Source organism: Bombilactobacillus sp. ESL1187, from assembly GCF_058107155.1.
This window is the reverse complement of the sequence record NZ_JBYLTZ010000001.1, coordinates 1-115,343: the sequence shown is the minus strand read 5'-3', so window position 1 is coordinate 115,343 and position 115,343 is coordinate 1. Positions and strand designations below refer to the sequence as shown.

Annotated in this window: 122 protein-coding genes, 2 tRNA genes, 1 pseudogene and 1 other annotated feature (1 of these 126 running past the window's edge); of the genes and pseudogenes, 112 read left to right on the top strand and 13 right to left on the bottom strand. The window is 38.3% G+C overall.

All coding sequences use genetic code 11. The features are described 5' to 3' along the window. Both AC3B5B_RS00625 and AC3B5B_RS00620 read right to left on the bottom strand, forming a co-directional pair. Positions 1–360, bottom strand: the 5' portion of a protein-coding gene (locus AC3B5B_RS00625; protein ID WP_489769047.1) for an ImmA/IrrE family metallo-endopeptidase. It extends 66 nt beyond the left edge of the window; the window shows 360 of its 426 coding nt (coding positions 1–360); it begins with the start codon at positions 358–360; its stop codon lies off the left edge, out of view. A 145-nt stretch (positions 361–505) separates the two neighbouring features. Further along, entirely contained in the window at positions 506–838 is a 333-nt protein-coding gene (locus AC3B5B_RS00620; RefSeq protein ID WP_489769046.1) for a helix-turn-helix domain-containing protein, read from the bottom strand. Between the two features lie 146 nt (positions 839–984). Here AC3B5B_RS00620 and AC3B5B_RS00615 point away from each other — a divergent pair, with 146 nt between their 5' ends. The 5 genes from AC3B5B_RS00615 to AC3B5B_RS00595 all read left to right on the top strand — a co-directional run bounded on the left by AC3B5B_RS00615 (position 985) and on the right by AC3B5B_RS00595 (position 6,091). After that, positions 985–1,215, top strand: a complete 231-nt coding sequence (locus tag AC3B5B_RS00615) for a helix-turn-helix transcriptional regulator (protein WP_489769045.1) — start codon at positions 985–987, stop codon at positions 1,213–1,215. A gap of 143 nt (positions 1,216–1,358) precedes the next feature. Continuing rightward, on the top strand, positions 1,359–2,450 hold the full coding sequence (locus AC3B5B_RS00610) for a hypothetical protein (RefSeq protein ID WP_489769044.1): 1,092 nt from the start codon (positions 1,359–1,361) through the stop codon (positions 2,448–2,450). 108 nt (positions 2,451–2,558) lie between these two features. After that, positions 2,559–4,388, top strand: a complete 1,830-nt coding sequence (locus AC3B5B_RS00605; protein ID WP_489769043.1) for an SEC10/PgrA surface exclusion domain-containing protein — start codon at positions 2,559–2,561, stop codon at positions 4,386–4,388. Positions 4,389–4,941: 553 nt separating this feature from the next. Then, positions 4,942–5,916: a hypothetical protein gene (locus tag AC3B5B_RS00600; protein WP_489769042.1), complete on the top strand. Its 975-nt coding sequence runs from the start codon at positions 4,942–4,944 to the stop codon at positions 5,914–5,916. Between the two features lie 101 nt (positions 5,917–6,017). Further along, positions 6,018–6,091: transfer RNA gene (locus AC3B5B_RS00595), tRNA-Arg, on the top strand. Between the two features lie 964 nt (positions 6,092–7,055). Here the strand turns inward: AC3B5B_RS00595 and AC3B5B_RS00590 are convergent. After that, entirely contained in the window at positions 7,056–7,160 is a 105-nt protein-coding gene (locus AC3B5B_RS00590) for a type I toxin-antitoxin system Fst family toxin (protein ID WP_489757477.1), read from the bottom strand. 267 nt (positions 7,161–7,427) lie between these two features. On the opposite strand from AC3B5B_RS00590, the gene AC3B5B_RS00585 reads away from it, so the two are divergent. The 10 genes from AC3B5B_RS00585 (at position 7,428) to AC3B5B_RS00540 (ending at position 14,545) form a co-directional block, all read left to right on the top strand. After that, entirely contained in the window at positions 7,428–7,754 is a 327-nt protein-coding gene (locus tag AC3B5B_RS00585) for a carboxymuconolactone decarboxylase family protein (protein ID WP_489757478.1), read from the top strand. 2 nt (positions 7,755–7,756) lie between these two features. After that, positions 7,757–8,182, top strand: coding sequence for a cupin domain-containing protein (locus AC3B5B_RS00580; protein ID WP_489757479.1), 426 nt, complete (start codon positions 7,757–7,759; stop codon positions 8,180–8,182). Continuing rightward, complete coding sequence (locus AC3B5B_RS00575) at positions 8,182–8,832, top strand: NAD(P)H-binding protein (RefSeq protein ID WP_489769041.1); 651 nt, start codon at positions 8,182–8,184, stop codon at positions 8,830–8,832. Before AC3B5B_RS00580 ends, AC3B5B_RS00575 begins: the two co-directional genes overlap by 1 nt. Positions 8,833–8,843: 11 nt before the next feature. Beyond that, on the top strand, positions 8,844–9,254 hold the full coding sequence (locus tag AC3B5B_RS00570; RefSeq protein WP_489757481.1) for a MerR family transcriptional regulator: 411 nt from the start codon (positions 8,844–8,846) through the stop codon (positions 9,252–9,254). Between the two features lie 153 nt (positions 9,255–9,407). Further along, entirely contained in the window at positions 9,408–9,824 is a 417-nt protein-coding gene (locus tag AC3B5B_RS00565) for a MerR family transcriptional regulator (RefSeq protein ID WP_489769040.1), read from the top strand. A gap of 109 nt (positions 9,825–9,933) precedes the next feature. Continuing rightward, the gene (locus AC3B5B_RS00560; protein WP_489769039.1) at positions 9,934–10,776 is read left to right on the top strand and encodes an SDR family oxidoreductase; all 843 of its coding nucleotides are present in this window, start codon (positions 9,934–9,936) and stop codon (positions 10,774–10,776) included. Positions 10,777–10,971: 195 nt separating this feature from the next. Next, complete coding sequence (locus AC3B5B_RS00555) at positions 10,972–11,463, top strand: PTS sugar transporter subunit IIA (protein WP_489769038.1); 492 nt, start codon at positions 10,972–10,974, stop codon at positions 11,461–11,463. A gap of 15 nt (positions 11,464–11,478) precedes the next feature. Continuing rightward, positions 11,479–12,315, top strand: coding sequence for a PRD domain-containing protein (locus AC3B5B_RS00550; RefSeq protein ID WP_489769037.1), 837 nt, complete (start codon positions 11,479–11,481; stop codon positions 12,313–12,315). Positions 12,316–12,319: 4 nt separating this feature from the next. Beyond that, a complete protein-coding gene (locus tag AC3B5B_RS00545) occupies positions 12,320–13,780 on the top strand; it encodes a PTS transporter subunit EIIC (RefSeq protein ID WP_489769036.1) in 1,461 nt (486 codons plus the stop codon). Between the two features lie 3 nt (positions 13,781–13,783). Beyond that, a complete protein-coding gene (locus tag AC3B5B_RS00540) occupies positions 13,784–14,545 on the top strand; it encodes a ChbG/HpnK family deacetylase (RefSeq protein ID WP_489769035.1) in 762 nt (253 codons plus the stop codon). A gap of 95 nt (positions 14,546–14,640) precedes the next feature. Here AC3B5B_RS00540 and AC3B5B_RS00535 read toward each other — a convergent pair whose 3' ends face one another. Next, the gene (locus tag AC3B5B_RS00535; protein ID WP_489769034.1) at positions 14,641–15,102 is read right to left on the bottom strand and encodes a MarR family winged helix-turn-helix transcriptional regulator; all 462 of its coding nucleotides are present in this window, start codon (positions 15,100–15,102) and stop codon (positions 14,641–14,643) included. Between the two features lie 91 nt (positions 15,103–15,193). On the opposite strand from AC3B5B_RS00535, the gene AC3B5B_RS00530 reads away from it, so the two are divergent. The 29 genes from AC3B5B_RS00530 to AC3B5B_RS00390 all read left to right on the top strand — a co-directional run bounded on the left by AC3B5B_RS00530 (position 15,194) and on the right by AC3B5B_RS00390 (position 38,235). Beyond that, complete coding sequence (locus tag AC3B5B_RS00530; RefSeq protein ID WP_489769033.1) at positions 15,194–16,159, top strand: quinone oxidoreductase family protein; 966 nt, start codon at positions 15,194–15,196, stop codon at positions 16,157–16,159. Between the two features lie 59 nt (positions 16,160–16,218). Beyond that, positions 16,219–16,776 carry a TetR/AcrR family transcriptional regulator gene (locus AC3B5B_RS00525; protein ID WP_489769032.1) on the top strand — a complete coding sequence of 186 codons (558 nt, stop codon included), beginning with the start codon at positions 16,219–16,221 and terminating at the stop codon, positions 16,774–16,776. Next, positions 16,776–17,366 carry an NAD(P)H-dependent oxidoreductase gene (locus AC3B5B_RS00520; RefSeq protein ID WP_489769031.1) on the top strand — a complete coding sequence of 197 codons (591 nt, stop codon included), beginning with the start codon at positions 16,776–16,778 and terminating at the stop codon, positions 17,364–17,366. The genes AC3B5B_RS00525 and AC3B5B_RS00520 overlap by 1 nt, the downstream gene beginning before the upstream one ends. An 81-nt stretch (positions 17,367–17,447) precedes the next feature. Continuing rightward, a complete protein-coding gene (locus AC3B5B_RS00515; protein WP_489757492.1) occupies positions 17,448–17,645 on the top strand; it encodes a CsbD family protein in 198 nt (65 codons plus the stop codon). Positions 17,646–17,737: 92 nt separating this feature from the next. After that, on the top strand, positions 17,738–18,418 hold the full coding sequence (locus tag AC3B5B_RS00510) for an NAD(P)H-dependent oxidoreductase (protein ID WP_489757493.1): 681 nt from the start codon (positions 17,738–17,740) through the stop codon (positions 18,416–18,418). After that, positions 18,411–18,590, top strand: a complete 180-nt coding sequence (locus AC3B5B_RS00505) for a hypothetical protein (protein WP_489757494.1) — start codon at positions 18,411–18,413, stop codon at positions 18,588–18,590. The genes AC3B5B_RS00510 and AC3B5B_RS00505 overlap by 8 nt, the downstream gene beginning before the upstream one ends. Before the next feature lie 142 nt (positions 18,591–18,732). Then, the gene (locus AC3B5B_RS00500) at positions 18,733–18,972 is read left to right on the top strand and encodes a hypothetical protein (protein ID WP_489757495.1); all 240 of its coding nucleotides are present in this window, start codon (positions 18,733–18,735) and stop codon (positions 18,970–18,972) included. 60 nt (positions 18,973–19,032) lie between these two features. Continuing rightward, positions 19,033–19,102: a sequence feature (ribosomal protein L21 leader region), on the top strand. Positions 19,103–19,110: 8 nt separating this feature from the next. After that, entirely contained in the window at positions 19,111–19,419 is a 309-nt protein-coding gene (gene rplU, locus AC3B5B_RS00495) for a 50S ribosomal protein L21 (protein WP_489757496.1), read from the top strand. Between the two features lie 2 nt (positions 19,420–19,421). After that, complete coding sequence (locus tag AC3B5B_RS00490; RefSeq protein ID WP_489757497.1) at positions 19,422–19,781, top strand: ribosomal-processing cysteine protease Prp; 360 nt, start codon at positions 19,422–19,424, stop codon at positions 19,779–19,781. A gap of 5 nt (positions 19,782–19,786) precedes the next feature. Next, positions 19,787–20,068 carry a 50S ribosomal protein L27 gene (gene rpmA / locus AC3B5B_RS00485; protein WP_489755942.1) on the top strand — a complete coding sequence of 94 codons (282 nt, stop codon included), beginning with the start codon at positions 19,787–19,789 and terminating at the stop codon, positions 20,066–20,068. A gap of 159 nt (positions 20,069–20,227) precedes the next feature. Then, entirely contained in the window at positions 20,228–20,791 is a 564-nt protein-coding gene (efp, locus tag AC3B5B_RS00480) for an elongation factor P (RefSeq protein WP_489757498.1), read from the top strand. A 28-nt stretch (positions 20,792–20,819) separates the two neighbouring features. Then, a complete protein-coding gene (locus tag AC3B5B_RS00475; RefSeq protein ID WP_489757499.1) occupies positions 20,820–21,233 on the top strand; it encodes an Asp23/Gls24 family envelope stress response protein in 414 nt (137 codons plus the stop codon). Between the two features lie 19 nt (positions 21,234–21,252). Further along, positions 21,253–21,675 (top strand): transcription antitermination factor NusB, encoded by a 423-nt coding sequence (nusB, locus tag AC3B5B_RS00470; RefSeq protein ID WP_489757500.1) that lies wholly within the window; start codon positions 21,253–21,255, stop codon positions 21,673–21,675. 115 nt (positions 21,676–21,790) lie between these two features. Then, positions 21,791–22,642 (top strand): bifunctional 5,10-methylenetetrahydrofolate dehydrogenase/5,10-methenyltetrahydrofolate cyclohydrolase, encoded by an 852-nt coding sequence (locus tag AC3B5B_RS00465; RefSeq protein ID WP_489769030.1) that lies wholly within the window; start codon positions 21,791–21,793, stop codon positions 22,640–22,642. Continuing rightward, positions 22,639–23,997, top strand: coding sequence for an exodeoxyribonuclease VII large subunit (xseA, locus tag AC3B5B_RS00460; RefSeq protein WP_489769029.1), 1,359 nt, complete (start codon positions 22,639–22,641; stop codon positions 23,995–23,997). Before AC3B5B_RS00465 ends, xseA begins: the two co-directional genes overlap by 4 nt. Continuing rightward, on the top strand, positions 23,972–24,226 hold the full coding sequence (locus tag AC3B5B_RS00455) for an exodeoxyribonuclease VII small subunit (protein ID WP_489757503.1): 255 nt from the start codon (positions 23,972–23,974) through the stop codon (positions 24,224–24,226). The genes xseA and AC3B5B_RS00455 overlap by 26 nt, the downstream gene beginning before the upstream one ends. Continuing rightward, positions 24,219–25,109: a polyprenyl synthetase family protein gene (locus tag AC3B5B_RS00450; protein WP_489769028.1), complete on the top strand. Its 891-nt coding sequence runs from the start codon at positions 24,219–24,221 to the stop codon at positions 25,107–25,109. The genes AC3B5B_RS00455 and AC3B5B_RS00450 overlap by 8 nt, the downstream gene beginning before the upstream one ends. Next, complete coding sequence (locus tag AC3B5B_RS00445; RefSeq protein ID WP_489769027.1) at positions 25,109–25,936, top strand: TlyA family RNA methyltransferase; 828 nt, start codon at positions 25,109–25,111, stop codon at positions 25,934–25,936. Before AC3B5B_RS00450 ends, AC3B5B_RS00445 begins: the two co-directional genes overlap by 1 nt. Before the next feature lie 12 nt (positions 25,937–25,948). Further along, positions 25,949–27,661: a DNA repair protein RecN gene (gene recN, locus AC3B5B_RS00440; RefSeq protein ID WP_489769026.1), complete on the top strand. Its 1,713-nt coding sequence runs from the start codon at positions 25,949–25,951 to the stop codon at positions 27,659–27,661. A 59-nt stretch (positions 27,662–27,720) separates the two neighbouring features. Beyond that, positions 27,721–28,338 (top strand): guanylate kinase, encoded by a 618-nt coding sequence (gene gmk, locus AC3B5B_RS00435; RefSeq protein ID WP_489757507.1) that lies wholly within the window; start codon positions 27,721–27,723, stop codon positions 28,336–28,338. Between the two features lies 1 nt (position 28,339). Further along, a complete protein-coding gene (gene rpoZ / locus AC3B5B_RS00430; RefSeq protein WP_489757508.1) occupies positions 28,340–28,624 on the top strand; it encodes a DNA-directed RNA polymerase subunit omega in 285 nt (94 codons plus the stop codon). A 56-nt stretch (positions 28,625–28,680) separates the two neighbouring features. Then, a complete protein-coding gene (priA, locus tag AC3B5B_RS00425; RefSeq protein WP_489769025.1) occupies positions 28,681–31,065 on the top strand; it encodes a primosomal protein N' in 2,385 nt (794 codons plus the stop codon). Between the two features lie 3 nt (positions 31,066–31,068). Beyond that, positions 31,069–32,010, top strand: a complete 942-nt coding sequence (gene fmt, locus AC3B5B_RS00420; RefSeq protein WP_489757510.1) for a methionyl-tRNA formyltransferase — start codon at positions 31,069–31,071, stop codon at positions 32,008–32,010. Then, positions 31,994–33,328, top strand: coding sequence for a 16S rRNA (cytosine(967)-C(5))-methyltransferase RsmB (gene rsmB, locus AC3B5B_RS00415; protein ID WP_489769024.1), 1,335 nt, complete (start codon positions 31,994–31,996; stop codon positions 33,326–33,328). Before fmt ends, rsmB begins: the two co-directional genes overlap by 17 nt. Positions 33,329–33,331: 3 nt before the next feature. Beyond that, on the top strand, positions 33,332–34,090 hold the full coding sequence (locus AC3B5B_RS00410; RefSeq protein ID WP_489769023.1) for a Stp1/IreP family PP2C-type Ser/Thr phosphatase: 759 nt from the start codon (positions 33,332–33,334) through the stop codon (positions 34,088–34,090). Beyond that, positions 34,083–36,056, top strand: coding sequence for a Stk1 family PASTA domain-containing Ser/Thr kinase (gene pknB / locus AC3B5B_RS00405; RefSeq protein WP_489769022.1), 1,974 nt, complete (start codon positions 34,083–34,085; stop codon positions 36,054–36,056). Before AC3B5B_RS00410 ends, pknB begins: the two co-directional genes overlap by 8 nt. Before the next feature lies 1 nt (position 36,057). Then, on the top strand, positions 36,058–36,936 hold the full coding sequence (gene rsgA / locus AC3B5B_RS00400) for a ribosome small subunit-dependent GTPase A (RefSeq protein WP_489769021.1): 879 nt from the start codon (positions 36,058–36,060) through the stop codon (positions 36,934–36,936). A 4-nt stretch (positions 36,937–36,940) separates the two neighbouring features. Then, positions 36,941–37,603: a ribulose-phosphate 3-epimerase gene (gene rpe / locus AC3B5B_RS00395; protein WP_489769020.1), complete on the top strand. Its 663-nt coding sequence runs from the start codon at positions 36,941–36,943 to the stop codon at positions 37,601–37,603. Further along, entirely contained in the window at positions 37,600–38,235 is a 636-nt protein-coding gene (locus AC3B5B_RS00390; RefSeq protein ID WP_489769019.1) for a thiamine diphosphokinase, read from the top strand. Before rpe ends, AC3B5B_RS00390 begins: the two co-directional genes overlap by 4 nt. Before the next feature lie 101 nt (positions 38,236–38,336). On the opposite strand, the gene rpmB is transcribed toward AC3B5B_RS00390, so the two are convergent. Beyond that, positions 38,337–38,522 carry a 50S ribosomal protein L28 gene (gene rpmB / locus AC3B5B_RS00385; protein ID WP_489757517.1) on the bottom strand — a complete coding sequence of 62 codons (186 nt, stop codon included), beginning with the start codon at positions 38,520–38,522 and terminating at the stop codon, positions 38,337–38,339. 189 nt (positions 38,523–38,711) lie between these two features. On the opposite strand from rpmB, the gene AC3B5B_RS00380 reads away from it, so the two are divergent. From AC3B5B_RS00380 to rplS, 15 genes are all read left to right on the top strand, one after another. Beyond that, entirely contained in the window at positions 38,712–39,077 is a 366-nt protein-coding gene (locus AC3B5B_RS00380; protein ID WP_489769018.1) for an Asp23/Gls24 family envelope stress response protein, read from the top strand. Positions 39,078–39,093: 16 nt separating this feature from the next. Further along, the gene (locus tag AC3B5B_RS00375) at positions 39,094–40,767 is read left to right on the top strand and encodes a DAK2 domain-containing protein (protein ID WP_489769017.1); all 1,674 of its coding nucleotides are present in this window, start codon (positions 39,094–39,096) and stop codon (positions 40,765–40,767) included. A gap of 45 nt (positions 40,768–40,812) precedes the next feature. Then, positions 40,813–42,837 (top strand): ATP-dependent DNA helicase RecG, encoded by a 2,025-nt coding sequence (recG, locus tag AC3B5B_RS00370; RefSeq protein ID WP_489757520.1) that lies wholly within the window; start codon positions 40,813–40,815, stop codon positions 42,835–42,837. Between the two features lie 13 nt (positions 42,838–42,850). Continuing rightward, positions 42,851–43,858: a phosphate acyltransferase PlsX gene (gene plsX, locus AC3B5B_RS00365; protein WP_489769016.1), complete on the top strand. Its 1,008-nt coding sequence runs from the start codon at positions 42,851–42,853 to the stop codon at positions 43,856–43,858. 14 nt (positions 43,859–43,872) lie between these two features. Continuing rightward, entirely contained in the window at positions 43,873–44,112 is a 240-nt protein-coding gene (gene acpP, locus AC3B5B_RS00360; RefSeq protein ID WP_489757522.1) for an acyl carrier protein, read from the top strand. Between the two features lie 39 nt (positions 44,113–44,151). Beyond that, complete coding sequence (gene rnc / locus AC3B5B_RS00355) at positions 44,152–44,850, top strand: ribonuclease III (protein ID WP_489757713.1); 699 nt, start codon at positions 44,152–44,154, stop codon at positions 44,848–44,850. A 12-nt stretch (positions 44,851–44,862) separates the two neighbouring features. Next, positions 44,863–48,423 (top strand): chromosome segregation protein SMC, encoded by a 3,561-nt coding sequence (gene smc / locus AC3B5B_RS00350; protein ID WP_489769015.1) that lies wholly within the window; start codon positions 44,863–44,865, stop codon positions 48,421–48,423. After that, positions 48,410–49,840, top strand: a complete 1,431-nt coding sequence (gene ftsY, locus AC3B5B_RS00345; RefSeq protein WP_489769014.1) for a signal recognition particle-docking protein FtsY — start codon at positions 48,410–48,412, stop codon at positions 49,838–49,840. Before smc ends, ftsY begins: the two co-directional genes overlap by 14 nt. After that, entirely contained in the window at positions 49,833–50,177 is a 345-nt protein-coding gene (locus AC3B5B_RS00340; RefSeq protein WP_489757525.1) for a putative DNA-binding protein, read from the top strand. Before ftsY ends, AC3B5B_RS00340 begins: the two co-directional genes overlap by 8 nt. 32 nt (positions 50,178–50,209) lie before the next feature. After that, positions 50,210–51,646 (top strand): signal recognition particle protein, encoded by a 1,437-nt coding sequence (gene ffh, locus AC3B5B_RS00335; RefSeq protein WP_489757526.1) that lies wholly within the window; start codon positions 50,210–50,212, stop codon positions 51,644–51,646. A 101-nt stretch (positions 51,647–51,747) separates the two neighbouring features. Beyond that, positions 51,748–52,029, top strand: coding sequence for a 30S ribosomal protein S16 (gene rpsP / locus AC3B5B_RS00330; protein ID WP_489757527.1), 282 nt, complete (start codon positions 51,748–51,750; stop codon positions 52,027–52,029). An 11-nt stretch (positions 52,030–52,040) separates the two neighbouring features. Continuing rightward, on the top strand, positions 52,041–52,295 hold the full coding sequence (locus AC3B5B_RS00325; RefSeq protein WP_489757528.1) for a KH domain-containing protein: 255 nt from the start codon (positions 52,041–52,043) through the stop codon (positions 52,293–52,295). Positions 52,296–52,394: 99 nt separating this feature from the next. Further along, on the top strand, positions 52,395–52,922 hold the full coding sequence (rimM, locus tag AC3B5B_RS00320) for a ribosome maturation factor RimM (protein WP_489757529.1): 528 nt from the start codon (positions 52,395–52,397) through the stop codon (positions 52,920–52,922). After that, on the top strand, positions 52,912–53,643 hold the full coding sequence (gene trmD / locus AC3B5B_RS00315; RefSeq protein WP_489769013.1) for a tRNA (guanosine(37)-N1)-methyltransferase TrmD: 732 nt from the start codon (positions 52,912–52,914) through the stop codon (positions 53,641–53,643). The genes rimM and trmD overlap by 11 nt, the downstream gene beginning before the upstream one ends. Positions 53,644–53,762: 119 nt before the next feature. Then, the gene (rplS, locus tag AC3B5B_RS00310; RefSeq protein ID WP_489756511.1) at positions 53,763–54,113 is read left to right on the top strand and encodes a 50S ribosomal protein L19; all 351 of its coding nucleotides are present in this window, start codon (positions 53,763–53,765) and stop codon (positions 54,111–54,113) included. A gap of 114 nt (positions 54,114–54,227) precedes the next feature. On the opposite strand, the gene lexA is transcribed toward rplS, so the two are convergent. After that, complete coding sequence (lexA, locus tag AC3B5B_RS00305) at positions 54,228–54,854, bottom strand: transcriptional repressor LexA (protein WP_489769012.1); 627 nt, start codon at positions 54,852–54,854, stop codon at positions 54,228–54,230. A gap of 83 nt (positions 54,855–54,937) precedes the next feature. Here lexA and AC3B5B_RS00300 point away from each other — a divergent pair, with 83 nt between their 5' ends. The 4 genes from AC3B5B_RS00300 to AC3B5B_RS00285 all read left to right on the top strand — a co-directional run bounded on the left by AC3B5B_RS00300 (position 54,938) and on the right by AC3B5B_RS00285 (position 59,333). Next, positions 54,938–55,198, top strand: a complete 261-nt coding sequence (locus AC3B5B_RS00300) for a DUF896 domain-containing protein (protein WP_489769011.1) — start codon at positions 54,938–54,940, stop codon at positions 55,196–55,198. Between the two features lie 211 nt (positions 55,199–55,409). After that, complete coding sequence (locus tag AC3B5B_RS00295) at positions 55,410–55,628, top strand: YneF family protein (protein WP_489757533.1); 219 nt, start codon at positions 55,410–55,412, stop codon at positions 55,626–55,628. A gap of 177 nt (positions 55,629–55,805) precedes the next feature. Further along, complete coding sequence (locus AC3B5B_RS00290; RefSeq protein ID WP_489769010.1) at positions 55,806–57,539, top strand: ABC transporter ATP-binding protein; 1,734 nt, start codon at positions 55,806–55,808, stop codon at positions 57,537–57,539. A 12-nt stretch (positions 57,540–57,551) separates the two neighbouring features. Further along, positions 57,552–59,333, top strand: coding sequence for an ABC transporter ATP-binding protein (locus AC3B5B_RS00285; protein WP_489769009.1), 1,782 nt, complete (start codon positions 57,552–57,554; stop codon positions 59,331–59,333). Positions 59,334–59,383: 50 nt separating this feature from the next. On the opposite strand, the gene AC3B5B_RS00280 is transcribed toward AC3B5B_RS00285, so the two are convergent. Then, positions 59,384–60,013: a lysophospholipid acyltransferase family protein gene (locus tag AC3B5B_RS00280; protein WP_489757536.1), complete on the bottom strand. Its 630-nt coding sequence runs from the start codon at positions 60,011–60,013 to the stop codon at positions 59,384–59,386. Between the two features lie 54 nt (positions 60,014–60,067). Here AC3B5B_RS00280 and AC3B5B_RS00275 point away from each other — a divergent pair, with 54 nt between their 5' ends. From AC3B5B_RS00275 to AC3B5B_RS00135, 29 genes and pseudogenes are all read left to right on the top strand, one after another. Then, positions 60,068–60,793 carry a tRNA1(Val) (adenine(37)-N6)-methyltransferase gene (locus AC3B5B_RS00275; protein ID WP_489769008.1) on the top strand — a complete coding sequence of 242 codons (726 nt, stop codon included), beginning with the start codon at positions 60,068–60,070 and terminating at the stop codon, positions 60,791–60,793. Continuing rightward, on the top strand, positions 60,786–61,058 hold the full coding sequence (locus AC3B5B_RS00270; RefSeq protein WP_489769007.1) for a GIY-YIG nuclease family protein: 273 nt from the start codon (positions 60,786–60,788) through the stop codon (positions 61,056–61,058). The genes AC3B5B_RS00275 and AC3B5B_RS00270 overlap by 8 nt, the downstream gene beginning before the upstream one ends. A gap of 360 nt (positions 61,059–61,418) precedes the next feature. Further along, on the top strand, positions 61,419–65,039 hold the full coding sequence (locus AC3B5B_RS00265) for a BspA family leucine-rich repeat surface protein (protein ID WP_489769006.1): 3,621 nt from the start codon (positions 61,419–61,421) through the stop codon (positions 65,037–65,039). Between the two features lie 163 nt (positions 65,040–65,202). Beyond that, a complete protein-coding gene (rpsB, locus tag AC3B5B_RS00260; RefSeq protein WP_489769005.1) occupies positions 65,203–65,991 on the top strand; it encodes a 30S ribosomal protein S2 in 789 nt (262 codons plus the stop codon). A gap of 156 nt (positions 65,992–66,147) precedes the next feature. Further along, positions 66,148–67,026: a translation elongation factor Ts gene (gene tsf, locus AC3B5B_RS00255; protein ID WP_489769004.1), complete on the top strand. Its 879-nt coding sequence runs from the start codon at positions 66,148–66,150 to the stop codon at positions 67,024–67,026. 102 nt (positions 67,027–67,128) lie between these two features. Further along, on the top strand, positions 67,129–67,854 hold the full coding sequence (gene pyrH / locus AC3B5B_RS00250) for a UMP kinase (RefSeq protein ID WP_489757542.1): 726 nt from the start codon (positions 67,129–67,131) through the stop codon (positions 67,852–67,854). Beyond that, on the top strand, positions 67,854–68,411 hold the full coding sequence (gene frr / locus AC3B5B_RS00245; protein ID WP_489757543.1) for a ribosome recycling factor: 558 nt from the start codon (positions 67,854–67,856) through the stop codon (positions 68,409–68,411). Before pyrH ends, frr begins: the two co-directional genes overlap by 1 nt. 338 nt (positions 68,412–68,749) lie before the next feature. After that, positions 68,750–69,472, top strand: a complete 723-nt coding sequence (gene uppS, locus AC3B5B_RS00240; protein WP_489769003.1) for an undecaprenyl pyrophosphate synthase — start codon at positions 68,750–68,752, stop codon at positions 69,470–69,472. A gap of 14 nt (positions 69,473–69,486) precedes the next feature. Then, entirely contained in the window at positions 69,487–70,302 is an 816-nt protein-coding gene (locus AC3B5B_RS00235) for a phosphatidate cytidylyltransferase (RefSeq protein ID WP_489757545.1), read from the top strand. Positions 70,303–70,317: 15 nt separating this feature from the next. Beyond that, complete coding sequence (gene rseP / locus AC3B5B_RS00230; protein ID WP_489769002.1) at positions 70,318–71,589, top strand: RIP metalloprotease RseP; 1,272 nt, start codon at positions 70,318–70,320, stop codon at positions 71,587–71,589. 28 nt (positions 71,590–71,617) lie between these two features. Beyond that, positions 71,618–73,324: a proline--tRNA ligase gene (locus tag AC3B5B_RS00225; RefSeq protein WP_489757547.1), complete on the top strand. Its 1,707-nt coding sequence runs from the start codon at positions 71,618–71,620 to the stop codon at positions 73,322–73,324. 18 nt (positions 73,325–73,342) lie between these two features. Then, a complete protein-coding gene (locus tag AC3B5B_RS00220; RefSeq protein WP_489769001.1) occupies positions 73,343–77,638 on the top strand; it encodes a PolC-type DNA polymerase III in 4,296 nt (1,431 codons plus the stop codon). A 150-nt stretch (positions 77,639–77,788) separates the two neighbouring features. Further along, positions 77,789–78,262 (top strand): ribosome maturation factor RimP, encoded by a 474-nt coding sequence (gene rimP / locus AC3B5B_RS00215; protein WP_489757549.1) that lies wholly within the window; start codon positions 77,789–77,791, stop codon positions 78,260–78,262. Positions 78,263–78,280: 18 nt separating this feature from the next. Then, a pseudogene (nusA, locus tag AC3B5B_RS00210) lies at positions 78,281–79,363 on the top strand (transcription termination factor NusA); the annotation flags it as partial. 24 nt (positions 79,364–79,387) lie between these two features. Then, entirely contained in the window at positions 79,388–79,696 is a 309-nt protein-coding gene (gene rnpM, locus AC3B5B_RS00205; RefSeq protein ID WP_489757550.1) for an RNase P modulator RnpM, read from the top strand. Continuing rightward, positions 79,693–79,998 carry a L7Ae/L30e/S12e/Gadd45 family ribosomal protein gene (locus AC3B5B_RS00200; RefSeq protein WP_489757551.1) on the top strand — a complete coding sequence of 102 codons (306 nt, stop codon included), beginning with the start codon at positions 79,693–79,695 and terminating at the stop codon, positions 79,996–79,998. The genes rnpM and AC3B5B_RS00200 overlap by 4 nt, the downstream gene beginning before the upstream one ends. Positions 79,999–80,011: 13 nt before the next feature. Next, positions 80,012–82,726 carry a translation initiation factor IF-2 gene (infB, locus tag AC3B5B_RS00195; protein ID WP_489757552.1) on the top strand — a complete coding sequence of 905 codons (2,715 nt, stop codon included), beginning with the start codon at positions 80,012–80,014 and terminating at the stop codon, positions 82,724–82,726. 11 nt (positions 82,727–82,737) lie between these two features. Then, a complete protein-coding gene (rbfA, locus tag AC3B5B_RS00190; RefSeq protein WP_489757553.1) occupies positions 82,738–83,088 on the top strand; it encodes a 30S ribosome-binding factor RbfA in 351 nt (116 codons plus the stop codon). Between the two features lie 107 nt (positions 83,089–83,195). Beyond that, positions 83,196–84,095 carry a tRNA pseudouridine(55) synthase TruB gene (gene truB, locus AC3B5B_RS00185; protein WP_489769000.1) on the top strand — a complete coding sequence of 300 codons (900 nt, stop codon included), beginning with the start codon at positions 83,196–83,198 and terminating at the stop codon, positions 84,093–84,095. A 7-nt stretch (positions 84,096–84,102) separates the two neighbouring features. Beyond that, a complete protein-coding gene (gene ribF, locus AC3B5B_RS00180; RefSeq protein WP_489757555.1) occupies positions 84,103–85,047 on the top strand; it encodes a riboflavin biosynthesis protein RibF in 945 nt (314 codons plus the stop codon). Positions 85,048–85,139: 92 nt separating this feature from the next. Next, positions 85,140–86,216: a heat-inducible transcriptional repressor HrcA gene (hrcA, locus tag AC3B5B_RS00175; RefSeq protein WP_489768999.1), complete on the top strand. Its 1,077-nt coding sequence runs from the start codon at positions 85,140–85,142 to the stop codon at positions 86,214–86,216. 11 nt (positions 86,217–86,227) lie between these two features. Further along, on the top strand, positions 86,228–86,836 hold the full coding sequence (gene grpE / locus AC3B5B_RS00170) for a nucleotide exchange factor GrpE (RefSeq protein WP_489768998.1): 609 nt from the start codon (positions 86,228–86,230) through the stop codon (positions 86,834–86,836). Positions 86,837–86,863: 27 nt separating this feature from the next. Continuing rightward, entirely contained in the window at positions 86,864–88,711 is a 1,848-nt protein-coding gene (dnaK, locus tag AC3B5B_RS00165) for a molecular chaperone DnaK (protein ID WP_489757558.1), read from the top strand. Positions 88,712–88,918: 207 nt separating this feature from the next. Then, positions 88,919–90,055, top strand: a complete 1,137-nt coding sequence (dnaJ, locus tag AC3B5B_RS00160) for a molecular chaperone DnaJ (protein WP_489768997.1) — start codon at positions 88,919–88,921, stop codon at positions 90,053–90,055. Between the two features lie 394 nt (positions 90,056–90,449). Further along, on the top strand, positions 90,450–92,285 hold the full coding sequence (lepA, locus tag AC3B5B_RS00155; protein ID WP_489757560.1) for a translation elongation factor 4: 1,836 nt from the start codon (positions 90,450–90,452) through the stop codon (positions 92,283–92,285). A gap of 57 nt (positions 92,286–92,342) precedes the next feature. Further along, positions 92,343–93,002, top strand: a complete 660-nt coding sequence (locus tag AC3B5B_RS00150) for a class A sortase (protein WP_489757561.1) — start codon at positions 92,343–92,345, stop codon at positions 93,000–93,002. A gap of 12 nt (positions 93,003–93,014) precedes the next feature. Continuing rightward, positions 93,015–95,327: a single-stranded-DNA-specific exonuclease RecJ gene (gene recJ / locus AC3B5B_RS00145; RefSeq protein ID WP_489768996.1), complete on the top strand. Its 2,313-nt coding sequence runs from the start codon at positions 93,015–93,017 to the stop codon at positions 95,325–95,327. Between the two features lie 20 nt (positions 95,328–95,347). Further along, positions 95,348–95,860, top strand: a complete 513-nt coding sequence (locus tag AC3B5B_RS00140) for an adenine phosphoribosyltransferase (RefSeq protein ID WP_489757563.1) — start codon at positions 95,348–95,350, stop codon at positions 95,858–95,860. A gap of 21 nt (positions 95,861–95,881) precedes the next feature. Next, a tRNA-Ser gene (locus AC3B5B_RS00135) sits at positions 95,882–95,970 on the top strand. A gap of 141 nt (positions 95,971–96,111) precedes the next feature. Here AC3B5B_RS00135 and AC3B5B_RS00130 read toward each other — a convergent pair. From AC3B5B_RS00130 to AC3B5B_RS00105, 6 genes are all read right to left on the bottom strand, one after another. Continuing rightward, positions 96,112–97,242, bottom strand: a complete 1,131-nt coding sequence (locus AC3B5B_RS00130; protein WP_489768995.1) for a site-specific integrase — start codon at positions 97,240–97,242, stop codon at positions 96,112–96,114. Positions 97,243–97,353: 111 nt separating this feature from the next. Continuing rightward, positions 97,354–98,325: an Abi family protein gene (locus AC3B5B_RS00125; RefSeq protein WP_489768994.1), complete on the bottom strand. Its 972-nt coding sequence runs from the start codon at positions 98,323–98,325 to the stop codon at positions 97,354–97,356. 118 nt (positions 98,326–98,443) lie between these two features. After that, positions 98,444–98,881, bottom strand: coding sequence for a hypothetical protein (locus AC3B5B_RS00120; RefSeq protein WP_489768993.1), 438 nt, complete (start codon positions 98,879–98,881; stop codon positions 98,444–98,446). 91 nt (positions 98,882–98,972) lie between these two features. Next, positions 98,973–99,590 carry a DUF3862 domain-containing protein gene (locus tag AC3B5B_RS00115; protein ID WP_489768992.1) on the bottom strand — a complete coding sequence of 206 codons (618 nt, stop codon included), beginning with the start codon at positions 99,588–99,590 and terminating at the stop codon, positions 98,973–98,975. A 125-nt stretch (positions 99,591–99,715) separates the two neighbouring features. Further along, positions 99,716–100,459: an ImmA/IrrE family metallo-endopeptidase gene (locus tag AC3B5B_RS00110; protein WP_489768991.1), complete on the bottom strand. Its 744-nt coding sequence runs from the start codon at positions 100,457–100,459 to the stop codon at positions 99,716–99,718. A gap of 1 nt (position 100,460) precedes the next feature. Beyond that, entirely contained in the window at positions 100,461–100,820 is a 360-nt protein-coding gene (locus AC3B5B_RS00105; protein WP_489768990.1) for a helix-turn-helix domain-containing protein, read from the bottom strand. A 231-nt stretch (positions 100,821–101,051) separates the two neighbouring features. Between AC3B5B_RS00105 and AC3B5B_RS00100 the strand changes: the two genes are divergently transcribed. The 20 genes from AC3B5B_RS00100 (at position 101,052) to AC3B5B_RS00005 (ending at position 115,309) form a co-directional block, all read left to right on the top strand. After that, the gene (locus AC3B5B_RS00100; protein ID WP_489768989.1) at positions 101,052–101,258 is read left to right on the top strand and encodes a helix-turn-helix domain-containing protein; all 207 of its coding nucleotides are present in this window, start codon (positions 101,052–101,054) and stop codon (positions 101,256–101,258) included. Positions 101,259–101,270: 12 nt separating this feature from the next. Next, on the top strand, positions 101,271–102,020 hold the full coding sequence (locus AC3B5B_RS00095; protein WP_489768988.1) for a phage antirepressor KilAC domain-containing protein: 750 nt from the start codon (positions 101,271–101,273) through the stop codon (positions 102,018–102,020). A 14-nt stretch (positions 102,021–102,034) separates the two neighbouring features. Then, positions 102,035–102,358 (top strand): hypothetical protein, encoded by a 324-nt coding sequence (locus AC3B5B_RS00090; RefSeq protein WP_489768987.1) that lies wholly within the window; start codon positions 102,035–102,037, stop codon positions 102,356–102,358. A gap of 5 nt (positions 102,359–102,363) precedes the next feature. Next, complete coding sequence (locus AC3B5B_RS00085; protein ID WP_489768986.1) at positions 102,364–102,684, top strand: DUF771 domain-containing protein; 321 nt, start codon at positions 102,364–102,366, stop codon at positions 102,682–102,684. 206 nt (positions 102,685–102,890) lie between these two features. After that, positions 102,891–104,171, top strand: coding sequence for an AAA family ATPase (locus AC3B5B_RS00080; protein ID WP_489768985.1), 1,281 nt, complete (start codon positions 102,891–102,893; stop codon positions 104,169–104,171). Next, positions 104,171–105,211, top strand: coding sequence for an ATP-binding protein (locus AC3B5B_RS00075; protein WP_489768984.1), 1,041 nt, complete (start codon positions 104,171–104,173; stop codon positions 105,209–105,211). Before AC3B5B_RS00080 ends, AC3B5B_RS00075 begins: the two co-directional genes overlap by 1 nt. Before the next feature lie 10 nt (positions 105,212–105,221). Then, complete coding sequence (locus AC3B5B_RS00070) at positions 105,222–105,740, top strand: hypothetical protein (protein WP_489768983.1); 519 nt, start codon at positions 105,222–105,224, stop codon at positions 105,738–105,740. Between the two features lie 13 nt (positions 105,741–105,753). Further along, entirely contained in the window at positions 105,754–107,343 is a 1,590-nt protein-coding gene (locus AC3B5B_RS00065; RefSeq protein ID WP_489768982.1) for a DEAD/DEAH box helicase, read from the top strand. A 3-nt stretch (positions 107,344–107,346) separates the two neighbouring features. Next, on the top strand, positions 107,347–109,635 hold the full coding sequence (locus tag AC3B5B_RS00060) for an AAA family ATPase (RefSeq protein ID WP_489768981.1): 2,289 nt from the start codon (positions 107,347–107,349) through the stop codon (positions 109,633–109,635). A 238-nt stretch (positions 109,636–109,873) separates the two neighbouring features. Next, positions 109,874–110,266 (top strand): RusA family crossover junction endodeoxyribonuclease, encoded by a 393-nt coding sequence (locus AC3B5B_RS00055; RefSeq protein WP_489768980.1) that lies wholly within the window; start codon positions 109,874–109,876, stop codon positions 110,264–110,266. Further along, positions 110,267–110,539, top strand: a complete 273-nt coding sequence (locus AC3B5B_RS00050; protein WP_489768979.1) for a hypothetical protein — start codon at positions 110,267–110,269, stop codon at positions 110,537–110,539. Then, positions 110,490–110,984 carry a hypothetical protein gene (locus tag AC3B5B_RS00045; protein WP_489768978.1) on the top strand — a complete coding sequence of 165 codons (495 nt, stop codon included), beginning with the start codon at positions 110,490–110,492 and terminating at the stop codon, positions 110,982–110,984. Before AC3B5B_RS00050 ends, AC3B5B_RS00045 begins: the two co-directional genes overlap by 50 nt. A gap of 12 nt (positions 110,985–110,996) precedes the next feature. Further along, positions 110,997–111,566, top strand: a complete 570-nt coding sequence (locus tag AC3B5B_RS00040; RefSeq protein ID WP_489768977.1) for a DUF1642 domain-containing protein — start codon at positions 110,997–110,999, stop codon at positions 111,564–111,566. Positions 111,567–111,569: 3 nt separating this feature from the next. Further along, positions 111,570–111,779 carry a hypothetical protein gene (locus AC3B5B_RS00035; protein WP_489768976.1) on the top strand — a complete coding sequence of 70 codons (210 nt, stop codon included), beginning with the start codon at positions 111,570–111,572 and terminating at the stop codon, positions 111,777–111,779. 4 nt (positions 111,780–111,783) lie between these two features. Beyond that, entirely contained in the window at positions 111,784–111,972 is a 189-nt protein-coding gene (locus tag AC3B5B_RS00030; RefSeq protein WP_489755846.1) for a hypothetical protein, read from the top strand. Between the two features lie 72 nt (positions 111,973–112,044). After that, positions 112,045–112,482 (top strand): ArpU family phage packaging/lysis transcriptional regulator, encoded by a 438-nt coding sequence (locus tag AC3B5B_RS00025; RefSeq protein WP_489768975.1) that lies wholly within the window; start codon positions 112,045–112,047, stop codon positions 112,480–112,482. Positions 112,483–112,709: 227 nt separating this feature from the next. Further along, complete coding sequence (locus AC3B5B_RS00020) at positions 112,710–113,018, top strand: hypothetical protein (protein ID WP_489768974.1); 309 nt, start codon at positions 112,710–112,712, stop codon at positions 113,016–113,018. Next, positions 112,981–113,973, top strand: coding sequence for a Fic family protein (locus tag AC3B5B_RS00015; RefSeq protein WP_489768973.1), 993 nt, complete (start codon positions 112,981–112,983; stop codon positions 113,971–113,973). The genes AC3B5B_RS00020 and AC3B5B_RS00015 overlap by 38 nt, the downstream gene beginning before the upstream one ends. A 237-nt stretch (positions 113,974–114,210) precedes the next feature. Next, on the top strand, positions 114,211–114,765 hold the full coding sequence (locus tag AC3B5B_RS00010) for a hypothetical protein (RefSeq protein ID WP_489768972.1): 555 nt from the start codon (positions 114,211–114,213) through the stop codon (positions 114,763–114,765). 61 nt (positions 114,766–114,826) lie between these two features. Further along, the gene (locus AC3B5B_RS00005; protein ID WP_489768971.1) at positions 114,827–115,309 is read left to right on the top strand and encodes a phBC6A51 family helix-turn-helix protein; all 483 of its coding nucleotides are present in this window, start codon (positions 114,827–114,829) and stop codon (positions 115,307–115,309) included. Positions 115,310–115,343 lie beyond the last annotated feature (34 nt).

The following is a 115,343-nucleotide window of genomic DNA, read 5'->3' as shown; positions in this document are numbered from 1 at the left end:
CTTGGGAATGCCAAAATAAGCAATAAAGGCGGTGGCATTCAGTTGTTCAGCCGTCAGTAGCTGATCATAAATTGGGAGGATTAATCTGACAGCAGTAGTGTCTGCCTCTAATTCCATGACCTTTTTATAGCAAGAATGGTAGAGTGCGGCATAATTATTGTGATGACAAAAAATATGTCCCATTTCATGAGCTAGTTGAAAGGGAATTTCACGTTGGTTTGGCCAATTAGCGTTTAAGGCAATTCGCTTTGTTGCGGGATAAGAGCAGGGTGCCGTTTGGGGAGCTAATGAAAAAGAATGCACTACGATTTGATTCATAGTCGCAATGTTCAATAAATAGTCAAAGATTTGATCATGCAATTAGCCCGCCACCATATTATCATTGAGATTTGTTTATAGATAATATAGCAAAAATAAAATGTCTTATGATTAAAATAACCTAAATATTGAAAAACAAATTGCAAATTAACGCATACCGTTAGTTTCTAGTTTATGTAATCGTAAATCACTTATTTTTTCCGCCTTTTAAAAAGCGAAACATGACGTCTAAATCAGCTTGGGGAATGACCTTACCTTCATAGGTCATCACAACATTATCATCAGTAATATCAATATCTTGTTTACAAGGTACGATTTGTTTGAGGTTGGATTTACCCAGTAAGTAATCGGTAGAAACATTAAAGAAGCCAGCAATTTGATTGATTTTTTTGATCGACGGTTCGCGCGTTTCACGTTCCCAAGTACCAATCGTTTTGCCAGAAACATCTAGCTGGGCGCCCAATTCTTCTTGTGTATAGTTCTTTTCTTTGCGTAAAGTTCTTAATCTTTCACCAAACATAATAATTAACCTCGTATTAAGAAATTACTACAATAAGTAGTAAAATTAAACGCACAGAACGTAGTATTACACATTGACAAGCTACTTTTTGTAGCATAAGATTGTTCTTGTAACTACTAGGTGTAGTTTTAAGGTGGTGATGATGAATGAATAAATTAAAAGATATTCGAAAGGAGCGTGGTTGGACTCAAAGTTATTTAGCTGAACAATTGCATGTTTCGCAAAAAACGATCAGTGCTTGGGAGCGAGACTTTCGTATTCCTCCGGCCGCAAAAATGCAGCAGTTAGAAGATCTTAGCCAAGTACCTAAAGAACAAATTTTTAGTTCGGCGTTTAATTATAAAGGTGATTTAAAGGTTAGTGAAAACAATTACTAGCAAAAAAGATTAAGATAAAATTTTTAATCTATGGCCTGAAAGATGTGACAAATACATAACAACATCTCGAATAGACTATCAAATTTAAATAGTAATTGGTTTTAATAAATGAAAGCGATAATATTTAAAAGGAGATCAGTTTTATGAGAAAAAGTAAAAAATTATTGTTAACGTCAATGACAGCGCTAGCGTTGGCCAACGTTGGAGTTGGCACAGTTGGGGCATTGACTAGTGTTAATGCTGAAGAAATACCCTTATCTGAGGCTGGTGGACATTGGGATAAATATAATGGTAGTAATTGGACGAGTGTAGTTGACTTTGAATATGCTGAAGCTTACAACTCACATGGACAATTGGCTAATGATGGTTACTATTGGAAAATACCTAAAATAACGGTAAATGATTATGAATCTAAAACAATTCCAGCGCCAACTATTCCCGGATATACTCCTAATTACTCAACGGTGACTTTTACTAACAAAGGTCCAGAATATGGTTATGTTACTCAAGAAGAATACGGTCGAGATAATGGTCAGAATCCCTATTTAACTTACTTAAAAGATGGTGATACTTGGGCCGCTCATGGTTTGAATTCTGATGGCACGAGAACTTTAGATAGTGACTCGTCAATAACTGATAATGGTTCAACGAATAATAGTTCTAATAATAATTCATCATCCACTAATACCGGATCTGATACTAATACCAATAATACTAATAATAGTGAAAATACTACTAATAATGGTACTAATTCCAATGCTACGATCAATCAGTCAGCTGCTAGTAATACTGCAACTATCAAACCAGTCACAGTGGCACCTACAATTTCAAAGAGCAAAACCACGGTTAGTTTAGCTCAAAGTAGTCAGGTTTATAAATTAGTGGGCAATACTTTTACTACTACTGGTCGAACTTTAGCAGCTAACACAAAATGGTTAGCTACTAAAGAAGCAAAAGTTGGTAATGATACTTACCTGAATGTTGGAGCTAACGAATGGGTCAAAGTTGCTAATAATGCTTATACAATCACTAAATATAAAGGGGTTTGTGTAGTAAAGAATGCTGTCAATGTCTATGGTTTTAACAATAGTCAATTTACAATGCAAAATCGGACTTTAGCTGCTAATACGGAATGGAAGTATGATAAAAAAATAACAACGAATGGTCAAAGCTATGTCAAAGTTAGTCCAAATGAATGGTTAAAATTAGACAATAATGTTTCAGTGGTTCAGTAAAAAAATGATTGGAAAATAACTTAACACTAAAATGTCAAGACACTGGTTCTTGGCGTTTTTAGTATACAGTTCTTTCAATTATATTTTTTAGAAAGGCGAGAACTTGAAATGAAACTAAAAATTTCATTATGTATAGCAGCTTTCTTAACACTGGGTATCGGAAGTCAGTATCAGACTTCCAAATTGCAAGCTGCTGACTATCATTATCCAGTAGCAACAGTAAAAAATTCAGCGCAATTATATAATGTTAACGGTCAACCAATTAAGCAGTCATTGGCTGCTAATACGGCTTGGCGGATCTTAGATATTCAAACGGTTAATGGCCAATCAATGTATGAAGTGGCTCAAAACATATGGCTCCCTAGTTCGGAGAGTTCGAATAATTTTACACCACAGCATTATAATTACCATGTGGTGCGCGCCATTGCCCCTAAGAGCGGCTATGCACCATTATATGATAATCAACAAAAATTAATTGAGGCACGTGTAGTGCTAGATTTTTCGGATTGGCGCGTTGGTAAAGTCAAAACCGTTGGTAATGTCACTTACTATCAAATTGATGGTAAGGAGTGGTTGAGTTCTAATGATGGGGTAGCTAACTTTACTGCTCCTAACCAGTCAGGGCAAACAGTAACTAATAACTTGGGCGCTGCTAATAATCAGCCAAGTAACAATGATACTAACGTCAATACGGCTACTGGTAGTGCTAGTGGTGGTTCAACAAGTAGTAATTCCACGAATAATGCTAATCCGACAACTTCGACGGGCAATGATAATCCAATAAATAGCAGTAATACGAGTCCTAACAATAATGACAGTCAAACGTTAGATCCTAATAATTTGACTCAGGCCCAATTGCTCGAATTGAATCAGTATGCACTGGATGTAATTAATGGTTACCGTCAAAAAGCGGGTGTAAAACCTTGGATCTTAAATAATTCTGCGATGAGTTTTGCTAGTGATGTGGCCAAGCAATATCAAGCGGATAATTGGTCGATATTTGAGCATATTCAGCACGTTGGTCCTACAACAGAAGCACATGATATCAGCGCTATTACTAAGATGGCTGCCAAGTATGGCTTAAATGATGGTGGACAATTTTATGAAAATGCCGAAACATCACCTTATCAAAATCCAACGACAATGGCTGGCTTCAAGCAAGACATTGCCGCGGCTATTCACGATATGATTTATGATGATGCGACTTCTAACTGGGGCCATCGTGATAGTTTGCTGAGTTCTGGTGGATTTGCTAGTCAAGCGCAAAAGAATACCTATTTTGGGATGGCTTATAATCAATTGCCTAGTGGCGAACGGATAACGCACTTTATCTCAGTACCTGAGAATTATATCCAAGATTCCGATCTTTTTCATATTCCTGGTCAAGCTCACGTCCAAAAGTACGATGTGAACAACTTACCACAGGATCAATTATTAGAATTGAATCAGTACGCGGTCGCAGCCTTAAATAAATTGCGCAAGTCGGTTGGCAGTCAATCATTACTTTTGAATCGCTCAGCAATGAGTTATGCCAATGCGATTGCCCAACAAAACTTACAAGAAAATCAAGGGTTGAATACTAATAATCATGGTTCTTTCAATTCTGCCGTCATGCAATTAGCTTCAAAGTATGGCTTGAATAACAATGGTCAATATTATGAAGAAGTTGAAAGCTTTGCTGATACGCCTAAGCAAATTAGTATGCCAGATTTGAAACAAGACATTGATCGAGCAATCAAATACATTACCGATGATAATATTAATGATAGTATGCTGTTGAGTACTGGTGAGTATTGGAGTGATAATAATACTGCCAATGATTACTTTGGTTTTTCATTGTATCGCCTAAGTAGCGGTGAGATGATTATTCATTTTATCTTAGTGCCTGAAAAGTTGATTGTAGATCATTCATTATTTGATACTTCTGCCAATATTTGAAGTTAGTGTATAGTAAAAGCCATTCCTTCAGGGCAAGGAATGGCTTTTATTTGGATATTAATGTCACAGCAGGTCTATTCAGATTGTTTTAAAATTTTTAGACTATGGATCAAATTGAGGACTGAGGCAATTAAATTGACAGTGGCTACGGTAGTAACTATTTTACGTTTAAAGCTTTCGTCATCCAATGGAAGTTTCTGAAATAAGTTTTTCATAATTATTGTCCTCCTAAGGTAACTATTAATACTAGATACATTATATCATTTTACGTGTGGTACTATTTAAAAAATGTTTAAAATAAAAAGCCTGATTAAGCTAAACTTTACTATCTTTAGTCTAAGAAAGTTAATCCTATGTTAATTAAAGATTGCAAACTAGATGCTTCTTGATTAAACTTAAGAAAGTATGACATGGGATTTATTTTCTTTGTTTAGGAATAACCAAAGTATAGTATAGTCAGGCTTTTTATTTCAACTAACTTTTAACTAGCACCGTTCGTATCTAATGAAAAATGATTTATTTGATTGATTAAATAAAATAGGAGAATAGTTTTTTGAATAGTAAAAATAATGAAGATAAAATTATCAATAATAAAAATTATTATTATCTTTCTAATGATGGCCACTATATTGAACCTGTTCAAGATAATTTTAGACTTTATAGCATAATTGATAAATTATATAGTATCTCTAAAAGGTTTAGTCTCAGTCCTTACATATGGATTTTTTTTAGTACAATTTTTGGGATACTTATATTGTTATTATGGATATATTTAATATATTTTAGCGTTTTTAAGCACAATAATTTTAATTTGGTAAAAATTATTAAAGAAGGATTTAAGCACAATTATTTAATTTATTTTTTTATTTTAATTATTGACATTATTTTACTATTTCCGATGTACAAATACTTATATATTGATTATAAACTAAATGTAAGGTTTAAATATTTTGACGAAAAGGATATAGATAAATTAAGAAAAACAAAGTTTAAGTATAAGAGGTCTATCTTTTTGATGAAATACTCTTGGCTAACGAAGTTACTATGGCCATTTTATAATTTTAAAAATGTTTCTTTTGCACTTTGTTCTTTAGTTGATAAAGTTCTTCATGAAAATGTACCTAAAAATTATTCTGATATTGACTATATTTCTGGAGAAGAACTAAATAAATTAATTGGGCTGTTCAATGATCATTTGAGTAAAACTAAAAAATTGAAAACAAAAATTATAAAGTGGTTTTTATCAATTATGTCATTGATTTTTATTCCATCTTTTTCTTTAATTGTTTCGAAGATTGTCACTCCATTTACGGCATTTACATTTGTATTTTTAATATTCATAATAATTTTATTAGCCTTACTTATTATAAATTTAATATTTGATGATTTAGATGATTTTGAAAACTTTATTTTTTCAAAAGACTATTTTCGTATTAAAAAAGTAATAGAGCTTTTAAAGATATATAGGGACATCGTCAACTTCAAAACAATTTTAAGTCAAGAAACAAAGGGAAAATCTTTTGATTAAACTAGACAAGCGATTCATCAAGTTTTATCTAAAAAATGATTAATTTTTATCAAAATAATATTGACAAAGGTACTTAATGTTCAATATAATGTTAGTTGTTTGTCGCAGTGGCTCAGCTGGATAGAGCAACGGTCTTCTAAACCGTAGGTCGTGGGTTCGAATCCCACCTGCGACATTTTTTGTACCTTAATATGCTGCAATTCACAATCTGATAGCACATAAATGCTATTTTGTAAGTGTTTTGCTGTTGGATTCATTCACAATTACAGTCGAAATTTGGTGAACATTTTGGTGGAACTGTGCATTCTTATTTATCAAGCAGGGCACCTTTAATTGATAAAAAGGGCAATTATGTACGGACTGTGACTAACGGTGAGATTTATAAGTCAAAATCAATGCTAGCTGGTGTTATCAAGTATTGTCTAATTAACATCTACCAGCTTTGTATACAGCTGGCAGTGGTAAGTAAATAAAAAAGCTCCCAATGTGAGAGCTAAACATAATTAAATTGTGGGATTTTGGGAACGATTGTGCTACATATGAATATGTAGTAAAAGATGTTAGCATTAGGTTTATGTAACAACAAAAGAAGGCGCTCAAAACTTTGGTGGAAGTTTAAGATCGTCTTTTTTTGTTTCAAAAATTATTTGTGATTATCTAACTATTTTTTAAACATGGTTACTAAACAACCAGAAATAACTGCTGAAACAATTTGTAAAAAAGTTTTATTAGCACTAGTTTCCCCCCTCAACTTGCTGTGTCGGGGCTGCAACTTAAATATTATATTATAATGAAGGTATTTATTTTTAATTAAACGTTGTTTCACTATGGTGAGCATTAGACTTTTTATTCATATTTTTTTTAGCAATTACAACTAAAAAGTTTTTACATTGCAAAGAAAAGATTTTCTTGGTATTTAAATATCGCAATGCCAAAAGTTGTTTTTGTTAGTAATTAAAAAGCTTTATGAAAAAATAGATATTGTTTCATTGCGACACATTTTTTAATTATAGTGTCACTTTGAGATAGTTATGTTATACTTGTCTTGCAAGATGTTAGTAATTCTTTGCATACAAACACAAAAGCCATTCCTATGCTGGTAGGAATGACTTTTTTTTTGTGTGGTTGTCCATGACAACTCATTTTTTATCATTATGTTTGCCGTGCAACCAGTCGGCAATCATTTGATTCACTGCACCGACAATAATTGGTGCAATGATCAATGTTAGTAATTCTTTGAACATACAATCACTCCCTTTCGGGGCGAGTTGCCATTAAAAATTATATCATGAACAATTAAGTAATAGTGTAGCCTGGCAAATCAAGCCAAATGGATATTTTGTCATTATCTATAAAGTTAAAAACTTTGATGATTATCATCCGGCGTACTAGGATATGTGCTTTGTCTTTCTTTAATTTTACTTCTAATTAGTTGAAAAATAATTTTTGCTTGACTTAGAGTTAGCTCTAAGTTGTAAAGTTAACTTATTCTAAGTCGGAGGTGCTTTACTATGAAGAAACAAACAGCCGGACGTGAGAACTTAGGTGATTTTGCGCCCAAATTTGCAGAATTAAATGATGACGTTTTATTTGGAGAAGTTTGGTCACGTGAAAAAGAATTATCACCACGTGATCGTAGTTTAGCCACCATTGTTGCCATCATTACGGCCGGTAATTTTGAACAATTACCAGCTCATTTAAAGATGGGAAAACAAAATGGCTTAACTAAAGATGAAATCAGTGAAATTATCACTCATATTGCTTTTTATGTTGGTTGGCCGAAAGCTTGGTCAGCATTTAATATTGCTAAAAAATTCTATGAAGAACAGGGAGAATAATAATGGCTAAAAATGAAGATGTTAAAAATGGAGTAATTTTTGGTAGTGGTGACAAAAATGATGCCTTTGCCCAATATTTTGTCGGACAAAGTTATTTAAAGAATTTAGTCTCAGATCCTGACGTGAACGTTGGTGTTGGCAACGTAACTTTTGAACCAGGTTGCCGTAATAATTGGCATATTCATCATGATGGCTTCCAAATTTTATTAGTTACTGGTGGCGAAGGTTGGTACCAAGAAGAAGGCAAACCAGCGCAACATCTAACCCCTGGTGATGTGGTTGTAACGCACGACGGCGTGAAGCATTGGCACGGTGCTACTGCCGATAGTTGGTTTGAACATCTGGCAATTACAGCTGGTACTCCTGAGTGGTTAGAACCAGTGTCTGATGAAATTTATGATGCTTTGGATACGAAGGAAGCTAAATAATGTCACAAAATATTACTGTAATTGGCGCTAATGGACAAATTGCACGGTTGGTTGAGCAGCATTATCTCAACCATGATCAAGTTAATTTAAAATTATTTGCTCGTAATGTGCAGCGTTTACCACAAGAATTTGCAGCGGCTAATAATGTTCAAATTATTGAAGGCGACGCCCGTAATTATAATGATGTTTTCAAAGCGGTAGCTGGTAGCGATTTAGTTTACGCTAATTTGGGTGGCGTCTTTACGCCGATGGTCCAAAATATTGTTCAAGCGATGAATGAACAACAAGTACGGCGGTTAATTCATGTGACTGGTTTAGGCTTGTATCATGAGGTACCAGATCCCTTTGGCACCTGGGTTGAAGAATCTTGTGGTCATGCGGTCATGGAAGATACCAGAGATGCAGCCAAGCTAATTGAAGAGAATGGTCAGTTATACTATACGATTATTCGGGCTGGTTACATGTCGAATGCGCCGGTAGTTGATTATGAATTAACTCATCGTCATGAACCTTTTAAAGGAACAACCATTTCACGAGCCAGTATCGCCGATTTAATTGAACGAATGATTGATGATCCCACACTGTTTGTCAATGATAGTTTGGGAATTGCCCAAGCAGGAACTGATGGTGCGACACCGGTTTACAAATAGGAGTCAATTAAATGACGAAAACTTATCGGATTGGTGAATTTGCGAAAGTTGTCCAAACCACGCCTTATACCTTGCGTTTTTATGAAAAAGAAGGTTTGCTGACCGTGCAAAAAGTTCATGGTCAGCGCTTGTATACGGACCAAGATGTTTTGTGGTATCAATTTCTGCAACATCTCAAAGGCGCGGGTTTTAGTTTGTTTGAAATGAAGCAGTACGTGACTTGGCGGGCTCAAGGTGATGCCACGATTGGCAAACGCCAAGAGTTATTGCAAACTAAAAAGCGTGAGCTGGAAGCCAAAATTCAACAAGAACAAGAGCATTTACAAGTTGTTCAAGATAAAATTGATTTTTATGCAGCGTTAAAACAACATGCTATTACCGATGACTTTGAAACTTTTCGGCAACAGCGGCATGTAAATTAAAATAAAGGAAAACGTTTGGTAAATTGGCGAAATTTATACAAACGTTTTTTGAGTTTTCAATGTAAATGTTCGCATTTGGTAAAGGTCATTGCTTGAATTAGTCTAACTAGTTAAGATAGTTTTAAAAATAAATGAATAAAGGAGTGGGCATTGATGATTAGTATCAAAGACGCAGCAACACAAACTGGACTCTCAGCCGACACGATTCGTTATTATGAAAAGCTGGGCTTATTACCCGAAGTCCGTCGTTCCAGTACAGGCATTCGTCAATTCGATGCGGCCGTTTTGAGTCGTTTAGCATTTATCAAAAAGATGCGACAAGCAGGAATGTCACTAGATAGTTTACAAAAATATATTAATTTATATCAATCGGCTGAGGATACAACACAAGAGCAATATCAACTATTAAAAGAACAACGACAAATTATGGAGAATAAAAAACAGGCTCTTCAGGTGGCAATTGATCACTTGGACTTTAAAATTCAACATTTTAGTGATCATGTTTTACCAGCGGAGGATCAATTGCACCGCTTAGAAAATGAACGTTTGTCTGAAATTATTAAAAAATAAAATTATTGCTTGTCTTGGAGTCAACTTCAAGTTGTATCTTAATGATAGTCATTCGTAATAAGGCAAAGATCTTATGGATTGACGCTAATCTTAGATGCTCTTGAGGAGTATGTTGATAATGACAGAAGTAATGGTAGTCACGGGCGCTGGCCAAATCGGAATGGCCATTGCACGGCGCGTAGGTTTTGGCAAAAAGATTTTTTTAGGTGACAAAAATTTGGCGAATGCTCAGGCAATTGCGAAGACAATGACTGATGCAGGTTTTGATGTGACACCAGTGGAGATGGATTTAGCTAGTCGGACATCCATTCAAAATTTATTAACACAAGCACAAGCTAGTGGCGAGATTACGATGGTTGTGAATGCGGCGGGGGTTTCACCAAGTCAAGCATCCATTGAAACGATTCTCAATGTTGATTTATACGGCACGGCTGTTTTGTTAGAAGAAGCGGGCAAAGTGATTGCACCCAATGGTGTCGGCGTAGTAATTTCTAGTCAATCGGGCCACCGAATGCCAGCCTTAACGCCACAACAGGATCGCCAATTAGCCATGACCGCGACTGAAGAATTGTTAGATCTAGACTTTTTGCAACCTGATCAAATTGAAGATTCCTTAAAAGCTTACCAATTGGCCAAACGGTGTAATGAAAAGCGCGTAATGGCCCAGGCCGTTGAATGGGGTAAAAAAGGAGCACGGATTAATGATATTGCCCCGGGGATTATTGTCACACCTTTAGCAATTGATGAGTTTAATGGGCAACGTGGTGATTTTTATAAGAATATGTTTGCAAAAAGTCCTGCTGGTCGCCCAGGAACGGCCGATGAAGTAGCCAATGTAGCAGAATTATTAATGAGTCCTGCTGGTCAATTTATCACGGGTTCCACATTTTTGATTGATGGTGGAGCAACTGCCTCTTATTACTATGGGCCTTTACAACCAGAAAATAAGTAGGAATTGAAATGCGGCTGGGCGTTAAATTGTCATAGCTAAATCTGTTTTGCAAACGTTTTTTTGATATGCTATACTAAAGAAGTTCATTATAAGGATTGTTACTCGCTTTTTGAGGCATTACCTTTTCTATTTTGATGGAAAGGTAAGTTATACCTCAAAAAGCGTTTTTTAGTTTCAAGGAAAGGATGTGTCTTTTTGCCATTTTGGAAAGTTCAGCAAACCTCAATTTTAGAAATTGCCGCACCAATTGCTGGCAAAATTATCCCATTATCAGAAGTGGACGATGAAGTTTTTGCTCATAAAATGATGGGTGAAGGTTTGGCAATTCAACCGGCAGTAAGGGCTGATACCATCGTGGCTCCTGTCAATGGTCAAATTGTTGCTTTGCCGCCATCGAAACATGCAATAGGAATTAAGGTCGCAAAATTTAAGCTGGAAATTTTAATCCACATTGGTTTAAACACGGTGATGTTAAATGGAGAAGGGTTTAAAGCCTTAGTTCAAGTCAATGATTATGTTACGCAGGGCTTCCCCTTGATTCGCTTTGATCCCCAATTAATGGCACAGCATCATTTAGACATGACTACAATCTTAATTTTTACTAAGGGTTATGATCAGCAGTTACATTTGGGAAAATTAGCGCATTCTTTGGTCAAACGCGGTCAAATCTTGTTGCGAACAGAATAATTTTGAGGGTAAAGTATGCTAGCAATTAAAAAAATTAATAATAATGTTGCATTATGTCGTGATAATGATGACCACGAATTAATTGCCTTTGGCAAAGGAATCGGTTTTCCAACCATGCCGTATGAAATCACAGATTTAAGCCAAGTAACGATGACTTTTTACAAATTAAATTCACAATATTTACAGTTGTTAACAGAATTGCCAGAAGATGTAGTGGCTGTTAGTTTACAGATCGTGCAACAAGCCCGTAGTTTAATTACCCGTCCGCTAAATCCTAATATTGTGTTCAGTTTAGCTGATCATATTAATTTTGCTATTATTCGATCACAAAAGCAGCAAAATGCATCTTTGTTGTATTCCTATGATATTGCACAATTCTATCCGCAAGAAACGGCAGTAGGTCAATACGCACTTCAATTGATTGAACAACAATTGCATGTCAAACTACCACCAGCAGAAATCACGGCGATTGCTACACACTTTTTAAATAGTCAAGAAGTCGTTAGTGATGGCACGATTCAACAAGAACAAAAAGTGATTGAACAGGCATTAGATATTGTGGAACGACACTTTAATATAAAGATTAATCACCAAAGCTTTACTTATAATCGATTTGTGGTGCATCTGAATTATTATTTACGTAGGTTACAGCAAGCACAACAAATGGCTAGTAGCCAGACTGAAGGATTATATCAAGCTTTTCAAAAGCAATTTCCTGAAATTTATCAATGCGCCTGTGAAATTAGTACCGTGATTGATCAAGCCTATCAGACGGTTAGCAATCAATCAGAAAAGTTTTATTTAATGCTCTATATTCAGCGAATGGTGGATAATACTCAAGCAAAGGAGTAATTTGATGGTGAAGAGTCAAGAACAAACCAACCGTATTATTGCCCAGAAAGTCTTACAAGCAGTGGGCGGTAGTACTAATGTTGAGTCAGTAACACATTGTATGACACGCTTACGTTTTATTTTAAAAGATAACAGTTTGCCAGATGACCAAGCTGTGAACCAAATTGCTGGGGTCATTGGCGTCCGGCGTTCAGCGGGCCAATATCAAGTAATTATTGGGCAAACGGTGGACTTAGTGTACGACCAATTGTGCCAAATCGCTCATTTACAGACGACACCGCCCATTACAGAAAACCTCGATACTGAAAAAACGCAGTCTAAGTTAACTTGGAAAAGTATTGGCACAATTATCATGAACAAATTAGCTGGATGTTTAACACCCTTGATTCCAGTATTAGTTGCGGCTTCCATGTTTAAAATGTTTGCGGCCGTTTTAGGTCCGAGTATGTTAAATGTTTTAAGTGTTAATAGTGATACTTATCGTTTGTTCACGTTTGTTGGTGACGCTGGCTTTTATTTTTTCCCAATTTTAATTGGTTATACAGCCTCCAAACAATTTCATACGCAACCGTTAGTATCCATGTTCTTAGGTGCGATTATGTTACATCCAACATTAATTAAAATGGTCACTACCGGTAAACATTTTTCTGTTTTTGGCTTGCATATGCCATTGGTCAACTATAGTGCGACGATCATACCGATAATTTTGTCAGTATGGTTGATGTCTTATGTGGAACGTTTCTTGAAAAAATTTATTCCCGCTTCGTTAAGTACGATTTTTGTCCCCACATTAACGATCATTGTCATGTTACCGATTACTTTATGTATTGTTGGCCCCGCTGGTGGTTTCATTGGCAAGTATATTTGTGACACAATCATTGGTTTTGGCAAATTAGGTGGTATTTGGAGCATTTTAGCGATTGCCATTATTGGTGCTGTTTGGGAGTTATTAGTAATGACGGGAATGCACTTAGTCTTAATTTCGGCAATGATGATGGTCATTGCCCAAAATGGTTTTGATAACTTTACGTTATTAGGATCTTTAGCCGCTAGTATGTCAGTAGCAGGTATGTGTATTGGCGCAGCGCTACGCTTGAAAAATAAGGATCAAAAAGCTTTAGCTTGGAGCTATTTTGTTGCTAGTTTTATTGGTGGCGTAACAGAACCCGCTTTGTACGGAATTGCGGTGCGCTATAAACGTAGCTTCTTAGGGATGATGATTGGCGGTTTTTGTGGGGGACTATATGCTGCCATTTGTCATATTAAAGGTTATGTTTTGGTGCCTGTGGCTAATTTTATGTCTTTGACGGCTTATGTTCATAATGATCCCACTAATTTGATTAATGGAATTTTGAGTGGGGTGATTGCAATCGTGGTGGCAGCTGTTGCAACTTACTTCATCGGTTTCCAGAGGAAAGATAATTCAGACACTAAAATTTCAGAATTAAAACCAGTGGAGGAATAAGCGATGAAAACTAAAATTATTGTAAGAGCGGATGATTTGGGTTACAGCGAAGCCGTTAATCTCGGAATTTTGAAAACTGTGCGCGATGGCATAATCAATAACATTGGTATTATGGTTAATATGCCCACTTCTAAAGCTGCAGTCCAATCATTGCTGAAGCTGACGCATAAACCGTTAGACTTGGGCTTACACGTAGTAATTTGTACTGGCCGTCCCGTTGTTAGCGCCGCTCAAGTGCCTAGTTTGACCACTGCTACTGGTGAATTTAAGCCATCCAAAGTTTATCGCAATTCCGTAAAAGATTTTGTTGATTTAGACCAAGCCGTTATCGAAATTGAAGCGCAATATGCCCGTTTTGTCGAATTAGTAGGGCGTAAACCGGATTATTTTGAAGGTCATGCTGTGGTTAGTGACAACTTTGTTAAAGCGTTAAAAATTGTAGCGCAACGACATCAATTACGCTTTTTAGAATATCATTTTGACGACAGTCCGACGCTATTAAATCATCAAAAATTATATCTAGAAATGAAAAGCATGCAACCAAATTATAATCCTTGGAAAACCTTACAAACAGCGGCACTAACGCAGCATAATGATGGCTATGAAGTGATGGTTTGCCATCCAGGATATTTGGATGACTTTATTTTGACGCACTCTAGTTTGACGATTCCGCGAACACAAGAAGTTGCGATGCTGTGTGCTCCCCAGACTAAGATTTGGCTATGGGACCATGATGTGGAGTTAATACGCTATAGCCAAATTTAACCAATCATTAAATTAACTTGATTGGCTGTTGATTACAAAAAGTAAATAACCTCAAAATGGGCCTAGGCATAGGCCCATTTTTAATAAAATTGTTGTTACTTTTGATTGTTCAAATCAATATTTTCAAAGGCCTGATTGAGTAAAGTTATGTCATCTAAAATTTGTAACTGCTTGCTTGAGGGAACAGAGTTGAGTATTTGCTTGATCATTCGTAAACGTGTTTGCGTCAAACTGTGATTTAAAGTTTGACCGAGCCGGCTTAGTTGAACCTCACGTTTGCGTGAATCGTGCGTATTAATCTGTGTTGTAATCAACTCGGCACGTTCTAAGCGGTCAAGTTGACGACTGATGGTGGAATGAGAAGCTCCCAAAAAATGTGCTAAGTTTTGGACATTGGTCGGCTGTTGGCGGGCAATGGTAGCAAACAAAGGAAATAATTTATAATCAAGTTGCACATGCGCCGCTTTAATTAAAGCTTGGTCATTTTGGGGTTGATTAAAAAAATAAGCTAGTTCAATTAATTGTTCGTAAAAAGTTTGGATTTGTTGATTATTCATAATATCAATTATACTAAATTAATGTGCAAAATGCACGTAAGTATGCTATTCTTTTTGTGTGCAAAATGCACCTAAAAGGAGGACATTAATTATGCAAGCAGCGATAGTTCAACAACCAGGAATGGTTCCGGTACTGCAAGCAGTTGCTGAACCAACGGTTAATTCTCAGCAAGAAGTGATTGTTATGCCGCAAGCGAGTGCTTTAAGTACAGTTAGTAAAGCTCAGTCGATGGGCCAACATTATTCTAGTAGTGCCCAGTTTCCGCGGATTGCTGGTACTGAAGGCGTCGGACGTTTAGCTAATGGGCAAAGTGTTTATTTTGCTAAACCACGCTGGCCATATGGTTCCTTGGCAGAAAAAACAGTGGTTTCAAAGCACTCATTGATTCCGGTGCCTGCTAAATTGAATCCGATCATGGCGGCAGCAATTGCTAATCCGGGTATGAGTTCCTATGCAGCGTTAGTCTATCGTGCCCAAATTCAAACAGGTGATGTGGTCCTTATTAATGGAGCAACCGGTACTGCTGGAGCGTTAGCGGTACAAATGGCGTATGCTTTAGGGGCAGTAAGAGTTATTGCTTTAGGACGTAATGCAGAGAAATTAGCCCAAGTTGGTGCTGATGAGTACTTTTCCTTTGGAGATTATGATTTAACGGATGCTCAACAATTTGAGCAATGTCAATTAGCGTTGCAAGCAACCATTGCCCAAACAACGATTGTCTTAGATTATTTGTGGGGAGCAAGTGCTGAGTTATTGTTAACAACTTTATCTCACAGCAAACCATCCCAAACAATTAGATATGTAGAAATTGGTTCCACTGCGGGTCAACAAATTAATTTACCAGCGCCGCTTTTACGCTCCTTCAATATTCAACTCATAGGTTCGGGAATTGGGTCTTTGGCTCCCAAAGAACTTTTTACTTCCATTCAAAAAGTTTTTACTTTAGCGTCTCAGAAGCAATGGACGGTCCCAATCAAGCAATATTCATTGCCGGAACTGGTGCAAGCTTGGCAAGCACCTAATGCTCCACGAGCTGTGATTAAAATTGCAGATTGAATTTAAAAAAGCTTGTAGTTTGAAGATAACAGTGTTATCTTTTTTCTAGGAGGCTTGATATGAAAGATAATCAAACGAAAGCACAATTGTTAGATTGTGCGGTGCAATTACTTCAAGAAGATAACTTGGAGGCACTATCCTTACGTAAATTGTCACAAAAACTAGGTTTAACGACAGGAGCTTTTTACAAACATTTTAAAAATAAAACTGAATTATTGACTTTGGCAATGCAAAGACTGTCACAACAGATTACACAACAATTTGAGCAACAAATTGGCTCGTTGGCAGAGCTTGATGCCCAAGAAAAGTTAGTTCAATTAGGAAAGTTTTTTGTAGAATATTTTGTCCAGCACCCCCAGTTAGTTAATGCCTTATTTTTTAGTGAGATAGGTAAAGCAGCGTTACAGCAAACTAACGGTCAATTCGCGTTATTAAATTTGACTAGACAGTTAATTCATCAAATCAATGTTAATTCAGATATTTCTGATGATGCTTTATTTGTGCAGACGTGGTCATTTATTCAAGGCTACGCTTTGTTAGTACAAAAGCAGGTAGTTAGTTTAGATTTAACGTTGATTCGCCAGACTTTATGTGCATTTATGCAAGGAGAAAATTAATGGCCCCCGTAATCGTTATTTATTGTCATCCCTATCCCAATAGTTTCAATCATGCGGAATTAGAAGCTGTTCAAACTAATCTGCAGCAACATCACCAGCCTTTTGAAGTGATTGATTTGTACCAAGATCAATTTCAACCATATTATGATCAAGAAGAGTTACGTTTATATCATACTGGTGCCAGTCATGATCCGTTAACGCAAAAATATTTACACTTATTACAAGCAGCGCAAGGATTAATCTTTATTACGCCAGTTTGGTGGAACACACTGCCCGGAATGTTAAAAGGTTTTATTGACAAGGTCATGAAAGAAGGCCCTGGTTTATCACATACCGTGACCAAGTATGGCATTCATGGCGAACTCAAAAATTTACGGCAAGCGTATGTTTTAACGACTTCCACATCACCGACTTTTTATTTGAAATGGTTTTGTGGCGATGATATTCAAAAGGTTTTTGTTAAAAAAACTTTGAAACAAGTTGGCGTTAAACATGGTCATTGGCAAAACTTTGGGAGAATCTCTAATTCGACTTTAGAACGCCGGCGGCGATATTTACAGCAGTTGGTTCAGACAACATTTAAGTTTTAAAAGCAGCTTGGCAAGCACTTTACTTTACGAAAAGATTACTCACCTTTTACAATAAGTTTAGATATAATAGGGGGCATGAAGATGAGTAATGATGGTAAAATGAATCAAGCTAAAGGTAAAATCAATGAAAGTGTTGGTAAAGTCGTCGGCGATGATTCCAAAGAACTCAAAGGTAAGGCCGAACAAGCTTTGGGTAAAGCTAAAGATCAGCTGGAAGATGCGAAAGACGACGTTTCTAAAAAAATCAATGAAAAAATTGATAAGCATAAACAGGATTAGTGCTTTATACTAATACTGAGATTATGAACTGTGGCAAAACGGTCTAACTGTTTGGAGGTCACAGTTTCTTTTTAATTAAGGGGGCCGAATTTTTGAAGACGTTAATTATTGTTGCTCATCCCCAGCTTGACAATTCCGCAACGCAACAATTTTTAAAACAAGGAGCTGCTATCGCTCAGGCAACTTGGCATGAAGTAAGTGCAACACAATCAACTTCCAGTGTGCAAGAACAGCAGTTACTACAACAAGCTGACCGAATTATTTTTCAGTTTCCACTCTATTGGTACACAATGCCGGCGCAATTGAAACAATGGCAGGATCACTACTTGACGACGAAATTTATTGAACAAAAACTAATCGGTAAACAATTAGGAGTAGTGGTCTCAACGGGTTTACCACAAACAGCGTTTCAAGCTGGAGGGCGCGTAGGCTTTAGCTTAGATCAATTACTAACGCCCCTACAAGCCTTGGCGCGCCAAGCGCAAATGATTTGGCTGTCAGTGTTTCCAATTTATCAATTTGCTTACTTAAATGAAGCCGAACAACAGCAATTATTGATGGATTATCAGCGTTATTTAAGCCAAGACCAACCAGATTCTTTAATTAAGCGTAGTCAATGGTATTTACAACAACTAACCCAATTGAACGCAACTGCAACTAATCCGCTGATTGATTTACTACAGGAACAATTGAGTCAAAATTTGTTACAACTAGAAACCAGTAACGATACCTTAAAATTAATTAAAGCAGGTGAAACAGATAATCTTGAATGATAATAATCAATGGGCCGTTGCGCAATTAGAGCAATTAATTCAGCAGGAGCCACAATATGAAAAACGAGCTTTTTGGCGCGGCTTAACTACTTTAATCAAAGAGCAAGATCGGAGATTGCAGCAACTACAATCAGAGATCGATGGTCGTTTATGGAATCATGATCAATGGTAATAATCTGTTAAACAGTTTTTAGACATGAAGCTATCACCAAAAGAAAAAGGTGGTTACACAATTCGGGGCAATTTTTGTTCCCACACGTTAAATGTGGTAAGATTAAAAATAAATAAATTTTAATTGCTTGGTGATTATGATTATGAAGAAAAAAACAATGAAAGCAATGCTTAAAAAATCTAAATCTGTTACGCGTCCCCAAATTACGGCGCAGTTAACTTTTTCTAATGGTCGGATACTTAATGTGCCGGTATATGCTGATGATCAGGCAGCAATTGATCATTTGAAGCAGCAATTGCGTGATAAAGATGGCAACTTTACGGATGTCCAAGGTCGAGATTATGACCTACGCAGTTTAGTACACTATGAATTTTTAGATTAATTAAATTTAGTTGACGAACCAATATTTTTTTTGTACAATTAAACAGTTGTAATTGTGCTACCACAGCTGCAACCGCACATGACTAGGTTAAAGCTTAACAGCGCCTAGTGTGGCGAGTCTAAGAATGGAGGTGTACAAATGTACGCAATTATTAAAACTGGCGGCAAGCAATACAAGGTTGAAGAAAACAAAGCCATCTTTGTAGAAAAGCTTGATGTCCAAGAAGGTCAAGAAGTAACTTTTGATCAAGTTCTTTTGATTGGTAGTCGTTCGATTACTATTGGAACTCCTACAATTGAAGGTGCTAAGGTTACTGGTACTGTTGAAAAGCAAGGCCGGGAAAAGAAAGTTATTACTTACAAGTATAAGCCTAAGAAACATTCCCATACTAAAAAGGGTCATCGTCAACCTTATACTAAAGTTGTAATTAAAAAGATTGAAGCTTAAAGATGATTCAAGCAACTTTTGTTTGTAATTCAGCTAAGCAATTAACAAAGTTTGTGATTGAAGGTCATGCCGATTCTGGCCCTTATGGTCAAGATATTGTTTGTGCAGCCGTCTCAGTGATTGGACTGGGAACGATTAATTCGCTTCAAACTGTGGCTCAAGTTAAGCCACAGGTTAATAGTGAAGCACAAAGTGGTGGTTATTTAGAATGTCAGGTTGATTATTCTCAAATTACTGCGCATGATCAATTGGTTCAAACACAAACTTTAATGGCTAATTGTTATCAGATATTACACTCGTTAGTTGACAATTACGGAGATTTTATCCGGGTTGATTTAAAACAAGAAACAGTTGGGAGGTAACAATTATGTTAGAAATGAATTTACAGTTCTTCGCTCACCATAAGGGGGGTGGTTCAACTGCCAATGGTCGTGATTCTGCTGGTCGGCGTTTAGGTGCTAAGAGTGCTGATGGCCAAAGAATTAATGCTGGAACTATTATTTATCGGCAACGTGGAACCAAGATTCATCCTGGTGCTAATGTTGGTCGCGGTAGCGATGATACATTATTTGCTTTAAAGCCAGGCGTGGTTAAGTTTGAACGTCTTGGTCGTGATAAGAAGCAAGTTTCAGTGATTACTGAAGATTAAATTAAAGAAGCCGCGTGAGCGGCTTTTTTTAAACTATCAAGTTTTAATTGGGTTTATGATATAATAAATTAGTATAGTAAAGACTACTGAAAATAATTATAAAAATTTTCAAAAATGTTTTTTTGTTTTATGCACAATTTTATAACACAGGAGTTTATGATGATTTCAGTTAATGAATTTAAAAATGGTTTAACAATTCAAGTTAATGGTGAATTATGGCGGATTGTTGAATTTCAGCATGTCAAGCCTGGTAAAGGTAGTGCTTTTGTTCGTTCCAAATTAAAAAATTTGCGTTCCGGGGCCGTTCAAGAAAAGACTTTCCGTTCCACTGAAAAAGTTGAACAAGCTCAAATTGACAATAAAAAGATGCAGTATCTCTATGCCGACGGTGATAATTATGTTTTTATGGACACTAATACCTATGAACAATTATCACTACCCCGGGAAAATATGGGTGATGCTTTAAATTATTTAGTGGAAAATATGGAAGTTAATGTCATTATGCATGATGGTGAGACATTAGGGATTGATATTCCAAACGTTGTGGACCTGAAAGTGGCCGCTACGGAGCCGGGCATTAAAGGTGACACTGCTTCTGGTGGTAGTAAGCCAGCTACGATGGAAACTGGTTTGGTTGTGCAAGTGCCATTTTTCGTTAATGAAGGCGATGTTTTGACTATCAATACAGTTGATGGTAGTTACAGTTCACGGGCCAATAAATAATTGTAATTTGGATTAAGGAGGCTTTGGGATGACTGATGGTAAATATTTACAAATAGCACCAACACAAGCCAATGAATTAGGACAAATTCATGTGGCAACAGATGTCTTGGAAGTTTTGTTGGGTATTGCAGCTACACAAGTTGCCGGTGTTTATGAAATGCGCGGTACGTTAGCGAATAATATCAATTCGTTGTTAGGTCGGCAAAATCGTGCGCAAGGTGTCCGGGTTTCTTATGATGAACAAACGCAGCAGTTAATTGCCGATGTTTATGTCTATTTAGAATATGGTGTATCAGTTCCTAAAGTAGCCAATGATTTACAGAAATCTCTTAGTCAACAATTACAATTTATGACGGATCTAACAATGGCCCAAGTAAATGTGCATGTGGTTGGTTTAATGGCTAAGAAGAATGATAGTTCAGAAAAATTAGCTAAAATTTAATCCAGAAAGTGGCGTGGAAGTGACTTTAAATAGACATAATGTACGGGAAATTGCTTTTCAAACTTTGTTTTTGATAGATTCTTTACCCGATCAAGATATTGATGCGGCTTTACAGGAAGTTTTGAGTTTACAGAATATAACAGAAGCGCCGGCTTATTTAGATTTTTTAGTACGTGGTGTTGTTGAACATATTAGTGAACTAGACGAACAGTTAAGTCAACATCTCAAAAAGGGCTGGTCTTTAAAGCGGATCAGTCGTAGTGACGTGAACTTGATGCGTTTAGGATTATTCGAAATTTTGTATAGTCCGGCAGTTCCTGCAAAAGTAGCAATGAATGAAACACTAGAATTGACAGAGCAGTTCAGTGAACCACAATCAAAAAAATTTATTAATGGGGTGCTCTCTCATTTCCTGGATCAGTCACCGACTGAACCAAAGTAAGGTGCTGGTAAAACAGCACCTTTTTTGAAATTATGTTAAAGCTGCTTAAACAAGCAAGCTTTTAATACTCAGAATTTAAAACCAACAGATTTAAAGACTTAAAGGAGGAACAGCAATGGTTGTCATAATGGATGGTAAACAAGCTGCCCAACAAGCTGATCAACAGTTTGCCCAGCAAGTTCAGGATTTGAAGCAACACAATGTTATCCCAGGGTTAGCTGTTGTTTTAGTAGGAGATAATTCAGCGAGTCAAATTTATGTCCGTAATAAAAAACGACGAGCTGAAAAAATCGGCATTAATTATCAGCTATATCATTTGCCGGCTGATGTTAGTCAAAATGAGGTATTAGCTTTAATTAAACGTCTCAACCAAGCTGCAGACATTGATGGCATTTTAGTGCAAATGCCTTTGCCCGCACAAATAGATGCTGATTTGGTAATGAATACTATTGCGGTACAAAAAGATGTTGACGGTTTTGGCTTATTAAATATCGGGCGTTTGTGGTCCGGAGAGGCGGGCAATTTTCCCGCAACACCGCGTGGCATTTTGCGGTTATTACATGATTATCAGATCCCCATTGCGGGCCAACATGCTGTGGTAGTAGGACGCAGTAATATTGTTGGTAAACCAATGGCTGGTTTGCTATTGCGCGAAAATGCTACCGTTACGGTGGCTCATTCCCATACACAAAATTTACAAGCATTGACTAAAACTGCAGATATTTTAATCGTGGCCATTGGCCAGGCGGAGTACATTACGGCTGATTTTGTTAAACCCGGTGCGGTAGTCATTGATGTGGGGATGGATCATAATGCTGCTGGTAAATTAGTCGGCGATGTTGACTTTGCTACAGTGCAAGAAGTAGCCGGCTATTTGACGCCAGTACCCGGTGGCGTAGGGCCGATGACCATTACTGGTTTGTTAGAGCAAGTAATTACTTTAGCACAACAGAGGGTAGCAGTTTGAGTACACCAGAATATTTGACAGTTAGCGCGCTAACACAGTACTTAAAACGTAAATTTGATTTGGATCCCTATTTAAATCGTCGAGTTTATTTAACCGGCGAAATCTCTAATTTTCGACTGCGTCCGCGCCATCAATATTTTTCACTCAAAGATGCGCATGCTAAGATTTCTGCCATTATGTTTCAGAATGCTTTTCAAAAATTAAAATTTACTCCTGAAGAAGGCATGAAAGTCTTAGTTTGCGGTCGTATTTCCATTTATGAAGCAACAGGGCAATATCAAATTTATGTAGAACAAATGCAACCCGATGGTGTTGGTGCCTTGTATCAAGCTTTTGAACAGTTAAAGCAAAAATTACAAAAAGAAGGTATTTTTGCTTTACCGAAACAAAAGATTGCTCCTTTTCCGCAAAGAATTGCCGTCATTACGAGTCCTTCAGGGGCCGTGATTCGTGATATTATAACGACTGTTCATCGCCGTTATCCGATTGCCCAATTAGTTTTATTTCCCGCCCAAGTTCAAGGTGATAGTGCGGCGGCGAGTTTAGTCCAGCGCTTAGAGCAAGTTAATCAACTAGGAAATTTTGATACGATTATTATGGGCCGTGGTGGTGGTTCAATTGAAGATCTCTGGCCTTTTAATGAAGAAGTAGTCGCGCGGGCGGTTGTGGCTTCCAAAATTCCGGTGATTTCGTCAGTTGGTCATGAGACAGATACGACGATTACAGATTATGTAGCTGATTTACGAGCACCAACGCCGACCGCCGCCGCTGAATTAGCCACGCCGGTTTTGAGTGAAGTATTGGCTGATTTGCGTCAAAGCAAGGTGCAAATGTATCAAGCAGTTAAGCAAATTTTAGTGCGTAAACACCAAGAACTAGTTCGTTATCAAAATAGCTATTTATTTCAAAATCCACAAACCTTGTATCAAGAGTATTTACAACGCGTGGATCAATTAATCACAGCTTTAAAAGACGCAATGTTGCAATTATTAAAAGAACAACAGCATCGCTTAAAGTTGTTGCAGCAGAGCTTACGATATCAACAACCCCAATTAGTAGTCCCAGTACAACAAGTAGCGAACTTAAAACGTAATTTAAAGCAAAATTATCATAATTATCTGGAGCAACGATCCCAACAAGTCATGGGCTTGATTAATTTGTTAGAGGATTTAAGCCCGTTAAAAACGTTAACTCGCGGTTATGCTGTGGTGCAAAAGCAAACCCAAGTCGTGACTAGTGTGCAACAAATTCAAGCTCAAGAACAAGTGCAAATTCAACTCCAAGACGGTAGCTTGACAGCCACTGTCACAGAAGTGAAGGAAGGTCAACATGACGGAAAAAAAGCAAAGTTTTGAAGAAAGTTTAGCCAGCCTGCAGCAGATTGTTGAACATTTACAAAGTGGCGACGTACCTTTAGAAGAAGCCATGGATCAATTTCAAACAGGTGTCGCTTTAAGTAAAAAATTGGAGCAAACTTTAACACAAGCGCAGGAAAAATTAACTAAAGTAATGAGTGAAGATGGTCAAGAGACTGATTTTCAATTAAATGCACAAACAAAGCAGGATAAGACAACTGATGAATAAATTTGAAATTTTGCAAAAGCAGTTATTAGTTCCATTTAATGAATTTTTAGAGCAGCAGTTAACTAAAGAAATACAACAACCGCAATTACGAGCAGGTATGTTATATTCTTTACAAGCTGGTGGTAAACGGTTGCGCCCTCTTTTGTTTTTGGCAACCTTACAAGCGGTGCAGACTAACCGAGACATTGAGTTAACGAACTATTTTAAAATTGCGGGCGCTTTAGAGTTGGTGCATACCTATTCGTTAATCCATGATGATTTACCAGAAATGGACAATGATGACTATCGGCGAGGACAATTAACTAATCATAAGCGTTTTACCACGGGACGCGCGGTTTTAGCTGGTGATGGTTTGTTAACCCATGCTTTTGTTTGGCTGACAGACAATGGTTTACCCGCAGCTATTCAAGCACAATTAGTTTATACGTTGGCTAAAGCGGCTGGTGTCCAAGGCATGGTTGCTGGGCAAATGACGGATGTAGTACAAACAGGTCATAGCTTGACCATAGAGCAAATCACCCAATTGGATCGGCAAAAAACGGGGGCTTTAATTCAAGCTAGTGTGGAAATGGGAGCAATTTGCTTAGAGCTACCAGTAGATGTTAAACAACATTTGATTGCGTTTGCCCAAAATTTTGGCTTGGCTTTTCAAATTTATGATGATTTACTAGATATAGTTGGTGATCAAACTACTTTAGGTAAAGCAGTTGGCAAAGATCAATTAGTAGGTAAAAATACTTATCCAGCAATTTTGGGTGTTCAAAAGGCCCAAACCAAACTGCAACAAGTGATAACAACAGCTCAACAGGAATTAGCGGCCATTGCTTTAGCAGATAGTTGTTTAGCTGATTCTTTAGCTTATTTTCAATTGGGGGATCAATAATGGCTGCTAATAAAGAACGGGTGGATGTCTTAGTCGTTAACCAAGGTTTAACTGCTTCAAGAGAGCAAGCAAAACGCTCAATTATGGCTGGTGAAGTTTATAACGCAGATAATTTGCGTTTAGATAAACCCGGAGAAAAAATTGCGAGTGATACTCAACTCCATTTAAAAACCTTAAAACATCAACAATATGTCGGTCGCGGGGCTTTAAAATTGGCGAAAGCCATTAAAGTGTTTCAGATCAACTTAAAGGATTTACTGTGTCTGGATATTGGTGCTTCGACTGGTGGTTTTACAGATGTAGCTTTACAAAATGGAGCGCGGCGAGTCTATGCGTTAGATGTTGGCTACAATCAGTTAGCTTGGAAATTACGGACTGATCCACGGGTAGAAGTTATGGAACGGGTGAACTTTCGTTATAGTCAACCACAGGATTTTGCCCAAGGATTGCCAGAATTTGCAATGACGGATGTTTCTTTTATCTCATTGAAATTAATTTTGCCACCCTTGACCAAAATTCTATTACCAGATCATGATGTCGTTTGTTTGATTAAACCACAATTTGAAGCAGGCAAAGAAAATGTTGGCAAGCACGGAATTGTTCGTGATCCACAAGTTCATCGCCAAGTATTACAAGATATCTTAAGCTTTGCCACGGCCCACAATTTTGATGTTTTAGGTTTGGATTATTCACCGATTACTGGTAGTGGTGGGAATATTGAATTTCTAGTTCATTTGCGATTACGCCAAACGACAGGGACTATTGCACCAACAGTACAAATTGAGCAAGTTTTAACGCAAGCATATCAACAATTGAAGTCACATTAGTGAGGGATCCAAATGTTGCAAGAGTTAATTATTCAAGATTTTGCGATTATTAAGCGGATAGATGTTCATTTTCATCAAGGATTGACGGCATTAACTGGTGAAACAGGAGCCGGCAAGTCCATTATTATTGATGCATTAGGATTATTAATTGGGCAACGTGGTTTGAGCGAATATGTGCGTCACGGTGCTGATAAGGCGTTAGTTCAAGGTATGTTTACAATTGAACCGGATAACCAGGCAGTTATCGCCAATTTTTGTCAAAACCTTGGTTTGGATTTTAGTGAGCATAGTTTAATTGTGAAACGCGAGTTGCACCAAAACGGGCGCAATGTTTGTCGTATTAATGATCAGTTAGTGCCAGTAACTACCTTAAAACAATTGGGGCAATATTTAGTAGATATTAGTGGTCAAAATCAAAGTCAGCAACTATTGAATCCCCATAGTCATGTACATTTGTTAGATCAATTCGGTGGTTCTGCAACACTAACGAGTTTAAAACAATACCAACATACTTATCAAAAGTATCAACAATTACAACAGCAGTATCAAGATTTACAGCAAAATCAACAACAACGTGCCCAACAAATAGATATGCTCCAGTTCCAAATTAAAGAAATTACCGCTGCACAGCTACAGCCTGGTGAAGAAGAAGAGTTATTAGCTCAAGAGCAGCAATTGGCTAATTTTGAGAAAATTAATACGGCTTTGAATAATACTTATCAGTTATTAGCCGGCGGTGAACGTAATTTGCTTGATCAGTTGAATCAAGCCGTGCAAGAGATGCAAACTATTAGCGACTTAAGTACCAATTTTTCCGAAATAGAGCAAGAATTGTCCGGTGCTTACTATGATTTACAAGATAGTCAAGAACAGTTAGCTCGACAGCTAGATGAACAGGATTTTGATCCACAAAAATTACAAGCGACCGAAGAACGCTTGCAATTAATTCATAACTTAGAACAAAAATATGGAACTAATATTTCGGATATTTTGCAATTTGGTGAACACGCACAACAACAGTTAACGCAGTTACAAGCCCAGCTGGTTGATCCACAAAAGTTGCAAACACAGCTGCAATCATTGCGGCAGACTCTTCAGCAACAAGCGGCGACTTTAAATCAAAATCGCCAACAAGCAGCTCATCAGTTAACTAAACAAGTGATGAAACAATTACAGGCCATGTATATGGAAAATACGCTGTTTAAAGTTCAATTTACACCACAGGATTTTACGCTCCAAGGTAATCAATTAGTTGAATTTTATTTGCAAACTAATCCTGGAGAAGGTCTAAAACCATTGGCTAAAATTGCTTCCGGTGGGGAATTGGCGCGAATTATGTTAGCACTTAAAACAATTTTAGCGCGCTATCAACATGTAGAAACATTGGTCTTTGATGAAATAGATACTGGAGTTAGTGGGCGTGTGGCGCAAGCGATTGGTGATCAAATGCGCCAGTTATCACAAACGTTGCAAGTCTTGTGTATTACGCATTTACCGCAGGTGGCTGCCAATAGTGTTCACCAATATTTGGTACAAAAACAAGTGCAAGCTGATCAAACAACTACGACGGTTGAGTCATTAACGTACAATCAACGCATTGAAATCATTGCACAAATGTTAGAGGGAACCAAAGTCACGGCAATTACGCGTCAACATGCGGCCGAGTTATTGACCTTAGCACAAAAAAATTTAACGAGAACTAGCACCCCCTTGAAAAAGAGCTGAAAATGGTGCATTATGTTAAGTAAAATAATTCGTGATTATTAAAGTAAAAGGATGTTTATATGGCTTCAGGAAAAGGTATGTTAATTGTGCTGTCCGGTCCGTCAGGAGTAGGTAAAGGGACTGTGCGTAAGGCAATTTTACAAGATTCGGCAATTCAATTTAAGTATTCAGTTTCGATGACTACTCGCGAAAAGCGTGCCGGTGAACAGGAAGGCGTTGATTACTTTTTTCGAACCAATGAGGAGTTTGAAGCAGAAATCGCTAACGGCGGTATGCTAGAGTACGCGAAATACGTTGATCATTATTACGGAACACCATTAAGTTATGTTCAACAAACTTTAGATGCTGGAATTGATGTTTTTTTAGAAATTGAAGTCAATGGTGCCATGCAGGTTCGCCAAAAGATGCCGGATGGGGTATTTATTTTTTTGACGCCGCCCGACTTAGCTAGTTTACGGAGTCGGATTATCAATCGTGGTTCTGAAGATCAGACAACGATTGATAAGAGAATGGAAAAAGCTAGACAGGAAATTAAAATGATGTCAAACTATGATTATGCAGTAGTTAATGACGAAGTTCCCAAAGCTGTCCAGCGGATTGAACAGATTGTTCGTAGTGAGCACTTACGAGTGCCTCGAGTGATTGGTAGTTATAAAAAAATGATTGGAGCTAACTAAAATGATTTCTTATCCCTCAATTGATAAATTATTAGAGCAGGTTAATTCGCGTTATTCTTTGGCTGTTTTGTCGGCCAAGCGGGCGCATGAAATTGATGATGGTGATGTGGAGATGTTAAGTAGTTATGAGTCTCCACGTTCAGTTGGTAAAGCTTTGGAAGAAATTGCGGATAATAAAATTAAAGTTGATCCGCAATCAATTCTTAGTGAACGTAGTGCAGAGCGGATTGATTATCTGGAAGAAGCTGAACATGAACGTTTAGAAGATTTTAAAAAGGGAATGTAATGCTACTCCATTCAGATGAACTCTGATGGAGTTTTTTAATAGTTGATGGGAGTGAAGTGTGCTTGTATGCTCAAGTAATTGTCGATGTACCCACTAAGCAAACTGACCATACATTTGACTATTTAATACCACCTGCTTGGCAAGGGTTAGTTTTGCCCGGAATGCGTGTAAGTGTTCCGTTTGGACGTTCAGGACGATTAGTGCAGGGCTTTGTTCTGGCAGTTCAAGCAGAAAGTGCGTTTACGGGTAAAGTTAAGCAGATTGTGGCAGTTTTTGATTTAAAACCAGTTTTAAATACAGAATTATTACAATTGTCCGAATGGTTGGCGCAAAATACGTTTGCTTTTCGGATTTCTTGTTTACAGACAATGTTACCTAACGTTATGCGCTCTAAAACACAAAAATTGGCCGTTTCGTTAGACCCAGTTGTGACTAACTCAGATTTGTTTAACCAAAAACCAGTATTAGCTTTAAATACACATTTAACACCGGCCAACCAAAAACAATTAATTCTTTGGCAACAACAAGGCTTAATACAAATACAATATCGTTTAAAGAATCAAGCACATCATTTAACTCAATTAGTTTTAAAACGGCGTCCGCTTGATTATGCAGCTTTGCTGAAACAATTAACACCGAGAGCAACCCAACAGCGCAAATTATTACAACTATTTGTTGATAGTGAGCAGCAATTTTTTAGTTATCGTCAGCTGCAACATGATTACCAAATAAGTAATGCAACGATTAATTCGGCCTTAAAAAAAGGTTGGTTTGATAAAGATCAAGTGCTTTTACGGCGGCGGCCGCAAACTTTAGCAGTTCAAAGAACTACTCCGAAACAATTAACCCCTGAACAAAAACAAGCTGTAGAACAGATTATTCAAGGTCCAATTAAACCTACCTTGCTGGAGGGAGTTACTGGTAGCGGTAAAACTGAAGTTTATCTGCAATTGATTCAATATTATTTACAACAAGGTAAAACCGCATTAATGTTAGTCCCAGAAATTGCACTGACTCCACAAATGGTGCAACGAGTACAAGAGCGTTTTGGGCAGCAAACCGCAGTTTTGCATAGTGGTTTGTCACAAGGCGAACGGTATGATGAGTGGCAAAGAATTCAAGATGGAACTGCTCAAGTAGTTGTCGGAGCTCGTTCAGCAGTGTTTGCACCTCTAACAAACATTGGCATTATTATTATTGATGAAGAGCATGAAGCTAGTTATAAGCAGTCAGATAATCCCCGCTATCATGCACGGGATGTGGCGCTCTGGCGTGGGGAGTATCATCATTGTCCCGTGGTTTTGGGCAGTGCAACTCCCAGTTTAGAGTCGCGAGCTCGGGGGCAAAAAAAAGTTTATAATTTGGTACGCTTAACTAAGCGAGTTCATGATCAACCGTTACCACCTGTGCAAATTGTTGATTTAAGAGACTCACAGCAATTGTCCAAGTATTTAGACTTATCAAAACCGTTACTGCAAGCAGTGCAAACTAATTTATTACAGCATCAACAAACCATTTTACTGTTAAATCGGCGCGGGTTTGCCGCTTATTTACTTTGTCGTCAATGTGGTTTCGTACCTAATTGTCCTAATTGTGATATTTCATTGACAGTTCATTTAAAAGAGCACCGGTTATTGTGCCATTATTGTGGTTATCAGGAACCAATTTATCAAAGTTGTCCGCAATGTGGTAGCAAAAAATTAAAATTTGATGGAACTGGAACCCAAAAGGTGGAACAAGAATTAGCAGAATTGTGGCCGCAGGCCCGAATTATTCGCATGGATAATGATACAACTAATAAAAAGGGTGCTCATCAGCGTTTGTTAAGTGAATTTGAACAACATGGTGATATTTTACTCGGGACACAAATGATTGCTAAAGGTTTGGATTTTCCTAATGTAACTTTGGTAGGAGTGATTAATGCGGATACGGGTCTAGCGACGAGTGATTTTCGTGCTAGTGAACGGACTTTTCAATTATTAACGCAAGTTAGTGGTCGCGCCGGTCGTGCTCACAAAGCAGGCCGAGTACTGATTCAGAGTTATAATCCGGATCATTATGCCATTCAATTAGCTGCGCAACAAAATTATGAGCAGTTTTACCAGCGGGAAATGGTTTTTCGACATCAGGCTGGTTATCCACCATATTTTTATTTAATCAAGATTAGTATTTCACATAAATCTCAAGCAGCCGCTTTAAAGATGGCTTATAATATAGCTAAGCAGTTAAAACCGCTACTTCTGCAGCGTGAACAGTTATTAGGACCTACACAGCCAGCAATTGGCCGGATTGATAACCATTACTATTATCAGATTGTTATTAAATATCGTAAAAATGCCGCTTTATTTAAAAAATTAAATCAAATTATGAATAGTGTTCAAATTGATCATCGCCAAGGCTTTTTAGTAGCTATTGATCATGAACCTCAGCAATTGGAGTAGAATATGACAAAAATTATTTTTATGGGAACCCCCGACTTTGCAGTGACGATTTTGGCCGGTTTGCTAAAAGAAAATTATGAAATTAGTGCTGTTGTGACGCAACCAGACCGCCAGGTGGGTCGCAAGAAAAAATTGGAATTTTCGCCAGTGAAACAATATGCTTTGCAGCATGATTTACCGATCGTGCAACCTCAAAAACTTAGTCACAGTGCAGAATTGGATCAATTGATTGCTCTGCAACCAGACTTGATTATTACCGCTGCTTTTGGCCAATTTTTACCTACTAAGTTATTACAGGCAGCGAAAATTGCTGCGATTAATGTTCACGGATCACTCTTACCACATAATCGTGGTGGTGCGCCAATTCAGCGGGCGATTATGAATGGTGATCAGATAACAGGAATTACGATTATGTATATGGTTGCGAAGATGGACGCAGGTGATATTATTAGCCAAGAACAGTTGCCCATTACGAACCAAGATACAGCGGGTTCGTTATTCGCTAAATTAGCCGTCATTGGTCGAGATTTATTATTAAAAACACTTCCACAAGTTATTAATCACACGAATTCGCGTGTGCCACAAGATGAATCTCAAGTGACAATTACGCCTAATTTAAAGCCAGCTGAAGAACAAATTGATTTGCAACATTCAGCATTAGAGATTGATCGCCAAGTGCGGGGATTAAATCCTGATCCAGTAGCTTATCTCTTGGTCCACGGGCAGCGTGTTAAAGTTTACCAAACAGCTTTGAGTGATCAAACTACTACTGCGGTGCCAGGAACCATTGTTGTCCGCAATAAGCATCAACTGGGTTTGGCGGCAGGCAATAATTCCATTATTTATTTGGAACAAGTGCAACCCGCAGGTAAGAAATTGATGACTATTAGTTCATATTTAAATGGTCAAGGAAAGGATCTTCAAGTAGGTGACGCAATCAATTAAGCACAGTGTTCGCGCGATAGCGATACAAATTCTAACTAAAGTCTTTGATAATGCGGGTTATTCCAACCAACTAATTAATCAAGCACTAAAGCAACAACAGTTCAATGATGCTGATCAACGCTTATTGAGTCAGCTAGTGTATGGCGTTTTGCAGCATAAACTAACGTTAGATTATGAATTAGCACCATATTTACGGGGAAAAAAATTAGTTCCGTGGGTCAAAAACGACTTGCGGGTGGCGGTTTATCAATTAAAATATTTAGATCGAATTCCTAATCACGCTATTTTATTTGAGGCAACGCAACTGGCTAAGGTTCAAGGCAACTTAGGTTTATCCAAATTGGTCACAGCAGTATTACGGAATTTGTTACGCAATGGCTGGCGTTCTCTAGCAGATTTAGCGCCATTAGCACAATTAGCTATTCAATATAGTGTGCCCCAATGGATTATTGAACAGTTGCAACATCAAGTTGGGTTGGATAAAACCCGGACATTGCTAGCCAGTTTGAACCAACCACCGAAGCTATCGTTGCGGGTTAATTCAGCTAAAATTTCGCGAGCAAAATTGCAACAGCAATTACAAACTGAAGGTTTGTCAGTCAAACCGAGTCCCGTCAGTGAAGATGCTTTAGTGGCAGAACATGGCTTTGGTGCTGGCACAAAATGGTTTCAACAAGGTTTTTGTACGATTCAAGATGAAAGCTCAATGTTAGTTGCACCGGCTTTAAAAGTTGCACCGGATAATCGAATTCTTGATGCCTGCGCCGCTCCCGGTGGTAAAACCACACATTTGGCGAGCTTCTTAGGGCAAAAAGGGCAGATTGTGGCCTTAGACATTCATCAAAAAAAATTACGGTTAATTCAAAATAATGCGCAACGCTTAGGGGTGCAACAGTTAATTCAAACCCGAGCCTTGGATGCGCGCAAAGCTGGCCAAGAATTTGCGGCAGCTAGTTTTGACCGGATTTTAGTTGATGCACCGTGTTCAGGATTTGGATTGATGCGCCGCAAACCAGAAATTCGCTATGGTCGCCAATTAAGTGATGTTTTACATTTAGCACAAATTCAGCGCGATATTTTAACGGCAGTAGCGCCATTATTGAAAGTTAATGGTTATTTAGTTTATAGTACATGTACGATTTTTGATCAGGAAAATCAACAAGTAATTGAGCAGTTTTTAGCGGATCAACCGCAGTTTGAATTAGTACCAGTTACCACACAAAAGAAGTTAGCTTTAAGCAATCAAATGTTAAAAATTTATCCAGACGATTATCAAACTGACGGCTTTTTTATTGCTTGTTTAAAAAGGGTGAAGTAAAGTATGCAAATTGCATTTACAACGGATATTGGTCAACAACGCAAAACTAATCAAGATGATGTGCAGGTTTATCAAAATCAACAAGGTGTCGTTTTAGCCTTGGTGGCTGATGGTATGGGCGGTCATCGGGGTGGTGACGTGGCTTCTAATATGGTTATTCGACATTTTAAGACGGCATTTGAAAAAAACCAAATGCGGGATATTCGCCAGCTGGCGCAATGGACGGAAAGTTTTTTGATTCAGGAAAATCAGCGCGTGGTCACAACGGCTAGCGAACACGTCGAATTAAATGGTATGGGCACGACGATTGTGGGGGCATTTGTTTTACCTCAACAATTGGCGGTTTTTAATGTTGGCGATAGTCGTTGTTATTTATTAATGCAAAAACAGCTGCGACAAGTCAGTTTTGATCATTCATTGGTTAATGAATTGCTGGTAGCTGGCGAAATAACCCCAGAACAGGCCCGCAATTCACCTAATAAAAATATTATTACCCAAAGTTTGGGTGTCTCCACCGATGTCAAACCAACTTTTGGTTTTTTTGATTTGCCAACTGACGCGCAGATTTTGTTATGCAGTGATGGCTTAACCAATATGTTGTCTGATCAACAAATTCAACAAATTTTGGAACAAAATCTATCACCTCAAGCCAAGTGTGACTTATTGATTCAGCGTGCTAATCAAGCAGGCGGTTTAGATAACATTACCGCTTTAGTAATTGATATGGCTGCTGGTCATGCTGAGGTGAACTCCAATGATTAATAAGGGGGACTTAATTGCTGACCGCTATCTAATTTTGGACACCTTAGGTGAAGGCGGGATGTCCAATGTTTATCTGGCAGAAGATACTTTTTTACATCGCCGCGTAGCATTAAAAAGTTTACGTTTGGACTTGACGGATAATCAACAATTTCGACAACGATTTCAACGCGAATCACGAGCCATGAGTGAATTATCTAGTCCTTATATTGTCAACATTTTAGATATTGGTGATGAAAGTTTCCCCTATATTGTGATGGAGTATGTCAAGGGCCCAAGTCTAAAAAAATATCTGCGGCAAAACTTTCCTATTAGTCAGCCACAAATTTTAAGTTTTATGGCGGAGATTTTGCAAGGAGTTGCCGTTGCGCATCAACACGGAATTATTCATCGCGATTTAAAACCACAAAATGTTTTCATTACTTCGCAAGGTCATGCGAAAGTGGGCGACTTTGGTATTGCTTTATCTTTAGGCGAGCAGTCGATTACACAATCGGATGCCACTATCGGTTCGGTTCATTACATGGCTCCCGAACGAGTGCGCGGGGCTCAGGCAACGGTTCAGTCCGATATCTATTCGTTAGGGATTATTTTGTTTGAAATGTTAACAGGACGCTTGCCGTTTGACGCTGAAACCTCGATGGCCGTAGCGGCTAAACATTTTAATGAACCGATGCCGAATTTATGTCAAATTGATGCCGCTATTCCCCAGCCGTTGGCTAATGTAGTTTTAAAAGCGACTGCCAAGGTTCCCAGCCAGCGGTATGCAACCGTTAGTGACATGGCCCAAGACTTAGAGACAAGCTTAAATGCTGATCGAAAAAATGAACAGCCCTTTATTCCTGAACCGATCAATACTGAAGAGACGAAGGTTTTATCGAATGTTCATGAACAAACTACCGCTCCTAGTGTTAATCCGCAATCTGATTTAACGTCTGGCCAGAAAAAGCCAGTAGTTAAAAAAAAGCATCACCGGCGGTGGTTAATAGTGCTACTGGTAATACTAATTATTATCATCGGTTTTGTTTTTTGGTATAATCGCAAAGAAGTGACGGTGCCGGATGTTCGTGATTTGAGCCTTAATCAAGCACGGGCAGTGCTGAATAACTCTAGCTTAAAAGTTGGGACGATCACTAAGAAAACGAGTAACACGATCCGCACTCAAAATGTTATTAGCTCCATTCCTCCGCAGGGTAGCCATCTCAAAACCGGAACGAAAGTTAAACTAATTCAAAGTACCGGTCCCGTCAAAAAAAGCTTACCAAATGTGCAAGGCTGGAATTATTATGCGGCTAAAAAAAGATTACACCAAGCAGGATTTAAAGTTCAGCGGAAAAATCGCTATTCTAAGACAGTGCCTGCGGGTAAGGTCATTAAGCAAACGCCCAGAGCTACTAAACGCAAAACCGCGCAAAATCGGGTCGTTCACTTAACAATTTCTTTAGGAATTAAAAATACTGGGGTTACTGTGAAAGATTTGACAGGTTATAATTTGCGGGGAGCGCAAGATTACGCTAATGAGTCCGGGTTACACTTAGTGGTGAAGACAGTTGCTTCAGAGAGCGTGGACAAGGGCTTAGTTATTTCGCAAAGTCCCGTCGCGGGTACGCGAGTGATGCGGGGGAGTGATTTAATTATCAGCGTGTCTAGTGGTGGTAATAATGTCGTCAATAATCCGCCACAAGCTCGATCGACTGCCAATGATGATGCGACACCAACGGATAATGTTCAAAATGTTTCCCGGACCGTGACGGTGCCGTTTAATGCACAAACTAATAATGGTACTAATGTGGTAAAAATTCATGTTCAAGATCTCAATCATAATATTAATGATGTTTATCAAACATTGAATATTACTGCTGATACTCCCGTAACAATCAATTTACAACTGAATAAAGGACAAAGTGGACAATATAGTATTGAACGTGACGGTCAAACGATTGATTCACAGACAGTAACAGGCAATTAATATGCAAACAGGAAAAATTATTAAATCTAATAGCGGCTTTTATGAAGTACAATTACCAACCGGTCAAGTAGTCACCACTCGTGCTCGCGGCAATTTTCGCCAACAAAAGATCAAACCGATTGTGGGTGATGTTGTTGATTTTGAAGAACAGTATTTACTAAAAATTCATCCGCGAAAAAATGAAATCGTGCGGCCACTCATTGCCAATATTGATCAAGCTTTGATTGTCATGTCGGTTGTTCAGCCAGATTTTTCGACTAATTTATTAGATCGCTTCTTAGTTAACTTGCAGTTACAAAAAATTAAACCTTTAATTTATCTCAGTAAGACCGATTTGGCGACTAAAAAGCAATTAATTGCTTTACAACCGATTATTGATTATTATCAAAGTTGGCATTATCCAATCTTTACGCACGACACTTTGCCGCAGTTAAATACCGCGTTAACCGATTGTGAAACGGTCTTAACGGGCCAAACGGGTGTGGGAAAATCTACGTTATTGAATCAAATGCTGCCGCAATTAAAATTAAAAACGGCCGCAATTTCTAATAGTTTGAATCGGGGGAAACATACAACCCGCTTAGTAACTTTATATCCATTTGCGGGAGGATTAGTTGCCGATACACCCGGTTTTTCTGCACTACAATTTCAAGACTTGACTAAAGAACAACTTCCCCAATTGTTTGTTGATTTTCAACATTTTCAAGGTAATTGCAAGTATCGCAGTTGTCTTCATCTAAAAGAGCCTGGTTGCGCTGTACAACAAGCCGTGGCGACAGGTGAAATTTTGCACAGTCGGTATCAAAATTATTGTCAATTTCAAGCAGAGTTAGCACAACGCCGACCAGTTTATCAAAAAACTCCTAAAAAAAAGAGGTAGTCCAATGACTAATTATGTAATTGCACCTTCGATTTTAAGTGCCAATTTGTTAGCTTTACAAACGGATTTAAACCAGGCGATTGCGGCTGGAGCAGATATGTTTCATATTGATTTAATGGATGGTGCCTTTGTTCCACATTTGACGTTTGGTCCCGATATGGTGCAAGCTATTCGGACCATGACTGATTTACCATTAGATGTGCATTTGATGGTGCAGCACCCTGGTAATTATTTTGACCAGTTACTCCAAATTCCTAATTGTTTGTTAAATATTCACGTGGAGAGTACGGTTCATATTTATAGTTTAGTGCAGCAGGTCAAAGCAGCAGGTTTAAAGGCGGGCATTGTGTTAAATCCTGGCACTGCTGTGGCAAGTGTGACGCCATTACTTTCTTTAGTAGATAATGTCTTGGTGATGACTGTTAATCCAGGATTTGGTGGCCAAAAATTTTTAACTGCCATGACTAATAAGTTACAGCAATTACAGACATTACGGCACCAAAATGCGGATTATACTTATACCCTTGAAGTGGATGGTGGAATTAATGATCACACTATTCAATTGTGTCAGCAAGCAGGAGCCGATACGTTCGTAGCCGGCTCATACGTGTTTGATCACAATATTGAGCAACAAATGCAAAATCTACGACAGGCATTAGTTAAATGAATAAAGTTAATGTAATGTTAGGCAGTTCCTATAATTTACCACTGAATTTGTCAGAGATTACTGGTCCTTGGGTGGGCGCCGATCATGGAAATATTACGTTATTAGCCAATAATATTGTTCCTCAAATTGGCGTGGGTGATTATGACTCTTTAACGAGATTGGAAAAAAATTGGCTAGAAGCGCAAGTTGCTGATTTAAGATATGCCAAACCCGAAAAAGATTTTACGGATTCTCAAGCAGCGGTGAAAATCGCTTTGCGAGATTTACATGCGCGTCAAGTAGATATTTATGGTGCGACCGGTGGGCGCATCGATCATGAGCTGGTTAATCTTTGTTTACCGTTAGATTTTCAACCACGAGATTCCCAAAAGTTACGGCTGATTGATAACCAAAATGTTATCACTTATTTTGCTCCCGGAACTTATCAGATTCAAAATTGGACACAAGATAAGTATCTAGGTTTCTATAATTTAGTACCCGTCAAACATTTTTGGATTAAAGATGCCAAGTATCCCTTAAAACCAACTGATTTAACGCGCCCCGTTTCGTTATCCAGTAATGAATTTGTGGGTGCGGTAGTGGAATTTGGCTTTACCAGTGGTTTGATGGCTGTGATCCAGTGCCACGATTAATTAATAGTTGCTGATTGGTGCTCACGTGCTGGATTAGAATTGTCCGAATAAAACTAAAATAAAAAAACTGCCCAAGTTGGACAGCTTTTTTATTTTAATTATTAGACACGAGTCACTTTACCAGACTTCAAAGCGCGAGTTGAAACCCAAACACGTTTGGGTTTACCATCAACTAAAATCCGGACTTTTTGCAAATTAGCTTTCCATGCACGTCGTGATGAATTCAAAGCATGAGAACGTTTGTTGCCAAAACTGGTCTTGCGTCCAGTAATAATATCTTTAGCCATGGGACAAACCTCCTTGTCCTATATACTTTCTATAACAGAATACTTTAAACATGTTATCATTTACCTATTGAGAAAGCAAGTTCTAATTCAAGGAAAAATACTTGACAGTTTTGTAGATAGCTGTTTTTTATAGCTTTGCTATGATAAAATTTAATTGTTAAAAGAGATTATAAAGCGGGGTGTTAGACTTTGGCAGTAACTATTCAAACAAAATATGGACAAGTAGATGTCTCTAATGAAGTCATTGCTTCGATTGTCGGCTGTGCTGCGACTGATATTTACGGTATCGTCGGGATGGCTAGTAAAAATCAGTTACGTGATGGCGTCAATGAGATTTTAAATCGCGAAAATTACACACGTGGGGTAGTTGTGCGCCAACAGGAAAGTCAAACCGTAGTTGATGTATATATAATTGTTGGTTACGGCGTGAAAATTTCTGAAGTTTGTCGTAATGTCCAGAGCAAAGTTAAATACAATTTAGAAACAATGTTAGGTGCACCGACAGCGCAAGTTAATGTTTACGTGCAAGGAATTAAGATTTTAGAAGAGGATTAATTGGAGGAAAAATTCATTGTCTGTTGAAAGAATTACGGCACAAGAATTTGTCGATATGATTCGCATGGGAGCACACCGTTTAGGTCAGAATGCTCAATTTGTGAATTCTTTAAATGTTTTTCCGGTACCTGATGGCGATACCGGAACCAATATGGACTTAACATTTAAATCGGGCTATAAAGCAGTTAATGAAGCCGATACGAAGCACGTTGGTGAATTAGGTCAAGTCTTAGCCAAAGGATTGTTGATGGGCGCACGGGGCAATTCGGGAGTGATTACATCCCAAATTTTCCGTGGTTTTAGTAAAAGCATTGAGGCGAAGCCAGTTTTAACGCCCCAAGATTTAGCCCAAGCGTTCGCTGATGGTGTGCAGACGGCTTATAAAGCCGTGATGAAACCAGTCGAAGGCACGATTTTGACAGTTGCTAGAGGAGCTAGTGAACAGGCCCAACAGGTGAGTGCAACAGCAAGCGATGTAGAAACAGTGATGGCTGCAGCCTTACAAGGAGCTAAACAAGCGCTGGCTAAAACGCCAGATTTATTGCCAGTATTAAAAGAAGTTGGCGTAGTCGATTCGGGAGGCCAAGGCTTGGTCTTTATCTATGAAGGCTTTTTACAAGCTTTAGGTGGCGAAGTTAATGATAGTAATATTCACCAACCTGATGCTACTGAAATGGATGAAATGTTAAATGCAGCCCATCATCAATCAGTGCAAACGCAGTTTAATAATGAAGATATTGTGAACGGTTTTTGTACCGAAATGATGGTTCAATTAGGGGTTCAACCAACTACCGACCAACAGTTTGATTACGAACAATTTCGCAATACATTAAGTGAAATTGGCGATTCACTATTGGTGGTTGCCGATGATGAAGTGGTGAAAGTTCATGTGCACACACAGCATCCCCAAAAAGTCTTTACCTATGGTCGGCAATTTGGCGCGTTAGCTAAAGTTAAAATCGACAATATGCGGATTCAACACGAAACCATTATTGAAAATGACACTGCACAAACTCCGGTAGCGACCGAGCCAGTCGATTATGCAGTTATTGCTGTGGCTTCCGGTAATGGTCTGCAAAAACTGTTTTGCAGTTTAGGCGTGACTACTGTTATTAGCGGTGGTCAAACGATGAATCCTTCAACGCAAGATATTATTCAGGCTATTGAGAATAGTAATGCCAAACAAGTTATTGTTTTACCAAATAATGGTAATATCGTCATGGCTGCCCAACAAGCTTGCCAAGAAGTTAATTTACCAACGGCAATTGTGGCCAGTAAATCAATTGCTCAAGGAATGACGGCCATGTTAGCTTTTGATCCAACTGCAGATTTAACAGACAACGAAGCTAACATGACTGAAGTGTTAACCACAGTTAAGAGTGGTCAGATTACAACAGCTGTGCGCGATAGTGTCATTGGTGACTTAACAATTAAAAAATCAGATTTGATCGGACTGGTTGATGGCGATATTGTCGTTAGTGGCACTGATTCACTTACAGTAGCTCGCCAGATGGTGGCTAAAATGGTGGATGAAGATAGTGAAGTAGTGACTATTTTAGTGGGTGCACAAGGAAATAATGACAGTGCCCAACAAATTGCGGAAGCTATTACGAATGATTTTAGTGAATTAGAAGTTGAAATTCATGAGGGCGATCAACCCGTGTATCCGTATTTGATTGCTGTTGAATAAAGAGATCATTGAGGCTGTGAATAATTGGTGCACTAAGGAGCCAGTATGCAAGAATTATTACAATCGGTTAGTTATTTAAAGGGTGTTGGTCCTAAAGTTCAAGCTGCATTAGGAACTTTAGGAATTACTACGGTACGTGACCTACTTTATTTTTTTCCTAAACGCTATAACGATCTTATTGTTAAGACGCTTGCTGAAATTAGTGATCAGGAAAAAGTAGTTTTAAAAGGAGTTGTGGGTAGTCCCGCTTTACTTAAACGTTTAGGTGGTAAAAGAAATTTAGTCATTGTTCGTTTATTGGTTGACAATGAAACGATCCCAGTGACTTTTTTTAATCAACCGTGGTTAAAGCGCCAGTTTACAGTTGGTCAAGAAGTTTTGATTTATGGGCGTTTTGATGCGGCTAAACGATCTTTGACGGGGATGAAAGTTCTCAGTGATGATCAAGCAACTAATCAACTGGCGGCCATTTATCCCACTAATCGGCAAATCTCGCAAAAAAGTTTAATTAAACTGATTCACCAAGCCGTCGACCAATATTTGCCCCAAGTTCCCAATCTTGTTCCGCTTGCCCTGCGGCAAACCTATCACTTATTAACTGATCAACAAATTATTGTGGGGATGCATTTTCCGAAGTCCAAACAACAAGCCCATTTGGCTCGCAGAAGTGCTAAATTTCGTGAATTATTTTTGTACAGTTTACGCTTGTGTGATTTAAAAGTAACTACGCAAAAGCAGACAGCAGGTTTGGCACAACATTATGACGAACAATATGTGCAGCAATTTGTGAGTGATTTTTCGTTCCAATTAACAGCAGCACAAACAAAAGTTTTAACGGAAATTTTAACCGATTTAAAAGCGCCCCAACCGATGAATCGCCTATTACAAGGTGATGTAGGCAGTGGTAAAACTGCCGTTGCGGCCACGGCGATGTTTGCCTCAGTAACGGCGGGTTACCAGACGGTTTTAATGGCCCCCACCGAAATTTTGGCACAGCAGCATTATCAAAAACTGGCGCCGTTATTTGAGCAATTTCAAATGACAACGAGCCTGTTAACCAGCTCGCTAAAGGCGCCACAAAAAAAGTTGATCTTAAATAATATTCAACAAGGTCATACGAACATTATTATTGGAACGCAAGCAGTTTTTCAAACGGCGGTCCAGTATCAACGTTTGGGATTAGTAGTGATTGATGAGCAACATCGTTTTGGTGTTCGCCAGCGGAAGGCCTTACGCCAAAAGGGAGGCAATCCCGATGTCTTGTTAATGACAGCCACGCCGATTCCGCGGACCTTAGCAATTACTTATTATGGTGAAATGGATTTATCAATTATTGATGAATTACCCGCGGGGCGCCAAGCAGTTAAAACTTACTGGTTGCGCTCCAATAAGTTAGAGCAAGTCCGTCATTTTATGACGGTGCAGCTTCAGCAACAAGCTCAAATTTTTATCGTTACCGCACTGGTCGAGGACTCCGATAAGATGACTTTAACTAGTGCCAAAACCCTCTATCAAGAATTGCAACAACAGTTTCCCCAAGCACGAATTGGACTAGTGCACGGACAATTAACAGCGGCCGATAAAGCGCAGACAATGGAACAGTTTAAACAACACCAATTGGATATTTTAATCGCTACAACGGTCATTGAAGTTGGCGTGGATGTGCCAGATGCGACGGTCATGATTATTTTAAATGCTGAACGCTTTGGTTTATCGCAGTTACATCAATTACGGGGGCGGGTTGGTCGTGGCCAACAAGCAGCCTACTGTATTTTAGTGGGAGACCCTGCGAACCAAACGGCAATTCAACGTTTAAAAATTATGACACAAACCAATGATGGTTTTAAGTTAGCACAAAAAGATTTAGAATTACGTGGTAGTGGGGACTTCTTTGGTGATCAACAATCGGGTTTGCCACAGTTTGAATTGGCAGATCCAGTGAGTGATGTTAAAATGCTTGATATTGCTTACCAAGAAGCACGAAAATTGATGCAAACGGATCCTAATTTGACTCAATTTCCCCAATTAAAGCAATATTTACAAACAGTAATACATGATAATTTAGATTAGTGAGGTTATTTGAATGAAAATTGCAGTTGATGTCATGGGTGGCGATCACGCACCAGAAGTGGTCGTACAAGGAGTAGAGCGAGCCCGGAATGAATTTGCAGATTTAGAATTTAGTCTATTTGGCGATCAAACGGCAATTAAACAATATTTACAAGATTCTAAGAGAATTGAAATTGTGCATACTACGACCCAAATTTTAGGCACGGATGAGCCCATGAAAGCTATTCGGCAAAAAAAGGATTCATCAATGGTTCTAGCTGCGCAAGCAGTGAAAGCCGGTCAAGCCGATGCAATGATTTCGTTAGGAAATTCCGGTGCATTGTTAGCTGCGGGAATTTTTATTGTGGGACGTTTGAAAAATATTTCTCGCCCGGCCTTAATGCCCACGATGCCCATGATTGGTCAAAACAATGCTTTTGTCTTTTTGGATGCGGGGGCCAATGCTGAGGTTAAAGTTCCTTATTTGACACAATGGGCGGTGATGGGCTCGTTTTATGCCAGTGAAGTTTTAAATACTGCTCAGCCACGAGTTGGTTTATTGAACAATGGTAGTGAATATGATAAGGGTGATAAGTTACACCAGCAAGCTTATCAAGCATTAAAAGAGTTACCAGGAATTAATTTTGTTGGTAATGTGGAAGCTGATAATTTATTAGTTGGTGCTGCCGATGTGGTAGTGACTGATGGTTTTACTGGTAACGCGGTCTTAAAAGCGATTGAAGGGACCGCTTCATTAGTCATTAAAGAATTAAAAGCGGCATTACTCAATAATGGTTTGCGGGCGAAAACGGGAGCACTGTTAGCTAAACCAGCGCTCAAGTCGATTAAATCTTTATTTGACGTTTCCACATACGGTGGTGCAGTTTTGATGGGTGCTAAAGCCCCAATTGTTAAATCACACGGGTCTTCAGATGCACGTACGGTCTATTATGCCTTAGCGCAATTGAGGATGATGTATAATAAGGGAATGCTTGATAAAGTAATGGCTTACTTTAATCAAGAACAAAAAACTAATAATTAGGAGATCAGTTAATTATGAATAGAGAAGATATTTTTCAAAAAATTGCTCAAATGTTAAGCGAACGCTTTGGTGTTGCAGTCGATAAAATTACGGATGCAACTAATTTCCAAGAAGATTTAAAAGCTGATTCCATTGATATGGTGGAATTTGAGTTGGAACTAGAAGATGATTTTGGTGCCGAAATTCCTGATGAGGAAGCTGCTAAAATCCAAACTGTTGGGGCGGCAGTTGATTATATTGTTTCACAACAATAATAAATGGAGGTTATTTGACCTTTGACTAAAAATAAAACAATGGATGATCACCAATTAGTACAGCTATTAGCTGATCATTATCAAATTAAATTTCACAATATGGATTTATTGCATTCAGCTTTGACACATTCTTCGTTTGCAAATGAACACCGCGAGTTAGCGGTTAAAGATTATGAACGCTTAGAATTTTTAGGTGATGCGGTTTTAGAGTTAAATGTGTCAGAATATATTTTTAAAAAATTTCCACAATTACCTGAAGGACAACTAACCAAATTACGAGCAGATATTGTTTGTACAGCCAGTTTTTCGCGCTTTTGTCGCGAAGTAGGCTTGCCACAGTTTATTCGCTTGGGTAATGGTGAGGAAAAAGCTGGTTCACGTAACCGTGATACGTTACTAGAAGACGTCTTTGAAGCTTTTGTGGGAGCTTTGTATTTAGACCAAGGCAATGACAAAGTGGTCACTTTTTTGCAAGCAGTGGTTTATCGGCATATTGATGCGGGCGAATTTAGTGATGATAATGACTTTAAAACAGAGTTACAAGAAGAATTGCAACAAAACGGTGATGTGCAAATTGATTATCAAGTTTTGAAGACGGAAGGCTCTGATGATCAGACGGTCTTTACAGTTCAGTTGGTAGTTAATCAACAACCCTTAACAATGGGCGTGGGTCACAGTAAAAAAGATGCAGAACAACAGGCAGCTCACCGGCAATTACAGAAATTGCATCAAAAATAGGAGGAGTTTTGTTTGGTCTTAAAGGCACTACAAATGATGGGTTTTAAGTCTTTTGCAGACAAAACAACGCTTCATTTTGATGAAGGTATTACGGGAATTATCGGTCCCAATGGTAGTGGTAAGAGCAATCTCACCGAAGCTATTCGTTGGGTAATGGGTGAACAATCACCCAAAAGTTTACGTGGCGATAATATGCAAGATGTTATTTTTGCGGGCAGCGCCACACGAGCGCCGTTAAATCGGGCAGAAGTGGTGCTCAAGTTTGATAATCGTGATCGGCAATTGCAATTTGACCATGATGAAGTACAAGTTACTCGGCGACTATTTCGCAATGGTGAGAGTGATTTTTTGATCAATAACCGTAAAGTTCGACTCAAAGAAATTACGAATTTATTCTTAAGTTCCGGCTTGGGTAAACACTCTATGGCTATCATGTCGCAAGGTAATGTCGAAGCTATTTTTAATAATAAGCCACAAGATCGTCGGTTTATTATTGAAGAAGCAGCTGGTGTCGCTAGTTTTAAACTAAAGAAAAAGCAGGCGCAGCAACAATTAGAGCAGACTGATGACAATTTACAGCGAGTTAATGACATTGTTACTGAGTTAGCAAGACAGGTGGAACCACTCAAAGAACAAGCCAGTCTGGCTCGTGATTATCAAGAGCAGCAAGCCAAGTTTAGTCACCTGGAACAACAGGTCTTAGCAATTGAGATTGCCGATTTGAATCAAAAGCAAACCACATTATTACAAAAAAGACGATCTATCAAACAACGCTTGGCTGATATTAGTCAACGCTTGACGACCACTAATCAACAAGTTAGTGAAAATAATCAAGCTCAAGAACAATTAGCTTTGAAATTGGACCAAAAACAGGTGCAATTGACGCAATTAAGTCAAAAACTGACGGAAACTAAAGGCCAAGCTACCCTCCACGCTGAGCGCTGGAATAATAGTGATGCTCAGTATCAAACACTGCAGCAGCAACAAGAAGATTTACAGCAACAACAACAGCTTACGCAAACCCAAATCGCCAATTTAACCACTGCTGAGCAAAACCTGCAAACTAAATTGGCTGCTTTGCAAGCTACTTTGCAACAAAAACAGTCTGATTTAAAAACGGATCCCCAACAAATTCAACAAACTGTGACCGACTTACAACAGCAACGTGTTACGAACTTGCAACAGCAAGCAGCATTGACTAATCAGTTGCAGTTTCAAACAGAACAATTGCAGAAAAGTCAACAACAGCTCCAAGATGTCATTAAAACGTTAACTGAACAACAAGCTGCTGGTCAAACTCAACAACAACACTTAACGCAATTAAATGCGCAAGTTCAACAACAGCACCAACAGTTAAAAACACAACAGCAAAGTGTTCAGCAAGTGACGTTACAGTACCAGCAAACGCAGCAGCAATTACAAGCAGCTCAAAATCAGTATTATCAACAATTACGAACGGTGCAACAAGTTCAAGCTGAGTTAAAATCGCTACAAAAAATTCAACAACAACACCAAGGTTTTTATCAAGGTGTACGGGCAATTTTGGCGGCCCAATTAAGTGGTATCATTGGAGTTGTAGCAGAGTTAATCAATGTTCCAGAAACTTATCAAGTGGCCATTCAAAGTGCTGCTAGTTCAGCCTTGCAGTCGATTGTTACGACTAATCAAGCTAGTGCGAAGGCTGCGATTGACTATTTACGGCAACATCGGCAAGGACGGGCTACTTTTTTACCGCAGACGGTGATGAAAAGTCGGAAGATTTGGCCTGAACAGTTGTCAGCTTTACAAGCGTTAACTAATTGGCAGCTAGCGAGTGATGTGGTACAGATTAATCCTGATTTACAAAATATCGTGGATTACCTTTTTGGTAATTTAATTATTGTAGATCAGCTTAATACAGCAACGAAAGTTAGTAACCTATTGCAACATCGTTACCGGGTAGTGACGTTAAAAGGTGATTTGATTAATCCGGGCGGATCAATGACTGGCGGGCAAGTCCGCGCCAATTTAGCTATTTTGGGACAAAAAGAGCAAATCAAACATCTCGCACAATCTGTTCAAAGTTCACAAAAACAATTAGATAAAAGACAACAGCAAGTGCAAACTTTGCGGCAAGAAGTACAATTGATCGGTGATCAAAAAAAGACACAAGAACAACAGTTACAGCAGTTGTTGCCTAAACAACAACGGTTAGAAAGTGATTACCGATTACACCAGCAGCAATTCCAACAACACCAAGGCCAATTAGTTGACTTTAAGCAACAACAACAAGCTTTAGCACAGCAAATTCAGCAGTTTCAACAACAAGCAGCTGCTAGTCGTCAACAATTACAGGACTTAGCGCAAAAGTTGCAACAAATTGAGCAAAACAATCAACACCAGCAAGCTTTAATTCAAAATTTGGACCAACAAAAGAGTTCTTTAGCGCAAACATTGCAAACGACGAAAACACAAATCATTGTCACAAAAAATGATTTTCAGAATCAGCAAAAAGAGTTACAGCAAAAACAGCAGTTGCAAGCAGACTTACAAACAAAACTTCAGCAATTGCAACAAGAACAGCAGCAACTACAAGTTACACAGGATGATTTTGCTCAGACCAAGCAAGATTTACATCAGCAAGTTACGCAGTTAACGCAAAAAGTGCAGCAATTACAACAACAAATTACGCAATGCCAGCAGCAACGCGAACAGCTTCAACAAACTTCTCAAGAGTTAAATCCCTTGAATCAGCGCCTAGTTGGCTTGCAACAGCAGGCAATGGATGAGCAAAGTCAGTTGTCGGTGCAACAAGCTGAAATAAAACAACAATTACAGCAGCGTTTGAAACATTTGGAGCAAGATTACCACCTCAGTTTTGAGGCAGCCATGGCGCAAGTGCCAGCTAATTTTGATTTAACTCAAGCACAAGATCAAATGCGACTCCTACAACAAGGATTAACGGATTTAGGGACAGTTAATTTAGCAGCCATTGCCGAATACGATCAGGTTAAAGACCGGTACGAATTTTTAACACAGCAACGTGCAGACTTAAGGGCCGCACGTCAGCAGTTAACAACCACAATGGGTGAGATGGATCACGAAGTCAGTCAACGCTTTGCAGCCATGTTTCAGCAAGTTGCGGCGGCTTTTGAACAAATTTTTCCGCGGATGTTTGGTGGTGGACATGCCAAACTAGTGTTAACTGAGCCAGGTGATTATTTAACTAGTGGTATTGAAATTATTGCACAACCGCCGGGGAAAAAGTTGCAACGAATGAGTCTGCTGTCTGGTGGTGAACGAGCATTAACTGCCATCACTTTGTTATTTGCTATTTTGCAGGTTAAGCCCGTGCCGTTTTGTGTTTTGGACGAAGTGGAAGCATCCTTGGATGATGCTAACGTGTTGCGCTTTGCTAATTTTTTACAGCAATATGATCAAGCAACACAGTTTATCGTGATTACACACCGTAAAGGAACAATGCTCAAGGTAGATCGCTTATACGGAGTAACGATGCAAGAATCCGGAGTTTCTACGATATTAACCGTTAAATTAGAACAGAATGGAGTTGAAAACATTCATGGGATTGTTTGATTTATTTAAGAGAAATAAAAAAACTGTAGATGATGAAAAAGCCGAAAAAGCCGAAAAAGCCGAAAAAGCCGAAAAAGCCGAAAAAGCCGAAAAAGCCGAAAAAGCCGAAAAAGCCGAAAAAGCCGAAAAAGCCGAAAAAGCCGAAGCTGAACAACCATTAGATGATGCCAAAGAAGTGGCGCCAACTGCTGACAATCTAAAACCAGCTGCTGCAGAGCAATCAGCTGTAACTGACGTTAGTGATGCACCAGAAGTAACAAGTCAAACTGTAGAAAATTCAACAACGGAAAATGCTGAACCAGAGGACAAGAAAGCTCAGATTGAAAACGATACTGCAGAGTCTGATAGCGAGCAGCCCGAAGTTGCTGCTACTTCTGCTGTTTCTGAAACTGCTGATTCCATTACTTCAGAGACAACCGCAGCGTCTTCTAATGCAGAGTTAGCGCCCGCAACTGATGAGGAGACAGATTCTCAGGAAGAAGAATATAGTCAAGGTCTGCAAAAAACTCGGCATACTTTTCGGGATAAATTTAATGCATTTATGGCCAATTTCCGGTCAGTTGATGAAGACTTTTTTGATGATTTAGAAGATTTGTTAATTCAATCCGACGTTGGTTATGAAATGTCGTTAAAGATTTCTGATGCCTTACGCGAAGAAGTTAAATTACAGAATGCTAAATCGAAAGCGGAAGTTTCGCGCGTTATTATTCAAAAAATGGTTGAATTATATCGGGCAGATAATCATAAATATGATTATCAACTGAATTTGGACTTTCAGCGCCCATTAAATGTTATCTTATTTGTGGGAGTTAATGGTGCTGGTAAAACGACGACAATCGGTAAGTTAGCTGCACGGTTGAAACAGCAAGGACACAAGGTATTATTAGCTGCCGGTGACACTTTTCGCGCCGGGGCGATTGAACAATTACAAGCCTGGGGCCAAGCGACAGGGGTTACTACCGTTGCTAAAAAAGCGGGCAGTGATCCTGCCGCGGTAGTTTATGAAGCTTTGCAAAAAGCACAAACGGAAAACTATGATGTGCTACTGGTAGATACCGCCGGCCGGTTACAGAATAATGCTAATTTGATGAAAGAACTAGAAAAAATCAAACGGATTATTACGCGTGAATTGCCAGATGCACCACATGAAGTTTTATTAGTCGTTGATGCAACCACAGGGCAAAATGCGCTGAGCCAGGCCAAGCAGTTTCAAAAGGTGACGCAAGTAAGCGGGCTGGTCTTAACCAAATTAGATGGTTCATCGCAAGGTGGCATTGTTCTGGCAATTAATGATGAGTTACAGATACCGGTTAAATTAGTGGGCTTAGGTGAAAAAGTGAGTGATTTGCGGGACTTTGACCCAGAGCAATTCGCACAAGGTTTGTTTAGCCGCTTATTGGATGAAGCTGATGAATGATAATTTAGCGCAAAAAAATTATGTTAATGTCTTGTATAGTTTTTACCAACCATTGCTAACGGCTAAACAAGATCAGTATATGCAGCTATATTATGGTGATGATTTTTCGTTAGGTGAAATTGCTCAGAATTATCATGTCAGTCGACAGGCTGTTTATGATAATTTAAAACGAACAGTTAAAATTTTAGAAAAATATGAGCAGAAGTTACACTTGTGTCAAGAATTTCAAAAACGGGAAACCTTATTAGCACAATTAGAGCAAATTATTCAAACTGATTATCCACAGGATCAAGCTTTAAAAACAATTTTTCATAAATTGCAGCAGTTAGATGTTTGATAAAAAACAAGGAACTGGTAGAGGAGATAAATATGGCTTTTGAAGGATTAAGTGAGCGGCTCCAAAAGACGTTTGCCAAATTACGCGGCAAAGGTAAAATAACTGAAAATGATGTCAAAGAAATGATGCGTGAAGTGCGTTTGGCATTGTTAGAAGCCGATGTTAATTTTGATGTCACAAAGACTTTTATTCAAACGGTGCGCCAACGAGCCATCGGTAGTGAAGTCTTGGAGAGCTTAACTCCTGCACAACAAATCATTAAAATTGTTAATGAAGAGTTAACTAAAATTATGGGTACCGAAGCGGTTGCTTTAAATAAAGCAGCCAAAATTCCGACAGTAATTATGATGGTTGGGCTGCAAGGTGCTGGTAAAACGACTTCGGCTGGTAAATTGGTTAAGTATCTACAAGAAAATAATCATGCCCGCCCCTTGTTAATTGCCGCTGATGTCTATCGCCCTGCTGCGATTGAACAGTTGAAAACTATCGGTCAACAATTGACAGTTCCGGTTTATGATGAAGGTACAGACCAAAATCCGGTGTCAATTGTGGAACACGGTCTCCAACAAGCTCGTGAGCAAAAGAATGATTATGTCTTAATTGATACTGCTGGGCGCTTAGAAATTGATGACCAATTAATGGATGAATTGAGTCAGATTAAGGCAGTTGCGCAACCCAATGAAATATTGTTAGTTGTGGACTCCATGACCGGACAAGCAGCAACGCATGTGGCCGAAGGATTTAATGAACAGCTCGATATTACCGGTGTGATTTTGACTAAGTTAGACGGTGATACTCGTGGTGGGGCAGCTTTGTCCATTCGTTCAGTCACCGGTAAGCCTATTAAATTTATTGGTTCTGGTGAAAAATTAGATGCACTAGAGGTTTTCCATCCGGATCGAATGGCTGATCGTATCTTGGGCATGGGTGATATGATGACGTTAATCGAGAAAGCCCAACAAGAATACGATGATAAACAAGCGGTTGAGTTAACACGCAAAATGCAGGAGAATTCGTTTGACTTTAATGATTTTATTGATCAAATGGATCAAGTGCAAAAAATGGGTCCAATGGATGAATTAATGAAGATGATTCCTGGCATGGCGAACAATCCGGCTTTACAAAATGTGAATCTTGACCCGAAAGATATGGATCATTTAAAAGCAATTGTTTATTCTATGACGCCTGCTGAACGTCAAGATCCCGAATTATTAAATCCATCACGCCGCCGCCGCTTAGCAGCAGGCTCTGGGCGACCAATTGTTGAAGTTAACCGCATGATTAAGCAATTCAAACAGATGCAAACCATGATGCAAAAAATGTCCAAGGGTAATTTTGCCGGCATGGATCAACTAATGGGCGGCGGTTTACAAGGTAAGCTGGGCAAAATGGCCATGGGTTCCATGGTGCGCCATAATAAAAAACGTAAGAAAAAGCGTCTAAAAAAAGTTAAACGATTCAAATCTTAAAAGTTGCTACTTGTAAAGAAAAAAAGCTTTACACTATTATAGAAAACGAGTATACTATTGAACGTTAAGTTAAGAAGCTAAATTTATGGAGGAATTTAATTATGGCAGTTAAAATTCGGATGCATCGTATGGGAAGTAAACGTCGTCCTTTCTATCGAATTGTGGTAGCTGACTCAAGAGCACCACGTGATGGTCGTTTTATTCAACAAGTTGGTCATTATAACCCATTACACAAAGAAGATTTAAAATTAGATGCTGATTTGATTTTGGATTGGTTACAAAAGGGTGCCCAACCTTCAGATACAGTACGTAACTTGTTACAAAAACAAGGCATTATGAAGCAATATCATGAATTGAAATTAGCTAATAAGAAAGCTAAGTAGTTTTAACAAAGATGGAAACTGACATTGTAACCTTAATTAAAGCAATTGTTTTACCACTAGCGAATGATAAGGATCAAGTTCAAGTTCGCGTTGAAGATGAAGCAGATTGTTTGGTTTATGAATTATCTTTGAGTACAGCAGATGCTGGACGGGTCATTGGTAAACAAGGTCGCGTAGCACAAGCAATTAGAACGATTGTTTATTTAGAAAATGATCAGAATTCAAAACGAGTTAAACTAAATATTGTACCAATTACTACTGATTAATATGGTGGGTGGCTGCAGCTAAAAGTTGCAGCCATTTTTCAAATTAAGGTTTAAAAGTGCCGGCAATTTAGCACTTGTCATGAAGTAAAGGAGTTATTAATGACCCAAACAGACTATTTACGTGTTGGTAAAATCATAAATACCCACGGTTTAAAAGGCGAAGTTAAAGTGCAAGCTTTAACGGACTTTGCGGACGAACGCTTCCAACCTGGTCAAACTTTATTCATTGAAACTGCACCTGATCATTATCAATCGGTTCAGGTGACTAGTGCGCGGATTCAGAAGAACTTTTGGCTCATTCAATTTGCGGAAATTAAGGACATTGAGAGTGCACAAAAAGTTCAAACGCATGAATTGTGGATTGATGCGCAACAATTGCAACCATTACCCGATGGTCAATATTATTATAAAGATATTATGGGCATTACAGTTTATGATCAAAAGCGGGGGTTACTGGGATCAGTAGTGGATATTTGGGATTTAGGTCCGAATGATATCTGGGTTATTCAAGGTGCGAAATACGGCGAAATTTTGTTACCCATTCTCAAAGATGTGTTGGTGACGGTTGATTTGTCAGCGCAACAAGTGCAAGTCAATTTACCAGAAGGATTAATTGATGAAGATTGATATTTTAACGTTGTTTCCTAAAATGTTTGCGGCACTGGATGAGTCACTTTTAGGTAAGGCTCAAGAAAAGGGATTAATTGACATAAATATTTGCGACTTTCGGCAATACTCTGAAGATAAACACCATCATGTTGATGATACCCCCTATGGTGGTGGTGCCGGAATGTTACTGCAGCCTCAGCCTTTTTATCGGGCCATGGATGAAATTAATCAAGCAGATCCTGCTCCCAAACGGGTCATTTTATTAGATCCCGCGGGGCGCAAGTTTGATCAAACGGCGGCCCAAGAGTTGGCCCAAGAACAGCATTTGGTTTTTTTGTGCGGTCATTATGAAGGCTTTGACCATCGCATTGAAAAGCTGGCGACGGATAAATTTTCGATTGGTGATTTTGTCATTACTGGTGGTGAAATGGCAGCCATGTTAATGATTGATGCTACTGCGCGCTTTGTACCAGGAGTTTTGGGGAATGGCCAGTCGGCATATAGTGATTCGTTTACCGATGAATTGTTGGAATATCCCCAGTATACACGGCCAGCAGAGTACCGCGGGATGAAAGTTCCTGACATTTTGTTAAGTGGTAATCATCAAAAAATTGCCACTTGGCGGCATCAACAAGCCTTAAAGAAGACTTATCAAATGCGACCAGATTTATTAGTCAAAGCACAATTGAGTCCGGAAGATCAGGCTTTTTTGCAACAATTAAAAGCAGCTGATGATTAAAAGTTTCAAAAATAAAATTTTGTGTTATAATCTAATTTGTGTGATTACACGACAACAATATTCCGCTGAACTGTTATTAAGTTTAAGAGTATTAGTATAAAGGAGAGATTTATATGGGTATGAAGAGTCCCTTAATTGATGTTGTAACGAAGTCCCAATTACGTGATGATATTCCTGATTTTCGCGCAGGAGATACTGTGCGGGTTTCTGTTAAAGTTGTCGAAGGTTCTCGGGAACGGATTCAGTTATTTGAAGGTGTTGTAATTAAGCGTCGCGGTAGTGGCATTAGCGCAACTTATACTGTTCGTAAAATTAGTAGTGGTGTTGGTGTTGAACGGACATTCCCATTACACTCACCACGAGTTGCTAAAATTGAAGTAATTCGCCAAGGTCGCGTTCGGCGTGCTAAGTTGTATTACCTACGTAACCGTCGTGGTAAGGCTGCTAGAATTGCTGAAAAGCGTCGTTAATAAATTAAAGATTAATTATCAAAGCACAATCTCTCTTGATTGTGCTTTTTGATAACCATAAAAAAACTAGTATCGAAAAAATAATTTTTCAGTACTAGTTTCTTAAGTTTAATCTTAAAAAATATCTGACCGGTATAAACCGACTACCTTGCCTAAAATAGTAACATTAGTCAAATAAATAGGAGCAAAATCTTCGTTTTCCGGTTGTAAACGGAATTGATGGGTTTCTTTATAAAATCTCTTGCAAGTGGCCTCATTATCATCATTCATGGCAATGACAATTTCACCATTTTGCGCGGTGTTTTGTTGACGAACAATAACTTGATCACCATCTAAAATACCAGCATCTTGCATACTACTGCCGTGGATGGTTAACATAAAGAGTGGTTGATTTTCGTTCGCCAGATCAGGCGGTAACGGGAAGTAGTCAGCATCAGCTTCTTGGATTGCCAGCGCTGGTTGGCCCGCAGTAACGGTTCCTAAAATAGGAATGCGCGTGTTAGGAATATCTAGTTGGTCTAAACCCGCAGTCGTTAACATCAAGGCGCGGGGTTTAGTGGGGTCGCGTTCTAAAAAGCCCCGAGTCTCCAAGCGTTCTAAGTGACCGTGAACGGTAGAAGTTGAGGATAGGTTCACAGCTTGACCGATTTCGCGAACAGTGGGTGGATACCCGTGTTCTTGTTGTTGATCATAGATAAATTGCAAAATTTCCAGTTGTTTAGCACTGATTGGTTGACTCATAACGCCACTCCTAGTAAGTTTAAACTAAGATTAGCATAAGTTTGTAGTAGTTTCAAATTGACATTGGTTGAAAGGAGAATTTGATGGCTGAAATTAATGAGAATAAAAAACAAACGGAATTAATTCAACGGATTAACACTTTAGCACACAAACAAAAAAATGAGGGTTTAGATCCGGAGGAAAAGCGGGAACAAGCAGCTTTGAGACAAGAATATTTGGCTAATTTTCGTTCCGGCTTAAGAGATCGGATTGAGCATACGAAGTTATACGATAAGTCTGGTAAAGAAGTTACGTCGAAAAAAGTGCGTCAGATTCAGCGCGAACAAGGCTGGCGTGAAGATTAAATTGTAATTTAACCACAATTAGTGGGAATGACTATGCTATAATTAAAAAAGTGGCTACAGTATTAATAAAGAAGTTAAGAGAGCATGATCAGCATAAAATGTTCGCCTAAATTGACGAAAAATTATTTTGATCTCGGCTCCAAAATATTAAAAAATTTATTGTTATTGTAGTATTGCTAGTTATAAAAGATAAGTCAAGGGTGGATGAATAATGTTAGTGACAGTTCTAGTGGGAATAGTAATGTTGATTGTCGGGTTAGTTGGTGGCTTTTTCGGAGCACGTGCTTATATGAAGAAGTATCTGCAAGACAACCCACCTATTTCACCAGATATGATGCGGCAAATGATGGCACAAATGGGTCAAAAACCATCACAAAAGAAATTAAACCAAATGATGCAAATGATGAAAAACCAATCCAAAAAAGCATAATGAAGTCAACTAATTTAAAACTTCAAATGCTCTGCTAAATAATCACAGCAATGATTACAGCTAAAGCGCTGATTTTAACTATTACTAGTTAGAATGAGTGCTTTCTTTGTGTTGAAATATTAAAAATATTTGTTAAAGTTAAAATAAATTAATAAAGTGCAAACGTGAGGTTTTATTGTGACAATATTCAAAAAATTGAATTGGTTTTTTAAAGAACAAAAACAGCATTATTTAATTGGTATTATGTTTCTGATTTTAACAGCCATTACGAATCTAATTATTCCCCAAGCGATTGGACGCTTTTCAGATTGGGTGAATCAACACCAGTTGACTTGGACCAAAACCATTTGGTTGTTACTCATTGTAGCAGGTGCGGGGCTTTTGCAATATCTGTTTCGGTTTGGTTGGCGCCGCGAAATTTGGGGTGGTGCGGCACAATTAGAGCGCCAATTACGTAGTCGTTTATTCTGGCATTATTTGAACATGGATGACCCTTTTTTTAAGCGGCATCGCATTGGCGATCTGATGGCACATGCGACTAATGATATTTCGGCTGTACAAAATGTTGCTGGTTCAGGGATTTTAACTTTAGCTGATTCGATCATTACTGGTGGTTTAACGATTGTAGCGATGGTTTGGTTGGTTGATTGGCGTTTGACGTTAATTGCCGTTTTGCCGTTACCGTTGTTAGCCATGATGGCGCGCGTTTTAGGAAGCAAGTTACATTATCACTTTGCTCAGTCGCAAGCAGCTTTTTCACAATTGAGTAATAAAACACAGGAAAGTATGACCGGAATTAAAGTCATTAAAACTTTTGGTCAAGAACACGAAGATATTGCCGATTTTGACCAAAAGGTTGAGCAGACGATTCAGATTAATCGACGGGTGAACTTTATTGATGCTTTGTTTGATCCCTTAACAGGTTTAATCATGGGTTTGACGTATGTGATTACGATTATTTATGGTTCACACTTAGTCCTTAATCAGGTGATTACAATTGGTCAATTAATCACTTTTGTGGGTTACATCAATGCGTTAGTGTGGCCGATGTTTGCGATTGGGCGCTTGTTCAATATTTTGGAACGCGGTAATGCGAGTTTTGATCGCATTCAAGCGATCTTAAACGAAAAATCAGCCATTATTGATTCCAATGTAGGCCAGACTCAAGTAACTGGTGGTCAACTGCAAGTTGATTTACAGAGTTTTACTTATCCCGACGGAGCCGTTCCTTCATTACAAAAAATTAAGTTTGACTTGTTACCTGGACAGACGTTAGGCATTGTGGGGCGGGTTGGCTCCGGTAAAAGTACTTTGATTAAACTTTTGTTACGCCGGTTTGATCAGTACCGAGGGCAAATTACTTTGGGCGGTGTGGATATTCGCCAGTACAGTTTAGATACTTTATTAAAAAATATCGGTTATGTGCCCCAGACGAGCTTCTTATTTTCGGCTACAGTGCAAGATAATATTCGTTTTGGCAATGATCGCAGTCCTCAAACTGCAGTCAAAAAAGCGGCACTGGCCGGCGCGATTGATGCGGATATCCAAGAACTAAGTGCGGGTTATCAAACTTTAATTGGCGAAAAGGGTGTTAACCTGTCTGGTGGTCAACAACAACGTTTAGCGATTGCCCGGGCGGTGATAGGACAGCCACGGATTCTGGTGTTTGATGATGCTACTTCCGCACTGGATGCTAAAACTGAGGTGCAAATTAATCACAATTTACGACAGTTACGGACGCAGCAGCAATCGTTAATTATTATTTCCCAGCGTCTGCGGAGCGTGATGGACGCTGATGAAATTTTAGTTTTACAACAGGGACAAATCCAACAACGTGGTACACACCAACAACTCATACACCAACCGGGTTGGTATCAAGTCATGTGGCGACGGCAGCAAATGAATTATTAGGAGCTAAGATTAATGTCTGAAGTGAAACAAAAACAAGTCATATCTGCCAAAGAACAACATCAGATTGTATGGCGATTATTAAAATTTGCTGGCAAGCATTATTGGTCGTTTATCATTGCGGCCTTAGCAGTGACATTACAATCAACGATGAATATTTTGTTGCCCAAATTCTTACAATATTATATGGATCATTATTTGACTCGGGCTAGTCTGACGCAAACTATCATTATTGGTTGTGCTTTACTTTACCTGTTAGGGGTAATTCTGCGCTCCATTGGGCAATTAGTGACGACGTTTGCCTTTAATATGGGCAGTGAGTATATGCTAGAAGACTTGCGGCGGGCGTTGTTTGCTAAATTACACCAACTAGGGATGAGTTATTTTGATCGGGTGGCTCCCGGTGCAATTGTGTCGCGCGTTAATAATGATACAATGTCCATTTCGGATTTTATGCAGGTCTTTTTATCGGGGATGATCGGAGTCTTCTCCATTATTGCGGCCTTTATTGCCATGTGGGTCACTGATTGGGTAACCGCATTAGTCGTCTTAGCGTTTGTACCGCTACTGTTATTGACGATTAAACTTTATAATAAGTACAGTTTGGCGGCTTATCGGTATATGCGTAATAAACTAAGTGAAATTAATACGCGAATCAGTGAAACTATTCAAGGCATTCAAATTATTCAAAATTTTCGCCAACAAAAGCGGACGCAACAAGAATTTGAAACGACAAATAGTCAATATTTGAAAGCGCGCCAATCCATGATCCGTATTAATTCCTTATTATTGTCACCAATTGTCAATTTACTCTACACACTGGCATTAGTTGCAGCTTTAGGGCTTCTAGGTTTCAAAGATCATATTGGGATTTTGCAGGCTGGTGTAGTATATGCTTTTACCACTTATGTGAGTCAGTTTTTCAATCCTATTACTAATTTTATGGATAATTTATCCTTTTTCCAAGATGGAGTAGTTGCTGGCAAGCGCGCCTTTAAAATCTTAGATAGTCAAGAATATGGTCCCCAACAGTTATTACCTCATCGTGGCACTATTACGCAAGGAGCGGTGGAATTTCGTCACGTGAGTTTTGCTTATCCCAATGGGCCAGAAGTTCTGCATGATGTATCGTTTAAACTACAGCCGGGTGAGAGTTTGGGCATTGTAGGCCAAACAGGTAGCGGTAAAAGTACGATGATCAATATTTTATTACGCTTTTATGAATATGGTTCGGGGCAAATCTTGATTGATGGTTATGATCTGAGGCATTTACCACTAAAGCAAATTCGGCGCCAGATAGGCTTAGTCTTACAAGATTCGTATTTATTTTATGGGACGATTAATTCGAATATTCGCTTATTTGATCAAGCCATTACGGATCAACAAATTAAACAAGCCGCTCAATTAGTTCATGCTGATGAATTTATTGAACAATTGCCCCAAAAGTATCAAACTCAAGTGACGCCGGGGACCAGTAGTCTCTCGGCTGGGCAGCGGCAATTATTGTCCTTTGCCAGAACATTAGTGACGGATCCGACAATTTTAGTTTTAGATGAAGCAACTGCTAATATTGATACGGAAACGGAAGAGCAGATTCAAGCTGGCTTAAAGAATTTGCGTGCGGGGCGCACGAGTATTGCGATTGCTCACCGCCTGTCAACGATTAAAGAGTCGACGCAAATTATTGTGTTGGATCATGGGCGGATTGTCGAACGAGGTAATCATGAGCAATTATTAAAACAACACGGTTCTTATTATGAGTTGTATCAATTACAAGAGAGTGAAAGTTTGTCATAATAAAAAATCTGCCAGCAGGTTGATTAGGCTGACAGATTTTTTTGCAAGAATTATTGCTTTTTAACTGGGGGCACGTATTGAAAATGAGGATCGATAGAATGATCAATTTGTTGCCACGCTTGACTCATTTGTTGGTTAACGAGTTCAGTATTTTCTTCGTTAACTTTGAGAGTCCGTGGGATAGCAATAGGTTCCCCAAATTTGATAACGCAACGTTGTCGTTTTAAAAAGCCCGTGAATTTGACTGGACCTTGGTAGACAACTGGCACTAGTGGCTTCTTAGACAATTTGGCAATTAAGACCGCACCGCCTTTTAATTGGCTGGAGTAACGGGTGCCAGAGGGAAACATAATCAAACTGAGATTGCGCTTGTTCAGATCTTTGACAGGTGTTTTAATAGTTGATGGTCCCGGGTGCTTGCGGTCAACCGGAAACGCATTGGCGTGCTTGAGAATAAAGGCTAAAAACGAGTTTTTAAATAATTCTTTTTTGGCCATAAAAGCACAGGGAGTAGGGCTAACAGCTAAGGCAAACAGGAGCGGTTCCCACCAGGTACGATGCGGGGCCACCATAATGTAAGATTCATTGGTCGGTAAATTTTCCCGGCCTTCATAGCGTACGTGACCATTCAGCAACCAGACAATAAAGCGAACAATTGGAACCATAAATTTATAAAACATAATTTTACCTCAAATATTAATTTTCAAATTTATTATAGCAAAAGGAAACATGTGATGACAAAAACCTTCGAACGAATTCCCGGATTTGACTTAGATTTAATCCAAGACACCCAATTATACCGCAGTTCCATTGACTCGGTTTTATTAGCTAATTGGATTACTATACGCAATGCCCATGTTGTAGTTGCGGATTTATGTAGTGGCAGTGGCATTATTGGCTTGTGTCTAGCTAAGAAATACCAAGTAACGACTTATTTATTAGAATTGCAAACAGCATTGGCGCAGTTGGCGCAACAGTCGATTCAAAAAAATCAGTTGCAAGAAAACGTACACTTATTTAACACAGATATTGCTGCCGCTTTAGATTATGTGGAACATGATAGTTGTGATGTTATTAGTTGCAATCCGCCGTATTTTGCTAAGAAGGATACGCCAACTTTAGGTAAATCGCGCTCGCACAATATTGCGCGGCACGAATTGTTCTTTTCGCAAGAGTTATTGGCACAAGTTGCCAGTCAACTGTTAAAAGATAACGGCAGTTTGTATATTGTTTATCGGCCAGATCGGTTGTTAGAATTGCAGCAAGTATTACAGCAATACCACTTGCCTGTGAAAGAATTACTGTTTGTTTATCCGCACCAAGGGGATTTGGCTAACTTAGTGTTAATCAAATGTCGTAAAACGCGGCGGACGAACGGCTTGAAAGTTTGGCCGGGATTAGTTTTGTATAATTCAGATGGAAGTTACACCCAACAATTACGGGAGTTTGTTCATGAATGAATATAGTGTCTACATTGTTCAATGTGCTGATGGTACATTATACACGGGCATCTCGAATGATGTCACTCACCGCATTCAAATGCATAATGCGGGTAAAGGGGCGAAGTATACCAAAACGCGCCGACCTGTTCAGTTAAAGTATCAAGAAGTTGTGGGCAATCGCTCCCAAGCTTCCAAGCGCGAATGGCAAATTAAACAGTTGACGCGCCAACAAAAATGGCAATTAATTAAAATAGGTGTAAATAGTCAGTTGAGTGGTAAATAAAACCAAGCGGCTGGCTTTTATTTTTGATGGAGAAATTTTAATTTAAAAAGCAAATAGTAATTTACTCGAAAAAGTTCTTTGTTCGCTAAAAAGCGGGGTAGAGCCAAATTAATTGACAAAAAAGAAAAACTATCTTTTAAATTAATTAAACATTAAATTAATGACCCAAAAATCATTCTAGTTATCATTTAATGAGCATGCTATAATTTATTCGAAATTAACTGATTAAGATGTTCAGTGGATATTGTTGCCAGCTTTAATGAAAGCGCTATTAATCATTCGCTATTATCGGAAGTAGTTCAGAGTGGTTGGAGGCTCACGGCAAAATCTGTGTAGATAGTTTAAGCAATGGAGATTATAATGAATAAACAATTTAAATTGCTAATGTTACTAATAGCCTTGTTATTTGCGGGTGGGGGCGCGCGACACACGGTTCATTCTGTCCAATCGACGACGAAGCCGATTGCGATCATACATAAAAGTGATGATCTCTTGGTTAATCCCCAGAACTTTAACTCGTTAACGCAAACAGAGCCGAAAACTGACGAAAAGTCAGCGGTACCGACCAAAAAAGCTGAGCCGTCCATTAGTAATTTTATGACCTTAACTGCGCCAGTGACCGGTATGGCAGGTACTTGTTCATGGACCTTAGCTACAGATGGAACTTTGACGGTTAATCCAGGAACCTTAGCAGTTCATGCTAAGTACTCTGATGTAGATTATTCTAATTACAGTTATGAAGGTGAGAGCTGGGTATCTTATAATAGTTATATTAAAGAAGTGGATATTGAACCTGGAGTAGAGTTACCGACAGATAGTAGTTGTGTGTTTGCTAATTTAACTTATTGTAAGACAATTACTGGCTTGAATAATTTGGATACTAGTAATGTGACAGATATGACTTCATTGTTTGATAATGACTATTCTTTACTAGATTTAGATTTGACCAGCTTTCAAACAGCAAATGTTCAAAATATGTCTTCCATGTTTCGTTATTGTCGATCTTTATCCAGTTTAGATGTGTCAAACTTTGATACAGCAAATGTTCAGGATATGTCGTATATGTTTATGGATACTTTAGTGACCGACTTAGACGTGAGTCATTTTGTTACGAATCAGGTTATTAATATGTCGCGAATGTTTTACCAGTGTCGTGCTAGGACTATTAATGTAAGTAATTTTAATACTGATTTGGTTATTAATATGAGTCAGATGTTTGAATACGCGGCAAATGTTACTAATTTAGATGTAAGCCACTTTAACACCTCTTCCATAACTGATATGAGTTATATGTTTGATGGTTGCAGTAACTTAACAGATTTGAATTTGACAGGTTGGGATACAAGCCATGTCACGAATATGTCTTTTATGTTTTTTTTCTGTAAAAAATTAACTAGTCTTGATATAACTTCCTTTGATACGTCAAATGTACAAAATATGTCTTACATGTTTGGTGACTGTCAACAACTAAAAAGTTTAAATTTAACCAAGTTAAATACCGCTAAGGTAACAACGATGAAGTGTATGTTTACCGATTGTACAGGTTTGACTAAGTTAGATTTTTCTCAAGATCCTAATTTTAGTACTGCCAATGTATTGGATATGTACGGTATGTTCAGATATTGCAGTGGTTTAACGAGTTTAAATGTGACTAGTTTTGATACAACGAATGTTCATGATATGGGTTGGATGTTTGATGGTTGCAGTAGTTTAATAAGCTTAGATGTGACCAAATTTGATACAAGTAATGTGAATGATAAATTTTATGATTACATGGATGGTGCCGATACTTGGACTGGCATGTCTTATATGTTTAGTGGTTGCAGTAGTTTAACAAGCTTAGATGTGACGCACTTTGTAACAAAACAAGTAACTGATATGTCTGCGATGTTTTCTGGTTGCAGTGGTTTAACGGATTTAGATGTGACGCACTTTATAACAAATCAAGTAACTAATATGTCTTTGATGTTTTCTGGTTGCAGTGGTTTAACGGATTTAGATGTGACGCACTTTATAACAAATCAAGTAACTAATATGTCTTATATGTTTAGTGGTTGCAGTGGTTTAACGGATTTAGATGTGACGAACTCGAACTTTTTGACAGATAAAGTAATTTATATGTCTGGTATGTTTAAGGGGTGCAAGGGTTTAACTAATTTAGATGTGACCCATTTTGATACTAGTCAGGTAACTGGAATGGACTGGATGTTTAGTGGTTGTAGCGGCTTAACGAATTTAGATGTTACGCACTTTGTGACGACTAAAGTAAAAAATATGTCTTCAATGTTTTCTGATTGCAGTGGCTTAACGGATTTAGATGTGACCAACTTTGTGACAGATAAAGTGACTGATATGTCTTCGATGTTTGCTAATTGCAGTGGCTTAACGAATCTAAATTTAGCAAATTTTGATACTAGTGGCGTTAAAACTATGGAGTATATGTTTCAAAATTGTGATAAATTAACAAGTTTAGACTTAAGCAAATTTCAAACCAAAAATTTAACTAACTACTTTTCAATTTCATCAATGTTTTATTATGATAATTCTCTACGCAAATTAGTTTTAGGCCCAGACACCGTTTGGAAAACTGTTACCAATAGTGTTTCAACTTATGGTACAGACCTAATTTGTCCTAACAATAAAATGAACTTTACTGATGCTATAAAAGGTAAGACTTACCAAACTTTAGGTGGCTGGCAAGAAGTGGGTACTGGCAGTGATGACTTTCATCCTAAGGGCGCAATTTATGATAACCGAGATGATTTAAATGACTTTTTAGGTACTGCACGACCTGCTAAGACAACTCTAGTTTGGCGTAGCCAATTAACTAATCAACAACCTTCAATTAAATTGGGTGCTGGTGCGACTACTTCTATAAGTGTGAACTATTGTCATGATTATCGGCAAACAACACCGCTACCTGAATTAGATATTTCTGGAACCGTTGCGGATTCAGATAGTAATAATGTGCAGTTATATTATGCAATTGATCCGACGACACCAATTACCAGCATTGCTGAGGTCGCTAATAATTGTCAACCGGTGGGTCCAGCTCTAACTGCAACGGGTGATGATTTAGCTTCTGGGGCTGCTTGGCAACTAGCGTTGACTGACCCCGCAACTTTAAAAACGTTAGCTACCCCGAAAGCTGGCGGTCACCAAATCCGGCTCTATGCAGTTGATAGTGGGGCGCAGTTTACGACAGAAAATCCGCAAGTTTCTTCCGTAGCAACCGTTAAGGTAGCGGAGAATAGTTTGGTGCAAATCAATTATTTAGACCAAAGTACGGGGACACCCGTTCTGGATACTAATGAAGCAGGGCATTCTAAGCCAGCGCAAACGGTTGTTGGTACTGTTGGCTCGACTATTCCTTCGGTTGATGTTCCACAAGTGATTAAGACCAAGTACCACCGTTATACTTTGCAATCGACACCGATCACAACTTTTCCTTCCATTGCAACAACTGATAATCCGTTACTCCAGCCATACCAACTGAATTTGCAATATCGTTCGGGGACGATGACCATGAAGGTTCCTCATGATTTAGATTTTGGTAAGAAAATTGTCCAGACTTCTCGACAAGTTTATGCTTTGAAAGCTAGTGCTTTGGATCAAAAATTGGCGGTCAATGATGATACTGGAGATCCGAGTTGGCAGTTATCATTAGCTATGAAAGATGATTTTAATTATTCTGGCGGTTCTTCCGGGACGGCACTCACGAATATTTTGCAATATTTAGCTCCTGACCACAGTAGTTTAGCCATTACCAAAGTGCCAACACTGATTGATAGTTATGCCAATTACAACACACCCGTTGATAGTTCGGGTAACGCTGTGACGAATATTTCAGATCGCTGGTGGAATACGAGTCAACAACAAATTGCTGGTCCCCAATTAGATTTACGTAATCCTGCTAATCCCGTGCATGCTGCTAATTATAGTGCCACAGTTACGTGGTCACTCGAAAATTCTTTACAATAAAATAGATGAGTGGTAGTTAATTTATTAGTTGCGTGTTAATTAGTTCTTTAGTATAATAAAACATTGTATCAAATACTCACGTTGACTTTTGGTTTGTTGGTGCACGAAGGTGTGACAAATCAGTTAAAGTTGACGGCGGAAAAACCATGGAGGTTATGGAATTATGTCTGTTTTATCAATGAAACAATTATTAGAAGCCGGTGTTCATTTTGGACACCAAACACGGCGTTGGAACCCAAAGATGAAGCCGTATATCTTTACACAAAGAAACGGTATCTACATTATTGATCTACAAAAGACCGTGCATATGATTGATGATGCTTACAACTTTATGAAAGATGTTGCTGCTGATGATGGTGTCTTCTTGTTTGTTGGTACTAAGAAGCAAGCTCAAGACTCTATTGCTGAAGAAGCAACCCGCGCTGGTCAATTTTATGTGAACCATCGTTGGTTAGGCGGAACTTTAACTAACTGGGATACGATCCAAAGTCGGATTAAGCGTTTGAAAGAAATCAAGAAGATGTCTGAAGATGGCACATTCGAACGTTTACCTAAAAAAGAAGCTGCTTTATTAGTTAAACAAGAACAAAAATTAGAAAAATTCTTGGGCGGTATTGAAGATATGCCACGGATTCCTGATGTAATGTTTGTGGTTGATCCTCATAAAGAAATCATTGCCGTTCGGGAAGCTCAAAAGTTAAACATTCCAGTTGTTGCGATGGTTGATACGAACACGGATCCAGATGACATTGACGTGATTATTCCATCTAACGATGATGCTATTCGGGCCGTTCGTTTAATTACTTCCAAGATGGCTGATGCAATTATTGAAGGTCGTCAAGGCGAAGAAAACGTTGATTTACCAGAAGAACAGATGGCGCAAGCTGCTGCTAATGAAGACAATGATGGCGAACAATCCATTGAAGAAGTTGTCGAAGATTCTGATAAATAAGTAAATTTTATTGAATAAAGTAATTTTAAGAAGCTGTAACTGAAGTTTAGCCGTTTGAAAACGGGGAGACTTTGGTAAGATAACCGCGAAAGTGTTTAGATAATGAAACTTTGCGATTCAGCTTCTTTTGGTGTGTATAATGTTAGGAGGATAACGATGGCTAAAATTACAGCTGCGCAAGTTAAAGAATTACGTGATAGAACAAGTGTTGGTATGATGGACGCTAAGAAAGCCTTAGTTGCCGCTGATGGTGATATGCAAAAGGCAATTGACGAATTACGTGAAAAAGGTGTTGCCAAGGCTGCCAAGAAGAGTGACCGGATTGCTGCCGAAGGTTTAGCAACGATTGAAGTTCAAGGCAATACTGCTGCCATTATTGAAGTTAATTCCGAAACTGATTTTGTGGCTTCCAATGACAAATTTACCGGCCTAGTTTCCCAAATTGCAAGTGCAATTGCGGAACAAAAGCCTGCTGATTTAGCAGCCGCTTCCCAAATTAAGTTGGCTGATGGTAACAGTATTGCTGATGCCATTACGAATTTAACAGCCGTGATTGGTGAAAAAATCACTTTGCGGCGCTTCACAGTAGTTACTAAAAAGGACGACGAAAGTTTTGGCTCCTATTTACACAATGGTGGTCAAGTAGCTGCTTTAACAGTAGTTGCTGATGCTGATGAAGCAACAGCGCATGATGTTGCTATGCACGTAGCAGCGATTAATCCAGAATATTTGGATCGTTCGCAAGTGCCAGCTGATGTCATTGACCATGAACGCCAAGTTTACACTGAAGAAACGATCAATGAAGGCAAACCAGAAAAGATTGTGCCAAAGATCGTTGAAGGTCGTTTGAATAAGTACTTGTCAGAAATTAGTTTAGCTGACCAAGATTTTGTCAAAGATCCTGACCAAACTGTTGCTAAGTTTGTTGCCTCTAAAGGTGGCAAGTTAGTTTCATTTGTTCGTTATGAAGTTGGCGAAGGAATTGAAAAGCAAGAGAATAACTTTGTTGATGAAGTTATGGGTCAGATTAAATAAAAGCGCGCAGCGCTTTTTTTTTGGCTAATTTTAGGTAAAATTCAGTATTGATTACTGGTTATGGTAAAATGAACCCTAGAAGAAAATTGTAAGGAGTTAACGATGACTGTTAAATATCAACGAATTGTATTGAAATTAAGCGGTGAAGCTTTAGCAGGTCAAAATGGTTTTGGCATTAATCCGCCGGTAATTGCAAATATTGCCCAACAAATTAAAAAAGTTCATGCACTCGGAGTGCAAATTGCTATTGTGTGTGGTGGCGGTAATATTTGGCGTGGAGAAACTGGTGCTGAATTAGGAATGGAACGCGCCCAAGCTGATTATATGGGAATGTTAGCCACCGTGATGAATGGTTTGGCTTTGCAAGATGGTCTAGAAAAAGTCGGCGTTCCCACACGGGTTCAAACTTCCATTGAAATGCGGCAAATTGCTGAGCCGTATATCCGGCGCAAAGCCATTCGCCATTTAGAAAAACAACGCGTGGTCATCTTTTCAGCAGGAACTGGTAGTCCTTATTTCTCGACTGATACGACTTCAGTTTTACGGGCAGCCGAAATTGGTGCCGATGTGATTTTAATGGCGAAAAACGGGGTGGATGGTGTTTATTCCGCTGATCCACAAAAAGATCCTTCAGCAGTTAAATATAATGAATTGACTCAACTTGATGTAATTAATAAAAAACTTGGTGTGATGGATTCGACGGCTAGTTCATTATCCATGGATAATGATATTCCGTTAGTGGTCTTTAACTTAAATGAACCGGATAATATTTTACGAGTTGTTCAAGGCGAAAGTATTGGAACAACTATTCAAGGAGGCAAAAATTAATGACCCAAACAATTATTGAACAAACACAAGCTCATATGCAAAAAAGTGCCGATGCCTTGCAACGCGAACTCGGTCAGATTCGCGCAGGTCGGGCGAATGCTAGTATTTTAAATGGTATTAATGTGGAATATTATGGCGCTGAAGTGCCAATTAACCAAGTGGCTTCCATCAGTATTCCGGAGGCCCGGGTAATTTTGATTACGCCGTTTGATAAGTCTGCATTAAAAGATATTGAAAAGTCTTTATTAGCTTCTGATATTGGCATTAACCCAGCTAATGATGGCAATGTGATTCGCTTGGTAATTCCACAATTAACTGGTGAACGGCGCAAGGAATTAGTCAAAGAAGTTGGCAAAATTTCCGAAAATGCGAAAGTGGCTGTTCGCAATATTCGCCGTGAAGCCATGGATTCTTTGAAAAAGCAACAAAAAAATCATGAGATTACTGATGACGAAATGCATGATTTAGAAAATCAAGTGCAAAAGGTAACTGATCAAAATATCAAAAAAATTGAGCAGATTACTGATGACAAATCCAAAGAATTAGTAGTTCTTTAACCGATAGAGGAAGATATCAGATATCTTCGTTTAGAACATTAAGAGACTGGAAGAATTGGTTAGCAGTTGCATGAGTTTTGGCGCATTATAATAAGTAAAACTTCGTCTTGAATGACGAAAACTTATTGCGTTCTCGCTTCTTGTTGGAGTTGTTAACTATTTAAGGTATTAATGATCTTAGGTGGCTGAAACCAAGGTTGGTCAGTAAAGTAACCGGATTGACTTTGAGGTATACAATAGGTTAAGTGGTTTTTCGTTGAACTATCTTAACCTAGTTTAATTAGCTGTATAATGATCATTTACCCCAGTCTCTTTAAACTTTATTAGGAGTTTTCAAAATGGTTAATCAAGTTCTACCACGTCATGTAGCAATTATTATGGATGGCAATGGGCGTTGGGCACAAAAACGCGGCTTGCCAAGAATTGCGGGACATCGCGCCGGAATGAATAATTTACAAGTAGTAGCGAGTGCTGCTAGTCAAATGGGCATTTCTGCTTTGACAGTTTACGCTTTTTCGACTGAAAATTGGAAACGTCCTTCCAAGGAAGTGCGCTTTTTAATGAATTTACCAATTGATTTTTTTGGAAAATTCATGCCAGATTTGATGAAGAATAATGTTAAGGTGCTTATCACAGGTTTTGTGGAACAGTTACCTGCCAAAACGCGTGAAGTTTGCTTAAAAGCCATTGACCAAACCAAAAATAATACGGGCATGATTTTGAATTTTGCATTTAACTATGGCGCTAGAAGTGATATTGTTAATGCTGTTAAATTATTTGGCCGCCAAGCTCAAGAACGTCCTGAGTTGTTAGATCAACTAGATGAAAAAATGTTTGGTCAGTATTTGATGACTGCGCAATTAGCCGATTTGCAAGAACCTGATCTGTTGATTCGCACCAGTGGAGAACAGCGGTTATCTAATTTCTATTTATGGGAATTAGCATATTCGGAACTGGTTTTCGTGGATGAATATTGGCCTGATTATAGTGCCCAAAATCTGCGGCGTGATGTCTTAAGTTTTGGGCAAAGAGATCGGCGGTATGGCGGCATAAAACAATAGATTAGGAGTTTATTTTGAAAACAAGAATTATTACAGCAGTAATTGCTTTACTTATTTTTATTCCAATTTTAGTAGCAGGTGGAGTTTGGATTGATGTAGCAGCTTCTGTCCTGGCGGTGATTGGTTTATCTGAAGTTTACATTATGCGTAAACGCATTATTGTGTCCCCTGATTTTTTAATTGGGGCCATCGGCGTGTTACTACTATCTTTGCCCGAAAAAGCGTTAACTTGGTTACCCGATGCCTTTTCACGATTTGATTTGGCATACGTGTTTGTCGCCTTATTATTAATTTTGACGGTTTTCACCAAAAATAGTTATAATTTTGAAGATGCCGGGACAACAATTTTATCCATGTTTTATATTGGAAATGGTTTTCACTATCTAGCTGCGATTCGTAATTCGGATGCTGGTGGTTTGTCATTGCTCTTATTTGGAATGATTATTGTATGGGTAACAGATAGTGGTGCTTATTTTATTGGTCGCGCTATTGGTAAACATAAGTTGTATCCAGCCATCAGTCCTAATAAAACCTGGGAAGGTTCGATCGGTGGGGTCATCTGTGCCGTGATTTTTGCTTTGATTTATATGTTAGGTTTTAACCAATGGAATTATATGGACAATGTTCCACATAATATCTGGTTATTAATTTTAATTACGATTTTTCTATCAATTATTGGGCAAGTGGGCGACTTGGTCGAATCAGCTTATAAGCGGTATTATGGCGTTAAGGATTCGGGCAAAATTTTACCTGGTCATGGTGGCATTTTAGACCGCTTTGATAGTATGTTATTTGTCTTACCGTTAATTCATTCGTTGGGCTTCATGTAATCAGGAGGAAGTTATTTGGTTGCAATATTAACTTTTATCATTGTTTTTGGACTTATTGTGTTTGTTCACGAATTTGGACATTATTATTTTGCTAAAAAATCCGGCATTTTGGTGCGCCAATTTTCCATTGGGATGGGGCCAAAATTGATTTCTTATACACGCAACCATACCTTATACGTCATTCGACTCTTGCCGTTGGGCGGGTATGTGATGTTAGCGGGGGCCGAAGATGATGACGAACAGCTGAAACCCGGTACTTTAGTCGGTCTGAAACTCAATGAGAAAGAGCAAGTTGTGGAAATTGATAATTCACAAAATACTAATAATTCCACTTTAATCCCTTTTCAAGTTGTCCAAAGTGATTTGGAACGGGAGTTGTTTATTGAGGGTTATGAAGCTGGTGATGATGAACATTTAAAACGGTTTTCAGTTGATCATGATGCGGTTTTAATTGATCAAAGTAATAATGCTATGCAGATTGCACCACTGGATGTGCAATTTAATTCAGCTAGTTTGTGGCACCGGTTTTTAACGAACTTAGCTGGTCCGTTGAATAACATTATTTTTGGTATGTTAGTCTACATTTTATGTGCGTTTATTTTGGGCGGAGCACCGAGCAATTCAGCTCAGTTGGGGACAATTCAATCCCATTCGCCAGCTGCGCAAGCACAATTACAGACGGGCGATCAGATAGTTAAAGTTGCTAGCAAACCCATTCATAATTGGACTCAATTAGTCCAAGCGATTAGTCAAAGGCCTAAGCAAATGACTCAATTAACGGTTAAAACGCCGCAAAAGCGCATTAAGCATGTGACTATTAAACCGCGGGCTGTTAAAGAAGGTAAGCAAACCATTGGTCAAATCGGGATTATGCAAGCACGTGATCACCGCCTAGGTCCCACCTTAAAATATGGCGTTCAATCAGCCGTTGGTGCGGTGGCAACAATTGTGAATGCGCTCAAGAAAATGGTTACTGGTGGTTTTAACATTAACCAACTGGGTGGTCCCGTAGCAATCTATTCCGAAACTAGTCAGGTAGCAGCCATGGGTTGGCAACAAGTGTTACTGTTTATTGGTTGGCTGTCAATTAATTTAGGTATTATGAATCTACTACCCATTCCGGCTTTAGACGGTGGAAAGTTATTGTTAAATATTATTGAAGCCATTCGCCGTAAGCCCGTTTCTCAAAAGACAGAAGTTGTGGTTAATTTGATTGGTGTGGGCTTGTTACTGATCTTAATGGTCGCAGTGACTTGGAATGATATTACGCGCTTCTTTGTGAAATAATCTTTAGGAGTAAGGGAGAAAATAATTTATGAAACAATCACGGGTATTTATACCAACATTAAAGGAAACCCCTAGTGATGCTGAGGCAGTTAGTCATCAATTGATGTTGAGAGCAGGTTTTATTCGTCAAATATCAGCTGGAGTCTATGCTTATTTGCCTTTGGCCTATCGGGTTTTAAGGAACATTGAACGAATTGTTCGTGAAGAATTGGAACAAGTTGGCTGTGTAGAAATGTTGGCTCCGGCCGTTTTGCCGGCTGAATTATGGCAACAAAGTGGCCGTTATGACACCTATGGTGATAACTTATTTAAGTTTAAGGATCGCCACCAACGTGACTTTATTTTAGGGCCTACACATGAAGAGACGATGACTTCGTTAGTTAGCAACGTTTTGAATTCTTACAAAAAAATGCCACAAGTGTTATATCAAATTCAAACGAAGTTTCGTGATGAAGATCGTCCACGTTACGGTTTGTTGCGGGGGCGTGAATTTTTGATGATGGATGCTTATTCTTTTACTGCCAATACGGATGATTTGGATACAATTTTTGATCAAATTGAACAAGCTTATCGCAAAATTTTTGAACGTAGCGGTTTAGATTTTCGGGCAATTTTGGCGGATTCTGGTGATATGGGCGGTAGTGGTTCGAAAGAATTTCACGCTGTGGCCCCGATTGGCGAAGATACGATTGTGTATTCGGATGTGAGTGATTATGCTGCCAATTTAGAAATGGCTACGAGCGTTTTAACTCCTAACCCGCAAGCTGAAATGTTGCCATTATCAGAAATCAAAGTTAATCCGCAAGTGAAGTCGGTGGCCGATTTAGCACAGGATATTGATGTCACTGCTGCGCAAATTATTAAGTGTGTGGCCTATTTGGCTGATAAGAAGCCGGTATTGGCTTTGATCCGTGGTGATTTTGCGGTGAATGAAACGAAGTTAAAGAACTTATTAGGGGTGAACGAATTAACTCCCGCTTCAGATCAACAAGTTGCCGAAATTTTTCATAGTGTGCCCGGTTTTATTGGTCCCATGAATTTAGCGTCGGAAATTCAAGTGATTGGTGATTTGTCCATTCAGGATTTGACTAATGCTGTAACCGGTGCTAATCAAAAAGGATTACATTATCAAAACGTGAATGCCCCTCGAGATTATCAGGTTGAACAATATGCCGATATTCGGACTGTCAAAGAAGGCGAGCTCTCACCAGACAATAAGGGAGTTTTACATTTTACACGGGGCATTGAAATTGGCCATATCTTCAAGTTGGGTACGAAATACTCTGAAAGTTTAAATGCGAACTTCTTGGATGAAAATGGTAAACAACAACCCATCATTATGGGCTGCTATGGCATTGGTATTAGTCGTTTATTGTCTGCCATTGTAGAACAACATCATGATGATGCGGGGATGATTTGGCCCTGGGAACTAGCACCTTATCAGGTTCATGTAGTTGTCATGAATGCTAAAAAAGAAGAACAAATGTTACTCGCTGAGCAGATTGAAACTGATTTGACCGCTAGTGGTTTAAGTGTTTTAGTCGATGATCGTAAGGAACGGCCAGGGGTTAAATTTGCGGAAGCTGATTTAATCGGTTTGCCCGTACGGATTACCGTTGGTAAGAAAGCCAGCGATCAAATCGTAGAAGTTAAATTGCGGCAGCAACAAGAATCCGTGGAAGTTGCCGTGGGCGATATTAAAGAGACCATTAAGATCTTATTACACAATAATTAAATAATTTGAGGTGATGATATGACTGATTCACGAGCAATGTTTCAGAATCTCTTGGATCAAATGCAGTTACCGGAAGATATTCGACAGACTGCGATTTTTCAATCAGCTCAAATTCAAAAAGTTAAAGTCCATACTGAATCTCAGCAATGGACTTTTGTTTTAGAATTTGAACAAATTTTACCTGCCAAAACGTACCAAATTTTTTACCAACATTTACAGACCGCTTTTGAGGGCGTGAAGCTGGTGGACTTAGTTATTCAAACAAGCAATCAACAGTTCGATCAACAATTGCTCAATGCCTATTGGCCAATAGTGGTGGAACGCCAACAATTAAATGCGGCCATTTATCGAGAATTACAACAACAAGCCCCGCCTCAGTTGCTGGAACAAGAGCTGTTACTAACAGTTAATAATGAAGTTTTAAAAGATTATTTAACAAGTAAGTATTTGCAAGAGATGGAAACTACATTGCAACAGATGGGTTTTCCAAAAATGCGGATCAAAGTCTTAGTTGATCAATCGCAAACGCAGGCTCGAATTGAACAATTAAAACAACAGCAACAACAGCAGCAGCAACAATTGGTGGCAAATGTCAAAAAGGCCCAGGCTAACCCGACTAGTTCGGGGAAAGCCAGTTCCATTATTGGCAAAAAAATTGCTAGTGACACCCCCGTGGTAGCAATGAAAGATATTGTGGAAGAACAGCAATCAGTCGTAGTGGAAGGTTATATTTTTAGTTCCGAAGTACGCCAATTACGTTCAGGACGGCAATTGTTGATTTTAGAAGCCACTGATTATACGTCTTCCTTTGTTATTAAAAAGTTTTCCAAAAATGGTGATAGTGACGCTGTGTTCGCTGATTTTACGAAGGGGACTTGGCTGAAAGCGCGCGGCTCGGTACAAGAAGATAACTATTCCCGGGAATTAACGATTAATGCTTATGACTTAAATGTAATTAAAAAAATTGGGCGGCAGGATCAAGCTGAAGAAAAACGGATTGAACTGCATGTGCATACTAATATGAGCCAAATGGATGCGGTCAGTTCGACGACTGACTTGGTGAAACGGGCAGCGGACTGGAAGCAACCAGCAATTGCGATTACAGATCACTCGACAGCCCAATCATTTCCGGATGCTTATAGTGCTGGTCAAAAATACGGTGTCAAAATTATTTATGGAGTGGAAATTAATTTAGTCGATGAAGGAGAACCCATTGCCTACAACTTACGTGATGAAGCTTTGGCAACTGCAGAATATGTAGTCTTTGATGTGGAAACGACTGGTTTGTCGGCTGTTTATGATTCCATCATTGAATTGGCAGCTGTCAAAATGCAAGCTGGCAAAATCGTTGCGGAATTTGATGAATTTATTGATCCGGGACATCCTTTATCACAAACGACAATTAATTTAACTTCAATTACTGATGAAATGGTGCATAACAGTAATTCTGAACAAGAAGTGATGGATAAGTTTAATGACTTTGTTGGTGATGCCGTCTTAGCTGGTCATAATGTTACGTTTGATATTGGCTTTTTAAATGCAGCGCGCAGGCGTTGCGGCTATCAACCTGTCACGGTACCGATCATTGATACCCTAGAAATGTCGCGGACTTTACATTCAGAATATCGTAATCATAAGTTAGACAGCTTAGCTAAACGGTATGATATTAAGTTAGAGCACCACCATCGAGCTAATTCGGATGCCGCTACCACGGGTTATTTATTGTATGCTTTGTTTAAAGAAATGTTAGAGCAATTTGAAACGACGAACATTTTGCAATTAAATGATCATTTAGGTGGCCGCGAAGCATACAAACAAGCGCGGCCGTATCATGCAACTTTATTAGCCACCACCCAGGCTGGACTTAAAAACCTATTTAAGATTATTTCCAGTTCGATGACGGAATATTATTTCCGCACACCACGGGTACCGCGCCGAATTTTGAATGAATATCGTGCCGGAATAGTGGTCGGTTCTGCTTGCAGTTCCGGTGAAGTGTTTACAGCGATGATGCAAAAGGGCTACGATGAAGCTTATCAAAAAGCGCAGTTTTATGATTATCTAGAAGTCATGCCCCATGCGATTTACCAGCCCTTACTTGATTCTGGTTTGATTCAAGATCAAAGTGCGTTAGAAGAAATCTTGGGTAATATTGTGAAGCTGGGTCAAACATTAGATAAGCCAGTCGTGGCGAGTGGGGATGTACATTATTTAGACCCGAAGGATGCGATTTATCGTGATATTATTGTCAAGGCAGTAAAGAGTAATCCATTGGCACGACAAAAATTACCGCTAGCGGACTTTAAAACAACCACGGAAATGTTGCAAGAATTTCAATTCTTGGGTGAGCAAACTGCGCACCAAGTGGTCATTGATAATCCACAGATTGTTGCTGATTGGGTAGATGGTGAAATTACACCTGTAAAAAATAAATTGTATACGCCTAAGATGCCGGGGGCGGAACAAGAGATTCAAGATTTAACCTATAATAAAGCGCATGAGTTGTATGGTGATCCGTTGCCAGAAATTGTGCAAAAACGCTTGGACCGGGAGTTGAAGAGTATTATTGGTAACGGCTTTTCGGTCATTTATTTAATTTCACAGCGCTTAGTTTATAAGAGTAATAAAGATGGTTATTTAGTTGGTTCAAGAGGTTCCGTCGGCTCTAGTTTAGTGGCTACGATGACCGGAATTACCGAAGTTAATCCATTACCGCCCCATTATCGGTGTCCTCATTGTCAATATAGTGAGTTCTTCACGAAGGGTGAAGTGGGCTCTGGTTTTGATTTGCCCGATAAAGTGTGCCCACAATGTGGTCAAGAGTTGGCGAAAGATGGCCATGATATCCCGTTTGAAACCTTTTTAGGTTTTAATGGTGACAAAGTTCCGGATATTGATTTGAACTTTTCAGGTGATTACCAACCAATTGCTCATAATTATACAAAGGTCTTATTTGGTGAAGACCATGTTTTTCGGGCGGGAACGATTGGTACGGTGGCTGACCGGACAGCTTATGGTTACGTGAGCAACTATGAAGAATTAACGGATCAAAAATTTCGTGGTGCGGAAAAGGATCGTTTAGCAGCGGGAGCAACTGGGGTTAAGCGAACCACCGGTCAACATCCGGCGGGCATTATTGTTGTGCCAGATTATATGGATATTTACGATTTCACGCCCATTCAGTATCCAGCTGATGATCAAAGTGCTGCTTGGAAAACGACGCATTTTGATTTTCATTCCATTCACGATAATATTTTGAAACTGGATATCTTGGGCCATGATGATCCCACGATGATTCGGATGTTGCAAGATTTGTCAGGCATTGATCCGCAGACAATTCCCACTGATGATCCTGGGGTTATGGCGTTATTTTCCGGAACTGAATCATTAGGCGTGACGCCGGAGCAGATTGATTCCAAAATGGGAACATTAGGGGTACCGGAATTTGGAACTAAATTTGTCCGGGGTATGCTGGAAGAAACGCATCCGACCACTTTTTCTGAATTATTACAGATTTCAGGGTTATCCCACGGTACGGATGTGTGGTTAGGTAACGCGGAAGAATATATTCAGCAAGGCATCGTCACGTTAAAAGATGTGATTGGTTGTCGTGATAATATTATGATGGACTTAATTCATTGGGGCTTAGAGCCGGGCATGTCTTTTCAAATTATGGAACATGTTCGTAAAGGTAAAGGAATCCCGGATGAATGGCAAGAAGTGATGCGCGCCAATGAAAATGTTCCTGATTGGTATATTGAATCTTGTTTGAAAATCAAGTATATGTTCCCGAAGGCGCATGCGACAGCATATATTATGATGGCGTTACGAATTGCCTACTTTAAAGTGCATATGCCGCTTATTTATTACTGCGCTTATTTGTCTGTCCGTGCAGATGTCTTTGACTTGGTTGCGATGGCCAGTGGTAAACAAGCCGTGAAGGCGGAGATGAAGTCTATTAATGAGCAGGGCAATGATGCGAGCGCTAAAGATAAGAGCTTGTTGACGGTTTTAGAAATTGTCAATGAATGTTTGGAACGCGGTATTCAGATTAAAATGGTTGATTTAGACCATTCGGATGCGATGAATTTTAAAATTTTGGATGATCATACATTGTTAGCCCCATTTGTGGCAGTCCCCAGTTTAGGCTTAAATGTGGCTAAACAAATTGTGGCCGCCCGTGAAGAACAGCCCTTTTTATCGAAAGAAGATTTATCGAAACGGGGCCATGTCTCCCAATCAATTATTGATTATTTAACCCAGAACCACGTTTTAGACGGCATGCCTGATGAGAATCAGTTGTCGTTGTTCTAAGAGTTCCAGTCTAAAACTTGAAAAAACCAGCTGGTAGTTATATACTTTAACTAAGTTGATTTCACATGACGAGTGAGCAGGAATGCTCACTCTTTTTATTGCAGGCTGCATGAAACTAGCTGAATAAGCACGATAGAAAGGGGTGTTGATTTGAATTCTGTTATTGACCAAGTTAAAAGTTTAGTCCAACCAATTTTAGCTGATCATGGTTTTTATTTAGTTGATTTAGAGTATGTCAAAGAAGCAGGTAGCTGGTATTTACGGCTGTATATTGATAAAGACGGGGGCATTGATATTGAAGAATGCGCTGTGGTTAATCAAGAATTAAGCGAACAATTAGATGCTCAAGACCCAGAACTGATTCCTAATGCTTACTTTTTGGAAGTATCTTCACCTGGTGCTGAACGTCCCATTAAGACGCAGCAAGATTTAACAAATGCACTGGACCAATACATTCATGTTAGTTTATATCAAAAGCTCAATGGTCAAAAAGTTTTTGAAGGTACTTTAAAAGAATTTGACGAGCAACAATTAAAGTTGGAAGTTAAGATTAAAGCGCAACGCAAAGTAATAGCTATCCCACGTCAACAAATAGCATCAATGCGTTTAGCAATTGAGTTTTAACTGTAAGGAGATCACGTTATGAGTAAAGAATTAGTGGGAGCACTAGATGCCTTAGAAAAAGAAAAAGGTATTTCTAAAGAATTAATTATTGATGCAATGGAAGATGCTTTAAAATCAGCTTATAAAAGAAATTATGGTCAAGCCCAAAATGTCGAAGTAATATTTGACGATAAAAAAGGCGATTTTCATATTTACACAGTCAAAGAAGTGGTGGAGCAAGTAGCAGATCAACGTTTGGAAATCAGCTTAACTGATGCTCAACAGGTGAATCGTGGCTATGAATTAGGCGATCATCTTAACGAAGAAGTCACTCCGAAAAACTTTGGCCGTATTGCCGCCCAAACGGCCAAACAAGTGGTGATGCAACGCGTTCGTGAAGCAGAACGGAATAACATTTATAATGAATATAGTCAGTACCAAGATGAAATTATTCAAGGTGTGATTCAGCGGCGCGATAATCGCTTTGTCTACATTAACTTTGGACGCGTTGAGGCGGTGATGGAACGAAAAGATCAAATTCCGAATGAATCATACCAACCTCAAGATCGGATTAAAGTTTATGTTTCTAAAGTTGACAATACTACTAAGGGACCACAAATTTTCGTTTCTCGGTCGCACCCCGGCCTAGTGAAACGCTTGTTTGAACAAGAAGTTCCGGAAATCTATGATGGAACCGTGGAAATTGTTTCGATTGCACGTGAAGCGGGCGATCGTACCAAAATTGCGGTACGGTCAACTGATGAAAATATTGATCCTGTCGGTACGACTGTGGGACCACGAGGCCAGCGAGTACAAGCAATTGTTGATGAATTAAACGGCGAGAATATTGATGTTGTTAAATGGGAGCCCAATCCTTCTGATTTTATTGCCAATGCTTTAAACCCTGCGGAAGTGATTGCCGTTCAATTTGATGATGAGACGAATCCCAAGTCTTGTATTGTCATTGTCCCCGACTATCATCTCTCTTTAGCCATTGGTAAACGCGGTCAAAATGCACGTTTGGCTGCGAAATTAACTGGTTTTAAGATTGATATTAAGCCTGAATCAGAAGTGGAATTTGTTGATGAAGCAGGCGATGAAGTCGATGAAGAGGATCTTGATTAAATGAATTAAGGTGGTGGTTGTTTGAAAACGAGAAAAGTACCGATGCGTAAAGATGTCTTAACTAATGAAATGGCCCCCAAACGTTTGTTAGTCCGGATTGTTCGGAACAAAGACGGCGAAGTTAGCGTTGACGAAACGGGCAAAAAGCCAGGGCGCGGAGCTTATGTGGGGTTAGACCCCGCAGCAGTTAAGCAGGCACAAAAAGATCATAAGTTAGACGAAATTTTAAAAACGAAGTTGACAGCTGAGTTTTATGAAGAGCTATATAATTATGTCGATCATCAAAAAGCACGGTTAGATTTGTTTGGTGAACTAGGTAAAAAACATTGACACAACAACGTATTTTGAATTTCTTGGGTCTGGCGAAACGAGCCCGTAAAATTGTTACTGGCCAAGAATTAGTTTTAAAAGCCATGAAAAATGGTCAGGTCTATTTTGTCTTTTTGGCAACAGATACTGGGGCTGTGGCTCAAAAATCATTTCAAACAACCCTCAAGCGACAGCAAATCCCATTTGATCAGACCTTTAATCAAATTCAACTCAGTCAGGCAATTGGTCAGGCAACTAAAGCCATTGCCATTACCGATCGGGGATTTGCTCAACGATTTCAAGAATTAATAACAAATAATTAAGGAGCGTGAATTTATGGGAAAGAAACGAGTTTATGAATTAGCAAAAGAGCTCCATGTTCCAAGTAAAGATTTGGTGGATATAGCCCGCAAGCATCATATGGAAATCTCGTCCCATATGGCAGTTTTAGATGATGCACAATTAAATGATTTAACTAAGATTGTACGTTCAACTAATCAGTCTCCAAAAACTCAATCACCAGTATCGAAAGATACGACTAATGCTAAAAGTAAAGGAAAAACAAAAATTAAAGTTACAGCTATCCGGCATGCGCCTAAACCTAATGATGTTAAGAAGAACCACCAGCATTCTAATAATAACCATAATAATAATGGTAATGAGCACCGTACACATCAAAATAATGAACACAGTCGTGGTCCAGTGACGACTAATAATAATCAAGGTCGTACTAATCAAAATCGTAATAACACGAATGCGCGACCAAATAATTCGCGCACTAATAATCGCAATCGTAATTTAAATAATGACCGGCGTTCATCCATGATGAATCGGGCTAGTGCGGGGCGGAAACATTTAGCGCAATATAAACAAAATGCGCAAGCTTCCGTGGAATCAATCGAACAAGCACGGCATCATGAACAGCGACAAAAAGAGCAAAGAGCAAAGCGTGCTAATGAGCGTGCAACTCAACAACGCTCACAAAGACCAACTACTAATCATTCCAGTCAAAGTGCTAACCGTAATCGGAATAATAGTAGTAATCAACAAGTTACGCGGAAGCCAACTACGACGCAAAAGCCAACGGTTAATCGCCCAACAACGCAACCGACTGCTGAAAAAACTACTTCGGATAATAATAATAAGCGACAACATGAGTTTACGAACAATCGTCGCAAAAATGAGCATATTGATTATCGCAATCGGCCCAAGCATAAAAACAAGCGTAAATTACGCAAGCAACAAGCTAGTCAACCGAAAAAGCCAATGCCACAACGGAAAGAACGGCCGTTACCAGAGGTTTTGGAATACTCAGTCGGCATGAATGCGCAAGACTTAGGTAAAATTTTACATCGGGAACCAGCTGAAATTGTTAAAAAGTTATTTATGTTGGGTGTGATGGTTAATCAAAACCAATCCTTAGATAAAGATACAATTGAAATTTTGGCCGCCGATTATGGCATTGATGCGCAAGAAAAGGTTGAAGAAGATATTACCGATTTGGATACCTTCTTTGAAGATGAAGTCAATAATACTGATAATTTGACTAATCGGCCACCAGTAGTTACGATCATGGGTCACGTTGATCATGGTAAAACTACTTTATTAGATAATTTACGGCATAGTCACGTCACGGCAGGTGAAGCGGGCGGTATTACCCAGCATATTGGTGCTTATCAAGTTCAATTAGATGGTCGCTTAATTACCTTCTTAGATACCCCAGGACACGCAGCCTTCTCTAACATGCGGGCGCGTGGTGCTGATATTACCGATATTGTTATTTTAGTAGTAGCGGCCGATGATGGTGTAATGCCCCAGACAATTGAGGCGATTAATCATGCCAAGGCAGCTAATGATCCAATTATTGTCGCTATTAATAAGATTGATAAACCAGATGCTAATCCCCAGCATGTGACGGAAGAATTAATGAATTATGGTTTGATTCCTGAAAGCTATGGTGGTGATACCATCTTTGCTAATATTTCTGCTAAACAAGGCACGGGCATTGATGAATTATTACAAATGGTCTTATTAGAAGCTGACGTGTTAGAGTTAAAAGCTAACGCACAACAAAAAGCCGTGGGTACCGTAATTGAAGCCCGCTTAGATAAAGGCCGCGGTCCAGTTGCTAGTTTATTAGTGCAACAAGGAACTTTACACAAGGGTGATCCAATTGTCGTGGGGAATACCTTTGGTCGTGTTCGAGTAATGACGGATGATCGTGGTCGGCAAATTGAGTCTGCTTTACCATCACAACCAGTGATGATTACTGGCTTAAATGATGTACCACAGTCAGCCGATAAGTTTGTGGTCTTTGAAGATGAAAAGACAGCCCGGGCTGCTGGTGAAGAACGTGCTGAACGAGCACAAATGGAAGAACGCAAGCGGACTAACGCGGTCACCTTGGATAACTTGTTCGATACCATGAAACAAAATGATATGAAGAAAGTTGACGTCGTGATTAAAGCTGATGTCCAAGGCTCTGTGGAAGCTTTGCGCAATAGTTTGGAAAAAATTGAAGTCGAAGGTGTGCGGGTCAATATTATCCATGCTGCCGTAGGGGCAATTAATGAAAGTGATGTTACTTTAGCTTCGGCAAGTAATGCCATTATTATCGGTTTTAATGTGCGGCCAACCGTGCAAGCTAAAATTCAAGCTGATAGTGAAAGTGTTGATATTCGGTTGCATAATGTTATTTATAACGCAATTGATGAAATTGAGTCAGCCATGAAGGGTATGCTAGAGCCTGTTTATGAAGAAAAGGTAACTGGTAATTTGACCGTACGGGAAACTTATAAAGTTTCTAAATTAGGAACGATTGCTGGGTGCATTGTGGATACCGGCTTGATTCAACGTGATAGCGGAGTTCGTTTAATCCGTAACGGAATTGTCGTTTATGAAGGCAAACTGGCCTCTTTGAAACGCTTTAAAGATGATGTTAAGGAAGTTAAGCAAGGCTTTGAATGTGGTTTGATGATCGAAAATTATAATGATATTAAGATTGATGATCAGATTGAAACTTATGTCATGCAAGAAGTTCCTGTCAAGTAGGAGGTGTTGTAATGAAATATCGTGTTGGTCGAGTTGAACAAGAAATCCAACGAGAAGTTAATGATATTTTGTTAAAACGGGTGCGTGATCCGCGTGTCAAGGAAGTAACTATTACGGGAGTCGAGGTAACTGGCGATTTACAGCAAGCTACAATTTACTTCAGTGTTTTGGCAGAGACCGCTAGTGCGGCGCAAAAAGCTACTGCTGGTTTGAATAAAGCCAAAGGCTTGATTCGGCGCGAATTAGGACACCGTTTATCAATTTATAAAACTCCAGATTTAATCTTTAAACAAGATGATTCCATTCGGTATGGTGAACATATTGATGAATTGTTACGCCATTTAAATGAATCAGACAAATAGTCGCTTAGCGGCTTTTTTGTTACATATAATTGTATTGCGGAAAATCTTTCTAGTTAAGGCAATGCTATACTAAATTAGTTAATTAAATTATTAATGAGGTTATGATAATGAATGGTATTATTCCCCTGTATAAACCACGCGGTGTGACTAGTGCGGATTGCGTGTACCAATTGCGGAAGTTATTACATGAAAAAAAGATTGGCCATACTGGTACTTTGGATCCCGATGTCGATGGTGTCTTGGTCATTTGTGTTGGTCAAGCCACGAAGTTAGTTAATTGGCTCTTAAATTCTGACAAAGTTTATCAAGGTCAAATCACTTTTGGCAGTGCGACGACAACTGAAGATGCCAGTGGTGAAGTCATTGCGCAGACAAAATTACGAGCACCAATTGCCGATGAGAAGATTAAATTAGGAATGCAAAGTTTAACGGGTTTAATCCAGCAACAACCGCCAATGTATTCGGCGGTGAAAGTTAACGGTAAACGGCTGTATGAATATGCCCGAGCTCATCAGGAAGTGGAGCGTCCGATTCGGCAAGTAACGATTAAACAATTTGATTTATTGGCGGCCAGTCAATTTGATGAAGTGCAACAGCAACAAACTTGTGAATTTTTAGTGCGGTGCAGTAAAGGCACCTATATTCGGACTTTGGCCGTGCAATTAGGGCAATATCTTCATTTGCCGGCGCACATGAGTCGTTTAACGAGAACTTATGGTGGTGGTTTTAAACTACAGGAGACATGGACTTTAGAACAAATCAAATTGCAGTTGGCTCAAGACCAAATGGATTTTTGTTTGCCGTTGAATGCAGCTTTTACAGACCAAATGCCACTGTATGAATTGACTGCTGCGCAATGGCAAGTGGTGCAAAACGGCGGTGCTATTCAGTTGCCTTCAACTGAGGAACAGGTCTTACTGACTTGGCAGCATCAAGTCAAAGCATTGTATCGTTTACAAAATCAGAACTATGTTCCGCAAATTATGCTTTTAAAAAATGATAGGTGAGTAAATCGTGGAAGTTCAAATTTTAAAATATCCCTTTCAGCAGCAGTTGAAAATTCCGGCACGGCAAGTTTTAGCGGCGGGTTTTTTTGATGGCGTGCACCTCGGTCATCAAAATGTGATTAAAACGGCAGTACGGCTGGCGCATACGCGGCAACAACCAGCGGCAGTTTTGACGTTTGACCGCCATCCTATTGAAGTTTATCAACCGCAAAAAGTGACGGGAACGTTCCAGTATCTGACGCCATTTCAACGCAAACTAGAATTGTTTCAAGAATTACAAGTAGATATTGTCTATGTAGTAGAGTTTAATCCCATTTTGGCGCATTTAGCACCTCAAAAATTTGTCGAAGATTTTTTGTTGCGCTTGCATATTACAACTTTAGTGGCCGGCTTTGATTGGACCTTTGGCCCCAAAGAGATTGCGACCATGACGTATTTACGCCAGTTAGTCCAACAACGCTTTGAAATTGTAGAGATTCCTTCTTTAAATTTCGATCATGAAAAAATTTCTTCTACTAATATTCGCACAGCGTTACAGACGGATCAGATTCAACACGCTAATTTATTATTGGGTTATAATTACCAAAACCAAGGTCCAGTGGTTCACGGTTATCAAATGGGGCGGCAGTTGGGTTTTCCCACAGCTAATTTAGCTTTAAGCGCAGAGCAATTAGTTCCTAGCTTGGGTGTTTACGTCACACGAGTCAAAGTTGGTGATGACTGGTTCCCAGCGATGACTTCCGTTGGCCGAAATGTGACTTTTAAAAGGGGCAATAATCCGGTCACAGTAGAGGCTAATCTCTTAGACTTTGATCAAGATCTCTATGGTCAGGAAGTCCAAATTCAGTGGTTAAAATATTTACGTCCTGAAATTAAATTTGCTGACGCCCCGGCATTGGTGCAGCAATTACGACAAGATCAGCAAGCTACCGAAAATTATTTCAGAAAATAATAGCAACTAACTTGACATAGTGCTAATAGCTTGCTATATTTAACATTGTTAGCACTGATATATCAAGAGTGCTAAAAGCGAGGTGATTTGGTTTGATAACTGATCGTCAAGCTGCAATTTTAAAGGCAATTGTTCAACAATATATTGAAACGGGGCAACCTATTGGCTCGAAGGCTTTAATGGATCGGTTACCAATTCATGTGAGTTCGGCAACTATTCGCAATGACATGGCAAATTTAGAGAGTTTGGGTCTGATTGAAAAGATTCATTTGTCATCAGGACGGGTGCCTTCAGATAGTGGTTATCGGTACTATTTGGATCACCTGTTAACGCCGATAGATGTTTCGGAGCAAACTTCAGAAATCATTCATTCTGATTTTGCCAAACAACGCTTTACCAAAATTGATGAGATTGTTGCGCAGTCCGCTAAAATTCTCTCAACTTTGACAAGTTATACGGCCATTGCTTTAGGACCTGAGAGTGATAATACTGTTTTAACTGGTTTTCGAATTGTAGACTTGGGTAACAGTCAAGTCATGGCTATTATGGTAACTAGTGATGGAGCTGTTTATAATCAAGTGTATCGCTTAGAAGCAGATATTGCGGCTGATCGTTTGGAAGCGGTCGTACGCATTATTAATGATCAATTAGTAGGTCAGACTTTGAATGAGGTTTCCAAGCGATTAAAGACTGATTTTCCTAAACTGGTGGCACAATATTTACAGACTCCAGATGGTTTTTTGTCAATTTTTGATGATATCTTAGATAAAGTTGCCGCCGATCATTTCTTTGTGGACGGTAAATCTAATTTATTTAACTACGTTGATACCCGTAATAGTGACAGTTTAAAGAGTTTGTATTCATTGTTTGACAGTGACCATAATTTAGCCAAGCTTTTGGGAATGGATCAGAATCTCAGTGACGATGATTCTAATAATCAAGGAATTAAGGTCCATTTGGGTGCTGAATTAGCGCCGCAAATATTGAATAATTATAGTTTGATTACCGCCAAATATAGTGTGGGCGTTCACGGTGATGGCTTAATTGCCCTCTTAGGTCCCACTAATATGCCTTATTCACAAGTGATTGGTTTAATTACCTCTTTACGTTATGAATTGGCAAAGCGGTTAATTGATTATTTTCAAGAACTAAATGGTAATTCAAGTTAGGAGGCGTGTTTATGACGAAACCCGAAATAGATCCGGAAGAGTTTCCTTCAGAAAAAGCTTCAGCAAAAAAAGCAACTGCTAATGATCAAGAAAAAGTGGCATCCAGCAAAGATCAGGATGAACAAGCCACAGCCAAGCCAGCTGCTGATGAAGTGGTAGACAAACTATTAGATGCTAATCAAAAATTAGAAAAAGATTTAAAAGCAAGTCAAGATCAGGAGTTACGCTTACAAGCGGAAATTCAAAATATTAAAAAGCATAATCAACAAGAACAGGCTAGTTTAATTAAGTATGATGGACAAAAGTTAGCGACAGCTATTTTACCATCAATTGACAATTTAGAACGTGCACTACAAGCAAGTAGTGCCGATCAGACCAATGACGGCTTAATTACTGGTGTGCAGATGGTTTTAAAACATTTGAAGCAAGCATTAGCGGAAAATGATATTACTGAAATTAAAGCTTTGAATGAAAAATTTGATCCGACGATTCATCAGGCGGTGCAAACAGTAGCAAGTGATGATGAGCATCCAGCAGACACAGTGGTGCAAGTATTACAGGCCGGTTATCAATTAAAAGATCGCGTTTTGCGGCCAAGTATGGTTGTTGTGGCACAATAAATTAATTTAATGGAGAAGGTTTAATTAATGTCAAAAATTATCGGAATTGATTTAGGAACAACTAATTCAGCAGTTGCTGTTTTAGAAGGTGGCGACCCGAAGATTATTGCTAATCCAGAAGGCGGCCGGACTACACCATCAGTAGTTGCTTTTAAAGATGGTGAAACACAAGTTGGTGAAGTGGCTAAGCGGCAAGCAATTACCAACCCGAATACGATTTCTTCTATCAAACGCCACATTGGTGAAGCTGGCTATAAAGTCAATGTTGATGGCAAAGAATATACACCACAAGAAATTTCGGCCATGATTTTGCAATACATTAAAAACTTTGCAGAAAAATATTTGGGTGAAGAAGTTACTGAAGCGGTAATTACTGTACCAGCTTACTTCAATGACTCACAACGGCAAGCTACCAAAGATGCTGGTAAAATTGCTGGTTTAGATGTTAAACGGATTATTAATGAACCAACAGCTTCTGCTTTAGCTTATGGTTTAGATAAAAGTGATGCCGATGAAAAGGTCTTAGTTTACGATTTAGGTGGTGGGACTTTTGATGTTTCCGTTTTGGAATTAGGCGATGGCGTTTTCCAAGTATTGTCAACTAATGGTGATACCCATTTAGGTGGCGATGACTTTGATAATGCTATTATGGATTGGTTAGTCGCTGACTTTAAAGCGCAAAATCAAATTGACTTATCACAAGATAAGATGGCTTTACAACGGTTGAAAGATGCTGCTGAAAAAGCGAAAAAAGATTTATCTGGTGTGAGTGAAACGGAAATCAGTTTGCCATTTATTTCTGCTGGCCCTGCTGGCCCGTTGCATTTACAGACTACTTTATCGCGCGCTAAATTTAATGAATTAACAGCTGATTTAGTTGACCGGACAAAGATTCCGGTACAAAATGCTTTAAAAGATGCCGATTTAAGCAGTTCTGATATTGATAAAGTTATTTTAAACGGTGGTTCAACCCGGATTCCTGCGGTACAAGAAGCAGTTAAACAATGGACTGGTAAAGAACCCGATCATTCGATTAACCCTGATGAAGCTGTTGCTTTAGGAGCAGCCATTCAAGGTGGTGTGATTACTGGCGATGTGAAAGATGTGGTCTTGTTAGATGTTACGCCATTATCCTTAGGAATTGAAACAATGGGTGGTGTTTCCACTAAGTTAATTGATCGGAATACGACAATTCCAACCAGCAAGTCACAAGTCTTTTCAACAGCTGCGGACAACCAACCAGCAGTAGACATTCATGTTTTACAAGGTGAACGTTCGATGGCCGCTGATAACAAGACTTTAGGTCGGTTCCAGTTAACAGATATTCCTGCTGCTCCGCGAGGCGTCCCACAAATTGAAGTTAAGTTTGATATTGATAAAAACGGAATTGTTAATGTTTCTGCAAAAGATTTAGGCACTGGTAAATCACAGAAGATTACAATTAAGAGTTCATCTGGTTTATCCGATGAAGAAATTGAGCGGATGAAAAAAGAAGCTCAAGAAAATGAAGAGTCTGATAAGAAGCGCAAAGAGGAAGCCGATCTGCGTAACGAAGTTGATCAATTGATCTTTACAACTGATAAGACTTTGAAAGACTTAGAAGGTAAAGTTTCTGAAGATGAAATTAAGAAGGCTACAGATGCAAAAGAAGCTTTGAAGAAAGCCCAAGCTGACAATAATTTGGAAGAAATGAAAGCCAAGAAGGACGATTTGAATAAAATTGTTCAAGATTTATCAGTGAAATTGTATCAACAAGCTCAAGATGCGCAACAAGCCCAAGGTGATGCGAACGCTAATAATTCTGATGCTAAGAATGATGGCGATAGTACCGTAGATGGCGATTTTAAGGAAGTTGACCCTGATAAAAACAAATAAGAGCGCGAATTAACTTGGAACCATTATTTGGGGTGTAGCTACTTGTTAGAATTAACGGCCTAGATTAAAAGTTCAAAGTTTGTATCTAAAAAAGTCAAATTACTAAATCCAGGTTTGGACGTTAGAATTTGACTCTTTTAGTGTTTAAAAGTGCTAGTTTGTGATTTTGGGAAAATTTTAGTTATTGAAAGAAAGGTTAAGTCAGATATGGATCCTTATGAAACTTTAGGTCTGGACCGCAACGCTTCAGAAGACGAGATTAAGCGGGCTTACCGTAAATTATCTAAAAAGTATCATCCCGACCTGAATAAAGCACCTGATGCGGAACAAAAGTTTAAAGAAGTTAATGAAGCCTACGAAATCTTGAAAGATCCGCAAAGAAAAGCCCGGTTTGATCAATACGGTTCCACTGATCAGCAAGCTGGCGGCCAAGGTTTCGGTGGTCAAGGCTTCGGTGGTTTTGATACGAATGGCTTCGGCGATTTTGGCGATATTTTTGACTCGTTTTTTGGTGGCGGCAGTCGGCGCCAAGCTGATCCTACCGCTCCACGGAAGGGCCAAGACTTGGAATACCGGATGAAAATTACTTTTGAAGAAGCTATTTTCGGTGGTAAAAAGACGATTCGCTACAATCGCAGTGAACAATGTCCAGATTGTCAGGGCTCAGGGGCCAAGGCTGGGACAAGCCCCAAAACTTGTCATAAATGTCAGGGAAGCGGACATATTACCGTTAACCAGCGGACTCCATTAGGGATGATGCAGAGTCAACAAGTCTGTGATGTCTGTGGTGGAACTGGTCAAGAAATTGAAGAAAAGTGTCCTACTTGCCATGGACGGGGCAAGATTACCAAAAGTCATGCAGTCGAAATTGATATTCCTGCAGGAATTGATAATTTGCAGCGGATGCGCTTAGATGGTCAGGGGGCTGCTGGTGATAATAAAGGTCCTTATGGTGATTTGTTTGTCACGTTTGAAGTTGAAGCCAGCAAACATTTTGAACGGCATGATACGACTATTTACTCACATGAAACGATTTCGTTCCCACAAGCCGCTTTAGGTGATGAGATTAAAGTCAAAACGGTGCGTGGACAAGTGGAATTGCGAATTCCGGCTGGCACACAGTCAGGAACGGTCTTTAAACTTAAAGGGCAAGGAGTACCTGGTTTGCATGGTGGTGTCGGTGATCAACAGGTTCGCGTAGAAATCGTGACCCCCAAGCACTTAAATGAAAAACAAAAAGAAGCCTTACAGACTTTTGCACAATTAGGTGGTGCTAAGGTCAAAGAACAGGACCGAAATTTCTTTGAGCGGATGCGTGACAATATGAAAGATAAGTTTAAATAAGTGACCTGTTTACACGATTAGTCAATCAGGTTAGCGATTTTGCTCAAAAAATTAATTATTGTGTTTCAAAAAGTAAATTGTTTAATTGAGGCGCAGACTAGTTCATTCAAGCGAGTTGTGCGACTGTCGTCCCAATTTTTAGTGATAATTTATCAAAAATTAAATTGATTACTCAAGTAACCAGTTGCAAATTAATTGCAGGACTTAAAGCTGTTGATGGCTTTAGGTCCTTGTTTGTAATTAAGACGTCAGTGCGTCGCAGGAAAAATTAGTTTACAATTATCGTGCTCACGAGCTGGAGATTAGCCGGGGAATGGTCTTTTGTCAGCGGGAAATTTTTGATATAGTAAACCAAGAGAGCTATAAATGTGAATTTGGAATGAGGATTAATAATATGCCACAATCTGATTTAGAAAATAAACAAAAATATATTCGTAATTTTTCCATTGTTGCTCATATTGACCATGGTAAATCGACGATTGCCGACCGAATCCTAGAATTAACAGATACTGTCTCACAACGAGATATGGAAAATCAAGTTTTGGATGACATGGATATTGAACGTGAACGAGGGATTACGATTAAATTAAACGCAGTTGAATTGAAGTATCAAGCTAAAGATGGGCATACTTACACGTTTCATTTAATCGATACCCCCGGACATGTCGATTTTTCTTATGAAGTATCGCGGAGTTTAGCGGCTTGCGAAGGTGCCTTATTAGTAGTGGATGCTGCGCAGGGTGTGCAAGCACAAACAATGGCGAATGCGTATTTAGCGGTTGATAATGATTTAGAGATTGTGCCAGTGATTAATAAAATTGATTTACCATCGGCGGATGCGGAACGTGTTAAATTAGAAATTACAGATATGATTGGCATTGATGCCGAGAATGCTGTATTAACAAGTGCCAAAAGTGGCTTAGGCATTGCTGATTTATTGGAACGGATCGTGCAAGATGTGCCAGCACCGACAGGCGATTTGACGGCTCCGTTAAAGGCCTTAATTTTTGACTCTGTTTACGATAGTTATCGTGGTGTGGTATTAAGCGTGCGAATTTTCGATGGCCAAGTCAAAGTTGGTGATCACATTAAATTAATGAGTAATGGCAAAGTTTTTGAAGTCACAGAAGTGGGTGTCATGTCTCCCAAAGCTGTTCCACGGGAATTCTTGAGTGTCGGTGATGTCGGTTATATTACTGCTAGTATTAAAAGTGTTCAAGATACGCGAGTAGGTGATACGATTACTCTAGCTGAGCAGCCGACCGCCCAAGCTTTGGCTGGCTATCGGCAAATTACCCCAATGGTCTATTCTGGTATGTATCCGGTAGATAATGCCAAATACGGCGATTTACGTGAGTCATTAGAGAAATTACAATTGAATGATGCTTCCCTGGAATTTGTACCTGAAACTTCCCAAGCCTTAGGGTTTGGTTTTCGGGTCGGTTTTTTAGGTTTATTGCATATGGATGTCATTCAAGAGCGGCTTGAACGGGAATTTAACTTGGACTTGATCATGACAGCTCCGTCCGTTAACTATAAAGTAATTTTGACGGACCAAACGACGAAGATTATTGATAACCCATCACAAATGCCGGATCCTTCGGAAATTCAGGAGATTCAAGAGCCGATGGTTAAAGCTGAAATTATGGTTCCGAAAGATTATGTCGGCGCAGTGATGGAATTGGCTCAACGCAAGCGGGGCCAATTTGATACGATGGATTATTTGGATGATTACCACGTTAATGTAGTTTATCGTTTACCATTAGCCGAAATTATCTATGATTTCTTTGATACTTTAAAGTCTAATACGCGTGGTTTTGCTTCCTTAGATTATCAAATTATTGGCTATCAACCTTCGAAAATGGTTAAGATGGATATTTTATTGAATTCACAACCCGTTGATGCGTTAAGTTTTATCGTCCATGAAGATTTTGCTTATCGGCGGGGACGGCAAATTGTCCAAAAGTTAAAGGGAATTATTCCCCGGCAGCAATTTGAAGTGGCTATTCAAGCGGCGATTGGTAATAAGATTGTGGCGCGTTCTACTGTGAAAGCTTATCGTAAAGATGTGACCGGACCACTATATGGTGGGGATCAAACCCGGAAAAATAAACTATTAGATAAACAAAAGCGGGGTAAGAAACGCATGAAAGAAGTGGGGAGTGTGACTGTTCCCCAAGCAGCCTTTATGGCAGTTTTACAAATGGATGATGATGATTTACAAAAATAGTTCAGTTGTTTTGGCAAAGTTAATTTGATTCTTCAAAGGCAGGTCCAGGGGTAAGCCATGAAAAAAATTGTAAAATATTGCGGAACATTCATTATTTTGGTAGTAGCATTAGCATTAATTTTTAATGGGCAAATTAAGTCTTTTATGGTTCGTCAATTATCACAGCAAAGTTTGTCATCTTTGACAGCTAAACAGGTTCATCAGAATAATTTAAAATCAGCTTCCTTTGATTTTTCTAAAGTTAAATCTATTAGTGTGCAACAAGTGGCGAAAGCCAGTGTACAAAAAAATGCCCCCATGATTGGCAAAATTGCTATTCCGTCCGTTAATTTGCAGTTGCCGATTGTTAAGGGAATTGACGATAATGCTTTAGCGACCGGAGCGGGCACTATGAAACCTGATGAAAAAATGGGGCAGGGTAATTATGCTTTAGCTGGTCATTATATGACCCAAAAGGGCGCCTTATTTTCGCCAATTTCTAATACGCAAATTGGGGATTTAATTTATATAACCGACTTATCCAGCGTTTATACGTATAAAATTACTTTAAAGCAAGTTATTTCACCCAAAGCCACTTGGCGGATTGATGATCAAGGTAAGCAGAAAATGATTAGTTTGATTACCTGTGCCGATGGCGGTGCGAATCGGTGGATTGTTCAAGGCAATTTGGTTAAAGCCCGCGTGGCTAATCGCGCAACTTTAGCAATTTTTGATTAGAGGTTAAAAAATTTGAGTTTACTATATCAATGGCAAAAAGCCGATTTGAACCAAACAGCTCAATTAAAGCAATTGGCTCAAAAACTCCAGTTGCCGTTATTTGTGGTGCAACTACTGAATCAACGTGGGATCAAAACTAGTCAAGAAATTCAACAATTTTTACAACCAGATCTGAAACAGTTAGCAGACCCATACCTTTTGCATGATATGCAGCCAGCAATAGATAGGATTACTCAAGCAATTGTTGCTGGAGAGCAAATTTTAATTTATGGGGATTATGATGCTGATGGAATTACTAGTACGACTATTTTGACAGAAGCCATTACTAATTTGGGTGGTCAAGTGGATTATTTTATTCCGGATCGCTTTCAAGATGGTTATGGTCCAAACCTGAAACGTTACCAACAGTTTATTGCTCAAGGAGTCCAATTAATCATTACTGTCGATAACGGCATTACTGGTGTGCAAGAGGTGGCATATGCAAACGCGCACGGCGTTGATGTCATTATTACGGATCATCATACACTGCCGAAACAATTACCGGCAGCGTTAGCGATTGTGCACCCAGCCTTAGCCACCAATCAACAAGCGGCATATCCTTGTCCATACTTGTCGGGTGCGGGAGTAGCTTTTAAAGTCGCGAGTGCTTTGTTGGATGAAGTCCCCGTTGATTTATTAGACTTGGCAGCGATCGGGACGATAGCTGACGTGATGGAACTGGTAGGTGAGAATCGCGTTATTGTTACTTTTGGGTTACAACAAATGCAGACTCAAGAACGCAGCGGCTTAGCGGCATTAGCGAAAGTGGCCCATTTGAACTGGTCTACTTTAAATGAAGATGATGTCGCTTTTCAAATTGCTCCGCGGTTAAATGCGTTAGGTCGGTTGGATCAGGCTCAAAAAGGGGTCGACTTATTGTTAACTTTCGATGAAGAGCAAGCGCAAAGTTTGGCGAAAACAATTGATCAGTTTAATCAGCAACGTAAAGATTTAACACAGGAAGTATTTACAGCTGCTTGGCAACAGGCACAAGAGCAATTGGCGGCGGGACAACACGTCTTAGTTTTGGCTGCTGAAGATTGGCATCAAGGAATTTTAGGAGTTGTAGCTGGTAAAGTTTTACAACAAAGTGGTTGTCCCACCTTAGTGTTTCATATTGATGAACACCAGGTGGCCACTGGTTCTGGGCGCAGTAATGGGCAGTTTGATTTATATACGGCGCTAGCAAGTCAAGCCGATTTATATCAAAAATTTGGTGGTCATGCGCAGGCTTGTGGTTTAACGTTAGATGCAGCTTTGTTAGAGCAACTCAAACAACGGTTAAATCAATTACCACAAGCTTTACAACTAGATTTAACGCAAAAGCCCCAACAAACGTATGATTTAACAGTAGCAGCGACGGATTTGTCATTAGATTTTTACAAGCAACTGCGGCGGTTAGCGCCTTTTGGGCAGGGCAATTCTCAGCCCATGTTCAAGATTATTAATTTTCAGCATGCTCAAGTAGAATTTTTGGGTAAAAAAACGCAAACGCATTTGAAATTTCTGGTAGATCAACAACTCGAATGTTTGGCGTTCAATTGGGGTCAGTATAAGGAGCAATTAGCTGCGAGTTCCATTCAAGTTTTATATGGCACGGTCATGATTAACAATTGGCATCGCCAACCCACAGTGCAATTAAAAGTAGTCGATGTCAAACTGGCTAATGAATTGGAACAGCTGGTGGTACAACAACAGCAATTTATTGATGCGCGCGGGATTAGTTCGTTAAGCCAAATAACTAATGCCACGCCGCTGCTCTTCTTTCAGGACAAAAATCGCCAGCATTTTGTACAGCAAATGCCCGGTTATTTGACTTATTTAGCTTCAGCAGAAGTACAACAATTAAAAATGGCAGTTTTAATGGATTGCCCACAACATATTCAGGATTTTGAAAATTTAATTGTTAAGTTGCCACAATTATCAAAATTGATTTTTATTTTTAAAAATCGCTTGCAACCATTGATGATTACGCCACAGCAATGGCATTTAGCTTTAAAATATTTAGTGACGCATCAGCAGTTACAAGTACAAGATTTACCAGTAGTAGCTCGGTACTTGAAACTAAATAATTCACAAATTAAATTAATAATTAAAGTGTTTTCTGAGTTGAAGTTTGTTACAATAGACAGTGGCTTGTTAAAATGGCCGGCTACGATACCGGCACGACAACTGAACGAATCACCGTTGTATCAGCAAAATCAAGCCCAGATAAAGATTGTTCAGACTTTAATTGATTCGGATTTTCAACAATTAGTGCAATATGTTATTAAATTACAAAGCTAGAACTATCGAAGGAGAGTTATATGGATTTTAAGAAGTATGTAGCAGATGTTCCTAATTTTCCTGAACCAGGAATCTTATTCCGTGATATTTCGCCATTAATGCATAATGGTGCCGTTTATGCGCAGGCAACTGATGAAATTGCCGCATATGCTAAAAAGCAGCAAACAGAAATGATTGTTGGTCCGGAAGCGCGGGGATTCATTGTGGGTTGCCCAGTAGCTTATAAATTAGGGGTAGGTTTTGCGCCAGCACGTAAAAAGGGAAAACTTCCTCGTGAGACAGTTTCTGTTTCTTATGATTTGGAATACGGTCAGGCATCGTTGTATATGCAAAAAGATGCCGTACAACCAGGACAACGAGTTTTAGTGGTTGATGATTTGATGGCCACTGGTGGTACCTTAGCTGCAACCATTAAATTGGTTGAAGAATTAGGGGGAATTGTGGTTGGAACTGCATTCTTGATCGAATTGACAGAGCTTCATGGTCGTGATAAAATTAAGAACTATGATATGTTTACTTTAATGCAATATTAAAGCAGGTTAACTGCTTTTTATGGAGAGTTGGCAGAGTGGTAATGCACCGGACTCGAAATCCGGCGAACCGATTCGATATCGGCGCGCAGGTTCAAATCCTGTACTCTCCTTTTAGACACGTTTTTTAAAGGCTTTTAAGCCTTTTTTATTTTGCTCAAAAGTGATGTGGATGTTGTTAAATCAACGTTTGTAAGATGTTATTCAAAAACAACAAAGTGTTTAAAATATTTTAAATTTAAAAAGTTTTGGCACTAATTTGGCACCAAAACTTCTTGATTATTTCCGCTTGATTCTAGGCTATTGAGGACATTTTCGATTTCTTGATCAGCTTGAGTTTTGTACTCGTCAATCAAATATGAGTACACTCTGATAGTTGTGGTCATGTCTTTATGGCCTAAGCGCTTAGAGATAATGTATAAATTAATTTTCTTATATAGTAGAAAAGCAACGTGCGTATGCCTTAATGAATGAAAATGAAAACCTTGGCGATTAATACCAGCTTCTTGTAATGATTGATGTAATGTTTTGTTAGCGGCAGCAGAAGTTGGCACCGTTTGGTACTGATCAATAAAAACTTGTTTAGTTTTATCACTGTGATCTAATTGCTTTAAAATATCCAAGATTGTATTGTTCACTCTAATAACTCGTTTAGATGACTCGTTTTTGGTTTCCTTGAATTGCTTTAACCCTTCATGCCATGACCGTTTAACTGTAATAGTTTTGAACTGAAAGTTAATATCTGACCATTTCAACCCTTGAATTTCTCCCAGACGCATACCGGTATAGATTGCCAATAAAATCATGTACTTAGATGTAAAGTGTGGGTTAAGAGAATTGGTTAAATAGTCAACTAATTGTTTTAAATCATTCATATTTAAGTATTCAATTTTTCGTGTTCGGTTTTTATCGTAAACAACAGTAACATTTTGAATAAAATCTTTCTTAACAGCACCGTCGTATAAGGCTGATTTTACGCACGCATGAACAAGAGAATTAATTTTACTGATAGTTGACTTGGAATGATTAGAACCGAAATCAGACAGGAATTCTTGGTACTGCTGGCGGGTAATTTCTTCAATTGGATACTCATTAAAATATTTTTGTAAAACATGGTAGGAATGAGTATATGTTTTTTGAGTACGATCAGTGACGTTAGGCTTTTTGTACGTCTTGTACCAGTTCCAAAAGTATTCAGGCAAAGTTAATTTACCAGAAGTTGAAATTGGGCCATCGGCTGCTCTTAACTCAAATTCATTAGCATATAATTGAGCTTCTTTCTTTGTATCGAAGCCGCCCTTATTTTTACGTTGGTAATTACCATTTGAATCTTTGTAGCTAATACGAGCCATCCATTTTTTGCCTTTTTTAGTGAATGTTGCCATTGAATTTACCTCCAGTTATTTGTTAAAATGGTACACGAAAAGCGCATACCATATGTATGTTTTTCACGTTAGTCATATCCTGGACTTGGAAGGTGAGGGATATGGCTATTTTTAATATAAAGGTAGGTGATACGGGCTGTTTAATCGATCCATACCTTCTATGTCTATTATGGTGTCAAGCGTTTCATTATTTATTTGTATACTATCTAATAGGTATTGACCATTAATTGGGTGATCCTTTAGCGCTTTATCTACAATGCCTTGCAATTCAGTGTGTAAATTTAATCTTTCTGTTAAAGGCAAAATTATATAAATAGAGATCAAAAACATGGGAAAATTCCCTTTGGGATCATATAACTTTTTTACTGCTCTATTGTTTGAAAATAATCTAAATGTTTCTCTATTTATAACATAATTGTTTATTCTTGAAGGATTCACTATAACATTACCATGCGCAAATATGTTTCTATACTGGCAGATAATTTCAATGGAAAAGTTGAAAAAATCTATAAAATAATCGTTAAGGTAGCTACCATCATCTATGTTATATATGATTTTAGAAACAACATTTTTTTGTACATAAGTTATTCTGAACAATGTGTTAAGTTGGTTTAATGTTAAATCTTTAGTAAGTATCCATGGTGGAACTATACCCTTATTTTGTAAATAATGCTCAATCAGGCTACCCTTTTTAGGGGTATTGATCTTATTCGTATAAAATTTTATTTCTTTTTGCTTATAAGATTTGTTGTTTGATTTCAGATTTTGCATTGTAAAAATGTCTAGTGAATCATTTCCATAATGCATTCCCAATTCATGTCCCAGAGTTTCTTCGAAATTTACTTCAAATCTTAAAATATATTTCAAAAGAATATCTTTGAAATTTCTTTGGATAATAAATAATTTTGTTAATTCGTCAAATTCTATCCCTACAGTTATTTTACTGCCTAAATTTTTTATCAAGTCATAGTATGAGTAATGTTCGATACTATATTTAAATTCATCAAAATCATGTAGATTTAATTCTGGATGGTCTCTTTTTAAATCCTTATATAATGAACTGTATGTTTTAAATTCCGGCATATTAACTCCTACAAAAAACCTCATTGATTATTAGAATCAATGAGGTATATGCCCGTTTTGTAAACGCGGACGCTTTTAATTGATTCCATGATATCAAGTATTTATTAAATTGTAAAGCTTAAACTTTCATGACCAAATCACCAATTTCAATAGGATTACTAGAATGTTCGGATTTTTTTATTGGATCAATTTGATCTTTTTTAACGTTCAAATTGGCATTTGTTTTTGAAGTGGCAATGGTAAATGCACTCATATTTCTAATTGCTCTATCAAAAGTGTCTTGAACATGTCTATCAATTTCCAATTGTGTCATGGACGTCATATCACTTTTACATATAGTTAATTTGTTCTGTACTTTAACTGCAACAACTGTAGCTTTAACTGCTGTACCTAAAGAACCCAAAATTTCATGAGTAACAGGATCTTTTACAATATTGGCTTTTGTATCTAATATCTCAAACTTTTGACCTATATGAATATCATCGTTTTTACCGCCATTAATCACTACTTGTTGCTCGCTTAAAATTCTGGCTATTTTGAATTCTTTTTTTTGCATAAAATTGTCTTTCTATTATTTATTTTTCAGCTTTTACCGTCATCAGCTTTGTTGGACCTATGTAATTCCCCAGAGTGGGGAAGAGTTAATATTATTTCATCTGTGTTTGAGTCTTACCTGTAACAGCATTATTAACTATCGTAATTACCATATTAGCGCCGATATTTCCTTGAATATCAGAAGTATAAGTTAAATCTTTGGCTTCTTGGCCAGCGGCGTTAGTTTCTGAATAGCCATTAGGTTGACCGAACTTCTTAGTTATATCATCAACCGATTGTCCGTTTTGGATATTATTAAAATCTTCAAGAGTGATTTTTTTATCACGTTTAACTTTTAATCCAGTAATAGCTTTTAAGACAGCTTTACCATTAGAAAATCCGACTGTAAAAGTAGAACCTAATCCACCACCATTAACTTTATTCCAAATTTTGTCATCAGCTTGAATGGGTCCCACGGCTTGACTTGAAGTTGTATTAGGTTGACCGTATTTATTAACAATGTCAGTATCTGAAGTACCATTATCTGTACCTAATTGAATAGCATTAAAATCATTCAGTGTTGGACCATTCTTTTTAGGATCGGCTTTTGCCTGTTGTTCCGTTTTGTTACCTGAATTATTGGATTTATTAGAACTGGAATTACTTCCACATCCTGCTAAAAGTCCCACTGCTAATAACCCTACAATAGATAATTTAGTTGTACTTTTCATTACATATTCCCCCTAAGTATCAGCTTTTAAAGTCGTCAGTATTTGGACTATTTAATTAAAAATGTATCCTATAAATTGCAATTGAATTAAACTATTGGATATTATTCATATAACGTTTACAAAAATTATAAAGAAAAATCACTCTTACTAATAGAATAATAATTATTGATAATATTTATATTAGTTTTAGTTACATCTGCATCTGATATCTTTTTGTCGTAGTCGATATAGTCATTGTAGTCAAAAACAATTAACCTTTTCCAAGATTTTGATAATATGCTTTCTTTGTCGTGACCGGGTAAAGAATTCATAAATTCTTTTTTTAATTTTTGCGCATAATCTTTAGGTAAAAGAAGCTTATTTAAGAGAAAATCATATAATCTGTATCCAAACGCTTCATAGGATATAAATTGAGTTGACTTTATATTTTTTCTACTTTTTCCTTCATACATTACTGCGTATAAAACATCATCTGGCATTAAAAGATTAGCGGCAAAGCAGTTAGCTTCTTTTTCTGCATAATCTTGATCTTTTATATAATCACCCATTTGATGAAAAAAAGCTTTACCTAATTTCAATTCGTTTTGATGTAAAAATAGATGACCTAATTCGTGTGCTTGTGTAAATGCCATTCTGGTGGGATCATTAATATTAGAATTAATAGTAGTTGATGTTCCTAAGTCGTCTGTAAGAGTATGTCCTAAAATACTTTCATTTTTAAATTCATATTCCATATATTGGCTGTAATTATCTATAAATAATTTTAAATATGGTTGTGCAGAATAATCGGCTAAAGATTTGTTGGTATTGTTGTTTATTATCCTTTCTATTGTCTGTGCCATTTTTTTTGATTTTAAAAGATTTGCCATATTATTTATTGTTCCTTCTATTTTTTAATTTATTAGCACGAAATTCTAAATATTCTTTGAAGTCATCTTTTAATTCTTCAGTTTCTTCTGAATCTAATTTTTTTCCTTTAGCTACAGATCTGAAAAGTCCTTTGGTTAATTCATAAAAATCGTCATCACTTGTATTTTTTTTATTTTCATCTATTAATTGATCAACCGTAACTCCTAGTACTTTAGCTACTTTTGTTAAATTTTTAGTGGAAGGAGTTTGAGTTTTCCATTTATATATTGCGTTTTTTCCTAATCCTGCTTGTTCGTTTAATTTAAGTAAGCTTAAACCACGCTCATTAGCCATACTTTTTACGTTATCAAATAAAGTCATAAAAAAATCTCCTAAATTTTAGATAATTAGCTTGATAATTTTAGACAATTGGGTTACTATTAATTCATCAAGTAATTAAGCAATAAAATAAGCTTAAGTTAAAATGCTCTATTCGAAAAAACGGTAGATTGGATAAAGCTTTTATCTTATTTTCTGTACCCTTATTATAGACGATTGTCTAAAAATGTGCAACTATTTGATAAACAAATTATGAAAGGTAGGTGACTTTAAATGCTAGATCAAACATTGATTGAAGCTGCTAAAAATACAGAAACAGAATTTAAGATGGCTTTACTGAAGCATGGTATTACTCAGCGCGAAATGGCATCAATGTTAAATTCTAATCCTGCTCAAATTAATCGTGCGATTAAAGGTGATGTATCACCCAAGTCCAATGAATTGAGAAGAAAAATGAAACACATTTTAGATATTAAATAGGAGGATATTTAAATGAAAGAATTGATCAAAGTAACTATTGAAAATAATCAACAGTTAGTTTCAGCTAGAGATTTGCATAAAGGTTTAAAGTCAAAGAAAAAGTTTTCAGCTTGGTTTGATCAAGCATCAGATGGATTCATTGAAAACATTGATTTTGTGAGGGAACCTGAAAGTTACCTCACAAAAAGTGGCAATAGAGGTACATTTAGGAAATATGATGACTATGCCATAACAATTGAAATGGCAAAAGAACTTTCGATGATGAGTAAAACCGAACAAGGTAAGAAGTATCGAAAGTATTTCATTGAATTAGAACGTAAATGGAATGATCCAGCAGAAGTAGTCAAACGTGGTTATCAGATTTTGCAAGATGAAAATAATCAACTTCGAATTGAAAATGGCGAACTGAAGCCTAAAGCATTGTTTGCTGATGCGGTTAAAACAAGTGACACTAGTATTTTAGTTGGTGAATTGGCAAAGATTATCAAACAAAACGGTGTAAACATCGGACAAAATAGATTGTTCCAGTGGATGCGCGAAAAAGGATACCTTATCAATGGTAAAAGATCAGATCGTAATATGCCAACTCAAAAGTCTTTAGATTTAGGACTGTTTGAAATCAAAGAGCGTACTTTTCAAAATCCAGATGGAAGCGTAAAAGTAACAAAAACTCCCAAGGTCACTGGAAAGGGGCAACAATACTTCATTAACAAATTTTTAGGTCAAGAAATTATCAAAGAACAATATGTACTGGACGTATAGAAAGGGAGAACATTGTGAACTCTAAAAATACAAAAATAAACTTTCTTTCTAAAATATCAAACTTTGATTTATTAAATGAATTGGCGAAGAGAAGTTCTTTAGATTTGTATGATTTGACTTGCTTATTAAACGATGCAAATACATTTTTAAAAGTTGCATCTGATTATTTTGAAGATCTTGAAGACTTATTTAGAAATGAAAAGGTCCAATCTTTTAAATACGCATTCTCTAGAAATCACGAAATAATTAGTCTTTCTCTTTTTAAAATTCAAGGTAACATAAATAAATCTTTAAAAGAAATAGATAGTTTGAATACTGATAGACCAAAAAAGGAGTGATAATCGTGGTCCAGAAAATAACGAGCACAGTAGAAATTACCATTCCATCAGAATATGTACTAGTTAAAAAATCAGAGCTTGAACAGTTACAGGAACGTTCAGACTATGACTGCTGGTGGAACTCTAAAGATTTAAAAGAACGCTATGGACACGACTTACAGTGGTTTCGTGAGCATGTTTTATACGTTTCTCGATTTAAACGGCAACTAAGTAAGTGTGTCAAATATCCTAAAGCTTCAGGTAAGAATGGTTGGCAATTTGAACCACATGGTTTTAGCCAATTTATGCAAGATTACTTTGGCGAGATATGTAATGAGAGGAGGTGAAAAGCATGGTTGTACCAATTGATGTCATTAGTGTAGTTATTGGTGTTTTGTTTGGCTACGGACTCAAAGATCTAGTTGATGCTAAAGGAGGTTGGAAAAATTTATGGGGACTGTAAACAAAAAAGACGCCACAGAGCAGGCACTCTGGTTGGCGTCAAATGCAATATTCATTACAGATTTAAGTATAACACGAAAGGAAGATGAACATGCCAGTCAAAATTGACAAGTTAGAAATTGAAAATGTTAAACGGGTTAAAGCTGTCGAAATTGTACCATCAGATAACGGTTTAACTATTGTTGGTGGCAAAAATAACCAAGGTAAGACTAGCGTGTTAGATGCGATTGCTTGGGCATTAGGTGGTAACAAATACAAACCGTCGCAAGCACAGCGTGAAGGTTCAGTAACACCACCCAAATTGCATGTGGTATTGAACAATGGCTTAATTGTTGAACGTAGTGGCCCAAAATCAAATTTGAAAGTGATTGACCCCAATGGTGAAAAAGCGGGGCAACAATTGCTCAATAGCTTTGTTGAAGAATTAGCCATTAATCTTCCGAAGTTTATGAATGCCAGTAATAAAGAAAAGGCTAATATTTTGTTACAAATTATTGGCGTCCAAGAGCAATTAGTTAAGTTAGAACAACAAGAAACGCAAATTTATAACCGGCGTCATGAGCTTGGGCAGATTGCCGATCAAAAGAAAAAGTATGCCGAAGAGCAACAATATTATCCTGGTGTACCCAAAGATTTAGTAGCTGTCTCGGATTTAATTCAACAGCAACAAACGATACTGGCACAAAATGGTGAGAATGAACGCAAACGCCAACAGCTTAGTCAATTAATGAATCAATCGCAACAAGAAGAAAGTAAGATTCAACAATTAAAAGACCATCTAAATAAGCTTCAAACACAACACGAACAAACGCTCAATGATGTTGAAATTGCCAAGCAATCTACTGAACAACTGCAAGATCAATCTACCGCAGAGCTGGAACAGAACATTGCTGATGTGGATGAAATTAACCGCAAAGTGCGAGCTAATTTGGATAAGGATAAAGCTGAAGAAGACGCCAAGGACTACACCAACCAGTATGTTCAGTTGAGTACCCAATTAGATAATGTCCGACAACAAAAAGCCGACTTATTAAAGCAAGCACAACTACCATTACCAGGTTTATCTGTTGAAGATGGTGAGCTGGTTTATCAAGGCCAAAAGTGGGATAACATGTCGAGTTCTGATCAACTCAAAGTGTCCACGGCGATTGTCCGTAAGCTTAAACCAGAATGCGGCTTTGTATTGCTAGATAAGTTAGAACAAATGGACTTAGAAACTTTAAAAGAGTTTGGTGATTGGCTTCAAGCTGAAGGCTTACAAGCTATTGCCACCCGTGTTTCAACTGGTGATGAATGTTCAATCATTATCGAAGATGGCTATGGTGAAACAAAAACTGCCACTACTAATTGGCAAGGAAAGGGAGCATTTTAATGGAAATCACAAGTGGAATTGTTCCGAAAGCACAAAAAGTTGTGTTGTACGGGGTAGAAGGAATCGGCAAGACAACTTTTGCGAGTCATTTTCCTAAACCGGTCTTTATTGATACTGAAGATTCATCTAATTATTTAGATGTTAACCGATATCCCAAACCCACGAGTTGGGAAATGTTGATGCAAGAAGTTGAAGAAACTATTGTAAATCGACCATGTCAAACTTTAGTTTTGGACACAATTGATTGGGCCGAAGATTTATGCAAAAAGCATCTTTGTTCGCAAAACGGTTGGAAAATGATTGATTCAACCGATTATGGGAAACGTTATGTTGCATTAGCGACAGAAATGGGTAATTTACTCAACAAATTAAGTGAAGTTATTGATTGTGGAATAAACGTTGTGGTTACCGCTCATGCCTGGTTACGGAAGAAAGAAGAGCCCGATGAAATGGGGGCTTATGACCGATATGAGTTGAAGTTAGAAAAGAAAACTGCGCCAATGGTCAAAGAATGGGCAGATATGGTTTTGTTTGCGAATTACAAAACCATTGTGGTCACCGACAGTAAGACTAATTCTAAAAAAGCTCAAGGTGGGCAACGGGTAATGTACACAACCCACCGCCCAACATGGGACGCTAAGAACCGGTTAGGCTTAGCAGATGAATTGGACTTTGATTATAACCAAATTGCTGATGCGTTTAATAAAGTGACACCCAAACTAGCACCAATAGAACAATCAACCATGCCTGAGCAGCCACCTTTACCTCCTGAACCAGCAATGGAACAGGAAGCACCGCAAGCTGATCCACGAGAAGAACAAACAGCGACAGAAACAATCCCGGCTGTTATTCCAAAAGCTGTTGCTGATTTAATGCAATTAAATCACGTTTCTGTGGATGAGATGCGCCAAATTATTTATGTCGGTGGTTTTATGCCAGTTGATACGCCGTTAGAAAATGTACCAACTGATTTATGGCAACATTTAGCTTCTAAGTGGGATGCGGCTATGGGCCTATTAAATACAAAAGTGAGAAAGTAGGAAAAATAACATGAACAACGAAAATGAATTTATCAGCTGGGACGGTGCGTTTGAAGCTGAGGAAACCCAATTTGTAACTTTACCAGAAGGTAAATATCCATTTGAAGTTACCGATATGGAACGGAAAAATTACGAGGGTAATTCTGATAAGATTCCCAACGGAGCACCATTTGCTGAAGTTACCGTTAAGATTACGTCGCAAGATGGTCAGTCAACGTTAATTAGAGAACGTCTTTATTTATTGAAGAAATTCTCTTGGAAATTAACGCAATTCTTTAAGGCAATCGGGCAACCGGTTGTTGATGGACAGCAATTTAAACCTAATTGGAACCAAGTTGTGGGTAGTAAGGGGCAGGCTGAAGTAGAGATTAACCATTATCAAAAAGAAGGTCAAGACCGGACGAACAACAGAGTTAAAACATTTTTGAAACCCGATCCTAATGCCACAGTTGTTAATACACAACCACAAACACCACCAACCCAGGCACCAGTTCAAAACGGTTATCAACCAGGAACCGGAGCATTTTAATGGGGTGTAAATTATGGAATTACGACCGTATCAACAAACGTCAATTGAGAAAGTGCAAGCTGAATGGCAAAAGGGTCATCAAAGAACCTTACTGGTACTTCCGACCGGAACCGGCAAGACCATTGTGTTTACTAAACTAGCTGAAGAGCTAGTGCGCCAAGGGCAGCAAGTATTAATTATGGCTCATCGGGGCGAATTATTGGAACAAGCAGCCGATAAATTATATCAAGCAACTGGGTTAAAAGCGGCCGTAGAAAAAGGCGAACAAACCAGCGTTAATTCTTTCTATCGCATCACAGTTGGTTCCGTGCAAACTTTGCAACGAGACCAGCGTTTAAAGCAATTTCAACCTGATAAATTCGACACGATTATCGTTGATGAAGCCCATCATATTCTTTCAAATGGCTATCAACGAGTGATGGATTATTTCAAAAGTGCTCAAGTTTTGGGCGTTACTGCGACAGCGGATCGGGGTGATATGCGCAATCTTGGTGAATACTTTGACAGTTTAGCCTATGAGTATAGTTTGCCGGCAGCTATCAAAGATGGTTATTTGTCACCGATTAAAGCTATTACGATCCCATTAAAACTAGATATTTCGGGTGTCAAGCAACAATCGGGTGACTTTTCTACGAAAGATTTAGGAACGGCCTTGGATCCGTACCTGGAACAAATTGCTGTCGAGATGACAAAGTATTGCGCTGAACGCAAGACCGTTGTGTTCTTACCGCTAGTTAAAACTTCTCAAAAGTTCTGCCACATGCTCAAACAGCATGGTTTAACTGCTGCTGAAGTGAATGGCGAGTCTGTTAACCGGAAGCAAATTTTACAAGATTTTGCCAATGATAAATACCAAGTATTATGTAATTCCATGTTACTAACTGAAGGTTGGGACTGTCCAGATGTTGATTGTGTTGTTGTTTTACGACCGACAAAAGTGCGAGCCCTTTATAGCCAGATGGTTGGTCGCGGAACCAGAATTGCACCCAATAAAAAGGACCTCTTGTTATTAGATTTTTTATGGCACACCGAACGCCATGAACTATGTCATCCGGCAAGTGTGATTGCCACCGATGCTAAAGTTGCTCAAAAGATGACTGAAGATATTGAACAAGCTAATGGCGAAGCAATTGATTTGCAAGAAGCGGAGCAAAAAGCTAGCGATGAGGTGGTTGAGGAACGTGAGGATTCTTTGGCGGATCAATTAGCAGTAATGCGCAAACGTAAGCGCAAGTTAGTCGATCCATTGCAATTTGAAATGTCCATTCAATCAGCGGACTTGGCTAATTATGTACCTCAATTTGGTTACCAGATGGGACCGGCAACCAAAAAGCAAAAAAGTGCTTTAGAAAAAATGGGTATTTTTCCTGATGAAATTGAAAATGCTGGAAAAGCCGAAGTCTTATTGAATCATTTAAGCAAACGACGTGATGCAGGGCTGGCCACTCCAAAGCAGATTAGATTTTTAGAAAAACGCAACTTTAAACACGTTGGTACTTGGGATTTTGAAGCGGCTAAAAAGATGATTAATCGAATTGCTGCCAGTGGTTGGCGCATTCCCAAAAATATTAAGCCGGCAGAATATCAACCACAGAAAGGATAGTTTATGGAAGAGAAATTTGATTTGTTACCTCTTTTAGAATATATCAATCCCGCTTCTTTGAGCTATCAAGAATGGGTCGATGTTGGAATGGGGTTAAAGCACGAAGGCTACACTGCTCAAGATTGGGCTAATTGGTCTCAAAGTGACAGTAGTCGTTACCATGAAGGTGAATGTGAAAGTAAGTGGAATAGCTTTGATGGTGCTGATTCACCAATCACTGGGGCGACGATTACGCAAATGGCAAAAGATAATGGGTGGCAACCAGGTAGTGGCGATGACACAGCTTTTGGCTGGGACGATAGCTTTATGGCGACCGAGTCCAGAATTGATAAAGGATATAAGCTATTTAATACCGATTGGATTATGGGCGAACAAGTTGTGGAACCTAAGAATTGGAACCCCGCCCAACAGATTATTGATTATCTTAATGCTTTGTTTCGACCGGGAGATATTGTTGGGTATGTCAATAATGCCTACCCGAAAACGAGTAATGAGAGTGGAGCAGTCGAAAAGTGGTTACCGTCAAAAGGTATCTATACGCGGACAGCCGGCGAATTAATTGAAGAATTACAACGCAGCCATGGTGATATTGGAGCGGTAATGGGCGACCCGAATCCCGAAGCGGGGGCGTGGGTGCGACTTAACCCGTTAGACGGACAAGGTGTTAAAAATACAAATGTGGTTGATTACCGGTATGCCTTAATTGAATCTGATACCACAGAAATTGAAAAGCAAAATGAAATCTTGCATAAACTTGAATTACCAATTGCAGCCCTTTCCTATTCTGGTCATCGTAGCTTACACGCCATTGTGAAAGTTGATGCGATTAATTACCCACAATATCAAGAACGAGTAGATTATCTTTTTAAAATCGTTGAGAAAAATGGTCTGCAAGTTGATAAGCAAAATAAAAATCCATCACGTTTAACACGGTTACCGGGGTTTCAGCGCGGAGACCAAAAGCAATTCTTGATTGATAAGAACATTGGTAAAGCTAGCTGGGAAGAATGGGAAGAATATATTGAAGATTTAAACGACAACCTGCCCGATATCGAAAGTTTAGATACCTTGTTTGATCAAGAAATTGTCTTAGCTCCCGAATTAATCCATGGCATGCTACGTCAAGGACACAAGATGTTAATTGCGGGACCGTCGAAAGCTGGTAAGTCATTTGCCTTAATGGAATTGGCGATTGCCATTGCCGAGGGGTGGGATTGGCTAGGATTCAAATGCACCCAAGGTCGCGTGCTATATGTCAATCTTGAGTTAGACGAACGTTCTGCTAAAAAACGTTTTGTTGAAATCTATAACACGATTGGTAAAGGACACCCAGATGTCAGCAATATTGATGTATGGAATTTGCGGGGTAAGACGAGTCCAATGGATAAATTGGCCCCGAAGTTGATTCGCCGGGCAATGAAAGAAAATTATATTGCAGTCATTATTGACCCAATTTATAAAGTTTTAACTGGCGACGAAAATTCAGCGCATGAGATGGCCAATTTTACTAATCAATTCGACAAGATTGCTACGGAATTAAATTGTGCAGTGATTTATTGCCACCATCATTCAAAAGGTAATCAAGGTGGTAAAAATTCAATGGACCGTTCTAGTGGTTCAGGAGTGTTTGCCCGTGACCCAGATGCCATTTTAGATTTAATTGAATTACCAGTTAGTGAAGACCGCTATGCGCAATTGGAAAATGAAGAGATTTGTCGTGTTTATCAACAAGCCATAAAAAAGTACGCACCTAGTTACGATGCTGTCAGTTTGGATGATCAGTCAAGCAAATCACAGATGAGTCATCATTTAATGAGTGCAGTTGCTAGCTTGCCAAACTCTCAAGTGATTTTAAAGACAGTCGAAGCGGTCAAAGACCAAGCAATATCAGTTGTTCGTCAAGAAACGGCTTGGCGATTAGAAGGTACGTTGCGCGAATTTCCGAGATTTGCACCAATTAATGCTTGGTTCAGATATCCAGTACACGTTTTAGACGATTCACTAGCTGATATTCAATTGGAAGAAGATCCAAAAGAAAATCATAAGCGCAAGGCTACTAAAGGTAGCGCTAATGATAAATGGTTAGAAGGAACTCAAAGGTCCAATCAAGAACGTAGTCAAAAAGCTCAGCAGGAGTTAGAAGAAGCATTCAATATTATTAGTGAAGATGGAAAAATTGCAAACATTAGTGATATAGCTGCTTATTTGGGAATAAAAAGACAAGCTGTTTACAACAGGGTTAGAAAACATAAAAATTTTCACGCTGAGGACGGAAGATTAATTAAAAATTAATTTAATGTTTTCTATTCATGGCTATTAACATCTAGTCATATCTAAAAAAGATAGCATTCGTAATTGCTAATCTAGGAATTAATAGTTTTTACCTAGCTCTTACAACCCTGCAAACTGCTTGTCCGTCAGTTACTTCATAGCTCTCCTCTCAGGAGAGATAGCTATGAAGGGTAACAAGACGAGGAGCAAGTGGTGCTGTGACAGATTTTTAAAAATAAAAAATTAAAGGAAGATTAAAATGTATGAGTTTTTTATGCCAATGAAAATTCCAACTGTGACGCATCAAGAAAAACAAGTACATGTGGTTAAAGGTAAGCCAATATTTTATGAACCAGCAGAATTAAAGGATGCACGGCAAAAATATTTGGATAGCTTAGCTCAACATGTACCTAAAGAAAAGTTTTACGGCAGTGTGCAGTTGATGATTAAGTGGTGCTTTCCAATTAAAGGTAAACACGTTGATGGTGAGTTCAAAGATACCAAGCCTGATTTGGATAATTCGGTTAAGCTGTTGCAAGATTGCATGACGAAGTTAGGATTTTGGCAAGATGATCGTTTTGTGGTTAGCTTGATAACTGAAAAATTTTGGGCGAAAGTCCCCGGTATTTATATTCGAATTGAGGCGGTGTGATTGGAGTTTTGGAAGAATGTCTTCACTGATTTATTGCGAGTGATGTGGCAATCAAACAAAAAATTACAACAGTTAGATTTTGGTTCAGTGGAATATTGGGAATGGCTAAGTGACCGCTTGAGTCAAATTGAGTTGAAGTACAATCATCATCCGTTAGTAGTGAAGTTTTTAGTGGCTATTTTTGAATACCAAGATGAGAGTTTACAAGCTAAGGGGGCAGAACATGAACCCAATGTTAAAGGTAATGCCGCAGATTCAAAAGCTGGAAGATGAATATGGCGACTTGATGCACGTACCGGATGACAATTTAGAATTGAAGCAAATTCGTCGGACCATGAAAGTCGTGAAGATTGATCCACAAAGAGCCGTAGAAGATAAAAAGTTAGTCAACAAAGCTTTAATTTATATGGCTAATCATAACGCCGGTATGGTTGAAACTGCGCAAATGTTGCAGATTGATTATTGCCGACTTAATCAAGCATTTAATAATAATCATGTGCAGTTGCCAATTATTTATTCAGAAAAGATATGTAATGACCACCGAGTTTATTACACGGACAATTTGAAAAATATTACTAAGTTTTTGGATTGTTCTAAAACGCAGTTGGTTAATGCTAAACGAGAACACGAACGTGTAAATGGCTATCAGATTGAGAGTTGCCGGGTGTCGTCAATTAATGTGCCGTTGTATGAGCGGTTGGATTTTTTGGTTCATTGAGGAGGAATATAAATGAAAATTGATATTAATTTAAGTGATGTTCAAGAACAATTGAATGATATGAAGAATGATTCTTCACACAAAACTAGTTTAATAAATAGTATTAATGGTCAAATTAATTATGCTGTTAAGAATGGCTATAATCCAAAGCTATCGTTTGATATTCCCGAAGTTAATGTACCACAGTATGTAGCTAATACGCTAAATGAAGTTGAGAACGGAAATGTGACGTTAGAAGAGTTGATTAAAAAAACAATGTCTACGTCTTATGTTGCTAATGGCGAAGATGAATTAGACACCATTTTATGGTGCAAAGATAATGGACCATTAGCATTATTAAATGCTTATCAAATTGGTTGGAAAGTAAAAAAGCCGAAATACTATATTCACTTCAAACAAGAGTCGGGATGCGCTTATTTGCAGGCCGATCCAAATACTCTTAGTAATGCTGCTGAATGGGAACTCGGAACCAATGAACAAATAGATGATACGTATCAAAATCAATTCACTATGCGTGAAATTGAAGAACATTTCCCGCAATTTAAACCATTTGCTGAGCTGGTAGAAAAGGAAGGAGAGTGAATTATGTACGTCGTAAAAACTGGTAATTATTTTTATCAAGGGCAAAAGGATCCAGTATTTGCTAAAGAAGGAAATATCTTGTTTGCTAAGTCTTTTAGTGAGGCTTGTGTTTTTAAGAAAATTGAAGCAGCCAATAAGATTGCTCAAGAAATCAATGGTCAAATTTACTCAATTAACTTGAAATTGGCTATGTATGATTCAAAGGAGGCTTAAGATAATGAACGGTAAAGTATTACAATTTAAAGGACAGATTGACAGTTTTAAGACTAAAGATGATGAAGTGACAATTCAATTTAAAGCCAATACCAAAGATATTTCATTGGACCGTTTAAATGAATTTACTAAAGATATGATCAGTGTCAATTTAGAATCGGCACAGACAGAATTAATCCCTCAAAATGAGTAATAAAAAAACTCCGGTCGTTAAACCGCAGCTTCTAACATCGTAATTAAATTATATCATAAAGGAGCTGGCGGCTTGGGATTATTCGATGAGTTGGACAACAAGCAAAGTAGAGCAAACGCGCGGAATGTTTTAAGTAAATTTAGAATGTGGGCACGAATAGCGGATTATCACATTGACACCCTCAAGTCGCCAATCATTGACGGTATGCCTAAAGCTACCAGTGGTGACCATGACGGGCAGATGATACCACTGCTCACTAAATTAGACCGTAAGCATGAAGCACAGATGGATATTGATGAGATGACCACGGCTATTTTGAAGTTGGACCGGGAAGAATGTTTGAGTTTGTATTACACGTATTTAGTGCCTGAAAAACTAAAAGATTTAGTCATTTCCGAACGGATTTACCACAATCTAATATCGGTGCGAATGATGCAAAATCGACGTGATCGGGCGTTAATTGGATTCTGTGAAGTTTACCAGAACGGCAGGTTGTTAGTTTTTAAATAATCGTGTTATAATGACTTTGCGAGATGTTAGGAAATCTTAGCATGGAAACACAAAAGCCACTCCTACGGCGAATAGGAATGGCTTTTTTACGTATTAATGTATTTTTTTAATATTTATTTTGTAATCCGAGATATTTTATGCAATAATTACCAATTATTAAATAAATATGGTATATTTAGTGTTGCAAATAAAATAATTGCCTTATTTAGAATAAATGGAGGTTAGCCATGAGTGATTATAAAAGCTTGAAAATTTATTCTTACCAAAATCCTGGGGAACCTATTGATAAAGAATTGGATAAAAGGCAAAACGGGTATGGGAGTATAAAATTTCCTTTATATATAAATCCTATAGATACTAGAAATAAAGGAAACGAAGTTAGACTTTCAGATAAATTGCAATTGTTTTTTGTTCCTATACCTACTTATAATTCTTTATTAAATGCTATTAGAAAAAATTCCAGTAAAATAAAGAAGATCATTGACGAACTACCTGGTATTGCAAGTAATCAATTTTTTATGCAAAATGCTTATTAAGGAAATAAAAGGAACTAATGATATTGAAAATGTTTATTCAACTACTGAAGAGATTAGCGATGCTATAGTTAATGCTGATAATAAAAAGAAAAGTGTTAGACTTCAGTCATTTGCAAAAATGTATTTATCTATTCAAAAACAGGAAGTAACCAAAATACAATCTTTAAAAGATATAAGAGATTTATATGATTTTCTTTTAAAAGGAGAAATATCTAACAATAAGTTGCCTGATGGAAATTTATTTAGAGATCATTTCGTTAGAATTGGATCAAATGATATAACAGTTCATTTGCCTAAAGATAATGAAGCTGATATAAGTAATCAATTGGATAATTGGATTCATTTTATCAATTCTGATGATTTTGATTCTATATTAAAAGCTTGTGTGGCACATTATTATTTTGAGTATATTCATCCTTTTTATGATGGTAATGGCAGATTAGGTAGGTATATATTTTGTAGTTATATTGGTAAGAAAGTTGATCCGTATACTGCTATTAGCTTTTCATATCAAATAAATTTAAAGAAAAAAAGGTATTACAAAGAGTTTGCAGAAGTAGAAAATAAAAAGAATTTTGGTGAAATAACTTTTTTTGTTACTTCTTTGCTTAAATATTTAGTATCAGGACAAAAATATGTCTTAGAGCAGTTAGAACTATCTAGGAATATGTTAGCTTTTATTGAAAAAAGTCTTGATGATGTCACCCAAGATGAAACACAAAGCCAAATATTATACGTTTATTCTCAAGCGTTTTTATTTAACGATATAGATGGAAGCATTGATGATAATACTATGAAAGAATTTATGAAAAAAGAATATAATTTGCCTTCTAAACGGACTAGAGAAGAATTGGATGCTTTAGAAAAGATTGGTTTTATTGAAAAAGTTAAAAAACGGCCAATTAAAAGAAGAATAGGTAAAAAATTCTTGAATGCTATAGGCTTGGATATGTAATCTTTGCTCAAAAATTTCGTAATCTGGGGGAAATCAGAAGGAAATGTTATGGGCGAAAAGCTGGATTTCAGAGGTATTATGGTAGTGTAAATAATTTAGGGAGCTGGACTAATAGTCTGGCTTTTTTAATGTCTTGGCGATATGATTGTGCTGAGGTGATAAATATGTTGATGCGTATAAGATTACAATTATGCTCAATTAATATACGAGAATATTTGAGGATGTATCGTTTTTTTATTGTTTTATTATTTGCTTTTTTGTGCGTTATATTATGCATTTATTCAAGGTATGCAATCGGGACTTAAGGCAGATAGAGTAAGGATTACTAATCCAATTAGTTTAACTGTTAAATTTCATAATGTAAAATTTAATAAAAAATTTTCAAAAAATCATCATGTTAAAAGCATTGATTTTGTAATGACAGGAACTAAAATTCGTCCTAAGAATTTAAAATTCACTAAAGAAGTTAATGGAAAAACAAAAAAATACATGTCTAATAATGTATATCATAGTAAAACATATAAAAAACTATTAAAAAAAATTGAACATAAACTTAATTTTTATGTGGCTTTATTTATTCTTGTATATAGTTTTGTTATAGTACTTTTTTATCCCACTGTAAACTGTTCAGGTCTTAAAGAAATAATTTTAATTTTTACCATAATTGTGGCTTTTGTGAATTTCTGTTCATCAAATTTATATTTAATATTAGTTATACTTCTTTTTAATACCCTATCAAATTCTTTTATTGATATAAGGACATATTTATTTGAAAAAATTTGTAGTAAATAAGCTTTAATACTTATTATGAGTGCTTTTCTATTTTCAAAATTAGGAGGTGTGGTGAGATGATGTGACAGTACACAAAAATTCACAAAATAAAGCTTTTCATAGCTTGAATAGTGACCGTAAAAAGGCGGTCAAATTGCTGTTTGAAGATACCTTGACCGATGAAGAAATTGCTAAACAAGTGAATCGTAGTCGTAGGACTTTGGCTAAGTGGAAGAATGATCCATTGTTCATTGAAGCTCAACGTGAATATAGTATTTCGCAATTAGACGAGGCTTTGCCAGATTCCATTAAAGAGCTAATCAAATTAATCAAGCATGGCAAATCGGAAATGGTTAAACTTCAAGCAATTCAAACTGTTTTTAAGCGAGCAGGGCTATTTTCGGACAATGGTTCGCCTGATTTAGATAAAGCTAAAGTACGCAAAGCACTTGCTGAAGCACGTATTTCTGAGCATCAAGCTGATCAATTGGAATTGGATGATTCTAATGATGCTGCAATTGATATTAACTTTAATATTCCAACAAAGGAGGGAACGGATGGTTGAAGTAAGTCTAAAAGATAACGTCTCACCAGCTTTT

Excerpts from the sequence above, each read along its gene's own strand:
- AC3B5B_RS00620 (WP_489769046.1), bottom strand. The coding sequence starts at position 838 with ATGTTTGGTGAAAGATTAAGAACTTTACGCAAAGAAAAGAACTATACA.
- AC3B5B_RS00615 (WP_489769045.1), top strand. The coding sequence starts at position 985 with ATGAATAAATTAAAAGATATTCGAAAGGAGCGTGGTTGGACTCAAAGT.
- AC3B5B_RS00610 (WP_489769044.1), top strand. The coding sequence starts at position 1,359 with ATGAGAAAAAGTAAAAAATTATTGTTAACGTCAATGACAGCGCTAGCG.
- AC3B5B_RS00605 (WP_489769043.1), top strand. The coding sequence starts at position 2,559 with ATGAAACTAAAAATTTCATTATGTATAGCAGCTTTCTTAACACTGGGT.
- AC3B5B_RS00590 (WP_489757477.1), bottom strand. The coding sequence starts at position 7,160 with ATGTTCAAAGAATTACTAACATTGATCATTGCACCAATTATTGTCGGT.
- AC3B5B_RS00585 (WP_489757478.1), top strand. The coding sequence starts at position 7,428 with ATGAAGAAACAAACAGCCGGACGTGAGAACTTAGGTGATTTTGCGCCC.
- AC3B5B_RS00580 (WP_489757479.1), top strand. The coding sequence starts at position 7,757 with ATGGCTAAAAATGAAGATGTTAAAAATGGAGTAATTTTTGGTAGTGGT.
- AC3B5B_RS00575 (WP_489769041.1), top strand. The coding sequence starts at position 8,182 with ATGTCACAAAATATTACTGTAATTGGCGCTAATGGACAAATTGCACGG.
- AC3B5B_RS00570 (WP_489757481.1), top strand. The coding sequence starts at position 8,844 with ATGACGAAAACTTATCGGATTGGTGAATTTGCGAAAGTTGTCCAAACC.
- AC3B5B_RS00565 (WP_489769040.1), top strand. The coding sequence starts at position 9,408 with ATGATTAGTATCAAAGACGCAGCAACACAAACTGGACTCTCAGCCGAC.
- AC3B5B_RS00560 (WP_489769039.1), top strand. The coding sequence starts at position 9,934 with ATGTTGATAATGACAGAAGTAATGGTAGTCACGGGCGCTGGCCAAATC.
- AC3B5B_RS00550 (WP_489769037.1), top strand. The coding sequence starts at position 11,479 with ATGCTAGCAATTAAAAAAATTAATAATAATGTTGCATTATGTCGTGAT.
- AC3B5B_RS00545 (WP_489769036.1), top strand. The coding sequence starts at position 12,320 with ATGGTGAAGAGTCAAGAACAAACCAACCGTATTATTGCCCAGAAAGTC.
- AC3B5B_RS00540 (WP_489769035.1), top strand. The coding sequence starts at position 13,784 with ATGAAAACTAAAATTATTGTAAGAGCGGATGATTTGGGTTACAGCGAA.
- AC3B5B_RS00535 (WP_489769034.1), bottom strand. The coding sequence starts at position 15,102 with ATGAATAATCAACAAATCCAAACTTTTTACGAACAATTAATTGAACTA.
- AC3B5B_RS00530 (WP_489769033.1), top strand. The coding sequence starts at position 15,194 with ATGCAAGCAGCGATAGTTCAACAACCAGGAATGGTTCCGGTACTGCAA.
- AC3B5B_RS00525 (WP_489769032.1), top strand. The coding sequence starts at position 16,219 with ATGAAAGATAATCAAACGAAAGCACAATTGTTAGATTGTGCGGTGCAA.
- AC3B5B_RS00520 (WP_489769031.1), top strand. The coding sequence starts at position 16,776 with ATGGCCCCCGTAATCGTTATTTATTGTCATCCCTATCCCAATAGTTTC.
- AC3B5B_RS00515 (WP_489757492.1), top strand. The coding sequence starts at position 17,448 with ATGAGTAATGATGGTAAAATGAATCAAGCTAAAGGTAAAATCAATGAA.
- AC3B5B_RS00500 (WP_489757495.1), top strand. The coding sequence starts at position 18,733 with ATGAAGAAAAAAACAATGAAAGCAATGCTTAAAAAATCTAAATCTGTT.
- rplU (WP_489757496.1), top strand. The coding sequence starts at position 19,111 with ATGTACGCAATTATTAAAACTGGCGGCAAGCAATACAAGGTTGAAGAA.
- AC3B5B_RS00490 (WP_489757497.1), top strand. The coding sequence starts at position 19,422 with ATGATTCAAGCAACTTTTGTTTGTAATTCAGCTAAGCAATTAACAAAG.
- rpmA (WP_489755942.1), top strand. The coding sequence starts at position 19,787 with ATGTTAGAAATGAATTTACAGTTCTTCGCTCACCATAAGGGGGGTGGT.
- efp (WP_489757498.1), top strand. The coding sequence starts at position 20,228 with ATGATTTCAGTTAATGAATTTAAAAATGGTTTAACAATTCAAGTTAAT.
- AC3B5B_RS00475 (WP_489757499.1), top strand. The coding sequence starts at position 20,820 with ATGACTGATGGTAAATATTTACAAATAGCACCAACACAAGCCAATGAA.
- AC3B5B_RS00465 (WP_489769030.1), top strand. The coding sequence starts at position 21,791 with ATGGTTGTCATAATGGATGGTAAACAAGCTGCCCAACAAGCTGATCAA.
- AC3B5B_RS00455 (WP_489757503.1), top strand. The coding sequence starts at position 23,972 with ATGACGGAAAAAAAGCAAAGTTTTGAAGAAAGTTTAGCCAGCCTGCAG.
- AC3B5B_RS00450 (WP_489769028.1), top strand. The coding sequence starts at position 24,219 with ATGAATAAATTTGAAATTTTGCAAAAGCAGTTATTAGTTCCATTTAAT.
- AC3B5B_RS00445 (WP_489769027.1), top strand. The coding sequence starts at position 25,109 with ATGGCTGCTAATAAAGAACGGGTGGATGTCTTAGTCGTTAACCAAGGT.
- recN (WP_489769026.1), top strand. The coding sequence starts at position 25,949 with ATGTTGCAAGAGTTAATTATTCAAGATTTTGCGATTATTAAGCGGATA.
- gmk (WP_489757507.1), top strand. The coding sequence starts at position 27,721 with ATGGCTTCAGGAAAAGGTATGTTAATTGTGCTGTCCGGTCCGTCAGGA.
- rpoZ (WP_489757508.1), top strand. The coding sequence starts at position 28,340 with ATGATTTCTTATCCCTCAATTGATAAATTATTAGAGCAGGTTAATTCG.
- fmt (WP_489757510.1), top strand. The coding sequence starts at position 31,069 with ATGACAAAAATTATTTTTATGGGAACCCCCGACTTTGCAGTGACGATT.
- AC3B5B_RS00410 (WP_489769023.1), top strand. The coding sequence starts at position 33,332 with ATGCAAATTGCATTTACAACGGATATTGGTCAACAACGCAAAACTAAT.
- pknB (WP_489769022.1), top strand. The coding sequence starts at position 34,083 with ATGATTAATAAGGGGGACTTAATTGCTGACCGCTATCTAATTTTGGAC.
- rsgA (WP_489769021.1), top strand. The coding sequence starts at position 36,058 with ATGCAAACAGGAAAAATTATTAAATCTAATAGCGGCTTTTATGAAGTA.
- rpe (WP_489769020.1), top strand. The coding sequence starts at position 36,941 with ATGACTAATTATGTAATTGCACCTTCGATTTTAAGTGCCAATTTGTTA.
- AC3B5B_RS00390 (WP_489769019.1), top strand. The coding sequence starts at position 37,600 with ATGAATAAAGTTAATGTAATGTTAGGCAGTTCCTATAATTTACCACTG.
- rpmB (WP_489757517.1), bottom strand. The coding sequence starts at position 38,522 with ATGGCTAAAGATATTATTACTGGACGCAAGACCAGTTTTGGCAACAAA.
- recG (WP_489757520.1), top strand. The coding sequence starts at position 40,813 with ATGCAAGAATTATTACAATCGGTTAGTTATTTAAAGGGTGTTGGTCCT.
- plsX (WP_489769016.1), top strand. The coding sequence starts at position 42,851 with ATGAAAATTGCAGTTGATGTCATGGGTGGCGATCACGCACCAGAAGTG.
- acpP (WP_489757522.1), top strand. The coding sequence starts at position 43,873 with ATGAATAGAGAAGATATTTTTCAAAAAATTGCTCAAATGTTAAGCGAA.
- rnc (WP_489757713.1), top strand. The coding sequence starts at position 44,152 with ATGGATGATCACCAATTAGTACAGCTATTAGCTGATCATTATCAAATT.
- ftsY (WP_489769014.1), top strand. The coding sequence starts at position 48,410 with ATGGGATTGTTTGATTTATTTAAGAGAAATAAAAAAACTGTAGATGAT.
- AC3B5B_RS00340 (WP_489757525.1), top strand. The coding sequence starts at position 49,833 with ATGAATGATAATTTAGCGCAAAAAAATTATGTTAATGTCTTGTATAGT.
- ffh (WP_489757526.1), top strand. The coding sequence starts at position 50,210 with ATGGCTTTTGAAGGATTAAGTGAGCGGCTCCAAAAGACGTTTGCCAAA.
- rpsP (WP_489757527.1), top strand. The coding sequence starts at position 51,748 with ATGGCAGTTAAAATTCGGATGCATCGTATGGGAAGTAAACGTCGTCCT.
- AC3B5B_RS00325 (WP_489757528.1), top strand. The coding sequence starts at position 52,041 with ATGGAAACTGACATTGTAACCTTAATTAAAGCAATTGTTTTACCACTA.
- rimM (WP_489757529.1), top strand. The coding sequence starts at position 52,395 with ATGACCCAAACAGACTATTTACGTGTTGGTAAAATCATAAATACCCAC.
- trmD (WP_489769013.1), top strand. The coding sequence starts at position 52,912 with ATGAAGATTGATATTTTAACGTTGTTTCCTAAAATGTTTGCGGCACTG.
- rplS (WP_489756511.1), top strand. The coding sequence starts at position 53,763 with ATGAAGAGTCCCTTAATTGATGTTGTAACGAAGTCCCAATTACGTGAT.
- lexA (WP_489769012.1), bottom strand. The coding sequence starts at position 54,854 with ATGAGTCAACCAATCAGTGCTAAACAACTGGAAATTTTGCAATTTATC.
- AC3B5B_RS00300 (WP_489769011.1), top strand. The coding sequence starts at position 54,938 with ATGGCTGAAATTAATGAGAATAAAAAACAAACGGAATTAATTCAACGG.
- AC3B5B_RS00295 (WP_489757533.1), top strand. The coding sequence starts at position 55,410 with ATGTTAGTGACAGTTCTAGTGGGAATAGTAATGTTGATTGTCGGGTTA.
- AC3B5B_RS00285 (WP_489769009.1), top strand. The coding sequence starts at position 57,552 with ATGTCTGAAGTGAAACAAAAACAAGTCATATCTGCCAAAGAACAACAT.
- AC3B5B_RS00280 (WP_489757536.1), bottom strand. The coding sequence starts at position 60,013 with ATGTTTTATAAATTTATGGTTCCAATTGTTCGCTTTATTGTCTGGTTG.
- AC3B5B_RS00275 (WP_489769008.1), top strand. The coding sequence starts at position 60,068 with ATGACAAAAACCTTCGAACGAATTCCCGGATTTGACTTAGATTTAATC.
- AC3B5B_RS00270 (WP_489769007.1), top strand. The coding sequence starts at position 60,786 with ATGAATGAATATAGTGTCTACATTGTTCAATGTGCTGATGGTACATTA.
- AC3B5B_RS00265 (WP_489769006.1), top strand. The coding sequence starts at position 61,419 with ATGAATAAACAATTTAAATTGCTAATGTTACTAATAGCCTTGTTATTT.
- rpsB (WP_489769005.1), top strand. The coding sequence starts at position 65,203 with ATGTCTGTTTTATCAATGAAACAATTATTAGAAGCCGGTGTTCATTTT.
- tsf (WP_489769004.1), top strand. The coding sequence starts at position 66,148 with ATGGCTAAAATTACAGCTGCGCAAGTTAAAGAATTACGTGATAGAACA.
- pyrH (WP_489757542.1), top strand. The coding sequence starts at position 67,129 with ATGACTGTTAAATATCAACGAATTGTATTGAAATTAAGCGGTGAAGCT.
- frr (WP_489757543.1), top strand. The coding sequence starts at position 67,854 with ATGACCCAAACAATTATTGAACAAACACAAGCTCATATGCAAAAAAGT.
- uppS (WP_489769003.1), top strand. The coding sequence starts at position 68,750 with ATGGTTAATCAAGTTCTACCACGTCATGTAGCAATTATTATGGATGGC.
- AC3B5B_RS00225 (WP_489757547.1), top strand. The coding sequence starts at position 71,618 with ATGAAACAATCACGGGTATTTATACCAACATTAAAGGAAACCCCTAGT.
- AC3B5B_RS00220 (WP_489769001.1), top strand. The coding sequence starts at position 73,343 with ATGACTGATTCACGAGCAATGTTTCAGAATCTCTTGGATCAAATGCAG.
- infB (WP_489757552.1), top strand. The coding sequence starts at position 80,012 with ATGGGAAAGAAACGAGTTTATGAATTAGCAAAAGAGCTCCATGTTCCA.
- rbfA (WP_489757553.1), top strand. The coding sequence starts at position 82,738 with ATGAAATATCGTGTTGGTCGAGTTGAACAAGAAATCCAACGAGAAGTT.
- truB (WP_489769000.1), top strand. The coding sequence starts at position 83,196 with ATGAATGGTATTATTCCCCTGTATAAACCACGCGGTGTGACTAGTGCG.
- grpE (WP_489768998.1), top strand. The coding sequence starts at position 86,228 with ATGACGAAACCCGAAATAGATCCGGAAGAGTTTCCTTCAGAAAAAGCT.
- dnaK (WP_489757558.1), top strand. The coding sequence starts at position 86,864 with ATGTCAAAAATTATCGGAATTGATTTAGGAACAACTAATTCAGCAGTT.
- dnaJ (WP_489768997.1), top strand. The coding sequence starts at position 88,919 with ATGGATCCTTATGAAACTTTAGGTCTGGACCGCAACGCTTCAGAAGAC.
- lepA (WP_489757560.1), top strand. The coding sequence starts at position 90,450 with ATGCCACAATCTGATTTAGAAAATAAACAAAAATATATTCGTAATTTT.
- AC3B5B_RS00150 (WP_489757561.1), top strand. The coding sequence starts at position 92,343 with ATGAAAAAAATTGTAAAATATTGCGGAACATTCATTATTTTGGTAGTA.
- AC3B5B_RS00140 (WP_489757563.1), top strand. The coding sequence starts at position 95,348 with ATGGATTTTAAGAAGTATGTAGCAGATGTTCCTAATTTTCCTGAACCA.
- AC3B5B_RS00130 (WP_489768995.1), bottom strand. The coding sequence starts at position 97,242 with ATGGCAACATTCACTAAAAAAGGCAAAAAATGGATGGCTCGTATTAGC.
- AC3B5B_RS00125 (WP_489768994.1), bottom strand. The coding sequence starts at position 98,325 with ATGCCGGAATTTAAAACATACAGTTCATTATATAAGGATTTAAAAAGA.
- AC3B5B_RS00120 (WP_489768993.1), bottom strand. The coding sequence starts at position 98,881 with ATGCAAAAAAAAGAATTCAAAATAGCCAGAATTTTAAGCGAGCAACAA.
- AC3B5B_RS00115 (WP_489768992.1), bottom strand. The coding sequence starts at position 99,590 with ATGAAAAGTACAACTAAATTATCTATTGTAGGGTTATTAGCAGTGGGA.
- AC3B5B_RS00110 (WP_489768991.1), bottom strand. The coding sequence starts at position 100,459 with ATGGCAAATCTTTTAAAATCAAAAAAAATGGCACAGACAATAGAAAGG.
- AC3B5B_RS00105 (WP_489768990.1), bottom strand. The coding sequence starts at position 100,820 with ATGACTTTATTTGATAACGTAAAAAGTATGGCTAATGAGCGTGGTTTA.
- AC3B5B_RS00100 (WP_489768989.1), top strand. The coding sequence starts at position 101,052 with ATGCTAGATCAAACATTGATTGAAGCTGCTAAAAATACAGAAACAGAA.
- AC3B5B_RS00095 (WP_489768988.1), top strand. The coding sequence starts at position 101,271 with ATGAAAGAATTGATCAAAGTAACTATTGAAAATAATCAACAGTTAGTT.
- AC3B5B_RS00080 (WP_489768985.1), top strand. The coding sequence starts at position 102,891 with ATGCCAGTCAAAATTGACAAGTTAGAAATTGAAAATGTTAAACGGGTT.
- AC3B5B_RS00075 (WP_489768984.1), top strand. The coding sequence starts at position 104,171 with ATGGAAATCACAAGTGGAATTGTTCCGAAAGCACAAAAAGTTGTGTTG.
- AC3B5B_RS00070 (WP_489768983.1), top strand. The coding sequence starts at position 105,222 with ATGAACAACGAAAATGAATTTATCAGCTGGGACGGTGCGTTTGAAGCT.
- AC3B5B_RS00065 (WP_489768982.1), top strand. The coding sequence starts at position 105,754 with ATGGAATTACGACCGTATCAACAAACGTCAATTGAGAAAGTGCAAGCT.
- AC3B5B_RS00060 (WP_489768981.1), top strand. The coding sequence starts at position 107,347 with ATGGAAGAGAAATTTGATTTGTTACCTCTTTTAGAATATATCAATCCC.
- AC3B5B_RS00055 (WP_489768980.1), top strand. The coding sequence starts at position 109,874 with ATGTATGAGTTTTTTATGCCAATGAAAATTCCAACTGTGACGCATCAA.
- AC3B5B_RS00045 (WP_489768978.1), top strand. The coding sequence starts at position 110,490 with ATGAACCCAATGTTAAAGGTAATGCCGCAGATTCAAAAGCTGGAAGAT.
- AC3B5B_RS00040 (WP_489768977.1), top strand. The coding sequence starts at position 110,997 with ATGAAAATTGATATTAATTTAAGTGATGTTCAAGAACAATTGAATGAT.
- AC3B5B_RS00035 (WP_489768976.1), top strand. The coding sequence starts at position 111,570 with ATGTACGTCGTAAAAACTGGTAATTATTTTTATCAAGGGCAAAAGGAT.
- AC3B5B_RS00030 (WP_489755846.1), top strand. The coding sequence starts at position 111,784 with ATGAACGGTAAAGTATTACAATTTAAAGGACAGATTGACAGTTTTAAG.
- AC3B5B_RS00020 (WP_489768974.1), top strand. The coding sequence starts at position 112,710 with ATGAGTGATTATAAAAGCTTGAAAATTTATTCTTACCAAAATCCTGGG.